This window comes from Metallibacterium sp. (assembly GCF_054637675.1).
This window is the reverse complement of the sequence record NZ_JBTSRB010000001.1, coordinates 1-115343: the sequence shown is the minus strand read 5'-3', so window position 1 is coordinate 115343 and position 115343 is coordinate 1. Positions and strand designations below refer to the sequence as shown.

The 115343-nt window shown below is 67.3% G+C and carries 93 protein-coding genes, 2 tRNA genes and 1 riboswitch (1 of these 96 running past the window's edge); of the genes, 50 read left to right on the top strand and 45 right to left on the bottom strand.

Annotated features, from left to right (window positions below):
- From gltX to ACYDAT_RS00460, 4 genes are all read left to right on the top strand, one after another.
- On the top strand, positions 1–190 hold the 3' portion of the coding sequence (gene gltX / locus ACYDAT_RS00475; RefSeq protein ID WP_461448177.1) for a glutamate--tRNA ligase. 1211 nt of this gene lie to the left of the window's left edge; the window shows 190 of its 1401 coding nt (coding positions 1212–1401); its start codon lies off the left edge, out of view; the stop codon is at positions 188–190.
- A 52-nt stretch (positions 191–242) separates the two neighbouring features.
- Positions 243–764 carry a transcriptional repressor gene (locus ACYDAT_RS00470; protein WP_461448176.1) on the top strand — a complete coding sequence of 174 codons (522 nt, stop codon included), beginning with the start codon at positions 243–245 and terminating at the stop codon, positions 762–764.
- 176 nt (positions 765–940) lie between these two features.
- Positions 941–1795: a cation diffusion facilitator family transporter gene (locus ACYDAT_RS00465; protein WP_461438443.1), complete on the top strand. Its 855-nt coding sequence runs from the start codon at positions 941–943 to the stop codon at positions 1793–1795.
- 73 nt (positions 1796–1868) lie between these two features.
- Complete coding sequence (locus tag ACYDAT_RS00460) at positions 1869–2057, top strand: 30S ribosomal protein THX (RefSeq protein WP_461438444.1); 189 nt, start codon at positions 1869–1871, stop codon at positions 2055–2057.
- A gap of 30 nt (positions 2058–2087) precedes the next feature.
- On the opposite strand, the gene hutI is transcribed toward ACYDAT_RS00460, so the two are convergent.
- Positions 2088–3314, bottom strand: coding sequence for an imidazolonepropionase (gene hutI, locus ACYDAT_RS00455; protein ID WP_461448175.1), 1227 nt, complete (start codon positions 3312–3314; stop codon positions 2088–2090).
- On the bottom strand, positions 3311–4681 hold the full coding sequence (locus tag ACYDAT_RS00450; RefSeq protein WP_461438446.1) for a chloride channel protein: 1371 nt from the start codon (positions 4679–4681) through the stop codon (positions 3311–3313). The genes hutI and ACYDAT_RS00450 overlap by 4 nt, the downstream gene beginning before the upstream one ends.
- Positions 4682–4758: 77 nt before the next feature.
- Between ACYDAT_RS00450 and ACYDAT_RS00445 the strand changes: the two genes are divergently transcribed.
- The 3 genes from ACYDAT_RS00445 (at position 4759) to ACYDAT_RS00435 (ending at position 8298) form a co-directional block, all read left to right on the top strand.
- Positions 4759–6084 (top strand): formimidoylglutamate deiminase, encoded by a 1326-nt coding sequence (locus tag ACYDAT_RS00445; RefSeq protein ID WP_461448174.1) that lies wholly within the window; start codon positions 4759–4761, stop codon positions 6082–6084.
- Positions 6085–6131: 47 nt separating this feature from the next.
- The gene (locus tag ACYDAT_RS00440; protein WP_461448173.1) at positions 6132–7844 is read left to right on the top strand and encodes a proline--tRNA ligase; all 1713 of its coding nucleotides are present in this window, start codon (positions 6132–6134) and stop codon (positions 7842–7844) included.
- A gap of 127 nt (positions 7845–7971) precedes the next feature.
- A complete protein-coding gene (locus ACYDAT_RS00435; RefSeq protein WP_461438449.1) occupies positions 7972–8298 on the top strand; it encodes an H-NS histone family protein in 327 nt (108 codons plus the stop codon).
- Between the two features lie 79 nt (positions 8299–8377).
- Here ACYDAT_RS00435 and ACYDAT_RS00430 read toward each other — a convergent pair whose 3' ends face one another.
- Positions 8378–9619, bottom strand: coding sequence for a threonine/serine exporter family protein (locus tag ACYDAT_RS00430; protein WP_461448172.1), 1242 nt, complete (start codon positions 9617–9619; stop codon positions 8378–8380).
- A 108-nt stretch (positions 9620–9727) separates the two neighbouring features.
- Between ACYDAT_RS00430 and ACYDAT_RS00425 the strand changes: the two genes are divergently transcribed.
- A complete protein-coding gene (locus ACYDAT_RS00425) occupies positions 9728–10669 on the top strand; it encodes a DMT family transporter (RefSeq protein ID WP_461448171.1) in 942 nt (313 codons plus the stop codon).
- Here ACYDAT_RS00425 and ACYDAT_RS00420 read toward each other — a convergent pair.
- The 3 genes from ACYDAT_RS00420 to ACYDAT_RS00410 form a co-directional block, all read right to left on the bottom strand.
- Entirely contained in the window at positions 10608–11105 is a 498-nt protein-coding gene (locus tag ACYDAT_RS00420) for an NfeD family protein (protein WP_461439417.1), read from the bottom strand. The genes ACYDAT_RS00425 and ACYDAT_RS00420 overlap by 62 nt on opposite strands.
- Positions 11102–12046, bottom strand: a complete 945-nt coding sequence (locus ACYDAT_RS00415; RefSeq protein WP_461439418.1) for an SPFH domain-containing protein — start codon at positions 12044–12046, stop codon at positions 11102–11104. Before ACYDAT_RS00415 ends, ACYDAT_RS00420 begins: the two co-directional genes overlap by 4 nt.
- Before the next feature lie 634 nt (positions 12047–12680).
- Positions 12681–13658 carry an aldo/keto reductase gene (locus ACYDAT_RS00410; RefSeq protein WP_461448170.1) on the bottom strand — a complete coding sequence of 326 codons (978 nt, stop codon included), beginning with the start codon at positions 13656–13658 and terminating at the stop codon, positions 12681–12683.
- A gap of 312 nt (positions 13659–13970) precedes the next feature.
- Between ACYDAT_RS00410 and ACYDAT_RS00405 the strand changes: the two genes are divergently transcribed.
- The gene (locus tag ACYDAT_RS00405; protein ID WP_461439420.1) at positions 13971–15560 is read left to right on the top strand and encodes a S10 family peptidase; all 1590 of its coding nucleotides are present in this window, start codon (positions 13971–13973) and stop codon (positions 15558–15560) included.
- Between the two features lie 7 nt (positions 15561–15567).
- On the opposite strand, the gene yjgA is transcribed toward ACYDAT_RS00405, so the two are convergent.
- Complete coding sequence (gene yjgA, locus ACYDAT_RS00400) at positions 15568–16131, bottom strand: ribosome biogenesis factor YjgA (protein WP_461448169.1); 564 nt, start codon at positions 16129–16131, stop codon at positions 15568–15570.
- 65 nt (positions 16132–16196) lie between these two features.
- On the opposite strand from yjgA, the gene pmbA reads away from it, so the two are divergent.
- The 4 genes from pmbA to ACYDAT_RS00380 all read left to right on the top strand — a co-directional run bounded on the left by pmbA (position 16197) and on the right by ACYDAT_RS00380 (position 20932).
- Complete coding sequence (pmbA, locus tag ACYDAT_RS00395) at positions 16197–17567, top strand: metalloprotease PmbA (protein WP_461448168.1); 1371 nt, start codon at positions 16197–16199, stop codon at positions 17565–17567.
- Positions 17568–17733: 166 nt separating this feature from the next.
- Positions 17734–19200, top strand: coding sequence for a DUF1800 domain-containing protein (locus tag ACYDAT_RS00390; RefSeq protein ID WP_461448167.1), 1467 nt, complete (start codon positions 17734–17736; stop codon positions 19198–19200).
- Between the two features lies 1 nt (position 19201).
- The gene (locus ACYDAT_RS00385; RefSeq protein ID WP_461448166.1) at positions 19202–20434 is read left to right on the top strand and encodes a DUF1501 domain-containing protein; all 1233 of its coding nucleotides are present in this window, start codon (positions 19202–19204) and stop codon (positions 20432–20434) included.
- Positions 20435–20515: 81 nt separating this feature from the next.
- Entirely contained in the window at positions 20516–20932 is a 417-nt protein-coding gene (locus tag ACYDAT_RS00380) for a DUF4870 domain-containing protein (protein ID WP_461448165.1), read from the top strand.
- 41 nt (positions 20933–20973) lie between these two features.
- On the opposite strand, the gene ACYDAT_RS00375 is transcribed toward ACYDAT_RS00380, so the two are convergent.
- The 3 genes from ACYDAT_RS00375 to tilS are packed head-to-tail and all read right to left on the bottom strand — an operon-like array spanning position 20974 to position 23515.
- Positions 20974–21876 carry a farnesyl diphosphate synthase gene (locus tag ACYDAT_RS00375; protein ID WP_461448164.1) on the bottom strand — a complete coding sequence of 301 codons (903 nt, stop codon included), beginning with the start codon at positions 21874–21876 and terminating at the stop codon, positions 20974–20976.
- Positions 21857–22120 carry an exodeoxyribonuclease VII small subunit gene (locus ACYDAT_RS00370; RefSeq protein ID WP_461439427.1) on the bottom strand — a complete coding sequence of 88 codons (264 nt, stop codon included), beginning with the start codon at positions 22118–22120 and terminating at the stop codon, positions 21857–21859. The genes ACYDAT_RS00375 and ACYDAT_RS00370 overlap by 20 nt, the downstream gene beginning before the upstream one ends.
- A gap of 33 nt (positions 22121–22153) precedes the next feature.
- Positions 22154–23515 carry a tRNA lysidine(34) synthetase TilS gene (gene tilS, locus ACYDAT_RS00365; protein ID WP_461448163.1) on the bottom strand — a complete coding sequence of 454 codons (1362 nt, stop codon included), beginning with the start codon at positions 23513–23515 and terminating at the stop codon, positions 22154–22156.
- Between the two features lie 100 nt (positions 23516–23615).
- Here tilS and folC point away from each other — a divergent pair, with 100 nt between their 5' ends.
- The 13 genes from folC (at position 23616) to ACYDAT_RS00300 (ending at position 43225) form a co-directional block, all read left to right on the top strand.
- On the top strand, positions 23616–24917 hold the full coding sequence (folC, locus tag ACYDAT_RS00360; protein WP_461448206.1) for a bifunctional tetrahydrofolate synthase/dihydrofolate synthase: 1302 nt from the start codon (positions 23616–23618) through the stop codon (positions 24915–24917).
- Between the two features lie 76 nt (positions 24918–24993).
- Positions 24994–25944, top strand: a complete 951-nt coding sequence (locus ACYDAT_RS00355) for an SPOR domain-containing protein (RefSeq protein WP_461439429.1) — start codon at positions 24994–24996, stop codon at positions 25942–25944.
- A gap of 15 nt (positions 25945–25959) precedes the next feature.
- Positions 25960–26526, top strand: coding sequence for a CvpA family protein (locus ACYDAT_RS00350; protein ID WP_461439430.1), 567 nt, complete (start codon positions 25960–25962; stop codon positions 26524–26526).
- A 4-nt stretch (positions 26527–26530) separates the two neighbouring features.
- On the top strand, positions 26531–28006 hold the full coding sequence (gene purF, locus ACYDAT_RS00345) for an amidophosphoribosyltransferase (protein ID WP_461439431.1): 1476 nt from the start codon (positions 26531–26533) through the stop codon (positions 28004–28006).
- A gap of 197 nt (positions 28007–28203) precedes the next feature.
- Positions 28204–28476 (top strand): hypothetical protein, encoded by a 273-nt coding sequence (locus ACYDAT_RS00340; protein WP_461448162.1) that lies wholly within the window; start codon positions 28204–28206, stop codon positions 28474–28476.
- Positions 28477–28686: 210 nt separating this feature from the next.
- Positions 28687–31902: a TonB-dependent receptor gene (locus ACYDAT_RS00335; protein ID WP_461448161.1), complete on the top strand. Its 3216-nt coding sequence runs from the start codon at positions 28687–28689 to the stop codon at positions 31900–31902.
- A gap of 197 nt (positions 31903–32099) precedes the next feature.
- Entirely contained in the window at positions 32100–33461 is a 1362-nt protein-coding gene (gene ppnN / locus ACYDAT_RS00330; RefSeq protein WP_461440869.1) for a nucleotide 5'-monophosphate nucleosidase PpnN, read from the top strand.
- 56 nt (positions 33462–33517) lie between these two features.
- Positions 33518–33594, top strand: a tRNA-Asn gene (locus tag ACYDAT_RS00325).
- Between the two features lie 250 nt (positions 33595–33844).
- Positions 33845–34870 carry a hypothetical protein gene (locus ACYDAT_RS00320; protein ID WP_461448160.1) on the top strand — a complete coding sequence of 342 codons (1026 nt, stop codon included), beginning with the start codon at positions 33845–33847 and terminating at the stop codon, positions 34868–34870.
- A gap of 366 nt (positions 34871–35236) precedes the next feature.
- Positions 35237–38149: a TonB-dependent receptor domain-containing protein gene (locus ACYDAT_RS00315; RefSeq protein WP_461448159.1), complete on the top strand. Its 2913-nt coding sequence runs from the start codon at positions 35237–35239 to the stop codon at positions 38147–38149.
- 74 nt (positions 38150–38223) lie between these two features.
- Complete coding sequence (locus ACYDAT_RS00310; RefSeq protein WP_461448158.1) at positions 38224–40035, top strand: tetratricopeptide repeat-containing sulfotransferase family protein; 1812 nt, start codon at positions 38224–38226, stop codon at positions 40033–40035.
- A 3-nt stretch (positions 40036–40038) separates the two neighbouring features.
- On the top strand, positions 40039–41862 hold the full coding sequence (locus ACYDAT_RS00305) for a sulfotransferase family protein (RefSeq protein ID WP_461448157.1): 1824 nt from the start codon (positions 40039–40041) through the stop codon (positions 41860–41862).
- 55 nt (positions 41863–41917) lie between these two features.
- Positions 41918–43225 carry a sulfotransferase family protein gene (locus tag ACYDAT_RS00300; protein ID WP_461448156.1) on the top strand — a complete coding sequence of 436 codons (1308 nt, stop codon included), beginning with the start codon at positions 41918–41920 and terminating at the stop codon, positions 43223–43225.
- Positions 43226–43228: 3 nt separating this feature from the next.
- Here ACYDAT_RS00300 and ACYDAT_RS00295 read toward each other — a convergent pair whose 3' ends face one another.
- Together ACYDAT_RS00295 and ACYDAT_RS00290 are read right to left on the bottom strand one after the other, a co-directional pair.
- A complete protein-coding gene (locus ACYDAT_RS00295) occupies positions 43229–45013 on the bottom strand; it encodes a phosphoenolpyruvate carboxykinase (GTP) (RefSeq protein ID WP_461448155.1) in 1785 nt (594 codons plus the stop codon).
- A 347-nt stretch (positions 45014–45360) separates the two neighbouring features.
- A complete protein-coding gene (locus tag ACYDAT_RS00290) occupies positions 45361–45945 on the bottom strand; it encodes a TetR/AcrR family transcriptional regulator (protein WP_461448154.1) in 585 nt (194 codons plus the stop codon).
- Between the two features lie 85 nt (positions 45946–46030).
- Between ACYDAT_RS00290 and ACYDAT_RS00285 the strand changes: the two genes are divergently transcribed.
- Both ACYDAT_RS00285 and ACYDAT_RS00280 read left to right on the top strand, forming a co-directional pair.
- Complete coding sequence (locus tag ACYDAT_RS00285) at positions 46031–46921, top strand: alpha/beta fold hydrolase (protein WP_461448153.1); 891 nt, start codon at positions 46031–46033, stop codon at positions 46919–46921.
- On the top strand, positions 46918–49401 hold the full coding sequence (locus tag ACYDAT_RS00280; RefSeq protein ID WP_461448152.1) for an acyl-CoA dehydrogenase: 2484 nt from the start codon (positions 46918–46920) through the stop codon (positions 49399–49401). The genes ACYDAT_RS00285 and ACYDAT_RS00280 overlap by 4 nt, the downstream gene beginning before the upstream one ends.
- A gap of 1040 nt (positions 49402–50441) precedes the next feature.
- Here the strand turns inward: ACYDAT_RS00280 and ACYDAT_RS00275 are convergent.
- Positions 50442–52043 carry a peptide chain release factor 3 gene (locus ACYDAT_RS00275; RefSeq protein ID WP_461439860.1) on the bottom strand — a complete coding sequence of 534 codons (1602 nt, stop codon included), beginning with the start codon at positions 52041–52043 and terminating at the stop codon, positions 50442–50444.
- A 225-nt stretch (positions 52044–52268) separates the two neighbouring features.
- Complete coding sequence (locus tag ACYDAT_RS00270) at positions 52269–52496, bottom strand: 2OG-Fe dioxygenase family protein (protein WP_461440826.1); 228 nt, start codon at positions 52494–52496, stop codon at positions 52269–52271.
- A gap of 84 nt (positions 52497–52580) precedes the next feature.
- Positions 52581–52693: riboswitch (SAM riboswitch) on the top strand.
- 62 nt (positions 52694–52755) lie between these two features.
- On the opposite strand from ACYDAT_RS00270, the gene metX reads away from it, so the two are divergent.
- Genes metX through ACYDAT_RS00255 form a run of 3 tightly spaced genes read left to right on the top strand, consistent with a single transcriptional unit; the run spans position 52756 to position 56097 of the window.
- Entirely contained in the window at positions 52756–53835 is a 1080-nt protein-coding gene (gene metX / locus ACYDAT_RS00265; RefSeq protein ID WP_461440825.1) for a homoserine O-succinyltransferase MetX, read from the top strand.
- The gene (gene metB, locus ACYDAT_RS00260) at positions 53759–55021 is read left to right on the top strand and encodes a cystathionine gamma-synthase (RefSeq protein ID WP_461448151.1); all 1263 of its coding nucleotides are present in this window, start codon (positions 53759–53761) and stop codon (positions 55019–55021) included. Before metX ends, metB begins: the two co-directional genes overlap by 77 nt.
- Complete coding sequence (locus ACYDAT_RS00255) at positions 55018–56097, top strand: homoserine dehydrogenase family protein (RefSeq protein WP_461448150.1); 1080 nt, start codon at positions 55018–55020, stop codon at positions 56095–56097. The genes metB and ACYDAT_RS00255 overlap by 4 nt, the downstream gene beginning before the upstream one ends.
- A 399-nt stretch (positions 56098–56496) precedes the next feature.
- Here the strand turns inward: ACYDAT_RS00255 and ACYDAT_RS00250 are convergent, their stop codons facing one another.
- From ACYDAT_RS00250 to ACYDAT_RS00220, 7 genes are all read right to left on the bottom strand, one after another.
- Positions 56497–56892, bottom strand: a complete 396-nt coding sequence (locus tag ACYDAT_RS00250) for a PsiF family protein (RefSeq protein ID WP_461448149.1) — start codon at positions 56890–56892, stop codon at positions 56497–56499.
- Between the two features lie 95 nt (positions 56893–56987).
- Positions 56988–58496: an aminotransferase class III-fold pyridoxal phosphate-dependent enzyme gene (locus tag ACYDAT_RS00245; protein ID WP_461448148.1), complete on the bottom strand. Its 1509-nt coding sequence runs from the start codon at positions 58494–58496 to the stop codon at positions 56988–56990.
- A gap of 320 nt (positions 58497–58816) precedes the next feature.
- Positions 58817–59374: a Uma2 family endonuclease gene (locus ACYDAT_RS00240; RefSeq protein WP_461440820.1), complete on the bottom strand. Its 558-nt coding sequence runs from the start codon at positions 59372–59374 to the stop codon at positions 58817–58819.
- A gap of 137 nt (positions 59375–59511) precedes the next feature.
- Positions 59512–59700, bottom strand: coding sequence for a hypothetical protein (locus ACYDAT_RS00235; RefSeq protein ID WP_461448147.1), 189 nt, complete (start codon positions 59698–59700; stop codon positions 59512–59514).
- Positions 59701–59742: 42 nt separating this feature from the next.
- A complete protein-coding gene (locus ACYDAT_RS00230) occupies positions 59743–60084 on the bottom strand; it encodes a helix-turn-helix domain-containing transcriptional regulator (protein WP_461448146.1) in 342 nt (113 codons plus the stop codon).
- A 52-nt stretch (positions 60085–60136) separates the two neighbouring features.
- Positions 60137–60517 (bottom strand): type II toxin-antitoxin system RelE/ParE family toxin, encoded by a 381-nt coding sequence (locus tag ACYDAT_RS00225; protein ID WP_461448145.1) that lies wholly within the window; start codon positions 60515–60517, stop codon positions 60137–60139.
- A gap of 619 nt (positions 60518–61136) precedes the next feature.
- Positions 61137–61583 carry a pilin gene (locus ACYDAT_RS00220; RefSeq protein WP_461448144.1) on the bottom strand — a complete coding sequence of 149 codons (447 nt, stop codon included), beginning with the start codon at positions 61581–61583 and terminating at the stop codon, positions 61137–61139.
- A gap of 746 nt (positions 61584–62329) precedes the next feature.
- Here ACYDAT_RS00220 and ACYDAT_RS00215 point away from each other — a divergent pair.
- Entirely contained in the window at positions 62330–62923 is a 594-nt protein-coding gene (locus ACYDAT_RS00215; RefSeq protein ID WP_461440737.1) for a Uma2 family endonuclease, read from the top strand.
- 41 nt (positions 62924–62964) lie between these two features.
- Here the strand turns inward: ACYDAT_RS00215 and ACYDAT_RS00210 are convergent, their stop codons facing one another.
- Positions 62965–63402, bottom strand: coding sequence for a pilin (locus ACYDAT_RS00210; RefSeq protein ID WP_461440816.1), 438 nt, complete (start codon positions 63400–63402; stop codon positions 62965–62967).
- A 508-nt stretch (positions 63403–63910) separates the two neighbouring features.
- Here ACYDAT_RS00210 and ACYDAT_RS00205 point away from each other — a divergent pair.
- Positions 63911–64201, top strand: coding sequence for a GIY-YIG nuclease family protein (locus ACYDAT_RS00205; protein WP_461448143.1), 291 nt, complete (start codon positions 63911–63913; stop codon positions 64199–64201).
- Between the two features lie 537 nt (positions 64202–64738).
- Here ACYDAT_RS00205 and secF read toward each other — a convergent pair.
- The 3 genes from secF to yajC all read right to left on the bottom strand — a co-directional run bounded on the left by secF (position 64739) and on the right by yajC (position 68104).
- Positions 64739–65701 carry a protein translocase subunit SecF gene (gene secF, locus ACYDAT_RS00200; protein WP_461440814.1) on the bottom strand — a complete coding sequence of 321 codons (963 nt, stop codon included), beginning with the start codon at positions 65699–65701 and terminating at the stop codon, positions 64739–64741.
- Positions 65702–65865: 164 nt separating this feature from the next.
- Positions 65866–67722 (bottom strand): protein translocase subunit SecD, encoded by a 1857-nt coding sequence (gene secD / locus ACYDAT_RS00195; RefSeq protein WP_461448142.1) that lies wholly within the window; start codon positions 67720–67722, stop codon positions 65866–65868.
- 46 nt (positions 67723–67768) lie between these two features.
- Positions 67769–68104, bottom strand: a complete 336-nt coding sequence (gene yajC, locus ACYDAT_RS00190) for a preprotein translocase subunit YajC (RefSeq protein ID WP_461440812.1) — start codon at positions 68102–68104, stop codon at positions 67769–67771.
- Between the two features lie 950 nt (positions 68105–69054).
- On the opposite strand from yajC, the gene ACYDAT_RS00185 reads away from it, so the two are divergent.
- Together ACYDAT_RS00185 and ACYDAT_RS00180 are read left to right on the top strand one after the other, a co-directional pair.
- A complete protein-coding gene (locus ACYDAT_RS00185; protein ID WP_461448141.1) occupies positions 69055–70374 on the top strand; it encodes a hemolysin family protein in 1320 nt (439 codons plus the stop codon).
- Entirely contained in the window at positions 70371–70976 is a 606-nt protein-coding gene (locus ACYDAT_RS00180) for an exopolysaccharide biosynthesis protein (protein WP_461440322.1), read from the top strand. The genes ACYDAT_RS00185 and ACYDAT_RS00180 overlap by 4 nt, the downstream gene beginning before the upstream one ends.
- Positions 70977–71079: 103 nt before the next feature.
- Here ACYDAT_RS00180 and ACYDAT_RS00175 read toward each other — a convergent pair whose 3' ends face one another.
- Both ACYDAT_RS00175 and ACYDAT_RS00170 read right to left on the bottom strand, forming a co-directional pair.
- Positions 71080–71391: a hypothetical protein gene (locus ACYDAT_RS00175; RefSeq protein ID WP_461440323.1), complete on the bottom strand. Its 312-nt coding sequence runs from the start codon at positions 71389–71391 to the stop codon at positions 71080–71082.
- A gap of 7 nt (positions 71392–71398) precedes the next feature.
- The gene (locus tag ACYDAT_RS00170) at positions 71399–72160 is read right to left on the bottom strand and encodes an RNA methyltransferase (RefSeq protein WP_461448140.1); all 762 of its coding nucleotides are present in this window, start codon (positions 72158–72160) and stop codon (positions 71399–71401) included.
- Positions 72161–72277: 117 nt separating this feature from the next.
- Here ACYDAT_RS00170 and ACYDAT_RS00165 point away from each other — a divergent pair, with 117 nt between their 5' ends.
- The gene (locus tag ACYDAT_RS00165; RefSeq protein ID WP_461440325.1) at positions 72278–73081 is read left to right on the top strand and encodes an inositol monophosphatase family protein; all 804 of its coding nucleotides are present in this window, start codon (positions 72278–72280) and stop codon (positions 73079–73081) included.
- Positions 73082–73419: 338 nt separating this feature from the next.
- Here the strand turns inward: ACYDAT_RS00165 and ACYDAT_RS00160 are convergent, their stop codons facing one another.
- The 14 genes from ACYDAT_RS00160 to ACYDAT_RS00095 form a co-directional block, all read right to left on the bottom strand.
- Positions 73420–73842 carry a DNA polymerase III subunit chi gene (locus ACYDAT_RS00160; protein WP_461440326.1) on the bottom strand — a complete coding sequence of 141 codons (423 nt, stop codon included), beginning with the start codon at positions 73840–73842 and terminating at the stop codon, positions 73420–73422.
- A gap of 33 nt (positions 73843–73875) precedes the next feature.
- On the bottom strand, positions 73876–75198 hold the full coding sequence (locus ACYDAT_RS00155; protein ID WP_461448139.1) for a sensor histidine kinase: 1323 nt from the start codon (positions 75196–75198) through the stop codon (positions 73876–73878).
- A gap of 258 nt (positions 75199–75456) precedes the next feature.
- Positions 75457–76794, bottom strand: coding sequence for a sigma-54-dependent transcriptional regulator (locus tag ACYDAT_RS00150; RefSeq protein ID WP_461448138.1), 1338 nt, complete (start codon positions 76792–76794; stop codon positions 75457–75459).
- Positions 76795–77004: 210 nt separating this feature from the next.
- Positions 77005–77559, bottom strand: coding sequence for a YggN family protein (locus tag ACYDAT_RS00145; RefSeq protein ID WP_461448137.1), 555 nt, complete (start codon positions 77557–77559; stop codon positions 77005–77007).
- Positions 77560–77945: 386 nt separating this feature from the next.
- A complete protein-coding gene (locus tag ACYDAT_RS00140) occupies positions 77946–79166 on the bottom strand; it encodes an ABC transporter permease (protein ID WP_461448136.1) in 1221 nt (406 codons plus the stop codon).
- On the bottom strand, positions 79163–80473 hold the full coding sequence (locus ACYDAT_RS00135; RefSeq protein WP_461448135.1) for an ABC transporter permease: 1311 nt from the start codon (positions 80471–80473) through the stop codon (positions 79163–79165). The genes ACYDAT_RS00140 and ACYDAT_RS00135 overlap by 4 nt, the downstream gene beginning before the upstream one ends.
- Before the next feature lie 10 nt (positions 80474–80483).
- Entirely contained in the window at positions 80484–81713 is a 1230-nt protein-coding gene (locus tag ACYDAT_RS00130) for an ABC transporter permease (RefSeq protein ID WP_461448134.1), read from the bottom strand.
- A gap of 20 nt (positions 81714–81733) precedes the next feature.
- Complete coding sequence (locus tag ACYDAT_RS00125; RefSeq protein WP_461448133.1) at positions 81734–83062, bottom strand: ABC transporter permease; 1329 nt, start codon at positions 83060–83062, stop codon at positions 81734–81736.
- Positions 83063–83071: 9 nt separating this feature from the next.
- Entirely contained in the window at positions 83072–84301 is a 1230-nt protein-coding gene (locus ACYDAT_RS00120; protein WP_461448132.1) for an ABC transporter permease, read from the bottom strand.
- 8 nt (positions 84302–84309) lie between these two features.
- Positions 84310–85623 carry an ABC transporter permease gene (locus tag ACYDAT_RS00115; protein ID WP_461440511.1) on the bottom strand — a complete coding sequence of 438 codons (1314 nt, stop codon included), beginning with the start codon at positions 85621–85623 and terminating at the stop codon, positions 84310–84312.
- Between the two features lie 10 nt (positions 85624–85633).
- Entirely contained in the window at positions 85634–86869 is a 1236-nt protein-coding gene (locus ACYDAT_RS00110; RefSeq protein WP_461448131.1) for an ABC transporter permease, read from the bottom strand.
- 8 nt (positions 86870–86877) lie between these two features.
- Positions 86878–88179 (bottom strand): ABC transporter permease, encoded by a 1302-nt coding sequence (locus ACYDAT_RS00105; protein ID WP_461448130.1) that lies wholly within the window; start codon positions 88177–88179, stop codon positions 86878–86880.
- A 3-nt stretch (positions 88180–88182) separates the two neighbouring features.
- Positions 88183–88917 carry an ABC transporter ATP-binding protein gene (locus tag ACYDAT_RS00100; protein ID WP_461440063.1) on the bottom strand — a complete coding sequence of 245 codons (735 nt, stop codon included), beginning with the start codon at positions 88915–88917 and terminating at the stop codon, positions 88183–88185.
- 216 nt (positions 88918–89133) lie between these two features.
- On the bottom strand, positions 89134–90408 hold the full coding sequence (locus tag ACYDAT_RS00095) for an efflux RND transporter periplasmic adaptor subunit (protein WP_461448129.1): 1275 nt from the start codon (positions 90406–90408) through the stop codon (positions 89134–89136).
- A 574-nt stretch (positions 90409–90982) separates the two neighbouring features.
- Here ACYDAT_RS00095 and tgt point away from each other — a divergent pair.
- The 11 genes from tgt to ACYDAT_RS00040 all read left to right on the top strand — a co-directional run bounded on the left by tgt (position 90983) and on the right by ACYDAT_RS00040 (position 101285).
- Entirely contained in the window at positions 90983–92098 is a 1116-nt protein-coding gene (gene tgt, locus ACYDAT_RS00090) for a tRNA guanosine(34) transglycosylase Tgt (protein WP_461448205.1), read from the top strand.
- Positions 92099–93110: 1012 nt separating this feature from the next.
- On the top strand, positions 93111–94079 hold the full coding sequence (locus ACYDAT_RS00085; protein WP_461439760.1) for a biotin--[acetyl-CoA-carboxylase] ligase: 969 nt from the start codon (positions 93111–93113) through the stop codon (positions 94077–94079).
- Positions 94076–94831 carry a type III pantothenate kinase gene (locus ACYDAT_RS00080; RefSeq protein ID WP_461448128.1) on the top strand — a complete coding sequence of 252 codons (756 nt, stop codon included), beginning with the start codon at positions 94076–94078 and terminating at the stop codon, positions 94829–94831. The genes ACYDAT_RS00085 and ACYDAT_RS00080 overlap by 4 nt, the downstream gene beginning before the upstream one ends.
- Positions 94832–94897: 66 nt before the next feature.
- Positions 94898–95551: an SPOR domain-containing protein gene (locus ACYDAT_RS00075; protein WP_461448127.1), complete on the top strand. Its 654-nt coding sequence runs from the start codon at positions 94898–94900 to the stop codon at positions 95549–95551.
- Positions 95552–95618: 67 nt separating this feature from the next.
- A tRNA-Thr gene (locus ACYDAT_RS00070) sits at positions 95619–95694 on the top strand.
- Positions 95695–95710: 16 nt separating this feature from the next.
- Positions 95711–96034, top strand: a complete 324-nt coding sequence (locus ACYDAT_RS00065) for an Hpt domain-containing protein (RefSeq protein ID WP_461439757.1) — start codon at positions 95711–95713, stop codon at positions 96032–96034.
- Between the two features lie 49 nt (positions 96035–96083).
- Entirely contained in the window at positions 96084–97034 is a 951-nt protein-coding gene (gene rocF / locus ACYDAT_RS00060) for an arginase (protein ID WP_461439756.1), read from the top strand.
- Positions 97035–97214: 180 nt separating this feature from the next.
- Positions 97215–99008 (top strand): sensor domain-containing diguanylate cyclase, encoded by a 1794-nt coding sequence (locus tag ACYDAT_RS00055; RefSeq protein ID WP_461448126.1) that lies wholly within the window; start codon positions 97215–97217, stop codon positions 99006–99008.
- A 243-nt stretch (positions 99009–99251) separates the two neighbouring features.
- Entirely contained in the window at positions 99252–99836 is a 585-nt protein-coding gene (locus tag ACYDAT_RS00050) for an RNA polymerase sigma factor (RefSeq protein WP_461448125.1), read from the top strand.
- A complete protein-coding gene (locus tag ACYDAT_RS00045) occupies positions 99833–100261 on the top strand; it encodes a hypothetical protein (RefSeq protein WP_461448124.1) in 429 nt (142 codons plus the stop codon). The genes ACYDAT_RS00050 and ACYDAT_RS00045 overlap by 4 nt, the downstream gene beginning before the upstream one ends.
- Before the next feature lie 52 nt (positions 100262–100313).
- Positions 100314–101285, top strand: a complete 972-nt coding sequence (locus ACYDAT_RS00040) for a DUF4097 family beta strand repeat-containing protein (protein WP_461439752.1) — start codon at positions 100314–100316, stop codon at positions 101283–101285.
- 237 nt (positions 101286–101522) lie between these two features.
- On the opposite strand, the gene ACYDAT_RS00035 is transcribed toward ACYDAT_RS00040, so the two are convergent.
- Positions 101523–103685 carry a TonB-dependent receptor family protein gene (locus ACYDAT_RS00035; protein WP_461448123.1) on the bottom strand — a complete coding sequence of 721 codons (2163 nt, stop codon included), beginning with the start codon at positions 103683–103685 and terminating at the stop codon, positions 101523–101525.
- Between the two features lie 117 nt (positions 103686–103802).
- On the opposite strand from ACYDAT_RS00035, the gene ACYDAT_RS00030 reads away from it, so the two are divergent.
- The gene (locus ACYDAT_RS00030) at positions 103803–104732 is read left to right on the top strand and encodes a hypothetical protein (RefSeq protein WP_461448122.1); all 930 of its coding nucleotides are present in this window, start codon (positions 103803–103805) and stop codon (positions 104730–104732) included.
- Between the two features lie 134 nt (positions 104733–104866).
- Here the strand turns inward: ACYDAT_RS00030 and ACYDAT_RS00025 are convergent, their stop codons facing one another.
- Entirely contained in the window at positions 104867–107119 is a 2253-nt protein-coding gene (locus tag ACYDAT_RS00025) for a glycoside hydrolase family 3 N-terminal domain-containing protein (protein WP_461448121.1), read from the bottom strand.
- A 150-nt stretch (positions 107120–107269) separates the two neighbouring features.
- On the opposite strand from ACYDAT_RS00025, the gene ACYDAT_RS00020 reads away from it, so the two are divergent.
- Positions 107270–108685 carry a tryptophan--tRNA ligase gene (locus ACYDAT_RS00020; protein ID WP_461448120.1) on the top strand — a complete coding sequence of 472 codons (1416 nt, stop codon included), beginning with the start codon at positions 107270–107272 and terminating at the stop codon, positions 108683–108685.
- Between the two features lie 274 nt (positions 108686–108959).
- Complete coding sequence (locus tag ACYDAT_RS00015; protein ID WP_461448119.1) at positions 108960–110789, top strand: 3-hydroxybutyrate oligomer hydrolase family protein; 1830 nt, start codon at positions 108960–108962, stop codon at positions 110787–110789.
- Positions 110790–111149: 360 nt separating this feature from the next.
- Here ACYDAT_RS00015 and ACYDAT_RS00010 read toward each other — a convergent pair whose 3' ends face one another.
- The gene (locus ACYDAT_RS00010) at positions 111150–112652 is read right to left on the bottom strand and encodes a DUF945 family protein (protein WP_461448118.1); all 1503 of its coding nucleotides are present in this window, start codon (positions 112650–112652) and stop codon (positions 111150–111152) included.
- 171 nt (positions 112653–112823) lie between these two features.
- Entirely contained in the window at positions 112824–114827 is a 2004-nt protein-coding gene (locus ACYDAT_RS00005; RefSeq protein WP_461448117.1) for an OPT family oligopeptide transporter, read from the bottom strand.
- Positions 114828–115343: the final 516 nt, after the last annotated feature.

Here is a 115343-nt window from a genome sequence, read left to right as displayed (position 1 = left end):
CGAGCAGGTGCACGCGGCGATCAGCGCCACCGCCACGGCGTTGGGCGTGGGCATGGGCAAGATCGCGCAACCGCTGCGCGTGGCCATCACCGGCACCCAGGTTTCGCCTTCGATCGAACACACGGTTTACCTCGCTGGCCGGCAGGAGGCGCTGCGTCGCATCGACGCCGCGCTGGCGCGCGCTGGGTAACGCGCGGCGCGGATGCACCAGACGCGGGGCGAGCCGGTTGTATGCTGCACCCATGAGTGCGCAAATCCACCTGCATAGTCATCGTCACGACGCGCGCGAATACCTCGCGGCAGTCGAGCGCGCCTGCCGCGAGCGCGGCCTGCGGCTCACCGAATCGCGGCGGGAGATACTGGAATTGCTGGCCGCGCAGGGTCGGCCGGCCAAGGCCTATGACCTGCTCGAAAGCCTGCGCCAGCGCCACGCCACGGCGGCGCCGCCCACCGTGTATCGCGCACTGGAGTTCCTGCTCGCGCATGGCTTCATCCATCGCCTCGATTCGATCAACGCTTTCGTCACCTGTCACCACCCCGAGCAGGCGCACCAAGTGCCGTTCCTGATCTGCGATCAGTGCAATCAGGCCGAGGAGTTGTGCGACGACGGACGCATGGCCGCGCTGATCGCGCGCGAGGCGCAACGGCGCGGCTTCGCACCGCGCGCGCAGACGCTGGAAGTGCACGGCCTGTGCACGCATTGCCGCGCCCGCGAGGGCGACGTGGTGCTCGCGCAGATGCGCAGCGGCCGCACGCGGAAGTAGACGCGCGGCCAGCCTGCGCATGGCGGCGGTGATTGTGTAACGCGGCGACGCGCACCTAGCATCGGCGCATGCGCGATCCACACCCATACCGGCAGCCATCCCTTGCCGCGCACGCACACGATCACGACGAACGCCGTCGACACGCGCACGCACATGGTGACGACCGCGCACGACGCTTGGGAATCGGACTGGTATTGACGTTAGTGATGCTGGTGGTCGAGGCCGTGGGTGGCTGGTGGTCGGGATCGCTGGCGCTGCTGGCCGATGCCGGACACATGCTGGTCGACGCCATGGCGCTGGGCCTGGCCGTGGCCAGCGCGCGCATCACGCTGCGTCCGCCCAGCGCGCGCTACAGTTTCGGCCTGGCGCGCGGCGAGGTGCTGGCCGGATTCTTCAATGCCATGACCCAGTTCGCGCTGGTCGGTTTTATCGCCTGGGAGGCGTTGCAGCGCCTGTTGCGGCCGCACGCGATTGCCTCGGGCGAAATGCTGGCGATAGCGCTGGTGGGTTTGATGATCAACGTGCTGGTGCTGCGCCTGCTGCACCAGCACGATGCCGACGACGTGAACATGGCGGCGGCCAGCCTGCACGTGCTGGGCGATCTGCTGGGTTCGGTGGCCACGGTGCTGGCGGCGCTGGCGGTGGGAATGCTGGGCTGGTTGTGGGCCGATCCGGTGCTGTCCTTGCTGGTTTCGCTGCTGCTGCTGCGCAGTGCCTGGGTGCTGGTGCGGCGCTCGGCACACATCCTGCTGGAAGGCGTGCCCGAGGGCGTCAGAGTCGAGGTGGTGCTGGCCGAGTTGCGCGGTCTAGACTCCGCGATCGTCGATGTTCATCATCTGCACTTGTGGCAGGTGGGTGCGGGGCAGCGTATGGCCACCCTGCACGTGCGTGTGGCGCAAGCCGAGCAGGGTGAACGCATGCTGCGTCTGGTACAGACGACGCTGGCCGAGCGCTTCGGCATCCGCCACGCCACGGTGCAAATCGAAAGCGCCGGTTGTGTTGAGACCGGCGCGGATTGCGCCGCGCGTTGATGGCGTTTGGTCGCGGCGCAGCGCGCTGCTATGCTCAGCCACCTTTTTGCATCGCGCATACGCGAGGACATCCATGGGCAAGGGCGATCCCAAGACCCGCCGCGGCAAGACCTATCGCGGCAACTACGGCAATACCCGGCCACATGCGGCCAAGACGGTGGCCGGCAGCAGAACCGTCGCCGTCGCGGCGAAAAAGCCTGCGGCCGTGGCCAAGAAGGCCGCCGCGCCAGCGGTCAGGAGAGCGGCTGTCAAGAAAGCCTGAGCGGTCGGTTTGCGCGGAAGCGCGTGGCGCTCAGGCCACACGCGTGCCGCCGGCGATTACCGTGCGCGCCAGCGTGCCGCCAATCCAGTAACTCAGCTCGGCCGGCGTCGCGGCATCCCATAGCACCAGATCCGCGCGCAGCCCCGGTGCCAACCGGCCGCGCTTGGTGAGCGCGAGCGCGCGCGCGGCATGTACGGTGACGCCGCGCAGGGCTTCCAGTGGCGTCAGTCCGAACAGGGTGCAGGCCATGTTCATGGCCACGCGCAGCGAGCGCAGCGGCGAGGTGCCGGGGTTGAGATCGGTCGCCACCGCCATCGGCACCCGCGCCGCACGCAATGCCGCGATCGGCGGCAGGTGTGTCTCGCGCAGCGCATAGAAGCTGCCCGGCAGCAGCATGGCGACCGTGCCCGCGGCGGCCAGCGCCGCCACGCCGCGGGCGTCGGTGCATTCCAGATGGTCCGCCGAGAGCGCACCGAATTCCGCGGCCAGCGCGGCACCCTGCAGATTGGACAACTGATCGGCGTGCAGCTTCACCGGCAGGCCCAGCGCGCGCGCCGCGCCGAACATCTGGCGCGTTTCCATGGCGCTGAAACCGATGCCTTCGCAGAACGCGTCCACGGCATCGACCAAGCCTTCGGCGTGCAGGCGCGGCAGCCATTGCGTGCAGACTTCACGCACATAATCCGCGCGCTGATCGCTGAATTCCGGCGGCAGCGCGTGCAGGCCCAGCAGCGTGGTGCGCACATCGATGCCCAGTTCGCTGCCGATGCGCCGCGCCACGCGCAGCATGCGTGCTTCACCTTCGGAATCCAGCGCATAACCGGACTTGATCTCCAATGTGGTCACGCCGTCCGCCAACAACGCTAGCGCGCGTGGCAGGGATGCCGTCAGCAGGCTTGCCTCATCGGCCGCGCGCGTGGTGCGCACTGTGGCAAGGATGCCGCCACCGGCGCGCGCGATGGCCTCGTAGCAGATGCCTTCGAGGCGCTGCTCGAACTCGTGCGCGCGTTCACCGGCGAACACCAGGTGCGTGTGCGCATCGATCAGGCCGGGCGTGAGCAACGCGCCGCGCGCGTCCAGCGCGGTCGCGCGCAGCGTGTCGAAAGCGCGTGGCAATTCCACCGTTGGCCCCAGCCAGGCGATGTGACCCTCGCGCCAGGCGATGGCGCCGTCCTCGATCAGTCCGTAGCCATCATCGCCGGCCAGCGTGGCCATGCGTGCGTGCAGGATCAAACCCTGTGACGTGGACGGATTCATGGCGCGGATTTCGGTGCCACGGCAGGCGCGGCATCTTGCGCGCGCTGATTTTCATATTCGCGCATCAGGCGCGCGGCGAAGACGTTATACATCGGTGTGCGGCAGATCAGCGCCGAGCTGGCGCGACCGAGCAGGGCGGCGGCGAGGATCGGCAACGCCAGGTTCTGGCTGGGCGTGATCTCCAGGCAAATCACCGCGGCGGTCAGCGGCGTCTGCGCCACGCCGGACAGGTAAGCCGCCATGCCCAGCAGCATGATCGCGCCGGGTGCGACATGCGGGAACCAGTGCGCCACGTTGTAACCAAGGCCGGTGCCGACCGCCAGCGCCGGAGACAGCGAGCCACCGGGTACGCCGGACCACACATTGAGCACATTGGCGAGGTACTTGAACACGCCGAAGCTCTCGCCCGGATTGTGCGGTGCGCCCTGCAGCAATGCGCGCGCCTGATCGTAGCCGGTGCCGTACACGCTGCCGTGGCTGGCCAGACCCAGCCCGACCAGCGCGAGACCGGCAATGCCCGCGATCCACACCGGGTAGCGCGCGCGCAGCGCGGAGAAATGGTGCAAGGGACCGAGGTCGAGCAGGATCAGGCGCGCGAACAATCCGCCTGCCAGTCCGCCCAGAATGCCCACCACCAGCAGCGCCATCCAGCCCTCGCCCAGCGGCAGGCTGGCGCTGATGTTGCCGAAATAGCTGTAATTGCCGAGCAGTCCCAACGACACCACGCCGGCGAACAGCACCGCCGCGATCAGAATGCCGCTGAGGCGATGCTCAAACGTGCCGGCCAGTTCCTCGATGGCGAACACCACGCCGGCCAACGGTGCGTTGAACGCCGCCGCCAGACCCGCACCGCCCCCGGCGAGAATGAAGCGCGCCGCCGCCTTGGGATCATCAAAACCGAAGCGCTTGCCCAGCGTGTACATGATGCCGGCGCCGATCTGCACCGAAGGCCCTTCATTGCCGATCGAGGCACCAGTGAGCAGCGCCAGCGGCGTCAGCAGGAACTTGGCCAGCACCATGCGCGCGCTGACCAGGCGCTCGCTGAGCGCGTGGTTCTGTTCGTCCTGCGCGGCGATCACCTCGGCAATGCCGCCGCCGCGCGCATCGGGCATGTGGCGCGTGATGTACCAGACGATCACGACGAAGCTGGGCGGGGTGATCAGCAGTGCCGCCCAGGCGCGCCCGGCGATGATCTCGGCGAAGGTCGCATAGGCGAGATTGGTGAGCTTCATGAAAGCCACCGCGATCAGGCCCACCAGAATGCCGCCACTCCACAACACCAGCCGCCGTCGCCATGGCGTAGGCTCAGGCTCGTGCTCGCCGTGAACGGGGTGGCGAGTAGCGGGTGGCGGGCGCTCGTCATGCATCGCGGCATTATGGCTTAACCTGCCCACTCGCCCGCGCACTGCGCGCGGGCCGCCATGGCGGCAGGTGGAGTGATCCGGTGAACGCAAGTCTTTCGATACCCAATTTCTGGGATGGTGCGGCGTGGCGCGCGCACAGTTGCCCCTGCGACGATGCCATGCCCGAGACAGGCTGGCATGGCTGGGTGCTGCCGGGCCTGGTGAACGCGCACTCGCACGCGTTCCAGCGCGCCATGGCGGGTCTTGCCGAGCATCGCGTCGTGCATGCTGGCGATGCGCAGGACAGCTTCTGGAGCTGGCGCGAAACCATGTACGCATTCGCCGCGGGTCTTGATCCAGAAACCTTGCACGCGGTCGCGGCGCAGGTCTATGTGGAGATGCTCGAAGCCGGCTACACGCAGGTTTGCGAGTTTCACTATCTGCACCATGCGCCGGACGGCAAGGCTTATGCGCCAGCCAGCGCGATGAGCGCGGCGCTGATCGCCGCGGCGCGCGAGACCGGCATCGGGCTGACCCTGCTGCCCACGCTGTACATGGCCGGCGGCTTCGATCGCCGACCACTGGCCGCGCGCCAGCGGCGCTTCGCGCACACGCTCGATGCGTTCCTCGATTTGCTGACCGAATTGCGCGCGCAGCAAGGCCCAGGGCTGAATGTCGGCATTGCCCTGCATTCGCTGCGCGCGGTGCCGCCGCAAGCGCTGGCCGCGCTGCTGCAATCAGGTCTGGCCGCGCGCGGCCCGCTGCACATCCACATCGCCGAACAGACCGCCGAGATCGATGACTGTCTGGCCGCGCGCGGACAGCGCCCGGTGGCGTGGCTGCTCGATCACGCGCCGATCGACGCGCGCTGGTGTCTGGTGCACGCCACGCACATGGATACCGAGGAAACCGCGCGGCTGGCGCGCAGCGGCGCCGTGGTGGCACTGTGCCCCAGCACCGAGGCCAATCTCGGCGATGGTTTGTTTCCACTCGACAGCTATCTCGATGCGGGTGGGCGTATCGCCATCGGTTCGGACAGCAACATATCGATCTCGCCGGTCGAGGAATTGCGCTGGCTGGAGTACGGCCAGCGCCTGATCCGGCGCGCGCGCAATCTCGCCGCCAGCGCGCAGCAGTCGCACACCGGCACGCGCCTGTACGCGCTGGCGCTGGCGGGCGGGCGTCAGGCGGCCGGTCTGGACGACGCGCCGCTGGATGCGGCGTTGCTGCATCTGGATGCCGCGCATCCCGTGCTCGCCGAGCGCCGCCCCGAGGAAGTGCTGGATACCTGGATCTTCGCCGGCAACGTGCCGCTGTTGCGCGATGTCTGTGTCGGTGGTCGGCACTTGGTGCGCGCCGGGCACCACGTGCAGCGTGAGGCCATCGCGCGTCGCTACCGGCAAGCGCTGGTGCGGCTGCGCGCCTGAGCCCTGGCGGCATCGTTACACTCTCACCTTTTGAGCGGACTCCGAAGATGCGCCTCAGCCAGTTCCATCTCAACACCGTCAAGGAAGTGCCGGCCGACGCCGAGATCGTCAGTCACCAGTTGATGCTGCGCGCCGGCATGCTGCGCAAGCTCGCCGCCGGCATTTACACCTGGACGCCGCTGGGGCTGCGCGTGCTGCGCAAGGTCGAGGCCGTGGTGCGCGAGGAAATGAACCGCGCCGGCGCCATCGAATTGCTGATGCCCTCGATCCAGCCGCGCGAACTGTGGGAGGAAACCGGCCGTTGGCAGAAATTTGGCGGACAGCTGCTCAAGATCAAAGATCGCAAGGATCAGGAATACTGCTACGGTCCCACCCACGAGGAAGTCATCACCGATTTCGCGCGCAACGAGCTGAAAAGCTACCGCCAGTTGCCGGTGAATTTCTTCCAGATCCAGACCAAGTTCCGCGATGAGATCCGTCCGCGCTTCGGCGTGATGCGCGCGCGCGAATTCCTGATGAAAGATGCCTACTCGTTTCACCTCACGCCCGAATGCCTGGCGCGCGAGTACCGCAACATGTACGACGCCTATGCGCGCATTTTCACCCGCCTCGGTCTGCGCTTTCGCGCGGTGCAGGCCGATAACGGCACGATTGGCGGCAACGCCAGCCATGAGTTTCACGTGCTGGCCGATTCCGGCGAGGATGCCATTGCCTTCTCCACTGGCTCGGATTACGCCGCCAATGTGGAAATGGCCGAGGCGCTGGCGCCGGGCGCGCGGCCGACGCCGGTCGAAGCGCTGCAGCGCTTCGCCACGCCGACGCAGAAAACCTGCGCCGAGGTGGCCGCGCTGCTGGGTATCGATCTGGCGCGCACGGCCAAATCGATGGCCTTGATCGGCGAATCGGGTTTTGTGCTGGCGGTGCTGCGCGGCGATCACATGCTCAACGAAATCAAGTTGGCCAAGCTGCCGGGTCTGGCTGAATACCGTCTCGCCAGCGAGGCCGAGATCGCCGAATACCTGGGCGGCGAGTCCGGTTTCATCGGTCCGCTGGGTCCGCGCAAGTCCATCACCGTGGTGGCTGATCGCAGCGTGGCGGTCATGGCCGATTTCGTCATCGGCGCCAATGCCGCGGGTTATCACCTGCGCGGTGTCAACTGGGCGCGCGATTTGCCCGAGCCGGATATCGTCGCGGATATTCGCAACGTGCAGGCCGGCGATGCCGCCGCGGACGGCAGCGGCACGCTGGAAATCGCGCGTGGCATCGAGGTGGGGCATGTATTTCAACTGGGCCAGAAATACGCCGCGGCCATGGGTGCTCACGTGCTCGATGCGCAGGGCAAGGCGCAGACGCCGTTCATGGGCTGCTATGGTATCGGCGTGAGTCGCATCGTGGCCGCGGCGATCGAGCAGAATCACGATGCCGCCGGCATCCTCTGGCCGCAGGCCATGGCGCCCTGGCAGGTGGCGATCTGCGTGATCAACCCCAAAAACGTCGAGGCGGTCAATCAGGCCGCGGCCGCGCTGTATGCCGAATTGCAAGGGCGTGGCTTCGAGGCATTGCTGGATGATCGCGGCTTGCGTCCGGGCGCGATGTTTGCAGATATCGAGTTGATCGGCATTCCACAGCGCGTGGTGATCAGCGAGCGCGGTCTGGCCGCTGGCCAATTCGAATACCGCCGACGCGATGCCAGCGACAGTGAAATGCTGAATAGCGAGCAACTGCTGGCGCGCATCGGCGCTGGTTTGATTTTGATCTGATTAAAGTCTCTGCATTGATGTGGCTCGGCTGAATATTGTGCAATAGCATGCGCGCGTGTAAAAATACGCGTGCTGTAACCGGATCACCGCTGATCCGTATAACTCACACTCATTCGGGAGACGATTCATGGCCATCGATCTGAAAACCTTCAATCACAACCAGCTCAACGAGTTGATCGAGCACGCCAAGGTGCGTCAAGCTGAGTTGGCCAAGGAAAAGCTGGGCGCTCTGCGTGAGCGTATCGAGAACATCATCAAACAGGAGGGCTATAGCCTCGAGGACATTTTTGGCGGACGTGCGCGTCGCGCGCGCAAGAGCACCGGCGTCGTGGCACCGAAGTTCCGCAATCCGGCCAATGCGCAGCAGACCTGGAGTGGTCGTGGCAAACGCCCGCGCTGGTTCCACGAGGCTCTGGCCGCAGGCAGGAAAGAAGCGGACCTGCTGATCAAGTAACTTCAAGTAATCGATTCGCTCTGGCGAATCGTGGAACACCCTGAAACGCCGGCCTTGTGCCGGCGTTTCATTACTCAATCTACAGGCTGCGCCGCGGGCCGACCAGCAAATCGCCAAACAGAAGTCCGGCGACTAGCGCGACCAGCAGTGAAATCAGCAACAGGGCGGCATCGGTGCCGATATGCACATTGCGCTCCAGCAGAGATGACACGCTGCGAAAGCCGACCGCTCCCGGCACCAGCAGGATGATGCCCGGCTCGCGTACCAGCGCACCGGGGCGATGCCGGTAGCGCGCGTAGAGATTGCTCAACGCGGCGATGATCAAACCGCCGACGAACACGCCGAAGCTCGGGCCATACACCCCGGTGCCCATGCGCGTGCTCAGATAGCCGACGATCGCCGCGCTCATGACCAGCGGCCAGTCGCGCGGTGCGGCCTGAAACAGCACGCCGAACGATGCGCTCCCCAACAGCAGCGCTGGAATCTCGGCCCAGCCCGGCACCGCCGTCAGCGGTACGCCGAGGGTGTGCCAGCCGAGCACATCGAGGATTTGCGCGCCAGCCAGCGTGCCGAAAGTGAGCTTGAGCAGGCTGGACAATGCGCCGGCCAGACGCGCCGTTCCCGACACCAGATGCTGCGTGGAGATCTCGCGCACCGCATTGGTCAACGCCAGGCCTGGCATCAGCACGATCAGTCCCGAGATCACCACCGTCTTGATCGCCAGCGGCACGATGAACGCGCTGATGGCGCTGGCGATCAGCGTGGCCAGCAACGCGGCGATGGCCTCGCTGGCCACGGCCAGGCGTGGATGGCTGGTACTGCTCACGGTGACCTGGCCGATGACCACTCCGATCAGCCCGGCCGCAAGCAGGTCGAACCACGAGCCGCGCAGCAAGACCGCCACCATCGCGGCGGCAATGCCAAATGCCGCAACGCTGGCTGGCCCCCACCAGCGCGGCGGTGGCGTGGTCAACGATTGCAACTGGCGGAAGCCGTCCTCGATGTCGAGTGTGCCGGCAATCACCTCGTCAGCGATGCGATCGACCTTGCACAGCCGCGCCAGATTCACATCGCCTGGCGGCAGGCGCATCACTTGCGTGACCTCGGCCAGGGGCGTGGCGCTGGCCGTGCCCCGTGCGCTGGCCGAGAGGATGATCGCTGTCGGGCTCGACCATACCTCGATGCGCAGTCCGAGGCGCTCGCCCACGCGCGACACCGCCATTTCCAGGCGCGGGGCCGCGGTGCCGTACTGGTGCAGACGCCGCGCCGTTTCGACGACAAAGGCCACGCGCGCATTGAACGACGCGCCGCTCGCGCTCATGCGCGGCCTCGCATGCGCGAATCGGGCCGCGCGCTTGCGTTGGACCATCGGCTGCGCGCGGTGACCACCGGATAATGCGCGGTCGAATCGTGCAGCGCGGAGGGCGTCATGGGCTTGGGTGAGGCGCTATCCATAGGCGGTGCGCTGGCGTGGGCGATAGCGGTGATTATCTACAAACGGCTGGGTGAAACGCTGCCGCCGTTGCCGCTGAACCTGCTCAAGAACTTGCTGGTACTGGGCATGCTGCTGCTCAGCGTGCTGGCGCTGCGCACGCCGCTGCCGCATCTGGGTGCCCTCGGCGTGGGCGTCACGCTGCTGTCCGGGCTGCTGGGCATGGCGGCGGCCGACAGCCTGTACTTTGCCGCGCTCAACAAGCTTGGCGCCGGGCGCGCCGGGATTCTGGGCAATCTGTACAGCCCTTTCGTGATCGTGCTGTCGGTGGCGTTCCTCGGCGAAACCATGTGCCCACAGCAGTGGCTGGGGTTCGCGCTGGTCAGCATGGGCGTACTGGTGGTGGGCCATGCGCGCGGGCAGACGTTGGACGTGGATGCGGCGCGCATGCGGCGCGGATTCATGCAAGGCATTGCCGCGATTTTTCTGATGGCGGTGGCGATCGTATTGATCAAGCCATGGCTGGCCGGGCAGCCGCTGCTGTGGATGGTGTTGTTGCGCACGCTAGGCGGTCTGCTGGGCCTGGGTCTGGTGTTCGCATGGCGGCGGCAATCACCGTTGGGCGCCCTGCGCGGGCGACGTTTGCGCTGGCCGTTGCTGCTGGTGGCGGCGTTCATCGGCCAGTACGTGGCCGTGCTGCTATGGGTCGGCGGCTACAAGTACGCGCCGGCCACGGTGGCGGCGATTCCTCAACGAAACCAGCTCGGCGTTCATCGTGTTGCTGGCGGCCTTGCTGCTGCGCGAGCCACTGATCCCGCGCAAGCTGGGCGGCGTGACTTGCACGCTGGCGGGTATTTCCTGCCTGCTGCTGGCTTGATCAGCCGGTATTGGTCGCGTCAGCCGTCGCCGGCGCGGCGTCGTGCACAGCGCGCACCTTGAGCAAGATGCCCTCGGCGCCGACCACCTCGACCTCGCTGCCGGCGGGCAGGTCCGGGCCGGTCGCCAGCCACACGCCATCACCCACGCGCACGCGGCCGCGGCCCTCGCTGATCGCTTCGCTCAGCACCAGACGTCGCCCGATCAGGCCGGCACCGCGGCGGTTGAGGGTGGCCTCGCTGTTCTCGCCGCGCAGAAGGCGCGGGCGCAGCCCGCGCCAGTAGGCCGCGCAGGACAGGAACGCCAGCACGGTAAACGTGACCGCCTGTGCCAGCACGCCCAGTTGCGGCAGCAGCATCACCACGAAGCCGGTGGCTGCGGCGCCGACGCCGACCCACAGCAGGAAATAGCCCGGCGCAAGCACCTCGGCGGCGGCCAGCAGCAGCGCCAGCGACCACCACACGAAATGTCCCGGCATGTTGACGATGAACTGGGTCATGGCCGTGGTCCTGTGGCGGATTTGCGCGCGCCGCTCTCGCTTTGCGCGGTGCGTACCAGATCGGTGATGCCGGCCAGCGCGCCGATCACGCCGGTGGCTTCCATCGGCAGCAGCATGGTTTTCTGGTTGGGCGAATCGCCGAACACTTTCAGCGCCTCGATGTATTTGATGGCGACAAAGTAATTGAGCGCGTTGACATCACCCTGCGCGATCGCGACCGAGACCAGTTCCGTGGCCTTGGCGTCGGCCGCGCCCAGACGCTCACGTGCCTCGGCCTCGCGGAACGCGGCTTCGCGCTTGCCTTCCGCCGCCAGAATGACGCTTTGCTTTTCGCCTTCGGCCTTGAGGATCGCGGCCTGGCGAAAGCCCTCGGCCTCGAGGATGTTGGCGCGCTTCTCGCGCTCGGCCTTCATCTGCCGCGCCATCGAGTCGACCAGATCGCGCGGCGGCTGGATGTCCTTGAGTTCGATGCGCGTGATCTTGAGGCCCCACGGATGCGTGGCCTCGTCCACCACGCGCAGCAGGCGCGTATTGATTTCGTCGCGCTTGCTCAGCGATTCGTCCAGATCCAGCGAGCCCAGCACGGTGCGGATGTTGGTCATCACCAGGTTGATCACCGCCAGCTCCAGGTTGGCCACCTCGTAGGCGGCCTTGGCGGCATCGAGCACCTGATAGAACACCACGCCATCGACCTTGACCACGGCGTTGTCGCGGGTGATCACGTCCTGACTGGCGACATCCAGCACTTGCTCCATCATGTTCACCTTGCGCCCGATGGCGTAGATGAATGGAATCAGGAAATGCAGGCCGGGATCGAGCGTGGCCACGTACTTGCCGAAGCGCTCCACGGTCCACTCATAGCCCTGCGGGACGATGCGCACCAGTTTGACCAGCACGATCACCGCGACCACGACCAGAATCAACGCAAAAACCAATGGCATGCCACGCTCTCCCTGATGTTTTCGCAGTATACGGCGCGCCTGCACGCCTGCATTGGACGAAAGTCATGTCGCGCCTGCGCATGGGTATGCGCGGCGCAGCGGGTGACTGCACGCGCCGCTTCAGTCATCCAGGCGGCGGGCTTGCTTGCGCGTCGGTTGCCGCGCCAGCGCCTGCACAGAGAGTTTGCGCGCGGGGAGCGCGCGCGCAGCCGCGTGGCGTGGGGACCGGCGCAGCACTTCCGCAGTGCCGGCCAGCGCACGCTGAGGCAACAGGCTGGCGCTGTTGGCAGGGTGGCGCCGCACAGCGTCTCCAGGCTCAACCACTCACGTGGACCGGCGGCGCGCACCCCGACGCTGGTGCTCGGCAGCAGCGCGTCGTGCAGTCAAAGCGGCCACCCCGTGCCCTGGTCGCGCGTGGCGCAGCATTGCCCCGGATTCGTGCACGCGCTGGCGCGCGGATGCCTGCGGCATTGTGCAATGGGTATCGTGCGGCGCTCGTGCATCGTGATCGACGAGTGCGGTTGCGTTTGCTGCGCGCAGGTACGGATACCCGATGCTGCCGGGCGCTCAGGTCCGGGAGACCCGCGGCATCGTGCTGCGGACCTTGCTCCTCGTTGCTTCAAGCGCGCGAGCGTCAACTCGTGGCGAAGGTTTGCTCGACCTGTTTCCATGCGCTTTGATCGAGGCGCTGAACCACCGCCAGTGCGCCGAGATTCTCCTCGAGCTGTGCGCTGCGACTGGCGCCGAGGATCACCGTGCTGACGTGCGGATTCTTCAGGCACCAGGCGATGGCCAGTTGCGCCGGGCTGCATCCGAACGTGCGCGCCAGCGCCGGCAGCGCGGCGGCGCGGCGCGCGTGCGCACCGCCTTCGGCATCGAGCACGGCCTCGCGCAGCCAGGCATTGTCGCTCTGGCCCAGACGCGAGTCCGCCGGAACCTTGGCGGCGTATTTTCCGGTGAGCAGTCCGGAAGCCAGCGGCGACCACGTGGTAATGCCGAGACCCAGCGAGTCGTACAGCGGCGCGTATTCCTGCTCGACGCGCTCGCGGTGCAGCAAGTTGTATTGCGGCTGCTCCATCTGCGGGCCGATCAGGTGGTGCGCGCGCGCGAACTCGGCGGCCGCGTTGATGAGTACAGTTGGCCATTCGCTGGTGCCCCAGTACAGCACCTTGCCTTGGCGCACCAGCGTGTCCATGGTCGGCACGATTTCCGCGACCGGCGTGTCCTCGTCGGGTCGGTGGCAGTAGTACAGATCCAGATAATCCACGCGCAGCCGGCGCAGGGCCTGATGGCAGGCGTCGGTGAGGTGTTTGCGCGACAGCCCGTGCTGCGTCGGCGCCGGATCAGGCAGACGCCCGAAGTAGGCCTTGCTGGACACGCAGTAGCTGTCGCGCGGCAGGGCCAGCTCGTGCAGCGCGGCGCCCATCACCTCCTCAGCCACGCCGTGTGCGTAGACCTCGGCATTGTCGAAAAAGTTGATGCCCTGCGCATGCGCATACGCCAGCATTTCGCGCGCGGCGCGCTGATCGACCTGGCGTCCGAAAGTAGCCCAGGCGCCAAAGGACAGCGCGGAGAGCTTGAGACCGGAAGAACCCAGACGGCGGTATTCCATGACGACTCCAGAGGCGAGGGTTCTTCAGGCTGGGGGCAGACATGCGCATGCGCAAGAGCGCGCGGCCCGGTTTGCGGGCGTTGGGGTGGGTGCGCGGGCTACGAAGCCGTAATCGCATACTGCGACTTGCATCAATCTGGCAGCGCGGATCGGCGCGCGCTGACCGCAATGTGGCAAATCTCTCCGTGTTCGCAACATTGCGAAACCGTATGCATGTCGCGGCGCGCGCACGCGCGCGCGGAACTTGCGCACGCCGCGCGACTCTTGATCTGCGTTGCATCTCCCCACCCCCAGATGTCCCAGGAGTCCCTCATGTCTGCTCCCCGACTTGCGCTGGCCGTGGCCATCGCCGCCGCGCTGCTACCGGTTTCCGCGTTCGCCGCCAAGCCTCGAACCAAGCCTGCCGATCATGCCGTCAACATCGACCGCTACTGGGCCAAGCCGCACACCTCGACCACCACGGGTGAAGTGACGATCAATGGCAAGCACATCGATTACACCGCCGACACCGGCACCATCATCCTGCATGACAAGCAGGGCAAGCCCACCGGCGAGATGTTCTATGTGGCGTATATCAAGCGCGGCGTGGATGCCGCCAAGCGTCCGATTTCCTTTCTGTACAACGGCGGTCCGGGCTCGTCCTCGGTGTGGCTGCATATGGGCGCCTTCGGCCCGGTGCGCGTGGTCACCGACAGCCACATCCACACGCCGCCTGCGCCGTACCGGTTGGTCAACAACGATTACAGTCTGCTCGATGCCAGCGATCTGGTGTTCGTCGATGCCATGGGCACCGGTTACAGCCGCATCCTCGGCAAGGCCGAGGGCGGCGTGGGCACGCCGAAGATGTTCTACGGCGTCGATCCGGACGGCCAGGCCTTCGCCCAGTTCATCAGCAACTTCCTGTCGCAATACGGGCGCTGGAACTCGCCTAAATACCTGATCGGCGAGAGCTACGGCACCACGCGCAACGCAGTGCTGGCCAATATCCTCGAGCAGCAGGGCAACATCGACCTCAATGGTGTGGTGATGATGTCGAGCATCCTCAACTTCGATACCAGCATCGACCAGCCCAACCTCAATCCGGGCATCAATCTGCCTTATGCGCTGGCACTGCCCACGTATGCCGCGGTCGCCTGGTACCACAAGGCACTGGCCAATCCGCCGGCCACGCTGCATCCCTGGCTGGACCAGGTGCAGACCTGGGCGATGGGGCCGTACCTGCACGCCTTGAACGAGGGCGCCGCGTTGCCGCAGGCGCAGGAACAGCAAGTCGCCGCGCAGATGGCGGCCTACACCGGATTGCCGGAGCGCTACGTGTTGCGCGCGGATCTGCGCGTGACCGGACCCGAATTCGAACAGACCCTGCTGTTGCCGCGCGGCGAGACCTCCGGGCGGCTGGATGCGCGCTTCTCCGGCCCGACCATGGATCCGCTGGCGGAGTCAGCCATGTACGACCCGCAGAGCGCGGCGATCAGTTCGGCCTACACGGCGGCGTTCAACGACTACGTGCGCAAGACGCTCAAGTTCGGCGGCAAGCACACCTACAAGATCGTCTCCAACACCGTGGGCAACGACTGGAACCTGCTGCACACGCCGCCTGGACAGACCACGCCGGCCTATATCGCCACCAACGTGATGCCCGATCTGGCCGCGGCGATGAGCTACAACCCGGACCTCAAGGTCATGGTCAATGCCGGCTATTACGATCTGGCGACGCCGTACTACGCGGCGTGGTACCAGTTCGAGCAGTTGCCGATGCAGCGCAAGCTGATGCACAACGTCCAGTTCCACTACTACCACGTCGGGCACATGCTCTACGTGCGCCCGCAGGATCTGGTCAAAGTGCACGCGAACATCGTGAAGTTCATCCGCAGCACTGATCACGAGCCTGCGACGCGCTGAGGCTGCTTCAGTTCGTCGCGTCATCGGGAGTCGAATCCGTGGTCGCTGCAGCGGCTGCGGATTCCAGCGCGCGCAACTGGCGCAGCAACTCGCGATACGCGTGCGGTGGACGATTGCCGGCGCGCTCGCCACGGGCCTGCCGGATCAGTGCGCGCAGATTCTGCCGGTCGGCCTGCGCATGATGCTGCAGCAGTTCGCCCAATGCCACGTCACCCTCGGCCAGCAGGTGCTCGCGCAGCGCCTCCAGGCGGTGCGCGTTGGCTACTTCGCGGCGATGCGCCACGGCGTCGCCGCCCAGCGCCGCGCGCGCCGGCGCGAAAACCGCATCGGCATGACGACGCATCAGCTTGGCCAGAAACTGCAGTTGCCGCTTGCGCGCCACGGGCGCGGTGATGCGGCGCACGTGGGCGATTTCCGTGCGCACGTCCTCGGGCAACTCGATGCCTGCCAGGCGCGAGGGCGACAGGGTCAGCAGTGCTTCGCCGAGGTCGAACAGCGCCAGCGCTTCGCGGCGCCGCTGACTGCGGCTGGGCGCTTCGGGCGTGTCGCTTGCGTCGTGGTCGGATTGCATGTCGTGGCACACTGCGCGGCTGATGAGGCGCGCAGCGTAGCGCGCCCGCGACGCGAGACGCACCCATGCCCAATGCCGTGATCGCCGCCGGCGATGCCGATTCCAACCCCGTCGCCGAGCTCGATCGGCTGGCCGTGATCGCCGCCGACGTGATCGCGCGCGCGCGTGACGCTGGCGCCAGTGCAGCCGAAGTCAGCGCCAGCGTCGCGACCGGACTCAACGTCAGCGTGCGTCTGGGCGAGGTGGAAACCGTCGAGCACACGCGCGATCGCGGCTTCAGCCTCACCGTGTATTTCGGTCAGCGCAAAGGCAGCGCCAGCACCGCCGATCTCAAGTCCGAGTCGATCGCGGCGACGCTGGAGCACGCCTGCGCCATCGCGCGTCACACCGAGCCCGATCCGGCCGCCGGCTTGGCCGATGCCGCGTTGATGGCCAATCAGTTCCCCGACCTCGACCTGTGGCACCCGTGGTCGCTGAGCGTCGATGACGCCGTAGAACTCGCGCAGCGCTGCGAGGCCGCCGGCCTGGCCGTGGCCGGCATCGGCAACAGCGAGGGCGCCAGCGTCGGCAGCGGCAGCGCGCTCGAGGTGTACGCCAACTCGCATGGTTTCATCGGTCGCGAGCACGCCACGCAGCACTCGATGTCGTGCGCGCTGATCGCCGGCAACGGCGAGGATGGCATGCAGCGCGATTACTGGTGGGACAGCGCGCGCGCGCGCGGCGACTTGATGGACGCCGCGGCGCTGGGCCGGCACGCCGCCGAGCGCACGCTGGCGCGGCTGGGCGCGCGTCCGCTGGCTACGCGCACCTGCAAGGTGCTGTTCACGCCGGACACGGCGCGCTCGCTGCTCGGGCATCTGGTCGGCGCGGTCAGCGGTGGCGCGTTGTATCGGCGCGCCAGTTTCCTGCTCGACCAACTGGGCCAGAGTCTGTTCCCGGCGCACATCAACATCATCGAGCGCCCGCGTCTGCCGCGCGGTCCGGCTTCGGCCGCGTTCGACGCCGAAGGCGTGGCCACGCGCGAGCATCCGTTGATCGAAAACGGCGTGCTCAGGCGCTACGTACTGGGCAGTTACTCGGCGCGCAAGCTGGGTCTGGCCAGCACCGCCAACGCCGGCGGCGTGCGCAATCTGATTCTGGAACCGGGCGCTCTGGATTTCGCGCAGATGCTCGATGCCATGGGCACCGGTCTGGTGGTGACCGAGCTGATGGGGCAGGGCGTCAACACCGTCACCGGCGATTACTCGCGCGGCGCGGCGGGATACTGGGTGGAGCGCGGCGTGATCGCGCATCCGGTCGAGGAAGTCACCATCGCCTCCAACCTGCGCGCCATGTTCGCCGACATCGAGGCCGTGGGTAGCGATCTGGATGCGCGCGGCGGGCTGATGACGCCCTCCCTGCTGATCCGCGAGATGACCGTCGCCGGCGCGGAGTAGGGCACCTCGAAAAACCTTTCGAGGTGGCCAGCATGGCAAGGACGCCATGCCGCGCCCATCGCGCAAGCGGTGGACAGCGCGTTCCAGAGAGCGCTGCGCGTCAACCACAACGCCGGCGGCGCGTTGTCGATGGCATGCGGCGGCCACGTGGCCGCGGAGTGCGATCATGGGTGCTGCCGATGCAAGACGCGCCGCCAGCGCGCTCAATCGTCTCGGGCTGGGCGCGCGCAATGGCGAGATCGCCGCGCTGGGTGATGCCGAATCCTGGGCGCTGAGGCAATCGCGCCAGCGTGCCGACGATCTGGGCGTGTTCGCCGGCCTGCCGGACAGTCTCGATTACCTGCGCAAGGAAGCGCAGTTGCAGCGGCGACGGCGCGTGCTCAAGCGCGAGGAGGCCGGCCAGCCGGCGCCGGCCGTGCCCGGCAAGGCCGGCCAGCCGGTCAATCCGCTGGCGCGTTTGTATGCGCGGATGTTTGGCGCTGCTCTGCGTCGCGAGGCCAGCGCGCGCTGGCAACTGGCCGCGCGCGGCGACACGCCGTTGGCCGAGCGTCTGGTGCGCTTCTGGTCGAATCATTTCGCGGTGTCGGTGGACAAGGGTCCGGCGCGCTTGTACGCCGCGCCGATGGAGCGCGAGGCGATCCGTCCGCACCTCAACGGGCGCTTTCAAGACATGTTGCTGGCGGTCGAGCAGCATCCGGCGATGCTGCGCTATCTCGATCAGGCGCAATCGGTGGGGCCGGACTCGCCGCTGGCCGAGCGCGTCGATCGGCGCCTGGCGCGGCGCGCCGGTGGCCAGCCCGCGCGCAAGCTGGGGCTCAACGAAAACCTCGCGCGCGAGATCATGGAGTTGCACACCCTCGGCGTCGGCGCGCACTACACGCAGGCCGATGTCAGCCAGTTCGCGCGCGCGCTGACCGGCTGGAGCCTGCCGCTGCCGCGCGAGTTGGAGCAGGGCGATGTGACCCGCGCGTTCAAGTTTCGCCCGTTCGCGCACGAGCCCGGCAGCGTCACCGTGCTGGGCCGAACCTACGCCGACGACGGTGAGGATCAGGCCAAGGCCATCCTCGCCGACTTCGCCGTGCATCCGGCCACCGCGTGGCATCTGGCCACCGAGCTGGCCACGCATTGCGTCAGCGACACGCCGCCGCCGGAACTGGTCAGCGCCATGGCACAGGCCTACCTCGCCAGCGGCGGCATGCTGCCGGCTCTATACGCGGCCATGCTCGAGCATCCGGCCACCTGGGCGCCGCAGGCGCGCAAGATCCGCACGCCGCAGGATTTGCTGTATGCGGGATTGCGCGCCGGTGGCATCGATCCTGGCGACAAGCCGCAGCCCTGGGAAGGTTTCTTGATGCGCCTGGGCCAGCCCACCTTCATGCCGCGTTCGCCGGCGGGCTATACCGATGTCGCCGCCGACTGGGTGGCGCCGGATGCGCTATGGAAGCGCGTGCAAGTCGGCGAGGCGCTGGCCGAGCGCGTGGCGCGCATCGGCCTGGAGCCGCGCGCGCTGGCGGCGGGCGTGATCGGCCCGCTGTTGCGTGCGGACACGGTCACCGCGCTGGCGCGCGCCGAGGCGCCCGAGCAAGCCGTGGCGCTGCTATTCGCCAGTCCCGAGTTTCAGTGGAGGGTGTGAGATGAGCACGCGCCGCGAATTTCTGCGCCTGATGGGTTTGTCCGCCGCCGCCGCCGCCACGCTGACACTGTGGCCGGGCATCACCCACGCCACCACCGGCAGCGATACGCGCTTTCTGGTGCTGATGCTGCGTGGCGGCCTGGATGGCCTGCACGCGCTGCCGCCCTACGGCGATCCGGGTTACGCGCAATTGCGCGGGCCGCTGGCGCTGTCGCCCTCCGGGCCTACCGCCGAGACCGCCGCCGCGCTCAGGCTGGACGGCACCTTCGCGCTGCATCCGGCGCTGGGCTTTGCGTGGCAGCTTTATCAGCGCGGTCAGTTGCTGCCGATCGCCGCCGCCGCGCCGCCATACTGGGGGCGCTCGCATTTCGAGGCGCAGGATTGCGTCGAGAATGGCACCGCCACACCCGATGGCGCGCAGACCGGCTGGCTCAATCGCGCGGTCGCCGCGCTGCCGGGCGTCGATGGCCTCGCGGTGAGCACGGTGATGCCGCTGATGATGCGCGGCGGCGGACGCATCAGCACCTGGTCACCGCCGCTGCCGATGCGCGTCAACCCGATCTTGCTGCAGCGCCTGGAGCCGCTGTATGCCGAGGATCCGCATCTGGCCGCGGCCTTTGCCGACGCGCTGGCCAACAACGGCGCAACCAGTGGCGCGGCCATGGGCGCCGACGGGGCGATGGGGGCCGGCAAGGCCAAGGCCATGGGCAGCGGCGGACGCCTGCCGCAGTTGATGCAGGCCGCGGGCACGTTCATGGCCAGGGCCGATGGTCCGCGCATTGGTTTTGTCGAGGATTACGGGTGGGACACCCACGCCAATCAGGCCGCGATTCTGGCGCGCAAGCTCAAGGAGCTGGACGACGCTTGCGCCAGCTTCGCGCAGGCGGCGCAGCCGGTGTGGTCGCGCACGGTCATGGTGATGGTCACCGAATTCGGTCGTACCGCGCGCATCAACGGCACCAATGGCACCGATCACGGCACCGGCGGGGTGATGTTCGTGGCCGGCGGCGCGGTGGCCGGCGGGCGCGTGGGCGGGCAATGGCCGGGCATGCAGCCGCGCCATCTGTATCAGGATCGAGACATCCATGCGACCACTGATTTCCGCGCCGTGTTCAAAGGTTTGCTGGCCCAGCACCTGGGCCTGGGCGAGGGCGCGCTGGCCACGCGCGTGTTTCCGGGTAGCGCGGCGCTGGCACCGCAGGCTGGATTGCTGCGTACGATGCTGGCCGCGTGAGGCGGACGCGCGTGCGTCACGAAGATTGACAGCGCGCAGCGCGCGCGTGAGGCTTGCAGGCGCCACCATAGGGAGCCTGTCATGAGCGAAGAAAACCGGTACACCACGCCGCCGCCGCCGCCGCCGCCGCCGACCGCCAGCGCGCCCGCGCAGCCCAGCGAAATGGATCAGCGCAACTGGGCCATGTTCACGCACCTGTCGGCGCTGACCGGCATTTTCACTGGCGGCCTCGGTTTCATCCTCGGCCCGCTGATCCTGTGGCTGATCAAGAAGGACCAGATGCCGCAGGTCAACGAGGCCGGCAAGGAGGCGCTCAACTTTCAGTTAACCATGCTGATCGCGTTGCTGATCTCGCTGGTGCTGATAGTGATCCTGATCGGTTTCCCGCTGATGTTTGCGGTCGGCATCTTCGATGTGGTCATGGTGATCATCGCCGCGGTGCAGACCAGCAACGGCACGCGCTACCGCTATCCGCTGACGATCCGCTTCATCAACTGAGCGCATGGTCGCTACCCGCAGTGGTCGCGGCCATGCGCGTCTCAGCGCGCGCGCGCCGCGGCATGATGCGCCAGATCGCGCAGCAGATCGGCCTTGGCGCCGAAAGGCGTCAAGGCTTGCAGCGCCAGCGCGGTGACCTCGTGCAGGCGCCGCTGCGCGCCGTCCATGCCCAGCAGCGTCGGAAACGTGGGTTTGCCCTGGCGCAAATCCTTGCCCACGGTCTTGCCCAGCGTCGCGGTGGCGCCTTCGACATCGAGCAGATCATCGCGGATCTGGAATGCCAGCCCGAACGCCGCCGCGTAGTCATCGAGCGTGGTCAGCGTGGCGTCGTCGGCCGCGGCGGCCAGCGCGCCCATGCGCACGCAGGCGCGGATCAGCGCACCGGTTTTCAGCGCGTGCAAATGCTCCAGCGCGGGCAGGTCCAGATCGCCGCCGGTCGCGGCCAGATCCAGTGCCTGGCCGCCCGCCATGCCATCGGCACCGCAGGCAGTCGCCAGGGTGCGCAGCATGCACAAGCGCGTGGCGGCATCGACATCGAGCGTGGTGTCATGGGCGAGATGATCGAAGGCCAACGCCTGCAGTGCATCGCCGGCAAGGATCGCCGTGGCCTCGCCGAACGCGACGTGGCAGGTGGGGCGACCGCGGCGCAGGTCGTCGTCGTCCATCGCCGGCAAATCGTCGTGGATCAGCGAGTAGGCGTGGATCAGCTCGGCCGCCACGGCCGGCGCATCGAGGCGTGGCAGCGGCGCCTGCAGCAACATGCCGGTCGCATAGGTCAGCAGCGGCCGCAGGCGCTTGCCGTTGCCCAGTGCGGCATAGCGCATGGCTTGCTGCAAGCGACCGGGACCATGATTGGCGGGTGGCAGAGCGCGCTCAAGTGCCGTCTCGCTGCGCGCGGTCAGCGCAGCGAACGCGGGGCCAAGCTCAGAGAGCGTCGGATTCAAAGGGTTCGGCGTGATCGGGGGCTTCAGGATCGAGCAGTTTGCGCACGCGCAGTTCGGCCTGATCCAGCGCGCCCTGGCAGTTGCGGTACAGGGCGACGCCGCGTTCGAACGCGGCCAGCGAATCATCCAGGCTCAGATCGCCTTGTTCCATGCGCGCGACCAGAGCCTCGAGTTCGTCCAGCGATTGCTCGAAGGCAGCCGGCGGGCTGGGTGTGGTCGGCGCGTTGCTGGTGGACTTGGCCATGGCCGCGAACGCTAGCGCAGCGCAGGCGGCGATTCAATCGCTGGTGTCGTTTTGCCGAAGATTCGGGGCGCCGTCGAGGCGTGCCCGCAGCGGTGCGGTGCGCCGCCACAGTGGACGCACGCCGCGCGCGGTGAAGTACGTCTGTCCGGCTGCGGTCAGCGCGATATCGCCCAGCGCCAGTGTTTCACCCGTGGTGTTTTCGATCAGCGGGCAGCGCGCGCGCTGCCAGGGCGGAATGCCGGCGCGCTGGAACAGGCTGCCCAGATCGCGCGCGTGCACGCTGCCGTCTGGCCGCACGCGTTCGCCCGCGCGGCAGGCGCGCGCGCGCAGGGGTGGGTTGAATCGCGCGGGGGCATCCAGGCACAGCGCGGCGCCTCCCGGCAGCGCCAGCGGCGCGCCATCCCAGACCAGGTTCCAGTCGGATACGGGCGGCGGCAACCACGGCTCCGCGTACAGTCGGCCGCGCCAGGCACGCAGCACGCTGCGCGCATAACGCAGCTCCGGATTGCGATCGCGCGCGGCCTCGCGCAGCATGGTTCGCAGCGCGCCGCGCTGCGCGCTGCTGGGCACATCGAGGCCGAGCGGGTGCAGCCAGCGCGCCAGCACGGGTGCGCGCAGCAGGTCCGGCAAGGCCAGCCATGCGGCGACGTCGAGCGTTTGCGTCGGCGCATCGAGCAGCGTGCGCAAGACTTCCGCGCTGCGCCACGCGAGATCATCGGCCAAAGCGCGCTGCACACGCGCGACGTGCAGCAGCGCGGCGGATGCCTCGGGCCAGTGGCGCCCGAGTCGCGGCAGGATGTGCTGACGCAAGAAACTGCGCGCGTGCGCGGGATCGTGGTTGGCGGGATCGTCGATCACGCGCAGGCTGTGCACTTCGATATGCGCGCGCAGCATGGCGCGCGGCACCTCGAGCAGCGGCCGCCACAACCAGCCGCAGGCGAACGCACGCAAGTCACGCATGCCACCCAGTCCCTCGGGTCCGGCGCCGCGCAGCAGCTTGAGCAGCACGGTTTCGGCCTGGTCCTCGCGATGCTGCGCCAGCACCAGCAGGCCGCCCGGTGGCAACTGCGCGGCCAGCGCGGCATAGCGTGCGGCGCGCGCGGCGGCCTCCATGCCCGCGCCGCCGCGCGTGTCCACACGCACGCGCAGCAAAGTGATCGGTACCTGCCAGTGCGCACATTGCTGCAGGCACTGCGCGGCCCAGCGCGGGCTGTCGGGGTGCAGGCCATGATCGACATGCAGCGCGTGCAGATCCCGCGCGCGCGCTGCCGGCAATTGGCTGAGCGCATGCAGCAGTGCGCTGGAATCAGGGCCGCCGCTATAGGCCACGCGCAGCGCGCCGGGCGGCGCAGCCACAAGCGCGGCGCTGAGCAGGGCGGGCAGGTCGCGGGTCATGCGGTGCATCAGGCCAAAGCCGCGCGGCAAACGCAAATGCTTGCACGCACTGCGCGCGCTGCGCATGCTGCGCGCCGCACAACGGAACCCGCGAATGAATTTGCCCGACAAGCTCGAGGATTGGCTGGGCTACCAGCAACGTCAGCACATGCAGCCGATCGCGCTGGGTCTGCAGCGCGTGCGCGATGTGTGGCAGGCACTGGGCGCGCCACGTCCCGCGGATTGCGTGATCAGCGTGGGCGGCACCAACGGCAAGGGGTCGACCGTGGCGTTTCTCGAAGCCATGCTGCGCGCGCGCGGTCTGCGCGTCGGCGCCTACACCTCGCCGCATCTGTTGCGCTACAACGAGCGTGTGCGCATCGATGCGCACGATGCCGAAAACACAGCCCTGTGCGTGGCCTTCATGCGCATCGAGCAGGCGCGCGGCGCCACGCCGCTGACCTATTTCGAATACGGAACCCTGGCCGCGCTGCTGCTGTTCGCGGATGCGCACCTGGACGTGGCGCTGCTGGAAGTGGGGCTGGGCGGGCGCCTGGATGCGGTCAATATCATCGATGCCGATGTCGCCATCGTCACCACCATCGGCATCGATCACACCGAGTATCTGGGTCCGGACCGCGACAGCATCGGCCGCGAGAAGGCCGGCATCGCGCGCGCCGGGCGGCCGTTGATCATCGGCACACTGGACCCGCCGCCGGGCCTGCTCGACAGCGCGCTGGCGAACGGTGCAAGCGTGCTGCGTCTGGGCGTGGATTTCAGCGTGGCGCCGCAAATCGATGCCTGGCGCTGGCAGGCGCGGCAGATGGCGAACGATGGTTTCGACAAAGTGCAACCCGCTTCGGTGCAGTTCGCCGATCTGTCGCTGCGTGCGCCGCATCAGATCGACAACGCCGCCGCGGCGCTGGCGGCCTTGTGGGCGCTGCGCACGCGCCTGGGCTGGGACGCCGTGGCCTGCGCGCGTGGCTTGCAGGCGACGCGTCTGCGCGGTCGCCTGCAGTCCTGCGGCGGTCAGCCCGAACTGATTGTGGACGTCGCGCACAATCCGCAGGCAGCGTCCGAATTGGCGTTGTGGCTGGATGCGCAGCCACGTGTGCCCACCCACGCCGTGTTCAGCGCGCTGGCGGACAAGGACATCGCCGGTATCGGCGCCGCACTGGGCGCGCGCATCGCGCACTGGCACGTCTGTGCCATCAGCGATGCCGGCGCGCGCGGTCTCGACGCCGCCAGCGTTGCCGCACGCTTGCGCGTGGCGCTGCCGCAGGCCGCCATCAGCTTGCATGTGGACGTGCACGCTGCGCTGACCGCGGCGCGTGCAGTGCTGCCTGCGAACGGGCGTGCGCTCGCCTTCGGCTCCTTTCACATTGCCGGCGCCGTGTTGGACCGGTTGCCGTCGCAGGTCTGAACGCGGCGATAGCGGCAGCGAGGGGACGCCGCGCAGGCGCTATAATCCGCCGCCCTTCCAGCCCGCGAGAGCGCCTGTGGATGCACGCCTGAAACAGCGTTTGATTGGTGCCGCCGTGCTGCTGGCGCTGATTGTCATCGTGGTGCCGATGTTCTTCTCGGGTCACGAGCAGGGCGGCAACGCCACGACCTCGGTCAGCCTTGGCATTCCGGCGCAGCCCGAGCCGCCGCTGCAGAGCAAGACGCTGGAGCTTGGCGCGCCGGCGCCTGCTGCGACCACCGGCCAGTCGCTGCCGGGCGGGCGTCTGGCCACGGTGACGATTCCGGGCCAGCCTGCCGATGCCAGTAGCAGTGGCGCCTTGCCGCGACCCGCGCCGGGCATGTCTGCGACCAACGCGCCGGGGCCGGGCCCGAGCACGGCGCCAGCGTCGGCGCCAGTACCAGCGGCAACCGTGGTACAGCCGAAGAAGTTATCCGCGCCGCTGCCGATAGGCACGGCCGCGCAGGCGGGCTACGTGATCAATCTGGGCGTCTATGCCGATATGGGCAACGCCCGCGCACTGGCCGCGCGCGTGCACAAACTCGGCATCAAGGTGGGCCTGCAGCCGATGGTGCGCGCGGATGGGCCGATGGTGCGCGTGTATGCGGGGCCGTATCCCAATCGCGCCCTGGCGGAAGCGGCGCGGCTGCGCATCCATGCGCATGAGCCGCACACGGCGGCGGTGCTGACTCCCAGCCCGACCAACCTCAGCGCTGACCAACCAGCCGCCGCGCTGCCGGCCGGGCAGCCGGGTGGCTGGGTGGTGCAATTGGGCGCCTTCGACAATGCGACGGTCGCCAACACCCTGAAGGATCGTGCACTTGCCGCGGGATTCCCTGCCTACACCGATACCATGCGCACCGCGCAGGGCGCCACGCTGTGGCGCGTGCGCGTGGGGCCGGAGGCCAGTCGCGCCGCCGCCGTGGCCTTGCGCGCGCAGTTGCAGGCCAAGCTGGCACAGGATGGCATCGTGGCCGTTGCGCATTGAGCCGGCGGGATTGCCGTGAGCGCCGCCGACTACGCCATCGTCGCAGTCATCGCGATCTCGGTGCTGCTGGGACTGTGGCGCGGCTTGATCGCCGAAGTGCTGGCGCTGGCGGTCTGGGTCGTGGCGCTGTGGGCCGCATGGCAGTTCGGCGAGAGGGTGTCGGCATACATGCCGGCGGCATTGCGCGAGCCATCCGCGCGATTGTTCGCGGCGTGGGCGCTGATTTTCGTGCTGGTGCTGATCGTTGGCGCCGTGCTCGGCTGGCTGCTGCGCATGCTGGTGCAGGGCACCGGCCTGTCCGGCACTGATCGCATGCTAGGCATGCTGTTTGGTGCCGCGCGCGGCGTGCTGATCGTGACCTTGGGCGTGCTGTTGCTGGGCATGACGCCGTTTCCGCGTGATCCGTGGTGGCGTCAGTCGGCGCTGATTCCCAGCTTTCAGCGCGCGGCCGAGGCCTTGCAAGCGCGCTTGCCGCCCGGCGTGGCGCGCTACGTGCGCTTTGATCCAGCGCCGCCTGCGGTCAAGCTGCCGTTCGCGCTGCCATCCCATGCGGCTGCGCCCCCCTCATCGCCCGAGTCCTGAAACCATGTGCGGAATCATCGGCATCGTCGGCCGCGCCGACGTTGCATCGCAACTCTACGACGGCCTGACCGTGCTGCAGCACCGCGGCCAGGACGCCGCCGGCATCGCCACGCTGGACGGCGCGCGCCTGCGCCTGCACAAGCACAACGGCCTGGTGCGCGATGTGTTCCGCGAAGAGCACATGCGCGTGCTGCTGGGCCGCGCCGGCATCGGTCATTGCCGCTACCCGACCGCGGGTTGCGCGGATGCCGGCGAGGCGCAGCCGTTCTATGTGAACTCGCCCTACGGCATCGCCTTCGCGCACAACGGCAACCTGATCAACACCGACGCCCTGCGCCGCGAGTTGTTCGAGGACGACCGCCGTCATATCAACACCGACTCTGATTCCGAGGTTTTGCTCAACGTGCTCGCACATGAGCTGGCTGCCGCGGCGCCGCACAAGTTCAGCGCCGAGGGTTTGTTCGACGCGGTCACCCAGGTGCATCGGCGCGCGCGCGGTGGCTACGCCTGTGTGGCGTTGATCATGGGCCAGGGCCTGCTGGCGTTCCGCGATCCCAACGGCATCCGTCCGCTGGTGCTGGGCGTGCGTGAAGGCGCTGCAGGCAACGAATACGCGCTGGCCTCCGAATCGGTGGCGTTCGACATACTCGGCTTCAAGCGCTTGCGCGACGTGGCGCCGGGTGAGGCGGTGTTCGTCGGGCTCGACGGCAGCCTGCACAGCCGCGTGTGTACGGCCGGCGCGCCGCACGCGCCGTGCATTTTCGAGTATGTGTACCTGGCGCGACCGGACTCGATGATCGAGGACGTCTCCGTCTACAAGGCGCGGCTGCGCATGGGCGAGCGCCTGGGCGCCAAGATCCGGCGCCTGCGCCCGGACCACGACATCGATGCGGTGATTCCGATCCCGGACACCGCGCGCACCGCGGCCAGTTCGCTGGCGGCGGTGCTGGGCGTGCCGTTTCGCGAGGGCTTCGTCAAGAATCGCTACATCGGCCGCACCTTCATCATGCCGGGGCAGGGCGAGCGCGCGAAGTCGGTGCGCCGCAAGCTCAATCCAATCGAGCTGGAATTCCGCAAGAAAAGCGTGCTGCTGGTGGATGACTCGATCGTGCGCGGCACCACCTCGAAGCAGATCATCCAGATGGCGCGCGAAGTCGGTGCGCGCAAGGTGTATTTCGCCTCGGCCGCGCCGCCGGTACGCTACCCGAACGTCTACGGCATCGACATGCCAGCCGCGCACGAGCTGGTCGCTCACGGGCGCAGCGAGGCCGAGGTCGAGACGCTGCTGGGCGCCGATTGGCTGGTGTATCTGGATCTGGCTGATCTGGAAGCGGCCGTCGCCGAAGGCAACGAGGCGTTGACGCGTTTCGATGCCTCGTGTTTCAACGGCGAATACGTCACCGGGTTGGACGCGGGATATCTCGAAGCCCTCGAAACCGCGCGTTCGGACGACGCCAAGACGCGCCGTCGCACGGGCTGAGCGCGCCGCCGCGCTGACGCGCTGCCGCAGTTGGCCTGCCAGTCTGGCGGTCACCACACCCAGGCAGTGCCGTGATCTGATCGTAGCCACCCCTCAGAGGCCTGCGGGCATGCCATGCTGGTGCGTGGCAGCCGGATTCATGCCTTTCCCGCGGCCGCGGCCGTGGCGATCAGGAATGCGACCCAAGGTCGCACGCCGTGCGCGAGTCTGCGCTGACTGCGCGAGCGCTTGGCCGCAGCCGGCCAGAGCCTGTCAGTGCTTGCCGCCAATATGCCGATCTTGCGCATACAGATAGGCTTGAATTGCTGTATTTCGACGAAGATCTAGAATTTTCAGCGTGTATTGACGGTTTGTTGTTGATCGATCTGCATCGTTCTGCGTGCGGTGAAACGCGTGCGTCACAGGCCATCGACAATGCCTGCGCCGGCGAATATCTCGGCCGCCTGGGCGCGCGCAAACCGGTGCCGTGAACAGAGCGTCGGCAGCGTCTGCTGCACTTGGCGCGACGCTCATGTTTACGATCCGGCATGTTTTACAAAAGTGTCATGAGAAGCTGTTAGCCTTTTGTTACTCGCGCGATAGCTGCGCGTAAGGGGGTTGCTGGCATGTTATCGCTTCCGCAATGCGCGGGAGGACGTGCTGCGCCCAATCCTTACTTTTCTGTGAGCAAGGGCACATCCATGAGTAATCAAATCCGCGTCAAGGTACTGCCGTTCGCCATCGCCACGTTGCTGGCGTTCTCCAGCGCTCATGCGCAAAACACTTCATCGGCCGTGACCGGTCAAGTGGTCGATGCGCAGGGCAAGCCGGTGGCGGGCGCCACCGTCACCATCGTCAACGTGCCCTCGGGCACCACGCGCGTGGTCACCACCGATGCCAGGGGCAACTACAACGCGCAGGGTCTGCGCGTCGGTGGGCCGTTCGATATCACAGTGAAGAAGGACGGCATGGAAACGTCCGAGAAGGACGGCATTTACCTGAAGTTGGCGGAAACCAGCACGCTGGATTTCAGCATCGGCGTGCAGGCCAAGGAGCTGGGCGCGGTGACCGTCACCGCCGCGGCGATGAACACCTTGTTCCAGCCCGAGAATCGCGGGCTGACGACCAACGTGACGCAGCGCGAGATCGACACGCTGCCGGCCACCGGCCGCAGCCTGCAGGATTACGTGCGTCTCGATCCGATGGTCAACGTCAATGCCTCGGGTGGAATCTCGGCTCTGGGCCAGAACAGCCGCTACAACAACATCAACATCGACGCGGTGCCCACCAATGATCCGTTCGGTCTCGAGGCCGGCGGCATGCCTTCGCTGGGGCAGCCGATCTCGATCGACACCATCAGCGAGATCAACGTCTCGACCAACAACTACGACGTCACCAACGCGCGCAACGTCGGCGCGCAGATCAATGCGGTGACCAAGAGCGGCACCAACCAGTTTCACGGCGATGTCTATTACGTCTATCTGCCCAAGCAGTGGGTGGGCAATGGCGCGTCAGACACGCCGTTCACCGGTTTCACCAAGAACACTACGGCTGGCTTCACCCTGGGTGGCCCGATCATCAAGGACAAGCTGTTCTTCTTTGTCGCCTACGAGGATCAGAAATCCACCGCGCCTGCCCCGGACATCGGCATCATCGGTTCGGGCAAAGGCAGCATCGTTCCCATCACGCAAGCGCAGCTCGACCAGATCACGCAGATCGCGCAGGGGTATGGTTTCGCTACCGGCAGCAGCCAGCTCGGCGCGCCCAACACGGACGAGAAGCGCTACCTCGCCAAGTTCGACTGGAACATCAACAACAACCACCGCATCGAGTTTCGCTACGACCGTACCAAGAGCAATCTTGCCGTGATCAGTGGCAGGGGCGGCTCGGGTGGCTATGTGAATCTAGCCAGCGCCAACTACTCGCAGTTGCGCGATTTCAAGAACTACGTGATCAACACCTACGACGACTGGTCCGACACGTTCTCGTCCGAGACTTCGGTGTCCTATGGCAGCTATCTGCGCGCGCCGCTGTTGAATGGTCCGTTGTCGCCGCAGGTGCAGGTATACGTCAACGGCACCAGCGGCCCCAGCGTGTACATGGGCACCAACTACTCGTACCAGGCCAACAGCCTCGACACCAAGACGTGGACCGGCTTCTGGGCAGGCACGCTGTTCCTCAACGATCACACCGTGAAGTTTGGCGTGGACTTCCTGCGCAACAACTACAACAACCTGTTCCTGCAGTACTACGCGGGTGGCTACCAGTTCACCAGCATCGCCAACTTCCAGGCAGGCAACTATTCCTCCTACCAGTTGCGGCAGCCGAGCAGCGGGAATCTGGCGGATGCCTCGGCGATCTGGTCCTATGACAACTGGGGCTTCTTCGCCCAGGATGTCTGGCAGATCAACGATGCGTTGAACCTGCAATATGGCCTGCGCTGGGATGTGCCGCGCGTGCCCACGGCGCCGGCCTACAACGCCTTCTTCACGCAGACCTTCGGCCTGCGCAACAACAGCACCATCAATGGTCATTCGGTGCTGGAACCGCGGCTGTCGTTCAACTATACCTTCGACACTGCGCGCCCGACCCAGTTGCGTGGCGGCATCGGCCTTTTCATGGGCGCGACACCGGCGGTGTGGCAATCCAATCCATTCACCAACAACGGCATCAACGTCACCACCTACACAGCCTACAACCCGGCCACCGGCGGGCCGCTGTCGTCCAATCCGTACAACCAGCCCAGGCCAGCGACCAACCAACCCAAGCAGACGGTGGATTTGCTCAGCAGCAACTTCCAGCAGCCGACGGTGTTGAAGACCTCGCTGGCACTCGACCATGAGCTGCCGTGGTGGGGCATGGTGGCCAGCGCCGAGATCTCCTACGTCAAGGATCAGGATGCGATCTATTACCAGAACCTCAACCTCGGCGCGCCGACCACGATGGGTCCGGACGGCCGCCCGATCTTCTACAAGCTCAACGGCAACGGCACCATCTGCACCACGTCCAGTTGCAGTCTGGCCAAAGCCAATCCCAAGTTCAGCAGCGTGATGTATCTGGACAACACCACGCAGGGCAGCGCCACCTACACCACGCTGCGCTTGCAGCATCCAGGTGACGGAGATGGCTTTGGCTGGTCGCTGGCGTGGACGCATGGTCGGGCCTCCAGCGTCAGTCCTGGATCGTCCTCGGTAGCCTATTCCAATTGGAGATACAGCCCATCAGTCAATCCCAACGGCGATGTCGCCTACAACACCAATTTCAACGTGCGCAATCGTCTCGGCGGCTATCTGGCGTGGTCGCACAAGTTCTATCGCGACTATCGCACCAGTTTCGGCGCGTACCTGAATGTGGCCAGCGGCACACCCTACAGTTGGGTCTATGGCAATGATGCCAACGGCGATGCCGTGTACTACAACGATCTGGTCTACGTGCCGACCGGACCTGGCGATGTCGAGTTCACCAGCAATACCTCGGCGCAGTTGCAGCAGCAGTTTTTCAACTACATCAAGTCGCAGCCCGGGCTGAGCAAATATGCCGGGCACGATGTGCCGCGCAACGGCAGTTCGCTGCCGTGGACGCATCAGCTCGATCTGCGCATCAGCCAGGAAATCCCGGGTCTGTTCGAGGGCAACAAGGGCGAGGTGGTGCTGGATGTCTACAACTTCCTCAACATGCTCGACAAGAACTGGGGACAGCTACCGGCGCTCGGCTATGACCCGCAGACCCGCAATCTGGCGAATTTCGCGGGGATCGATCCTGCCACCGGCAAGTACATTTATGATCTGAGCCGTTATGCCGACGCCAATGGCAACTATGCGCCGCAGACGTTCGGACTGCTCGACGGCGTGGGTTCAAATACCTCCAAGGTTTTGTCGCGCTGGTCGGTGCAGATGACAGTACGCTACAAGTTCTGATACTGCCCTGTGCCTCAAACATGGCCGGCGCCCGCGGGGGCGCCGGCCTTTCTGTTTCGGCAAGCTTGCAATCGTCATCCGCCGGGATGATGCTGATCGGCTGGAATCAGCATGTCCGCGGAGAACGCATCATGAATGTCAACAGGGAGGCACGCGACGAGGATTACCTGCCGCCGCAGCCGCCGGTCAAAGGCGTGGTGAGCGCGCGCATCTCGCCCTCGGGGGGCCTCGACGTGCTCTCGCGCAACGAGGTGGCGATGCTGCGCGATGTCAGCGCCTCGGGGCTGCATGGCTTGCTGCGCCGCTGCGCGCTGGCGGTGCTGACCTCGGGCAGCGAAAGCGACGACCCGCGCTCGACGCTCGAGCGCTATCCCGATTTCGACATCCAGGTGTTGCAGCAGGATCGCGGCATCAAGTTGGAGTTGCGCCACGCGCCGGCGCAGGCTTTCGTCGACGGGCAGATCATTCGCGGTATCAACGAGCTGCTGGTGGCGGTGGTGCGCGACATCGTATACGCATCGTCCAGCCTCGCTGCGGGGGCATTCGATCTGGACGATTCGGTGGGCATCACCCACGCCGTATTCGAAATTTTGCGCAACGCGCGCATTCTGCGCCCGCATGCCGATCCCAACCTTGTCGTGTGCTGGGGTGGTCACTCGATCGCGCGCGCCGAGTACGACTACACCAAGCAGGTGGGCTATCAGCTTGGCCTGCGCGGACTGGATATTTGCACCGGCTGTGGACCGGGCGCCATGAAGGGTCCGATGAAGGGCGCGACGATCGCGCATGCCAAGCAGCGCCGGCGCCACAATCGCTACATCGGCATCACCGAGCCCGGCATCATCGCCGCCGAGTCGCCCAATCCGATCGTCAACCATCTGGTGATCATGCCAGACATCGAGAAGCGCCTTGAGGCCTTCGTGCGCATCGGTCACGGCATCATTGTGTTCCCGGGAGGCGTGGGCACGGCAGAGGAGATTTTCTATCTGCTCGGCCTGCTGCTGCATCCGGACAACGCCATGCAGACCTTGCCGCTGATCCTCACTGGGCCGCGCGAATCGGCGACCTATTTCGAGCAGATTGATCGCTTTCTGCGCCTGGCGCTGGGCGATGGCATCGCGCGCCACTACCACATCATCATCAACGATCCGCAGGCCGTGGCGCGTGCGATGAGCAAGGGCATCGATCGCGTGCGCGAGCAGCGCCTCGACAACAAGGATGCGTTTTTCTTCAATTGGGCGCTCAACGTGCCGTTCGCCTACCAGCAGCCGTTCCAGCCCACGCACGAGGCGATGGCGGCGCTGAGCCTGCATCGCGACCGGCCCGCGCACGAACTGGCCGCCGATCTGCGGCGCGCGTTTTCGGGCATCGTCGCCGGCAACGTCAAGGAAGAAGGCCTGCGCACGATCGAGACTGGCGGCCCCTATGCGATCAGCGGCGAGCTTGCGATCATGCAGGCGCTGGATGCCATGCTGCAGGCCTTCGTCGCTCAGCACCGCATGAAGTTGCCTGGTGGCAAGGGCTACCAGCCCTGCTATCGCATCACGACGGACGGCTGAAGATAGCGGCTGCGGCTTGACGCGCTTCGCGCCGGACACAACAATACGCAGCTCACGCCCGAATAGCTCAGCCGGTTAGAGCACCTGACTGTTAATCAGGGGGTCGTTGGTTCGAGTCCAACTTCGGGCGCCAGTGTTGTGCGGCCCAGTGTGCCAATCGTGAGTTGTCGCTCATGAAATCGGAAGATCATCCCCGGCGCCGTGTGCGGCGCACATATCAAATGATGCGGCAGCTTCGGTCTGCATCAGATGGTTGTATGCGATCTGTGATGCAGGCCACGCATTCAGCCTGCAGCGCGTAGCCCAGCTATTAGAAAAATGTAAAACGAGGTAAACTCGGCGACACATGCCTTGCGCGCTGTTGCACCGCCCTGAACCTCGTCATGAAGCTGTCTCGCCTGCTCTCGTTGCTGCTGCTTGTCGCACTGGCTGCCGGACTTTCCGCGCCAGCGCTGGCGCTTGGGCGCTACGAGAGCAATGCGCGTTCGGAAGAGGCTCTGGCCAGCTCCCTGCTGCATCGCGCACCAGCACAAATCACCGAAATCGCTCCTGGCGTGGTGTTGCCGCTATGGAGAGGCAACGACGGCAAGTTGCTGGCCATCGTGGCGTCCAGTCCGGCCGGCAACGCAGGCGGTTGGCGGGCACCCTTGCTCGGCGGCGCGCTCAATCTGCGCGCGGTTGATGCCTCGCCCTTGCTCACCGAAACGCTGCGTTATCAATTCGACAATGGCTTGCGCGCCGATGCACGCATCGCGCAACGCAGTTGGAGCGCACCCGGATGCGACATGACGCAGGCTGGTATGCGCGGCGGGCTATGCACAGGCGGGCAAACCAATCTGGGTGGCGTGACCTCGGCGGAATTTGGCGCCGGCTACACGCGCGGTCCCGTGGGCATGGAATTCTCACTGGGTTTGTCGCGCCCGAGCAACCTTGGCGGCCCACTGGCAGCACCCACATTGTCTCCACTGTATGGCGGCGGCGGGGTGACAGCGGGTTTGCCGCTGGATCTGCTGGGCAGCACCACGCGATTGAGCGCCAACAGCATCCTTGCGATGGGTGGCCTGCACCTTGAGCTTGGCGCCAGCTATGGCCGGATCAACACGGACGCCACCCTGCTGCCCAGCCTCAGCGGTTTGAACGAAAAGTCATTGCGCTTCGGCATCGGTCGCGGCTCCATCACCGGTGTGGTCACCGGACGCGTGCTCACCCCCGGTAGCGCGCTGGGCAGTGGCCTGGATCTGCAACCTTGGACCACGGTGGATCTCGGTATCACCTGGCGCCTGCCGTGGCACGGCGCTTTCAGCGTGGGCGCACAGAATCTGTGGTCGCAGGGCGCGCCGCCGCCTGGTGCCAACGTGCCTGGCGCTGCCGCGCGCATACCCTACGTGCAGTACCAGCAGGATCTCTGAGGCAAGTCCCGCCCGCCGGTCTTGGCGATGTCGGTGGCGGGCGATCACGCGCCCGCGCGCACCTTCCCGCCCCAACGTACTTGCGATCTGCCGTCGTTTCCGTAGCTTGATTGCGAGCTGCGGCAGCGGCCTGCCGCACACTGCCCCCAAGCCATGTTGAACGTTGCGCGTGCCGCACCGTCGGGCCAAGCGTCAGCACTTGGCTGCCACGACATGCGCCGCGTCGAAGTGAAGCGGGTATTCCAACGGGGTTAGAAAGTTGTTAGAGTCAGGTGCACCAGGGTAAGGGTAGAGCCTCCCCAGGCCGTTCAAGGACGAAATCACTATGTCCCGACACACGTCACACCACCGACGTTGGAGAGTTTAATGAACCTCGATACGAACAAACTTTCGTCAGCCGTACGCCTGGCGCTCACACTGGGCGCGGTTGCCGCCGCAGGCGTCGCCGGCAGCGCCATGGCGCAGGATACCGGCACCACCAACAACCCAACCCCCGATGCGAAGGCGAAGGAACTGCAGACCATCGTGGTCACCGGCTCGCGCATCCGCCGCGTGGATGTCGAGACCGCCAATCCGGTCTTCACCATCAGCCGGCAGACCATCCAACAGAGCGGCGCGGTCACCTTGGGCAACTTGATTCAGTCGACACCGGCGATCTCCGGTGACGCGACCAATCCCAGCGTCAACAATGGCGGTGGCGATGCTGCGGCCACCATCTCGCTGCGTGGCTTGGGTGTCTCGCGCACGCTGGTCCTGATCGACGGCCACCGCGCGGCGATCGATCCCAACCAGGGCGCGGTGGATATCAACACCATCCCCGCCGAGGCGGTGGAGCGTGTCGAAGTGCTGAAAGATGGCGCCTCCTCGATCTATGGCTCCTCGGCCATCGGCGGCGTCGTCAACTTCATCATGCGCAAGAACTTCCAGGGCGCGGAGTTCAGCACCAACTATGGCATCTCGGATCACAGTGACGGCGCCAGGCGCGGCGCATCGGTGATGTTCGGTGAGTCCGGCGAGCGCGGAAGCGTCGTGGCCGGGATCTCCTACGAGAAAACCGATGGCGTCTCCAGCGCCAATCGCAGTTTCTCGAGCAAGGCCCTGTATCTGTATTACGGCCAGATCCTGCCGTTCGGTTCCTCGCGTGTACCCAACGGCCGCATCGTGTACCCGGGCAACGGTGGCACTGCGCTGACCTGCATCACCGGCACCACCTGCTCGGCGCCGAGCGACTTCCGCACCTACAATTCCACGACCGATTCGTACAACTACCAAGCCCAGAACCTGATCCTGGTACCCTCGGAGCGCACGAACGTCTTCTTCATGGGTCAGTACCACCTGTCGGATAACGTTACGGCCTTCATGGATTTCTTCGGCAACAAGACGACCTCGCACTCGGCACTTGCTCCGTCACTGGCGGACACCGGGACTCCCAGCCCGCTGGTGATCTCGGCGCAAAGCATCTATAACCCGTTCGGTGTCGAGTTTTCCACTGCGAGTTTCGCCTCATCAAGCACGCCGACTTACTCCGGTAACCGCTTCGAATACCGCTTCACCGGTCTCGGTCAGCGCATCTTCCAGTTCGGCACGGCAACCAACCAAATCATCACCGGCCTGAAAGGCAACGTCGGCAACACCTCCTGGCAGTGGGACGCCAACCTCAATTACAGCCGCGTGAGCACAGGCGAGAACGAAATAGGCTTTGTCAACTTGGCTGCCGCCAATCAGGCGTTCGGGCCTTCGTACTACAACAACGGTGTACCCACTTGCGGCACGCCTGGCAATGCCATCGTTGGCTGCACGCCAATCAACATCTTCGACGCCAACAGCCCAACTCAGACGGCATTGCTCAAGCAGTACGAATCCCATCCGTTCACGCAAACGATCTATATCACCCGCGAGGCATCCATCAACGCCAACGGTGACCTGTTCACGTTGCCAGGTGGCACCGTGCGCTTGGCGGTGGGCGCGGATTACCGCAAGCGCTACACCAGTGGCATGGTCAGCTCGGATATCCAGATCAACCCAGCCACGGGCACTTGCTCGCTGGGCACGGGATGCGCTTCCTCGATCCAGGGTGGATTCAACGTGAAGGAGGCCTATGCCGAGGTCTTGGTCCCGCTCCTCAAGGACGTCCCCTTCGCGCACTCCCTGAACGTCGACATCGCCTCACGCTATTCGAAGTACTCACTGGCGGGTAGCACCACCAATTCCAAGATCGCCGTGGAGTGGCGCCCGATCAACGACTTGCTGCTGCGCGGTACGGTGACACAGGTTTTCCGCGCACCTTCTATCAGCCAATTGTTTGCAGGTCCAGCCAACAGTGCACCAAGCTTCGTTGATCCCTGCGTAGGTTATATCCCGGGTCCGAATACAGCTTCCGAGGCCAACGCCTGCGGTGCGCCGACAGGTGCGACGGCGATTCCTGCCAGTGGCATCGCCAAACCGACCGTGTCGCAAACCAACGCGATCGTATCGGGCTCCCAATATGCGAACTACAATTTGAAGCCCGAGTTTGGCAAGAGCTTTGACTTTGGAGCCGTGTATGATCCGCATTGGTTGCCGGGCTTCTCGACCAGCATCGATATTTGGCGCATCTACCTGAATGACACCATCACTTCTGTGCAGGCGCAAGTTGTGGCGAACGATTGCTTTTATAATCCTTCGAGTAGCTTGTGCAGCTTGATCCATCGTTTCTCGAATGGTCAGGTTTCCGATATCTTCGCCCCTACTGTAAACTTGGGCCGTCTCGACACGTCGGGCATTGACTTCGGTTTCCGCTATCGCCTGCCGCACTTCAATGCGTTCGGCGTGAACCCAGGCAATTTCGCCGTGGTGATGGACGGCACTTGGACCCGCCAGTTCACGGACGTGCCAGCACCTGGCGTGCCCAGCGTGCCAATCATCAAGAACGCGGGCGAGTACACATCGCAGTTTGGCAACTTTGCCCGCTGGCGTGGACTGGGTACGCTTGAATGGGATCGCGGCCCGTGGAATGCGATGTGGCGCATGCGTTACATTGGCCATATCGCGGTGCCAATCCAGGACTTCGGGTCCGGGGCATTCACCACGTTCCATTTCGGCGCCTATGTCTACAACGACTTCTCGGTGGGATACGACATCGCTCCGATCAACACCAAACTGCAGATCGGTGTCAACAACGCGTTCAACAAGCAGCCGCCGATTTTCACGCAGAACGTAGTCATCAACGCCAACACGGACGTCAACACTTACGATGTCCTCGGCCGCTTCTACTGGGCAAGTGCGACCGTCAAGTTCTGATCAGTCGCAACGTGTGATCAGCCTGACCTGCGCGCGGCCCCCAAGCCGCGCGCATTTTTTTGGATAGGCATTTAGTGAATCTTCCAACTATTCCGGCACTGGAGCGCGCCCTTCAAGCGGGCAGTTACAAGGATGCTGAGGCAGGTGCTCGTACACGTCTGGAGGTGAAGCCGGATGATGTGTCCGCACTCGTGATCCTGGCCGTCGCTTTGGGGGCGCAAGGAAGACTCGCCGAGGCTTTGCCGTACTACCGACAGCTGACCGATGCGCAACCCGGCGAGGCAGCGCATTGGAGCAATCTCGCGACCGCGTTGCGTGAGGCGGGCAAGCTTGATGAGGCTGCTGTGGCCTATCAGCAGGCGCAAGTGTTGAGCCCTCATGACGCGAGCGTGCTTGCGAATCTGGGTCTGTTACGTTGGCAGCAAGGCGATGTCATCGAGACCCGGTCCATCATGTTGGAGGCCAGCCAGCGTGCCCCGGATTCGGCCGAGCCGCGCATTTACGGGGCTTTGGCGTGTCATGCCTGTGCTGAGGATGATGAGGCGCGCCGCCTTTTGTCGGGCAGCGCGCGTTGGCCGCCGATGGATGAGAGCCTGGAAGTTGATCTCGCCACGGCACTGATCCAGATCGAGCAGACCGATGCTGCCGAGCGTCGCCTGCAGCAGTTGCTGGACAGGAAACCGGATTCGGCCAGGGCACGCGTGCAGCTTGCGGCGCTTTATGAGCGACTGAGTCGCATCGTCGAGGCCGAAAACATGCTTGCTGCCGTTGCGCCCGAAGCTTGGGATGATGAAGGTTTGGCGGTGCGCGCCGCGTTACTGCTGCGAGCGGGGCGCGTGCTCGAGGCGCGGACCGCGTATGAAGCGCTACTCGAGCGCGTGGGTGCGACGGCTGCCAACGCGCCGTTTCATTTTGCGCTGGCCAAGGCCTGTGACCGCTTGGGCGATGCCGCCTCGACCATGCGCGCGCTTGAGGACGGGCATGCAGCACAGCTACACACCGCCTCGCGTTTGGTTCCGGATTTGGTCGACCCCGCATCGGAGCCGCTGCCCATCACGCGACAGCGTGTCACGCATGTTGACCGTGCGAGTTGGCGGGCGATTGCGGCGCCCGGTGTGCAGGCGTCACCGATCTTTGTGGTGGGGTTTCCACGCTCGGGCACGACCCTGCTGGAACAGATGCTCGATGCGCATCCCGCGCTGCGCTCCATGGATGAGCAGGGGTTTTTCCAGGATGTCATCGAAGGGATGCAGCGCATGGGTTGGACCTATCCCCATGACTTGGGCAAACTGGACAGTGCGACATGTGCAGCGCTGCGCGCAATTTACTGGGCGAAAGTGGCGACCGTCGTCGCTCTCGAAGACGGTGTGCGATTGGTGGACAAGAACCCACTGAATATCCTGCGACTTCCCATGTTGCAGCGGATCTTCCCCAACGCCTCTGTGATTCTCGCCTTGCGCCATCCGATGGATGTCGTGCTGAGCTGTTACATGCAGAGTTTCCGAGCCCCTGCATTTCAAATGCTGTGTTCCTCGCTCGACCGACTGGCACGCGGCTACGCCAACGCCCTGCGGTTTTGGATGGACCAGAGCGAGGTGCTGCGTCCCCACGCGATGGAACTGCGCTACGAGGATTTGGTGGAGGATCCGGCACGGTACGCGCGTGCGTTGGGTGACTTCCTGGGCCTTGAGGACGTGTCGGCATTGCTCCAGTTCGATACGCACGCGCGCGCCAAGGGCTTCATCAGCACACCCAGCTATGCGCAAGTGGTTGAGCCGCTGCACAAGCGGGCCGTGGGGCGTTGGCAGCGCTACCGACCCTGGCTGGAGCCGGTGCGGCTTGAGCTTGCACCGTTCTGCGAACGCTTCGGCTACAGCCTCGACTAAACCATGTCCCAGGAGCGCGTCGACCGGATTCTTGGAGCGCTGCAGCGTGGGCAGGCGGCGCAGGCGCTGGCCGAGGCGCGTGTGTTGGCGCGGGACTACCCGCAGCACGAGGCGGTGTTGTCATTGCAGGCGACCTGTGCGCAGCAAGCGGGCGAGCTGGCGCAAGCCGATATCCTGCTGACGACGCTGGTCGAGCGATTCCCCAATACTTGGCAGCACTGGAACAATCTTGGCAATGTGGCGCGCGCGCGGGGTGAAGCCGCGCGCGCACGCGAGGCCTATGAACACGCGCTTGTGCTTCATCCCGGCGCAACGCGTACACGCGCCAACCTCGGCGTGCTGTTGCTCAGCGGTGGTGATCCCATCGCCGCCGCGGATGCCCTCAAGATCGCAGCGCAATCTCCCGATGCCGAGCCCAGCATGCGCATCTGGGCAGCGGTGGCGCATCAGGCGCTCGGCGATGTGGCCGCGGTCGATGTACTGCTGAGCGGCTGGCATCAGTGGCCACGCGGTTCCGAGGAGTCGTTGCTGGAGCTTGGCTGGTTGCTGGGTGAACGCGGCGAAATCGAGGCTGCTCTCTCCATGCTGGCTTCTATTTCCGGCGATCCGGAGATGGCGGTGCGAGCCACCGCGCGCCGTGTGTTGTTGCTGGAACGCGTCAATCGCCTGGATGCCGCGCGCCAGGCATTGGCCGAGTTGCCAGCAGAAAGCATCGCGCGGAGCGCCGAGGCACGACAGGAGCGCTTGCATGCGCACGCCAGCATGGCGGTGCGTGAGCGACGTTTGAGCGATGCGCGTTGCGATTTCGAGCGTGCATTGGCGATCGGTGAGGTGCGCCGTGGACGGGCAGGACTCCTGTTCGCCTTGGCGCGTGTGTTGGATCAGCTTGAGGACCCGGATGCGGCCTTGCGCATCTTGACCGAGGCGCATGCCTTACGCCCGCAGCACGTCGTGCCTCCCGATACACCACCGCGCGGTTGGCTGGCATGGCTGGTCGAGCGCAATGCTCCGGCGTCGATGGCGCCTGCGTCGGGTTCTGCTGCTCCACCCGAAACGCCTGTTTTTGAAGCGCCTGTGTTCGTGCTGGGATTTCCACGCTCGGGCACCACTCTGCTTGAGCAGATGCTGTCGGCGCATCCGATGCTGGTTTCGATGGACGAGCGTCCGCTGATCCTGGACGCCGTGCGCGACATGCGCGCGCATGGGCTGGCCTATCCGGACGCGCTGCCGGCGCTCGCCCCAGAGATTGTCGACGCCATGCGCGCAGCTTACTGGCAGTCCGCCGCGCAACACGCGCGTCGGGAGCAGTCGCAGCGCTTGGTCGACAAGAACCCGCTCAACATGTTGCTGCTGCCCATGATCTTGCGTCTGTTCCCGAGGGCGCGCGTGATTCGTTGCGTGCGGCATCCGTGCGATGCGATCTTGAGTTGCCACTTCCAGTCTTTCAGTGATCATGAAGTAGCCAGCATGAGCGCAAGCCTGCCGCGTCTCGCGGAGTCTTATGCGGCTTTTGATCGGCGTTTCCACACCGATGCCGATGCGCTCGATGCGGATGTGCTGGTGCTGCGCTACGAGGATTCGGTCCAAGAGACGGATACGGCTCTCGCGCGCATCGGCGTTTATCTCGGCCTCGCACAGGTCGAGGCCATGAAGAATTTTGCCGCACATGCTGCGCAGCGCGGCCTCATCAGCACGCCAAGTTACGCGCAAGTGGTTGAGCCGTTGCGACGCGACAGCATCGGGCGCTGGCGTCGTTACGAGGCGAGCTTCCGGCCCTTGCTGCCGCTGTTGCGTGAAGCGTTGAATGATGGCGGTTATGCATGTTGAGGGCCGGGACTCGCGCTGGCGTTGGTACCAGGCGGTTTGAACTGCCTATGCGGTCATGAGTTCAAAACTTGACGCAGGCATCGCGCGGGCACAGCAATTACGCAACCGCGGCGAATACGACGCAGCCTGTCAACTGTTGCGCGCGGCGCTGGGGGCCAGCGCCAGCGCCGAGGATTGCTATCGCGTTGCCTTGTTCATCAAACAGACGCGGCGCGAGCACTGGGCCTACGAGGTTTGCGAGCAAGCACTGGCGCGAGGATCGCGCACACCGCAGCTCCTGGCTTTGAGTGGCAGTCTTGCGCAGTCCATGGGCCGTTTCGAGCGAGCGCGCACGCATTTGCTGGCGGCTTGGCATGCGGGCATCGATTTGAACGAGTGGCAGGTGTTGCCGGCGCTGGCACACACCCTGCGTTATACGGATTCGCAGCACCCTGATCGCGCATTGTTGGAATCCGCACTGGCCACGTCAGCGTTGTCGCCCACGACCCGCGCCGCGCTGCATTTTGCACTCGGAAAATTGCACGATGATTGCGGTGAGCCAGCGCAAGCCGTCACACACTGGCGCGGCGCGCATGCAGCAGCATCCGCGGTCGCGCGCTGGGATGCGGCACGCTGGCAGCAGCGCGTGCGTCTCGCGCAATGGGTGGAGCCGATCCGGCGATGCGCCCCCGCTCCGTATGCGCCTGTCCTGATCGTGGGCTTGCCGCGCAGTGGGACGACCGTGCTGGCCGAGCAACTGGCGCGCGGCGCGACTCTGGTTAATCGCGGCGAGATGCCATTTTTGCTGTACGTACATGACCAGCTTGCCGGTCAGACGTGGCATGGGCAGGAGCCCAACGAGGGTCGCGCGTTATGGCTGGTGCATCTGCGTCAGGACGATATGCCGGCAAAGTCGCACTACATCGACAAGAATCCGTTGAATCTGCTGGCGCTGGAAACGGCGTTCGCGCTGTGTGCCGAGACGCGCGTGATCTGGTGTCATCGCGATCAAGCCGATAACGCGCTGTCTCTGTGGTCGCAATCCTTCGCGCATGCGGACTACGCGTTCAGCCATCGCTTCGAGGATATCGCTCGCGTGCAAGACGACTGCACGCTGTTGCGCCAGCATGCGCACGCGCGCTGGCCTGACCGGGTGATTGATCTGGATTACGCGCAGCTCGTCCAAACCCCTGAAGCGACGTTACGGGAGGTTTTTGCGCATCTCGGAATCGATCCGCCCGCGGGTGTAGCTACGACGACACAGAGCGCGATCGGCAGTGCCAGCCTGTGGCAGGCGCGCCAGCCCGTGCATGCGCGATCACTGGGACGCGCGCATGATTACCGCGCGTGGATTCCGGAGCTTGATGGTTTTCTTGATTGCTGACTGTCAGCCGTTGGCGATGCGCGCTGGCTGCGCGGAAATGACCTCCAGCGCATCGAGCACACGCCGCCGCTCGCGTTCCAGGCGCGTCGGCAGGCGCGCGCCGAATTCGGCGAAGTAATCACCCAGCGCCTGCATCTCGCGCTGCCAGCCGGCGTGGTCGATGCTCAGCAGCGCATCCAGTGAGGCGGCGGGCAGATTCAGCGCGGCCACATCCAGATCATGCGCGCGCGGCAGGTGGCCGATCGGCGTTGCCACGGCATCGGCCGCGCCTGCGCAGCGCGCCAGCATCCACGCCAGCACGCGCAGGTTGTCGCCAAAGCCCGGCCACAGGAACCTGCCGTCGCCGCCTTTGCGGAACCAGTTGACGTGGAAGATTTTCGGCAACTGCATGCCGGGCCGGTCGAAACTCAGCCAGTGCGCGAAGTAGTCGGCGAAGTTGTAGCCGCAGAACGGCTTCATCGCCATCGAATCGCGGCGCAGCACGCCGACGGCGCCGCTGGCGGCGGCGGTGGTTTCCGAGCTCATGGCGGCGCCGAGCATCACGCCGTGCGCCCAGTCGCGCGCCTCGATCACCAGTGGCAGCAGCGATTCGCGGCGTCCGCCGAAGACGATGGCGCTGATCGGCACACCCTGCGCATCCTCGGCATGCGCTGAGAAGCTCGGGCACTGCCGTGCGCTGACGGTGAAGCGCGAATTGGGGTGCGCTGCCGGGCCGCGCGCGGGATCGAACGGCCGCCCCTGCCAGTCCAGCGCCGGCACGCGATCATTGAGGCCCTCCCACCACGGCTGGCCATCGGCGGTCGTGGCCACGTTGGTGAAGATCGTGTCGTGATCGAGCATGGCCAGCGCGTTCGGGTTGGTCCTGGCGCTGGTGCCGGGGGCGACGCCGAAGAACCCGGCCTCGGGATTGATTGCCCACAGGCGGCCATCCTTGCCTGGCGCCATCCAGCAGATGTCATCGCCTACCGTCCACACCTTCCAGCCGGCGTGGCGCATGTCCTCGGGCGGCACCAGCATGGACAGGTTGGTCTTGCCGCAGGCCGATGGAAACGCCGCGGCGATGTAGTGTGTCTGCCCCTGCGGATTCTGGATGCCGACGATCAGCATGTGCTCGGCCAGCCAGCCCTCCTGGCGCGCCTGCCACGAGGCGATGCGCAGCGCGTGGCACTTCTTGCCCAGCAGCGCGTTGCCGCCATAGCCCGAGCCATAGCTCTGGATGCTGAGCTCCTCGGGAAAATGCATGATGAAGCGGCGCTCGGGGTCGAGTTCGCCGGTGGAATGCAGACCGCGCACGAAGTGCCCCTCGCGCTCGATCCGTGCAAGTGCCCGCGCGCCCATGCGTGTCATCAGGCGCATGTTGGCCACCACGTAGGCGCTGTCGGTAATCTCCACGCCGCAGCGCGCCAGCGGAGAATCGATCGGGCCCATGCAGTACGGCACCACGTACAGCGTGCGCCCCTGCATGCAGCCGGCGAACAGCGCGTCCATCCTGGCGTGCGCTTCCTGCGGCGCCATCCATGGATTGTTGGGGCCGGCGTCGTCGCGCTCGCGCGTGCAGATGTAGGTGAGGTGCTCGACGCGCGCCACATCGCCCGGATGCGAGCGGTGCAAGGTGCAGCCCGGATGCGTGCGCGCATTCAGCGCGTGCAATTCGCCGCGCGCCAGCATCTGCGCGAGCAGCGCATCGTATTCGGCTTGCGAACCGTCGCACCAGTGGATGCGCATGGGCTGGGTCAGGTGCGCCATCTCATCGACCCACTGATTCAAGGCGGCGAACGAGCTGGACATGGCGGGCAGTTCCGAACGTGTATGCGCCTGACCTTAACTGCCACGCGTGCGCGTGATCACGCCGCAGTGCAGCGCACAAATGACTGGAAACGCTTGCACCAGCAGATCCACGCGTGCCGCGCCGTGGTGGGTGGCCGGGTTGAATTTGGGACGGACATCAGCGCGGCTTGCAAAAACGCTCCGGCACAAATGCGCATGCGCACCGCAGCAAGGATGCCCGGTTTTGCAAACTGATCAGCAGATAGCTCCGATGTTCAGATCAGCGAACGCGCCAACAGCCTGGATGCCGGCGCTGATGCGCGATGGCGAGCACCGTGGCGGTGCCTGCAATGAAGCACATCCTGCGCTCACTCCGCGATGAACGTATCGATCACGTGCGCGACGTAGGCCTCGTATTCGTCCTGGCTCAGGCGCGGCACGCCGAGATGCACGTTCATCTGCAGGAAGCCGACGTAGGCGGCGTAGGTCAGGCGCGCGCGATGGCCAGCGGCGCTGCGCTCCATGCCGGCCTGGCGATAAGCCAGGGCCAGAAAATCCATGCGCCGCTGCGATACGCGCGCCATCAATGACTGGATGCGCGGGTGGTCGAGCGCGCGCAGCAGCGCGGCGTAAACGCGGTGCGGCTGCACCTCGTGGGCGATGCGGCGGAATAGTTCGCGCAACCGCGCGCGCGGGTCGGACGTTGCCTCCACCTCGGCGCTCAGCTCGCGCTCCACATCCGCCTCCCAGCGCTCCAGTGCGGCGTTGAGCAGCGCCTCGCGGCTGGGAAAGTGCCAGTAGAAGCTGCCCTTGGTCACGCCCAGCGCGCGTGCCAGACCCTCGACGTTGAGCGCGTTGACCCCCTGCTCGGCGATCAAGGCCAGCGCGGCGCGCTCCCAGTCAGCGGCGCTGAGACGCGATCGTTCCGCTTTGCCCGTACTTTGACTGTGCATGCGCGCATGGTAGGACGCCGCGCGCGAAATTACCCCGTACGCAAGCGTATTGACGCGCGCGCCCCAGCCTGCGCACACTTGCGCGATGGATTCGATCACCCGGCACGCGGCGTCGCAGCCGCAGCACTTTATTGCGCCCGACGGCCTCAGCCTCGCGGTGGAACGCTGCGGCGCGGCCGCTGCACCGGTGCTGCTGTTCGCGCACGGCTTTGGCCAGACCCGGCAGGCGTGGCGCGGCGCGACCCACAAACTGGCGGCCGCGGGCTGGCAGTGCGTCAGCTTCGATGCGCGCGGCCACGGTGACAGCGAACGCGTGGCCGGCGGCCACTACCACCTCGCGCAGTTCATCGAGGATTTGCGCGCGTTGGCGTCCGCGCAGCCATCGCCACCGGTGCTGATCGGCGCTTCGATGGGCGGGCTGCTCGGCATCGCGGTGGCCGGCGATGCGCAGCGCCCCGCGCCGTTTTCGGCGCTGGCGCTGGTCGACATCACCCCGCGCTGGGAGGCGGCCGGCGTGGCGCGCATCCTCGATTTCATGCGTGCGTATCCGCAGGGTTTCGCCGACTACGACGCGGCTGCGGTCGCGGTCACCACCTATCTGCCGCAGCGCAGCGGGCGCAAGGGCGAGGAGCGCCTGCGCGCGTTGTTGCGGCGCGGAGCGGATGGCCGCCTGCGCTGGCACTGGGATCCGGCGCTGCTGGATGTGGTCGAGAACGAGGGCCGCGCGCAACAGCAGGCCCTGCTGGAAGCGACGCGCCGCATCCGCTTGCCGACGCTGCTGGTGTCCGGCGGCTTGAGTGACGTTGTGTCCGCGACTACCGTGGACGAGTTCATGCAGCTCCTGCCCGGCGCCGTTCACGTGAACGTGCCGGGTGCCACGCATACGCTGGTGGGTGACGCCAATGATGCCTTCGTCGCCGCCATCGCCGATTTCGTGCGCGCATTGCCGTGCACACCTGCCGGGGTAGAGTCATGACTATCGTGTTGATCGTGCTTGCGCTGCTGGTGCTGTCGCTGCTGCTGGCGTTTCTGCGCAGCAATGCGGCGCTGTGGTCGGCGCTCAGCATCGTGCTGGCCGCCGCGGTGGGCTACGCCGTGGGTAGTGCGCGCGAGGCACTCATCGCCGCCATCGTGCTGGCGCTGTTGACGCTGCCGTTCGCGATCGTGCCGCTGCGCCGCGCGCTGTTCAGCCGATCGCTGCTGAAGGCCTTCGCGCATGCGCTGCCGCGTTTGTCGGATACCGAGCGCACCGCGCTGGATGCCGGCACCGTCGGCTTCGAGGCCGAGCTGTTCTCGGGCAAGCCCGACTGGCACAAGCTGCTGGCCGAGCCCAGGCCGGCGCTCAGCGCCGAGGAACAGGCCTTCATGGACGGGCCGGTGGAGCGCCTGTGCGCCATGCTCGACGACTGGCGGATCACCCATGAGCTGGCCGATCTGCCGCCCGAGGTGTGGGCGTTCCTCAAGCGCGAGCGCTTCTTTGGCATGATCATTCCCAAGCGCTACGGCGGGTTGGAGTTTTCGGCGCTGGCGCATTCGGCGGTGCTGCAGAAAGTTTCCAGCATCTGCCCCACCGCGTCCTCGACCATCGCCGTGCCCAACTCGCTGGGCCCGGCCGAGCTGCTGCTGCACTACGGCAGCGAACAGCAGAAGGACTATTACCTGCCGCGCCTCGCCGATGGCCGCGAGATTCCCTGTTTCGCGCTCACTGGCCCCTACGCCGGTTCCGACGCCACCTCGATTCCGGATTTCGGCATCGTCGGCAAGGGCTCGTGGAAGGGCGAGGAAGTGCTCGGCTTGCGCCTGACATTCGACAAGCGCTACATCACCCTGGCGCCGGTCGCCACCCTCATCGGGCTGGCCTTCCGCCTGTACGACCCCGAGCATCTGATCGGCGGTGTCGAGGATCGCGGCATCACCCTGGCGTTGATTCCGCGCGAGACGTCCGGCCTTGACATCGGCCGCCGCCACATGCCGCTGAACATCCCGTTCCAGAACGGTCCGGTGCGCGGCAAGGACGTGTTCGTGCCGCTGACGCAACTGATCGGCGGGCCGGAAATGGCCGGGCACGGCTGGCGCATGCTGGTCGAGAATCTCTCGGTCGGGCGCGCGATTTCGCTGCCTTCCAATGCCGCCGGTTTCGCGCGCATGGCGATCGCTTCCACCGGGGCTTACGCGCGCTTGCGCAAGCAGTTCGGGCTGGCCATCGCGCGCTTCGAGGGCGTCGAGGAAGCGCTGGCGCGCATCGGCGGCATGAGTTACCTGGTCACCGCGCTGTCGCGGTCCACCGCGGCGGCGGTCGATCGCGGCGAGAAGCCCGCGGTCACCTCGGCCATCGCCAAGTACCACGCCACCGAGATCGGCCGCGAAGTGGCGCGCGACGCCATGGACGTGCACGGCGGCAAGGGCATCATCCTAGGCCCCGGCAATTACCTCGGCCGCAACTGGCAGGGCGCGCCGATCAGCATCACCGTCGAGGGCGCCAACATCATGACGCGCTCGCTGATGATCTTCGGCCAGGGCGCGATCCGCTGCCATCCGTGGGTGCTCAAGGAAATGGCCGCCGTGGCGGAGACCGACCGGCGCAAGGCGCTGCGCGATTTCGACGCCGCCATGTTCGGGCACGTCGGTTTCGGCCTGTCCAACGCGGTGCGCAGCTTCGTGCTGGCGTTGAGTCTGGGCCGGCTCAGCAACGCCCCCGGCGACGCGCACATCCAGCGCTACTACCGCAAGCTCAACCGCTATTCGGCGGCGCTGGCGCTGTGCGCCGACGTGGCCATGGGCACGCTCGGCGGGCGCCTGAAGTTCAAGGAAAAACTCTCGGCGCGGCTGGGCGATATCTTGAGCTATCTGTACATCGGCAGCGCGCTGCTCAAGCGCTACGAGGACAACGGCCGCCCCGAGGCCGAGCGTCCGTTGCTGGCGTTTGCTTTCCACGAGAGCATCTGGCGCCTGCAGAACGCGCTGGATGGCGTGATCCGCAATTTTCCGATTCGCCCGGTGGCGTGGCTGCTGCGCGCGCTGGTGTTCCCGTTGGGTAGGCGCGAGGTACCGCCTTCCGATCGCCTCGGACGGCGCGTGGCCGCGGCCATCACCGCGCCTGGCCCGGCGCGCGCGGCGGTGCTGGAGTGGTGCTATCTGACGCCAACGCCCAACCATCCCGTTGGGCGCCTGCACGCGCTGCTGCCCGATGTGGTCGCCGCCGAGCCGGTCGAGCGCAAGCTCCAGAAAGCGCTGAAGACCGGCGCGATCAAGGCGCACGATTATCTGGCGCAGGTGGACGAGGTCGCGCAGCAGGGCGTGCTCAGCGCCGAGGAGGCCGCATTGCTGCGCCACGTGCGCGAGGCCGGCGCCGAGTTCATCGCCGTGGACGATTTCGATCCGGCCGATCTGCGCGCCGGCGCCGCTGCGCGCGCCGACGTGGTGGCGGTCGCGGGGGGAGTCACGCGCGTCGCGTGAGTTCCATGACGCATGTGATTGCGCCGCGCGCTGCCGGCTGGCCCCGGCAACGCCCGGCCGCACGATGGCAATCATTGCCGAGACGCTTTGGCCTGCAACACGGCTGAGCAATATCACGGCATGAGCAATATCAAGAGTCATCCTGAGCCCAGCGCAGGTTCTCATCTCGACACTGGCGTTGTACTTTGTGCATGCGCCACATGCTTTTTCCCTCTCCCGTCGGGAGAGGGCAGGGTGAGGGTTCGCACTTGTCTGGCCGCGCGTGGTGCGTGAATGACCGCTCTTGCGCGATACCTCGCCAGATTTCCATTTTCCTCACGGCTGCCGCCGCGCGCGAAACTTCCTCATCAGGAAGTTTCGCTTTCCTTTCGGGGAAAGTAACCAAAGCCATGTACGCGGAGGCCTGCGCCCTGCTTGCGCAGGGTGACTAGCGTCGCGCATCCTGAACTGTGCAAGTCACGCGGCCCTCGGCTCCTGCCTCGGGCGCTCAACGCCGCGCGCGACCTGCCACTGGCAGGTCGCAAGCGCGGCGTCTCGCCCTGCGCTGCTCGCCGGGCGCCTTGGCCGCTTTCGCATCCTGCTTCGCGGCCAAGTCCGGCCTGCGCCATCCGGACGCGGGCGCGCGCCGCATGCGGCGCGCCCAGCGCGAACTCGCCCATCCATGGGCTCGAACAGGCGCGCCTTTTCCTCGCGCCCGGCTGTGCTGCTCGACGCTGGCCAACGCTACGAACGTCAGAGACAACTGCAACTGCAACAGAAAAATCATCCGCCCTCTTCGTCATCCCCGCCTGCGCGGGGATGACAGGCAGGATGATGGACGCGCAAGTGGCGCGCCCCGCGGACGCACGCGGACCCGCGCAGCGGGCGCTGCTGTCGGAGTCGCCTTTCTTTGGTTCTTTTCTTTGGCGAGCAAAGAAAGGAACCCGCGCGGCGGCAGTCGTGAGGAACAGGGGAATCTTGCGGGGTCCAGAGCAAGAGCGGTCCGTTCACACAAAAGCAACCATCCCCCGCATTGCGCGTGCCTTCCAACCCGTGCGACATCAATCCTGCATCGCGGTCGCGTGCTCGCGTGTGGTCGCGAACTGCACGTCGGGCCAGCGTTCGATCGCGAGCTGCAGGTTGACGCGCGAGGGCGCCAGATACACCAGCTCGCCAGCCGCATCCACGGCCAGATTCATGGCGTTTTTCTCGCGGAATTCCTCGAGTTTTTTCGCGTCGCCGCAGCGCACCCAGCGCGCGGTGGCGACGCCCACCGCCTCGAAGCCAGCATCGACGCTGTACTCGTCCTTGAGGCGATAAGCGACGACCTCGAACTGCAGCACGCCGACCGCACCGAGGATCAGGTCGTTGGACAGCAGCGGGCGGAAAAACTGCGTGGCGCCTTCTTCGGACAATTGCGCCAGGCCTTTCCGCAACTGTTTGAGCTTGAGCGGATCGCGCAGACGCGCACGCCGGAACAGTTCCGGCGCGAAGTTGGGAATGCCGGTATAGGTCAGCCTCTCGCCGGCGCTGAAGGTGTCGCCGATGGCGATGGTGCCGTGGTTGTGCAATCCGATCACATCGCCCGGCCACGCGCTTTCCGCGATCTCGCGATCCGAGGCCATGAAGGTCAGTGCGTTGGCCAACTTGACGTCCTTGCCGGTGCGCACCTGCAGCGCCTTCATGCCGGCCTCGTAGTGGCCGGAGCACACGCGCAGAAACGCCACGCGGTCGCGGTGCTGCGGGTCCATGTTGGCCTGGATCTTGAACACGAAGCCGCTGAAGGTTTCTTCCTCGGGCGCGACGCCGCGCGTGGTGGTGGAGCGCGCGCGCGGCGCGGGCGCGTGCTCGACGAAGAAATCCAGCAGTGGCTGCACGCCGAAGTTGTTCACCGCCGAGCCGAAGAACACCGGAGCCTGACGCCCGGCCAGATACGCGCCGCGATCAAACGGGTGCGACGCGCCCTGTACCAGCTCCAGCTCGTCGCGCAGTTCGCGCAGCGCGGCCGCGCCCAGACACTGCGCCAGTTGCGGCGCGTCGAGGCCCTGGTAGATGGTCGAGTCCTGGCGCGTGAAATTGCGCCCCGGTTCGTACAGGTGCACTGCGTCATCGAGCAGGTGGTACACGCCCTTGAGGCTGGAGCCCATGCCGATCGGCCAGGTGATCGGCGCGCACTGGATTCGCAGCACCGATTCGATCTCGTCGAGCAGGTCGATCGGCGCGCGACCCTCGCGGTCGAGCTTGTTGACGAAGCTCATGATCGGCGTGTCGCGCAACCGGCACACGTCCATCAGCTTGATGGTGCGTTCCTCCACGCCCTTGGCGCAGTCGATCACCATCAGCGCCGAATCCACCGCGGTCAGCACGCGGTAGGTGTCCTCGGAGAAATCCGCGTGGCCGGGAGTGTCCAGCAAATTGACGATGCGCCCGGCGTAGGGAAACTGCATCACCGAACTGGTCACCGAGATGCCGCGTTCTTTCTCCAGCGCCATCCAGTCGGAGGTGGCGTGCCGGGCGGCCTTGCGGCCCTTCACCGAGCCGGCCATCTGGATGGCGCCGCCGAACAGCAGCAGTTTTTCGGTCAGCGTGGTCTTGCCGGCATCGGGATGCGAGACGATGGCAAACGTGCGCCGGCGGCGGGTTTCGTCGAGGTGCGCGGACATGGGAGGGTCAGAAGGCGGCGAGGGCGACCCGCGATTGTAGCGGCTCGGCCGCCGCAGCCTGATGCCGGCTGCATGCGCCATGCGGGCGTGGCGCCGAGCAAGTCTTCGTGAAACGCGCCAAACGGCAGCTCGGTGTGCGCGCCGGTTGCGTCGATGCCGGGCGGTATCCGCGCGGTCTGCAGCGGCGTCGGACCGTGGCGCGCGCCGACGATTTCACGCGCGTGTTCATGCATTCGCCGTGGCGGGTGTTGCGGGCGTGGCGCGAAAAGTCACCACCAGCACGTCGCGCCAGGTGGGTTGGCTCGGGTCGATCGGCACGATGGGCGTGACGCCGTGATACACGCGCGCCGCGTCCAGCGGCGCGGACAGGGTGAACTCGCCCAGCAGCGCGCCATTCCGCGCATGGGGGGTGGTGGTGCCGCGGTCCACATCGCGGTGTTCGATCGCCAGCACCAAGCCCATGCCAGTCAAATAAACAGACGTGCAGACGTCTAAACGTCTATTGACATGAATCTCCGAGGCGTCTAGAGTGCGCCCACCTCATCCAGATCGGCGTAGGGACAGGCCCAGTGACGCCGGGGCAACCAGCGCGCGGCGCTAGGTGCCAATTCCTGCGGAGCGCGCATGGTGCGCGGTCCGGAAGATGGGCGGGCGCAGAAGGTCTGCGTTGCGTGCTTCCGGAGTCCGCTGGGCTGGATCGCCGGAGCCGTCCATGAGTCTGCTCGATCCCGCCCCCGCCCGCCGCGCCCAGCCGCGATCCGACGCCGAGCGCGGCAGCGCGGCGCGCCAGTCTCACGCGGTTTCATCTCCAGCACCCGTCGCTACCACGACGACCAACACATTGCGCGAAGGCGCGGCGCGGCTGTGGCTGCGGCCCGCGCATGGCCGCGAGGCGCGCGCGCTGCGCGTGGCCTGGCGCCTGCACGGGCCGGCCGCAGCGCCATGCATCGCGGTGCTGGGCGGCATCTCGGCGGATCGGCAGGTGGCCGATGCCGCCGGGCAGCCGGGCTGGTGGCAGGCGCAGACCGTGCGCGATGGCGCGCTGGATGTCGCGCGCTGGCGCGTGCTCAGCTTCGATTGGCTCGATGCCGAAAGTCTCGATGCCGCCGCCGTCAGCAGCGCTGATCAGGCGCAGGCGCTGGCCGGCGTGCTCGATACGCTGGGCATCGCGCGCCTGCATGCGCTGGTCGGCGCGTCCTACGGCGCGATGGTGGGGCTGGCCTTCGCCGCGCAGTTTCCGGCGCGGCTGCGGCAGTTGATCGCCATCGCCGGCGCGCATCGCGCGCACCCCCAGGCCGCGGCGCTGCGCGCGGTGCAGCGCGGCATCGTGCGCTTCGCGCTGGATAGCGGCGACGCCGCGCGCGGTCTGGCGCTGGCGCGACAACTGGCGATGATCGGCTACCGCAGCCCGCGCGAACTGGCGCGGCGCTTCAACACGCCGGCCGTGCTCGCGGGAGCGCGGGTGCGCGTCGGCGCGGAGGATTGGCTGGAAGCCGCCGCTGCGCGCTTCGTGCAGCGCATCGATGCGCAGCGTTTCCTGGCGCTGTCCGAGTCCATCGATCTGCACGCCGTCGATCCAGCCGCGGTGCGCGTGCCGACCACGCTGATCGGCTTCAGCACCGACCAACTGGTGCCGGTGGCCGATTTGTGCGCGCTGCAACGCGAACTGGGCGCGCCCTGCGAGCTGCACGTGCTGGACTCCGATTACGGCCACGATGGATTTCTCAAGGAAACCGCGGCGCTGGGCGCGCTGCTGCGTGCCGCGTTGGCGCAAGGAGCCTGCCGTGAGTGACTTTGCACTGGCCACGCGCGCCGCGCGCGCCGGTATCGAGCGCGATATCCAACATGGCGCCATCGTGCCGCCGCTGCATCTGTCCAGCAATTTCAGCTTCGTCGGCTACGGCCAGAAACGCGCCTACGACTACACGCGCAGCGGCAATCCCACGCGCGACCTGCTGGCCGAGGCGTTGGCCGATCTGGAGCAGGGCGCCGGCGCGATCATCACCGCCAGTGGCATGGCCGCGATCACGCTGCTGCTGGAAACCTTGCCGCTGGGCGCGCGCGTGCTGGCCGCGCACGATTGTTACGGCGGCACCTGGCGCCTGCTCGATGCGTTCGCGCGCAGTGGTCGTCTGCGGGTGCGCTGCGCCGATCTGACCGATGCGCGCACGTTGGCCGATGGTCTGGCCGAGCAGCCGGCGCTGGTGTGGATCGAGACGCCGTCCAATCCGCTGCTGCGCATCACCGACATCCGCCACGTCGCCCAGGCCGCGCACGCGGTCGGCGCCGAGGTGGTGGTGGACAACACGTTTCTGTCGCCGGCGTTGCAGCAGCCGCTGTTGCTGGGCGCGGATGTAGTGGTGCACTCGACCACCAAGTACCTCAACGGGCACAGCGATGTGGTTGGCGGCGCGGTGGTGGCGCGCACGCCCGAGCGCGTGCAGCAATTGGCGTGGTGGGCCAATTGCCTGGGCCTGACCGGCGCGCCCTTCGACAGTTGGCTGACCCTGCGCGGTTTGCGCACGCTGGCGCCGCGCATGCGCGCGCATCAGGAAAACGCCGCCGCCGTGGTCGATCTGCTGGCCACGCACGCGGCGGTGTCCGCGCTGCACTACCCGGGGCTGGCCACGCATGCGGGTCACGCGCTGGCGGCGCGCCAGCAGCGCGGCTTCGGCGCGATGCTGAGCTTCGAGCTGCGCGGTGGCGAAGCCGTGATCGGCGCGCTGCTCGAGGGGCTGCGCTGCTTCTCGCTGGCCGAATCGCTGGGCGGCGTGGAGAGCCTGATCGCGCATCCGGCCAGCATGACGCACGCGGCGATGGCGCCCGAAGCGCGGCGCGCGGCCGGCATCGCCGATGGCCTGCTGCGCCTTTCGATCGGCATCGAGGATGTCGCGGATCTGTTGCGTGATCTTGGCGCCGGACTGGCGCGCGCCGAGGCCGCCACGCGCGTGGCCGACGCGCGCAAGGTGCCGGCATGAACGCGCGGCTGGCCGCGCATGCGCTGGTGCCGCGCGCGACGCGGCGGCGTCACGCCGTGGTGCTGCTGGGCACCGGCGTGGTCGGCGGTGCATTCCTCAAGCTGCTGGATACGCCGGCGGCGGCGGCGCTGAGCCTGGTCGGCGCGGCCAACTCGCGGCATCAGCAGACCGACCCCGCGCGTCTCGCCGAGCGCAGCCTGCGCGAGCGCCTGAACGCCGCCGGCGATGCGCGCGACGATGCGGCCTTGCTGGCCGCGCTCGATGCCAGCAGCGCCGCGCGCAAGGTGATCATCGATGCCAGCGCCAGCGCGGTGCTGGCCGCGCGCCACCCGGCGTGGCTGGCGCGCGGTTATCACGTGGTCACCGCCAACAAGGCGCTGGCCGGTGGCGATCTGCAGGGCTGGCACGCGCTGCAGGCCGCGTGCGCCGACGGCGCGCGGTACGGTGACGCGGCCACCGTCGGCGCCGGCCTGCCGGTGCTGTCCACGCTGCGCCGGCTGCACGCTTGCGGCGATGCGCTGCTGGTGCTGGAAGGCGTGTTTTCCGGCTCGCTGTCGTGGCTGTTCAACCACTACGACGGCACGCGGCCGTTCTCCGCGCTGCTGCGCGAGGCGCGCGCGCTGGGTTACACCGAGCCCGATGCGCGCGCCGATCTGTCCGGCGAGGATGTCGCGCGCAAACTGCTGATCCTGGCGCGCAACGCCGGGTTCGCGCTCGCGCGTGACGCCGTGCACGTGGAAAATCTGGTGCCCGATGCGCTGCGCGCGCTCGACGCCGAGCAGTTTCTGGCGCACCTCGAGGCGCTGGACGCGCCGCTGGCCGCGCGCCATGCGGCGGCGGCGGCGCATGGCGCGGTGCTGCGCCATCTCGCGCGCATCGATGGCCACGGCAACGCGCATGTGGGTCTGGCCGAGGTTGCCGCCACGCATCCGGCGGCGCGTCTGGTCGGCACCGACAACCTGTTCGCGCTCAGCACCACGCGCTACCGCGCGCAGCCGCTGGTGATCCAGGGCCCCGGCGCCGGTCCCGAGATCACCGCGCAGGCGCTGCTGGGGGATGTGCTGGCACTGGCCTGATACGAAATTGCGATCAAGTATCGAGAATGATCAGGCTGTCATTCCCGCGCAAAGCCTGCCCCCGGCGAAGGCGGGCGCGCGGCATGTCCCTGCCTTTCGTCATTCCCGCGCAGGCGGGAATCGCTTCTTAACAGCGAAGCGGGTCATCCATTGCTTCCTGAAGTCACTGGATCCCCGCCTGCGCGGGGATGACGAGCCGACTTGCGCGGGGATGACGAGCCCACTTGCGCGGGGATGACGAGCCGACTTGCGCGGGGATGACGAGCCAAAACGACCTGGCCGTTCGCTCGAAGAATCTTGTCTTGTTGAATGCACATTGATATGAGCAGACCTCGCGCCATCACGCAAAAAAGCGGGCGCCGCAGCGCCCGCCCGGTTGCTGCCGTTGCCGTGCCGTACTCAATGCGCCTTCAGGCACTCGCTCATGAAGGTCTTGCGCGCGGCACCCATGAGCTTTTTGGTCTTGGCTTGGGCGCTGCAGTCTTTCATTTTTTCCTGCTGCATGGCTTTGCTGCCCATCATGGGCTTGCCACTCATCATCGGCTTCCCGCCCATCATGGGCTTGGCCATTTCGTGCTTGCCTGCGGCCATCGACGCGGCGCCATGGCCCTTGAGGCAATTGTTCATGAAAGTCGTGTGCGCCGCGCCATGCATGCCCTTGGACTGATGGCTGCAATCGGCCATGCGCTCCTGCTGCGGCGACATGATCTCGCCCTTGGCGGTGGTGGTGGCGCTGGCGCCGCCGGCGAGCAACATACATGCGAATGCGAGGCCCGCGATCAGACGAATCTGCATGGAAAACTCCTCGAAACGATGGACCGGCCCCACGACCGGCCCACCGAGTCTATGCCCACGCCGTGGCATCGGCATGTGCGCGATCGGCGCGGCGTTCAGGCTGCGGCGCGGGCGCCGGCTGATTGCTGCATGCGCGGGCCTTCCAGCAGCGCGCGCCGTACTTGCGCGACCACCAGATCGATCTCGCTGCTGCTCACGTTGAAATGCGGCGTGTAGCGCAGCGAATTGGCGCCGCCGTGGATCACGCCGAGGCCGTGCAGGCGCAGCCATTCCTCGGTGGAACCGGCGCCGTAGCACTTGAACTGCGGCGCCAGTTCGCAGGACAGCAGCAGCCCGGTGCCCTGCACCCTGGTGATCAGGCCGGGCAGTTCGTCCTTGAGCTGATTGAACTTGAGCAGGAACTCGCGGCCGCGCGCGCGGATGTTCTCGCGCATCCGCGGCGTGAGCATGCCCAGCACCGTGCAGGCCACATCCAGCGCGCGCGGGTTGCTGGTCATGGTGTTGCCGTAGATGCCCTTGCGGTACAACGCCGCGGTGCGCGCGTTCACCGCCAGCACCGACAGCGGATAGTGGCCGGCGTTGAGCGCCTTGGAGTAGGTCTCCATGTCCGGCGCCTGCATGCCCTCGAAGCCGGGGTAATCGACGATCGACAGCACGCCGTGCGCGCGCAGCCCGGCCTGGATCGAATCGATCAGCAGCAGCGTGCCGTGTTCCTGGGTGAGTTCGCGCGCGGCCTGGTAGAACTCGGGCGTCAGCGCGCGGCCCGGATCGCCCTCGCCCATCACCGGCTCCAGGAACATCGCCTCGATGTGCCAGCCCTCGCGCTCGGCATCGGCGAACGCCTGCTTGAGCTGCGCGACACTGTACGGCTCGATGGTGATCAGTTCGGCCGCGTGCTGCTTGTAGCTGCCGAGGTGCTGCGCGTAAGCCTTGCGCGAGGAATCGGAATACAGCGCCGGCAGCTCGGTACGGCCGTGGAAGGCGCCCTTGACCGCGATGCGCCTGAGCGTGCGCCCGGCGTGCGGCGCGCCCGGGTCGGTCATCAGCTTGGTGTTCACATCGGCGAAGCGGCCGGCCAGGCTGACCGACTCCGAGCCCGAGTTCAGGCACAGGAAATGCGAATACGGGCAGCCGCCGCGGGTGTGGCCGATCTCGCGGCGCAGCGCCGCGCTGAAGTGCAACTGCGCCACGCTCGGCGTCATCACGTTGGCCATCACCTGATGCCGCGCCATGGCTGCGATCACCGGCAGCGGCGCGTGACCGAAACCGAGCATGCCGTAGCCGCCGCTGTCATGCAGTACCGCGCCCTTGAGCGTGATCAGCCACGGCCCGCGCGCGGCCAGCGCGATGTACGGGTTGACCGCGTCGTCCGGGTAGAAATTGACGAAACCCGACTGCGCGCGCTGGATTTGCTCGTGCTCGTCCAGCGCCACGAACTCAGGCATCTCGGACTTGAGCTCGGCGAACGCGGCCACGGCCTCGTCCACCGCGGCGATCAGGCTGGCGTCGCGGGCGAAGCCGTGCAGGCTGGCGTCGTCCAGACCGTGACACAGCTTGCGGCCACCGGCGGCGCGCAGTTCAGCGAGTTTTTGCAGCAGTTCCATGGGTTCCTCCCGCGCCATCGCGGCCCGAACGGGCGCGTGAAAGTTGCGCTAAGTGTTTATCATTAAAAGGATTTACACAGGATACCACCCGCGCCGCGGGGGCGGTACCCCCGGCCCGCGCAGAGCCTGCCCCCGCGAAGCCCTTGCCCGTCATCCCCGCGCAGGCGGGGATCCAGACGCCATCGCCAAGTCTCGCGTACCCACTGGATTCCCGCCTGCGCGGGAATGACGAAGGGGGCGTGGCGCGGGAATGACGAAGAGGGCGTGGCGCGGGGAATGACGAAAGGGGCGTGGCGGAACTGACCGCGCTACATCGCGCCTCACTCCGTCCACAGCCCCGCCAGCGGCAGTTCGATGGCCGCGAAAGGCGCGACGCGCGGTTGCTCATCGCCGCCCCAGGCACCCAGCAGCAGCCAGCGGCCGTCGCTGTTGGCATAGGCCTCCAGCGTGCGTGCATCCGGGTCCACCAGCCAGCAATGCGCCACGCCGGCGGCGGCATAGCGCGGCAGTTTCAGCACGCGGTCGGTGCGTGCGGTGGCGGGCGAAAGCACCTCGCACACCCAATCCGGCGCCAGCTCGAACCACGCCGTCTCCGGCAGTTTGGGCATGCGTTCGCGGCGCCAGCCGGCGAGATCGGGCACCAGCACATCGGCGCCCAGGTGCAGCTCGGGCTCGTCCAGGATCCACCAGCCGCCGGGGCCGCCGCGGCCGGCATCGAACGGAGTATCGAGTTCGCTGCCCAGGCGCGACGAGGTGCGCACATGCCGCGGCCGTGGTCGCGGCTGCGCGTGCAGCGTGCCGCCGATCAGCTCGCCGATCACGTGCTCGGGCAGCGCCAGCAGATCGGCATACGTGTTCAATTGGGGCGCGGTATTCATCGCGTGGGCTCCGGCTTGCGCGGTCATGCTAGCAGTGAAGCGCTCCCCGCTTTCGCGGGGATGACCATCAGGGGATATCAGCGCGCAGCCTCTCACGCTTTGTCGTCACCCCGCCCGGCGCGCAGCCTTCTCGCTCGTCACCCCGGACGGCGCAGCGCCGATCCGGGGTCCAGCGGCTTTACGCGTTCGCGCGCGCGCCGCGCCGCCACCCAGCGCGCCAGCGCCGCCAGCGCGGTGATCGCGGCCAACATCTCGAAGCCGCGGAAGGGAATCGCGTAGCGTGGCTCGGCCTGGAAAATCGCGTCGATCAGCGTGGCGTACAGCAACAGCAGCGCCGTGGCCCAGCCAGCGGCCTTGGCGGCGGCTGATCATGCGGCAAGCGCGTCTGCCATGGCGCGAACATGCACGGTGGCCGGCGCGTGAAATGCCGCTTGCACCAGCGCGGCGAAAACCCTGCCCAGCGTGTCCATGTTCGGATTGCCCCGGTTCGACAGCATTCGATGCAGCGACTTGGCTGGCGTGCCGGTGGCCTTGGCCAAGCCTTCAAAGCCGAGCAGGCCGTGGGTCAGATCACGCAGCAGCAAGCGCGCGGCGACGGATTCCCCGTTGAGCAGCAAACTCATGGCCTCGTCCAGCAGCGCGCTGGCAAAGGCGGGATCGGTCTTGATGCGATCGGCGATGGTCTTGCGGTAATCAATGCTCAGTGCCATGTCTCACACCTCATTGGCTTGGTTGTATTCACGAGGCCAGCCAGTTCACGGGCTACTTGCCTGTTGCCTTGCGGCGTCTGCGTCGAGCGTCCTTTGTTGGCACTTGCCCGGCGGCCTTCTTGCGCTGCTTGTATTCCGCGAGCAGCGCGGCCGCCGCCTTGCTTTGCGATGCCTGCCTGCTTTTGTCGCTGCCGCCCAGCAGCAGGATCAAATCAGCACCGTCCTGGTGCACGTAGATGCGCAGCCCGGGGCCCCAGTCGATACGCCACTCGGCGAGCCCGGCGCTGATGCTTTTCAAGTTGCTGGTGTTGCCGGCCGCCATGCGCGCCACGGCGCTCGCGGTCTTGGCCGCCGCTGGTGCAGCCAGTCCCATGAACCAGTCCCGGTAGTGGTTACGGCCATCGGCCGTCAGATATTCCTCGACGATGGGCATGGATCAGGCCTTATGCATGGCTCATGGTAACGCATACGTGACTATTGATGACAGGCATGGGTCCATTCCAGGCCGCTGGATTGCCCGGTGAATCCTGCGCGACGCAGCCAAGTGCCAGCCTGCCGGACGGCGTGCAGCCTCATCATTTCGGACGGCGCGCAGCCATCTCGCGCGTCATCCCGGACGGCGTGCCGCCTCTCATGTTCGTCATCCCCGCCACCTCTTCGTCATCCCCGCGCAGGCGGGGATCCAGTGACTCGCCTCACGATTCCACTTCTGGATAACCGGCGCCGTTGTTGTGAAGCGATTCCCGCCCCCGCCTTCGCTGGGGGCAGGCTCTGCGCGGGAATGACGATGGGTGGGGCGCGGGAATGACGAGGAGTGGCGCGCGGGGATGACGAGCAGGCGGAGCGTGGCGACTGTCGTGCCTTACCGCCACCCCGGTCGTGCCACGGGGCGGGCGGGGTGCCGAAGACTGGCGTTGGCGCGGGCCGCGCGGCGCGGCCGGACGGGGCGTCGCGAAGGGCCTCGCCCCGGCGCTGATGCTGCGCGGTGCGCTGCGCGGCAAAGAAAAGGGCCGCGCGGGGCGGCCCTTCTCAATCCAGAGGATTTGCTGCGATCAGTTGCGGCAAGTGGCTGGCAGGTACGTCGGTGAAATGCTCCCGGGAGCACTTGCGGGATTGCAGGTCCAGTTGACGCTGCCTACCGATGTGATCGGCGACAGTGTCAAGGTTTTGGTAAGGATGGCTGTGTTGGCTTTGGGGCCGTCATAAGTGATAGTGATCAGGCCATTACCACCAACAGCGACACCGCTGACGTAGCTGCCGGTGATGCTGGTGGCCGATGGAATGCCCGCGCTTACGTTGCTGCCCGGGAGCCGGCCGTAGTTGGTGTAGAACTCGTCCACGCCGGTCTTGGCGGCGCTCACCAGCGACAGACCTTCCGACACTTGCGCGCGGATCAGGTAGTTCTGGTAGGCCGGGATGGCGATCGCGGCCAGGATCGCGATGATCGCAACCACGATCATCAATTCGATCAGGGTGAAGCCTTTCTGCATCGTCTTCATGGTGTTACCTCGAAAGTAGTTGGTCAGCTGACTGTTGTAGCCTCTGAGCCCCCTGGCCTGTAGACCCTCCTAGGCAGGTCTGCCGGCCAACCGCGTGGATCAACCATGCGGATACGGCCGAAGCTCACCGGGAATCGAAGCAGTGTTCGTGCCAAACCCCCGGCGTTCGCGCGCGAGCCACGCGAACCGGATGAGTGTGCATGCGAACATGAACGCGGCGCAAGCGTGGGCGGGCGCGGACAGGCGCCAAAGCGTGCGCGGCGTCACGCGCGCGGCGCGAATGGGGCGGGTTTGTAGGGAAATGGACAGTGCGGCGTGAGGCGCGGGCGCCAACCCGGTGCCGGCCAAGCTTGCGTGGCTGGCCGCCGCCGCCGTGCGGCGGCCGGGTGCGGCATTGCCGCGCAAGGTTCGCGCAAGGGCAAGGCCTGACGCGGCGCGTCACCTCGGTTGACGTTGTGCGGCAGGGGGTGGGAGGGTTGGGCAAGGGTGAACCCTCACCCGGCGCTGCGCGCCACCCTCTCCCGGGGGGAGAGGGGCGTCATCCCGGGGGCGAGGGTGCGCGCGGGGATGACGAAAGACAAAAGGTCACTCCCGCGCTCCACTGCTCGTCATCCCCGCGAAGGCGGGGATCCAGAAAGCGCGGCGTCACGCCGCATGTGGCTGGATGCCGGCCGGCAGCAACCATCGCGGGCCCGGCCCCGGCGCTACACTGGCCGCGCCAGTCGTGATCCGATGGAGCCCACGCGATGCCGCTGCCGCAAGCCAAGATGAGCCTGCAAGCCTTTCTGGACTGGGAGAACCAGCAGCCGGGGCGCAACGAGTTTTACCGCGGCGAGGTGTTCGCCATGGTCGGTGCGCGGCGCGTGCATGGCGTCGTGGCCTTGAACGTCGCCACGGCATTGAAAACGCGACTGCAGGGCAAACCCTGCCGGGCGTTCATCGAGAGCATGAAAGTGCGCGTGGCCGACGACGCGGTGTTCTACCCGGACGTGTTCGTCACCTGCGATGCGCGCGATCTGCGCACCGAGATGGTGTTCGAGCATCCCGTGCTGATCGTGGAAGTGCTGTCGGCCAGCACGCAGGCGTTTGACCGTGGCGCCAAGTTCGCCGCGTATCGTGGCCTGATCAGTCTGCGCGAGTACGTGCTGATCGACCCGGATACGCGCAACGTGGAAGTATTCCGGCGCAACGAGCGCGGCCTGTTTGAACTGCACGATCAGAGCGGCGCGGCGGCGCTGGCGCTGGCCTGCGTGGATGCAAGCATCCCGATGGGCGAGGTGTTCGAGGGCGTGGAGGGCGAAACCAGCGACGGCACGGATGCAGCCGCGCGGCAGCCGTGAGTGCCGGATGCTTCGCGGCGCTCGGCATCGCATGGCCCCACTCAGCGGCAATTTGCGGGCAGGTATTGCAGGCCCAGGCCGCTGCCGGGTTTGCACGTCCACATGATCGAGCCGCTGCCTTTCACCGGCGACAGTTGCAGCGTGGCGGTCGCGGGGATCGCCTTGTTGGCCTTGGGCCCGCCGTAGGCCACGGTGATGACGCCGCCGGTGACGGTGACACTGGACACGTAATTGCCCGAGATCGAGGCCGCGGCCGGCAGCCCGGCCGAGGTGTTGTTGCTGGGCATGCCGCCGTTTTCGTTGACGAACAACTCCACCGCCGATTGGGCGCTACCCGCCAGCGCCCAGCCTTCGCTGACCTGGGCGCGGATCAGGTAGTTCTGGTACGCCGGGATGGCGATGGTGGCGAGGATGGCGATGATGGCCACCACGATCATCAGCTCGATCAGCGTGAAACCGGACTGCAAGGCCTTGCGCATGGATGGATTCCCCCTGAGTTCGGGGCGAATACCAAGCAGATTTCAGGCCAAACAATCGTCACATTGTGATGGGCGTCACACAGCACGGCGTGGGACGTCGGATGTTGGGCGTGCGGGCGTGCGGGCGTGCGGGCGTGCAGGCGTGCGGGCGTGCAGGCGTGCAGGCGTGCGGGATGCAGCGCCAGCGTCATCATTTCTCGCGCCGTGGTTCCCGCGCCCCCCCACTGCACGTCATTCCTGCGCTCCCACCGCACGTCATTCCCGCGCCCCCCCCATTGCACGTCATTCCCGCGCTCCCACCGCACGTCATTCCCGCGCCCCCATTGCACGTCATTCCCGCGCAGGCGGGAATCCAGAAGGGAAGAACCGTGAGATGAAGGCACTGGATCCCCGCCTGCGCGGGGATGACGTGAAGGTGGGGGTGACGAGGCCAATGGGCGAGATGGCGAGGGCGCAGGCGTGACCGGTGGCAGTGGCCGCTGCCGCTCGGCCGCGCCACTCTTGGGCCATGAAAAACCCCCGCGTGTACATTCTGGCGAGCCGGCGCAATGGCACGTTGTATGTCGGTGTTACTTCCGACCTCGTCGGGCGCGTGTGGCAGCACAAGCACGACTGCGTGCCTGGCTTTAGCGGGCGCTATGGCGTGCACGATCTGGTCTGGTTTGAAATGCACGCCACTATGGAATCGGCGATTGGCCGCGAGAAGGCCATCAAGAAGTGGAACCGAGCTTGGAAGGTGCGGCTAATCGAAGCCGGTAATCCAGAATGGCGCGACTTGTACGCGGAGATCGTGGTTTGATTGAAGCCTCCACCGCCCCGTCATTTCCGCGCCCTCACGCCATTTCCGCGCCCTCACGTCATTTCCGCGCCCTACTCGTCACTCCCGCGAAGGCGGGAGTCCAGTGGTTTCCCGGTCTTGCGAAAGACTGGATCCCCGCCTGCGCGGGGATGACGAAGGAACGCGGGGATGACGAAGGAACGCGGGGATGACGAAGGAACGCGGGGATGACGAAGGAACGCGGGGACGACGAAGGAACGCGGGGACGACGAAGGAACGCGGGGACGACGAAGGAACGCGGGGACGACGAAGGAACGCGGGGATGACGAAGGAACGCGGGGATGACGAAGGAACGCGGGGACGACGAAGGAACGCGGGGATGACGAAGGAACGCGGGGACGACGAAGGAACGCGGGGACGACGAAGGGCGGCGGGGACGACGAAGGGCGGCGGGGACGGCGAAGAGCGGCGGGGATGCCGATGGGGCAGTGGGGATGACGATTAACAGGCTGGTGCTCCCCGGGGTCACGCAAGCCGGGCGTGCCGGGCATCGCGCGCTCACGGCCGGCGCGCGAGTTCCGGGTTGTCCTTGGTCACCGGCATCAAATCCTTCTTGGATACGCCCATCCACAGCAGCAGCGGGCTGGAGATGAAGATCGACGACAGCGTGCCGATGAGAATGCCGAACAGCATGGTGATGGCGAAGCCGTGCACGGCGGGGCCGCCGAAGAAGAACAGCGCGGCCATGGCGATGCCGGTGAACAACGAGGTGATGATGGTGCGCGACAGGGTGTTGTTGATGGCGCGGTTGAGCACTTCCTCGGGCTCGGCGCGGCGCGCGGTGCGGAACAGCTCGCGCACGCGGTCGAACACGACGACTTTGTCGTTGATCGAATAACCCACCACGGCCAGCACCGAGGCCAGCACGGTGAGGTCGAAATCGCGCTGGGTGAGGGCGTAGAAACCCAGCGTGACCACGGTGTCGTGCACCTCGGTGATCAGCGCGGCGACGGCGAAGCGTTTCTCGAAGCGCGCCCATAGGTAAATCATGATGCCGAAGATGACGAAGATCACCGCCACGATACCGTCGTTGCGCAGCTCGGAGCCGACCTGCGGGCCGACGAAATCGGTGCGCTTGAGCGTGGCGTCGGGGCGCGCGGCCTGCAGGATCTTCATCACCGTGGCGGCCAACTGATCGGCGGTGCCTTGCTGCTGGCTGAGGTTCTTGTCGGCGGCGTTGTGCGGCTGCAGGCGGATGGACAACTCGCGCGTGCCGCCCAGGCTTTGCACCAGCGCGTGCTCGTAGCCGGCCTTGGCCAGGGTTTCGCGCACCGCGCCGGCGTCGATCGGCTTGGCGTAGTTGACCTCGACCAGCACGCCGCCGGTGAAATCCAGCCCGTAGTTGAGCCCGCGCGTGGCGATCAGCGCGATCGAGCCGAAAAACAGCAGCAGCGCGATGCCGATGCTGTATTTGCGCAGCTTGAGGAAGTGGATATTGCTGTGCGGGTTGAAGATTTCCATCGCTTGTTCCTGAGCAGATTGTTGAGAAAGTGCCGCCCTGGCACTTTCTCAAGTCGCGAGGCCGGCGCAGGTCCGGACTCGCTCCCGTCGCATCAAGTGCTGCGCGCTTGATGCGCGTGCAGCACATCCCTGTCCTGGTCTAGCAGGGTGTTTTCGATACCCTGCTAGACAGACAGCGTCTTGAGCTTGCGCCCGCCGTGGATCAACGCGGTGATGGCGTGGGTGACGGTCACCGAGGTGAACATCGAGGTGAGGATGCCGACGCCGAGGGTGATGGCGAATCCGCGGATCGAGCCGGAGGCGAAAATCATCAGCCCGGTGGCCGCCAATAGATGCGTGACATTGGCGTCCAGGATCGTCGCCCAGGCTTTCTCGTAGCCGGCGCGAATCGAGGCCAGCGGCGTCGAGCCGTTGCGCATCTCCTCGCGGATGCGCTCGCAGATCAGCACGTTGGCGTCGATCGCCATGCCCAGCGTGAGCACGATGCCGGCGATGCCGGGCATGGTCAGCGTGGCCTGGAACAAACTGAGCACCGCGACCAGCAGCACCAGGTTGAACACCAGCGCGATGTCCGCGACCAGGCCGAACAGCTTGTAGTAGATCGCCGCCGCGACCAGCACCAGGCCCAGGCCGAGCAGCACCGACAGCAAGCCTTTTTCGATATTGAGCTGGCCCAGACTGGGGCCGATCACGCGCTCCTCGACGATGTTCATCGGCGCGGCCAGCGAGCCGGACTTGAGCAGCAGCGCCAGGCTGGTGGCCTCGCTCTGGGTGAGGCCGGTGGTCTGGAAGTTCTTGCCGAACACACCCTGCACGGTGGCGCTGCTGATGACCATCTCCTTGGTCTTGGAGGTGTGCACTTCCTTGCCATTAACCGTTTTCACCTCGGGAATGCGCTCGATGTAGACCACGGCCATCGGCTTGCCGACGTTCTTGGTGGTGAAATCGAACATGCGCGAGGCGGCGGCCGAATCCAGCTCGACGTTGACCGTGGGCTGGCCGGACTGCGGGTCGAAGCCGGCGCTGGCGTTGAGCATCTGGTCGCCGGAGGCGATCACCTGCTTCTTCAGCACGATCGGCTGGCCATCGCGCCCGTAATACAGGCGATCCTCGGGCGGCACGATGCCGGTTTTCACCGCCTGCGCCACATCCACGTTCTGATCGACGGCGTGGTATTCGATGGTGGCGGTGGCGCCGAGGATCTTCTTGGCCTGGGCGGTGTCCTGCACGCCGGGCAACTCGACCACGATGCGCGTGGCGCCCTGCTGCTGGATCACCGGCTCGGACACGCCCAGCGCATTGACGCGGTTGCGCATGGTGGCCAGGTTCTGGTGGATGATCGAGCCTTCGATCTTGTCCAGCTCGGCCGGGCTGAGCACGGCGGTCAGCGTGTAACTGCCGTCGCCGGAAGCGCCGTTGTGCAGCGTCAGCGCGGTGTCGTTGGTGGTGATCAGCGCGCGCGCGGCATCGCGCGCGGCGGCGGTTTTCAGCACGATGGTAATCGTGCTGGCGTGGCGCACGACGCTGCTGTAGTCGATCTTCTTCGCGCGCAGGCTGTCGCGCACGTCTTCCAGATAGCGCTGCATCTGCTGGTCGAGCACGCTGTTGGCGTCGACCTGCATCAGAAAGTGCACGCCGCCCTGCAAGTCCAGGCCCAGCGGCATGGCGTTGGCGCCGATGGCGCGCAGCCAGCCGGGCACCGAGCTGGCCAGATTCACCGCCACCACGTACTTGTCGCCCAGCGCATCGCGCAGCGCGGTATAGGCCTTGAGCTGGACGTTGGTATTGGGAAAACGCAGCAGCAGGCGCTCACCCTTCAGGGCGGGGGTCGGGCTGGGCACACCGGATTTTCGCAGCGTCCGCGCGATCTCGTGTTGCAGCGCGGGCGTGATCGGGTTGCTGCTGCTGCCCTGGATCTGCACCGCGGCCTGCGGACGGAACGCGTTGGGCAGCGCGTAGAGGATGCCGAACAGCAGCACCACCAGCACCAGCCAGTATTTCCAGCGGGGAAAGTCGGTCATGAGCAGGGTTCCACCTGGCCGCGACGGCGCGCGGCGCAACGCGAGTTCAAGAGGACTTCAGCGTGCCCTTGGGCAGCACCGCGGAGATGGCCTGGCGCTGGATGCGCACGGTGACGTTGGGCGCCACTTCGAGGCTGATGAAGCTCTCGTCCATGGCGTCGATGCGCCCGACCAGGCCGCCGTTGGTGATGACTTCATCGCCCTTGGCCAGCTCGGAAATCATTTTCTTCAGTTCTTTCTGCCGCTTCATCTGCGGGCGGATCATCATGAAGTACATCAGGCCGAACAGCACCACCATCATGATGATGAACTGCAGGCCGCCACCACCGCTGGCCTCGGGTGCCGCGCCCGCGGCGTGGGCTGAGGGAATCAGGAAATCCATCGTCGGTCTCGATCAGGGCCGGCATGCCGGCGTTCAAAAGCGCTGAAGTATGCCACGCGCCCCGCAGCCCTGCAGGCGCGGCGCGCGGCATACGAGTGGTCATGGGGCCGGCGCAGGGCCGGCGCAAGGGCGTTGGACGTCTGTCAGTCACTGGATCCCCACCTGCGCGGGGATGACGAGAAGGGACAAGGTCATCCCCGCGCTGCCACTGTCCGTCATCCCCGCGCAATACTCCGCCATCCCCCGCCCTCCGTCATCCCCGCGCAGGCGGGGATCCAGACACCGCGCCCGCTTGCGAAGCCACTGGATGACCGGCTGTGCTGCTGTGAAGCGATGACCAGCTTCGCTGTTGTGAAGCGCTTCCCGCCTGCGCGGGAATGACGGAGGAGGACGCGGGAATGACAATGGCTCGTCATCCCCGCGCAGGCGGGGATCCAGACAAGGTTTCCCTGTTCCACGCGGCCGCCGCCGCACGGAACAAGGGAACCTTGCGCAGAGCCTTGGCGGCAGCGGCACGGAACCGGACAACCTTGCCAAACCCACGCAAGAACAATCGTTCACACGCAACGCGCGATCAGGAAAGCGCACCCTCACCCGGCGCTGCGCGCCACCCACCCCGGCCCTCGCGCGTAGCGCGCGGGCGTTCGACTACGCATGATCTGCCCACAGCAGATCATCAACGCGTAGCCTCACCCCGAGGGGAGGGGGGGTCGATCCTTCGACAAGCTCAGGACAGGCCCCTCTCCCGTCGGGGGAGGAGAAACCAACCCGGCCCTCGCGCGCAGCGCTCGGGCGTTCGGCGGCGCATGCTCTGCCCGCGGCAGGCCATCAACGCGCCGAAAAGCGCGCGATCGTTCATGCATGGAGATGCACGTCAGTGCTCAGCCCCGATCCGTGCGGTCGTGGCCGCTTGCTACACTCGATAGCATGTGCGCCATCGCTCCCCCGCCATGCTGAGTGAACTGGGACTGGTTCTGCTGTTGGCGCTGGCCAACGGCTTTTTCGCGCTGTCGGAAATGGCCATCGTCACCGCGCGCCGTTCGCGCCTGAAGCAGATGGCGCGCAACAGCAAGCGCGCGGCGCTGGCGCTGCGTCTGGCGGAATCGCCGGAGCGCTTTCTGTCCACCGTGCAGGTGGGCATCACCCTGATCGCGATCCTCACCGGCGTGGTCACCGGCGCCAACATCGGCGACCGTCTGGCGCTGTGGCTGCAGGGGCTGGGCTGGGTCGTGCTGCTGCCGTACGTGCGACCGCTGGGTTATGCGCTGGGCATCGCGTTGATCACCTACCTCAACATCGTCATTGGCGAACTGGTACCCAAGCGTCTGGCGCTGGTGGCGCCGGAGAGGCTCGCCATGATCGTGGGCGCGCCAATGCTGGCGCTGGCGCGCCTGATGGCGCCGTTCGTGCTGGTGTTGAACGCCTCCAGCAACGGCCTGCTGCGCCTGCTGCGCATGGGCCGCAGCAGCGCGCCCGAGCGCATCACCGAGGAGGAAATCCGCCTGCTGGTGGCCGAGAGCGCCGAGCAGGGCGTGCTCGATGAGGACGAGCGCGCCATGGTCAGCCGCGTGCTGCGTCTGGGCGATCGCACCGTCGGCAGCGTGATGACGCCGCGCCCGCGCGTCGCCTGGCTGGATGCCGCCGCCAACCTCGATGAAAACCTCGCGGTACTGCGTGAGACACCGTACTCGCGCTATCCGGTGTATCGCGGCAGCGAAAGCGACATCCTCGGCGTGCTGGAGGTGAAAAGCCTGCTCGAACCGCTGACCCGCGGCGACATGCGCCTGAACCTGTTCCGCACACTGGCCAAGCCGCTGTACGTGCCGGGCAGCGCGCGCGCGCTGGATCTGCTGGAGGAATTCCGCGACGCCGAGACGCCACTGGCGCTGGTGGTGGATGAATATGGCGACATCGAGGGTCTGGTGACCTTCAACAACCTGCTCGAGGCCGTGGTCGGCCGCCCCGCGCCGGCCGCCGATGCGACCGCCATCGATGCGCCCATCGTGCGCCGCGCCGATGGCAGTTTTCTGGTCGACGGCGCGCTGTCGATCGAGGATTTGCGCGAACTGCTGGGCAACGTGCAGTTGCCCGAGGAACCGGATCTGGATTACCACACCGTGGCCGGTTTGCTGATGGCGCGCGCCGGGCGCATCCCCGGCGTCGGCGAGGTCATCGAGTGGCAGGGCGTGCGCTTCGAGATTCTCGATCTGGATGGCACACGCATCGACCGCGTGCTGCTCAGCCTGGGCGCGCCGGAACAGCCCGCATGAGCCCGCGCGCGCATGCGCCGCGCACCAGCGCGGTGCTGCAAGCGGCGCTGGACGCGCAGCCCGGCGAGCAGATTCGCCTGGGCGATCTGGTCGAGCCACTGCACGAACGCGCGTTCGGATTCCTGGTGCTGGTGCTGGCGTTGCCCAACTTCGTGCCGGTGCCGATCGGCATCGGCGGGCCGATGGGCGTGCTGATCGCGCTGGTCGGCCTGCAAATGCTGCTCGGGCTGTCGCGCCCGTGGCTGCCGCGCGTGGTGGCCAATTACCGCATCGCGCGCAGCAGCGCCGGCAAGGTGCTCAACTTCAGTCTGCCGTTGCTGACGCGCCTGGAAAAACTCGCGCGCCCGCGGCTGGAGGCACTCACGCATCGCCCCGCCAGCCTGTTCAGCGGACTGCTGCTGGTGGCCATCGGCGCGCTGCTGGCGCTGCCGATTCCGTTCACCAACTGGCCGATCGGCGTGCTGCTGCTGCTCTACGGCATCGCGCTGATGGAGCGCGACGGCGCGCTGTTGCTGGCGAGCTGGCTGCTATCGCTGCTGACCATCGGGCTATTCGCCAGCGCCAGCGGCGTGATCGTGCATTACCTGCGCATGCTGTTCTGAGCCGCGTGGCGTGGCTTGCTCCGCCGTGTCGAACCCTCACCCCAACCCCTTCCCTTGGGGACTGCCGTTGGTCGTCTCCCGGTGGGAGAGGGGCTTGCAGTGCTCAGCGGAATAATTGCAGCAGCGCCCACGCCATGCCCAGCGTGAGATAGCCGAGCAGCAACCAGAAGCTGCGCTCCAGATACGCCTCGCCGGTGGTTTGCGAACGCGGGCTACAGCGTTCGGCGAACCAGTCCGGCGCGATCAGCATGGCCGCGCCGGCCAGCGGCATCAGCAGCACCAGACCAGCGCCGCGCGCGGCGCCGAGAATATCGCTGCCACGCGCCTCGAACAGGCCGGGAAACCACGCGCGCAGATGCAGCAGCATCCACAGCCAGAACAGCAGCGCGGCGATACCGAGGATGCGATGCGCCATGCGTGCCTCACTCACTCGGCGCGGCGCGCGGCCGCGCCATTCGCGCCATGCGCTCGGCGTCGGCCAGCACGCCGTGCAGGATGCGCAGCTCGCGCAGACTGGGCTGCGCGCGCAGGAACAGGCGCCGCAGGCGGCGCTCGACCGTGTACGGCGCGCGGTCCTTGTGAAAATCGATGGCGTCCAGCGTCTGCCACAGGTGCGCGAAGAATGTCTCGACCGCGCGCAGCTCGGCCGGCGGGTCGGCGGCATCCACGGGAGCGACCGGCACGGCGGCCAGCGCGCACAGGCGCAATTCGTAGGCCATCAGTTGCACTGCCTGCGCCAGATTGAGCGAGCTGAAATCGTCCACGCTGGGAATGCGCACCATGGCGTGACAGCGCGCCAGTTCGTCGTTCTCCAGCCCGGTGCGCTCGTTGCCGAACAGCAGCGCCACGCGCCCGCCGGCGTCGGCGCGTGCGAACGCGCGCGCGGCGCCGGCGCGCGGATCGAGTTCGTCCAGGCTCACGCCACGGCGGCGCGCGCTCAGGCCCAGCGCCAGCGTGCAGCCGGCCAGCGCGGTGTCCAGCGTGGCGTGCACCGGCGCGGCATCGAGCAGCGCATCGGCGCCCGCGGCCAGCGCGTTCGCCTCGGCATCGGGAAAGCGCCGCGGCGCCACCAGCAGCAGGCGCGACAAGCCCATGGTGCGCAGCGCGCGCGCCGCCGCGCCGATGTTGCCGGGGTGCTGCGGGCGCACCAGCACGCAATCGATGTTGGTCAAAGCCGCGCTCATGCCCATGCCCATGACCAGGCCCGATCGCTGGCCCAACACGGCGACCCGCGCGGCAACTGGCATAATGCGCGCGCCACGCCCGGCGCGGCCCCGTTCTTTTTCCACTGCGATCCGATCATGCCCAGACCCGCCATCACGATTGCGGTGCGCGCCGCGCGCGCCGCCGGCAACGTCATCCTGCGCTACCAGAACCGCGTCGAGGGCCTGGCCGTCGTCGAGAAACAGCGCATGGATTTCGCCAGCGAGGTCGATCGCCTCGCCGAGGCCGAAATCATACGCGAGATCCGCCGCGCCTATCCCGACCACGGCATCCTCGCCGAGGAATCCGGCGAGGTCGCCAAGGGCCGTCAGACCTGGGTGATCGATCCGCTGGACGGCACCCACAACTACCTGCGCGGCATCCCGCATTGCTGCGTGTCCATCGCCCTGCTCGAGCGCGGCGAGCCGGTGCTCGGGGTGATCTTCGATCCGCTGCGCAATGACCTGTTCATCGCCGGCAAGGGCGATGGCGCGTTCGTCAACGATCGCCGCATCCGCGTCAGCAAACGCGAGGGCCTGCCCGGCGCGATGCTGGCCACCGGTTTCCCCTGGCGCCAGCGCGAGCACATCGACGCGCAGTTGAACATGGTGCGCGCCATGCTCACCGAGGCCGAGGATTTGCGCCGCAGCGGCTCGGCGGCGCTGGATCTGGCCTACGTCGCCTGCGGGCGCTTCGACGGCTATTTCGAGATCGGATTGAAGCCCTGGGATCTGGCCGCCGGTTGCCTGCTGGTGCGCGAGGCCGGCGGCCGCTACAGCGATTTCGCCGGACGCGAAGGCCTGCCCGCCAGCGGCAATGTCGTCGCCGGCAATCTGGCGGTGAGCAAGGCGCTGGTGGACACCATCAAGCCGCTAGCGCCGCCCGCGCTGCTGCGCGCATAGGTCGTGCCGCGGCGGGGATAGTGCCTGCATGCGTGTCGGATGCTTGCGCCTGCCGCTGCAACACGACCATGACCTGGTAGCCGGTAGTCAGGGATCGTCGCGGCACTTGCCTGACCATCATTCCGGGGCCGCCGCAGGCGGAACCCGGAATCCAGCCCGCCCGCGGCAAGCACTTCACTGGATGACCCGCTTCGCTATTGCAAAGCACTTCCCGCCTTCGCGGGGATGACGAGGTGGCGGGGTGGCCCTTTTTCTTGTCATCCTGAGCGCGGCGAGGGCACCCGGCGCGGCAGTCCGCGTCGCGCAACGCCCGCGCGGCAACGCGCATGCGCCACGTCCTACATGTCGTGCTTGGCCAGCGCGTAGCCGCGCTGCTGATACGCGCGCCAGCGTTCGCGCGAACCGCTGCGCGCATCGGCGTCGGCCGGCACCACCTCGAGCAGGCGCTGGCAGGCGCGCGCGCAGGGTTCGTCGCGCAAATTGATGATCAGCGCGCGGTCGGGCGTGTCGAGGCCGGGCGGCGCGATCAGCACGGCGGTGTCGGCATCGTCGTCGTCGCCGGCGATCTGGTGCGGGATGAAGGCGTCCTCGTCGAAGCTCCACAGCAACTCGTCCAGAGCCTCGGCCTCGTCGAAGTCGCGCACCAGAATCAGCGTGGACTGGCGCTTGTCGTAAGCACGCCGCGCCAGTTCGCACACCAGCAGCAGCGGCTGTTCGCGAAAGCGCGGTTTGTCGATCAGATAAAAGTCGGCTTGGGGCATGGCCGCGACTTTACCCGCGCGCGCGGTGCGCGGTCACGCGTCGCCGCGCATCGTGGCCGGCAGCAGCACGCGCACGCACAGGCCGCCGCCCTCGCGATTGATCAGCGCGACGCGGCCGCCGTGCGCCTCGACGATCTCGCGCGCCAGCGCCAGGCCCAGCCCGCTGCCCGTGCGCTTGGTCGAATAGAACGGCAGCAGCGCCTGCGCCAGCACCGCCTCGCTCATGCCGGGCCCGCGATCGCGCACCTCGATGCGCCACGACGCGCCGCTGCGCATCACCTCCAGCTCCACCGCATCCGTCGGGCCGCCGGCCTCGTGCGCGTTCTTGATCAGGTTCAGCAGCACCTGCTCCATCTGCGTGGCATCGAAGCTGGCCAAAGCCTCGGGCACCGGATACGGCAGACGGAAGCGTGCGTGCGCGGCCAGCGCCGCGACGAACGCCGGCCACTGCACCGGCTCGGGGCGCGGCGCGGGCAGCTTGGCGATCTGCGCGTAGTCGGCGATGAAACCGTGCAGGTGGCGCGCGCGCTCGCCGATGCGCGCGAACACATCCGGCAGGCGCTGCACCTCGCCGCGTCGCGCCAGCTCGGCGCCGGAATGCGCCAGCGAGGTGATCGGCGCCAGCGAGTTGTTCAACTCGTGACTGATCACGCGGATCACCTTCTTCCACACCGCAACCTCGGCGCGCGCCAGCTCGCGCGTCATGCGCCGCAGCAGGTACAGCCGGTGCGGGCGTCCGTGCAGGCGAAAGCCGCGTTGCGAGAGATGAAAACTCTCCTCCATGCCGTCCATTTCCAGCGAGAACAGACTGTCCTCGCCCAGCTCCAGCGCGCGCCGCAGGGCGTGCGGCAGGCTGGCCGCGAGGCGCTCGAAATCCAGCCCGACGAGGCTGCGCCCCTCGCCCAGCAACTGCCGCGCGGCCAGATTGGCCAGGGTCACGCGCCCGCTCGGATCGACCAGCAGCAAGGCCACCGGCGAATGCTGCACCACCGTGTCCAGCAGCAGCTCGCGTTGCGCCAGGTTCTGTCGCTGCTCGCGCAGCGCGGCGCCGAGCGCGTTGTGCGTGTCGATCAGCGCGCCCAGCTCATCGCGACGCCGCGCCGCGATGCCGAAGCTGAAATCGCCGTCGCGATAACTGGCCACGCTGCTTTCCAGCGCGCGCAGCAGGCGCCGCAGCGGCGCCAGCACCGCGAACGCCAGCCACAGCAGCGGCAGCGCCAGCGCCAGCCACGCCAGCAGCAGCGCTGTCCACGCCGGCACCGCGCGCGCCAGCGCCAGCGCCAGCGCGGCGCCGGCCAGCGCCGCCAGCCACAGCAGCAGCGCCAACCGGCCGGTGGTGGAAAACAGGCGCCTCATGCGAAATCGCGATCCACGATCGAGAAAGATCCGAGCCAATGGCCATGGTCCGCGCGCGTGACTGGATCCCCGCCTGCGCGGGGATGACGGGACACGAAGGGCAGTCTCTGCACGGGAATGCTGGAACCGCCCGCGCGGCGATGACGGGACACGAAGGGCAGTCTCTGCACGGGAATGCTGGAACCGCCCGCGCGGCGATGACGGGCCCAAGCGACCTGAGCGTTCGCGCGAAGAATCGTGTCGTGTTGAATGGACATATCAGTCCTGCGCCAGGCCGTAACGCTGCATGCGCCGGTACAGCGCCTGGCGCGACAAGCCCAGGCGCTGCGCGGCGCGGCTGACCACGCCGCCGCAGGCGCGCAGCGCGGCCTCGATGGCCTCGCGGCCGGGCTCGTCGAGATCGCGCGGCACCGCGCTCACGGCCTGCGGCAGGCCCAGATCCGCCAGGCGCACCACGCCCTCGCGGCACAACAGGCGCGCGCGCTGCAGCGTGTTGCGCAGCTCGCGCACGTTGCCCGGCCATGCGTGCGCCAGCAGCGCCTCGCGCGCGTCGTCGTCCAGCGTGCAGGCGCCATCGAGGAAATGCTCGGCCAGCGGCAGGATGTCCTCGCGCCGCGCCGCCAGCGGCGGCAGCGCCAACTCGATCACGTTGAGGCGGTAGTACAAGTCCTCGCGGAAGCGACCGTCACGGATCATCGCCTTGAGGTCGCCGTTGGTGGCGCTGACGATGCGCACGCGCGCGCTGCGCGTGCGCCCCGAACCGAGGCGCTCGAACTGGCCACTCTCCAGCACGCGCAGCAGCTTGGCCTGTCCGGCCAGCGGCAGGTTGCCGATCTCGTCGAGGAACAGCGTGCCGCCATCGGCCTGCTCGAAGCGGCCCGCGCGCGCGCGCGCCGCGCCGGTATAGGCGCCGGCCTCGGCGCCGAACAATTCGGCTTCCAGCAGGTTCTCCGGCAGCGCGCCGCAGTTCACCGCCACGAACGGCCCGCCGCGCACCGCCGAATTGGCGTGCACGATCGCGGCGATGCGCTCCTTGCCGGCGCCGTTGGGGCCGGTGATCAGCACCGGCACCGGCGCGCGCGCGACCTGGCAGACCATCTCCAACAGTCGCAGCATCGACTCCGAAGCGAACACCAGCCCGGCCAGATCGCATTCGGCATCGAGCTTGGCGCGGCGCGCGTGGCGCGCGGCGCGACGCTCGGCCAGTACGTGATTGGCCTCGGCCAGCTCCAGCAGGTTCTCGACCGTGGCCAGCAGGTGCGCATCGTCCCAGGGCTTGGACAGGTAATCGGCGGCGCCGGCTTTCACCAGTCGCACCGCGGCGTCCAGATGCGTCCAGCCGGTCAGCAGGATCACCGGCAGGTCGGGTTGCTGCGCGCGCAGTGCGTGAAACAGCGCCTCGCCCTCGGCGCCCGCGGTGGTATCGGCGGAGAAATTCATGTCCGCGATCACCAGATCGACACGCTGCGCGCGCAGGATTTCCAGCCCCTGCCGCGGGTTGGTCGCGCCCAGCGCGCGGATGTCGTGCAGCGCGAACAGCGTGCTCAGCGCCTCGATCACGCTCGGGTTGTCGTCGATCACCAGCAGGCTGCGCATCGCTGTTTCCCGTGTGGGTGGAGTGGTCGCGCGTGGGCGCCCAGGCACGCTGCGCGGTCAGTGTAATTCCGCGTTGGCAGCGTGCCGCATGGCCGCGCGCCGGGTGGTCGTTGTTTTATCCCTCTCCTCCCCGGGAGAGGGTGGCGCGCAGCGCCGGGTGAGGGTGCGCACTTGCGCAGGGACTCGGCGTTGAACCATGCGCCGCACGGATCAACTGTTGCTGGCATGTGCATTGACAAAGCAACTCTTGACCGAACGCTGGTCGATGGCCGCATACGGCGCGAACGCGGGAAGCCGCGCGACGAGCTGATCCTGCGTGGCGCGGATCGTACCGATCTCTGCGCACAGGCGATCAACGTGACGGTCGAGGTTGACCGTCTGCGCGTGCGCGGTGTCGTTGATGATGCGCGAGTCGTCGTGGAACAGCGCGGAAAACAGCGAGCCGACGATGCTGCCCGCCATGTGCGCGCCGGCCAGTCCGGTCTGCTTGCCGTAGAACATCGCGATTTGCGCCTGCGTGAAATAGCGCGTGGTCAGCACGCGCTGCGCGGGCGTCAGCAGCACCGGCTTGCCGGCGATGCGCAGATCGCCGTTGGCCGCGATCTCGGCCGTGTCACCGCCGCGGTCGCGAATCGAAATGCGGTCGCCGTGCATATGGATGGTTTGCCCATGCATGTTGATACTGGCGCCGCCGCCGCAGGCGCTCAGAGCCAGCGTCAACAGGCCGATCAAGGCGAATCGTGCGACACGGCGTTGAAGGTGCATGGCGTGCTCCCTTGCAGTGGGTGGGTGTTGGGGCTTGGACGTGGAGAGTGGAAAGTGGGGAGTGGGAAGTCAGCAGCGGGGAGCCTTTGTATTCGTCACCCCTGCGCAGAGCCTGCCCCCGCGAAGGCGGGGCGGGGATCCAGCAGGCAACCTGTCCGCAACGATTTCTGCAAGACCAGCATCGCTGTTGAGAAGTGATTCCCGCCTGCGCGGGAATGACGAGAAATGGATGGGGCAGGCATGGCCGGGTGTTTTGGCTCGTCATCCCCGCGTTCCCACTGCTCGTCATCCCCGCGTTCCCACTGCTCGTCATCCCCGCGTTCCCACTGCTCGTCATCCCCGCGCAGGCGGGGATCCAGCAGCCATGTGCCCGATCCGCGCATATTTCACGCCGCCCGCATCGCGGTGGTCGGCGGCACGCGCGCCGCGCGCAGCGCGGGGCCGAGCACGGCGAGCTGGCCCAGCGCCCACATGGCCAGCGCGCCCCATGCCACGTATTGCAGCGGCAGGCGCGACTGCGCGAAGCGCTGCATCAGCAGCACGTTGAGGCCGATGGTGAGCGCCGCGCCCAGCGCCACGCCCATGCTGACGATGATCAGGTTTTCGGCCTGGAAATGGCGCAGGATCGCGCCGCGCGTGGCGCCCAGCGCGCGCCGCGTGCCGATGTGGCGCGTGCGCTGCTGCACCCAGAAACTAGCCAGGCCGCTGACGCCCAGCGCGGTGACGATCAGCAAGATCGCGGTGATCGCCATGAGGATGCGGTTGATGGCCTGCGCACCTTGAAATGCATCAGCGCGCATTGCGGACACCGTCGTGATTTTTGAGGTGACGTGCCCAGGATTGGCCTTTTGCAGCGCCTTCGCGGCCAGTGGCAGCACGCGTTCAAGTTGCCCCGGCTGGCTGCGGATCAGGAACAGCCCGCCGAGATTCTGAGCGCCGACCCGAAATTGAATCAGGATCGAGTCGTCATCCGAACTGCGGCCGGTGATCTCCCCGCGTAGATGATCGACGATGCCGACAATACGCATACTAAAACCGCCTTCTCCACCCGAATACAACATGCGCCCCAGCGCAGTCTCATGCGGATACAAGCGCTCCGCCAAAGCTTGGGTCATTAATGCCGGCAGGATGGTCGTGGGTCCGATCGTGCTTTCGTCTGGAATTTCGTCGGGGCGCGGTGCGTGCCCTGCAATCACACGTATCCCCAATGTCTGCACGTAGCCTTGCGTACCCATGAACACGTAGGGATCGGCGATGCGCGTGTGCATGCCGGGGTCAGAAAACAAGGGATACTGGCTCACGCCCCAGAAAGGCACATCGCCATAGCTGGCATCAACCACCCCCGGCACCGCGCGCAGCAGCGCGATATTGCCTGCCGCCGTGCCCGGGTTCGACGTGCCGATCACGCCGATGCTCTGGATCACGCCGATGTCGCGCCCCATTACCCCGGTGCGCTCATGCTCCAACCGCATGCTTCGATTCACGATGAACAGCAGATTGCCCAGCACCGCCATGGTCAGGGCGATCTCCAGCACCAGCAGCGTGACCGCGGCCTTGTGCCGGCGCAGGGCGGAAAAAATCGGGCGCAACGACGAGAACGGCTTCATAGCGATTTCACCACCAGGGCGGGGGCGATGCGCGCGGCGCGCCACGCCGGCCAGATGCCGGCCAGCAGGGTTGCCACGGCGGCCAGCAGCAGCGCGTACAGCAACAGCAGCGGACTGATCTGCACCGTGGCCGCGTAGCTCACCGGCTGCTGGCGGATCAGCCACAGGCCCAGCCACACCAGCGGCAAGCCGACGAGGCCGCCGAGCAGGCCGATCAGCGCCGACTCGATCACGCACTGCGCGAACACGTCGCGCTTGCGCGCGCCCAGCGCGCGACGCACGCCGATCTCGCCGCCGCGGCGCAGGAACTTGGCCAGCAGCAAGCCCACCGCGTTGAGCAGGCAGATCACGAACACGCCGAAGGCGATCCAGGTCTGCATGCGCACGATCACCGGCACCACGTGCTTGTAGTTCAGCCACTGCATCACGTCGTCCAGGCGCACATTGGGCGCGCGCTGGAACCGCCCCAGCGTGTGCTGCTGCTGGCTGTAGCGCACCAGCAAATCGCGGTAGGCACGCACCTGCGCCGGGGTATTCAATTGCACCCAGTACTGCGCCCAGGTGCACTGCGCCGCCTTGGGGTTGTGGGTGCCGGCGCCGGGATTGTCGCCCCAGCAATCCATCGGGCCGTAGCCGTAGTCCTGCGGCAGCTCCAGCCAGGTGAAAAACGGCAGGTAGATCTGCGCGGCGGCGCCGTAGGCACCATCGTCCAGATCCCAGAAATGCGGCTGCGGATTCCAGGGCTTGATCACGCCGACGATGCGAAACAACCTGGTGGCGATGATCAGCTCGCGCCCCACGCTGTCGGCGCCGCCGAACAACTGGTCGTTGAGTTTTTGCGAGATCACCACGACCTGCGCGCGGCGCGTGTCATCCTGCTCGCTCCACGCCGCACCATATTGGAACGGCACGCCGAACATCGGGAAGAACCCGCGCGTGGTCGCGCGCGTGGTTTCCATGCGCAGCGGGTTGCCCGCCACCGTGCTGCGCAGCGGCAACCAGTTGGCGCTCATCAGCGCGCGCTGGCTGGCCTGATCGAGGTGATACAAGTTGAGCGCGTCGATGTAGGTGAGGTTGTCGGGCGGCGCGCGGCGCGCGCCCGGCAAGTCGGCCGGGCGCGGATCGATCTGCGGATGGAACACCTCATCGCCGCGCTGCGGCAGCGGATTGCCGGCCAGGTTGTGCAGCACCGTGAACATGCTCATCGCCACGCCGATGCCCAGCGCCACCGCCAACACCATCAGCGCAGTGAGCACCGTGTTGCGGCGGAATCCGCGCAGCGCCAGTTGGAACGCGTAACCGAGCATGATCGACTCCTTATGCAGCGCGCATCGCAGTGGTCGGTGGCACACGCGCCGCGCGCAGCGCGGGGCCGAGCACGGCGAGCTGGCCGAGAACCCACAGCGCCACGGCGCCGATCGGCAGATAAATGATCGGCAAACGCGGTACCGCGTAGTGCGCCATCAGCCAGACGTTGATGCCGATCGCCGCGGCGCAGCCCAGCGCGATGCCGGCCGTCGCCAGCAGAAAGTTCTCGGTCTGGAAGTAGCGCAGGATGTCCACGCGACGCGCGCCCAGCGCACGGCGCACGCCGATCTGGCGCGTGCGCTGCTGCACCCAGAAACCAGTCAGCCCCATGATGCCGATCAGCGTGACGATGAGCACCACGAGGGTGACGCTGGTCAGCAGCCATACCGCCGCGCGGCGCCCATGAAAGAAGGCTGCACGCGCAGCTTCAAAGGTTGCTATGCGGGGACGCGAATGCGCGGTCGCATCATTGGGCGGAAACGCGCGGCGCAGTGCAACGGGTATGGACTTGAGTACCGCTGGCAGTGCGTTCGGATCGGCACGCACAGCGTATTCGATGGCAGGAAAATCGATGAATCGGCCCGGGACGAGCAGCACGTTGCCTGCGGCCGACTGGTTCGCGTTGTTGAAATCATTGCGGAGCAAGTGTCCAACGACGCCAACCACGCTGTGGTAGCTCCTATGCTTGCTGCCTGCGCGGATCTGTTGTCCGAGTGGATTTGTGTGTGGGAACAGTTTTTGTGCTAACGCATGCGTGAGGATGACAGGCGCGTCAGTGTTCAGGCCTCCTTCGTTCCGCATCGTTGCATCAACCAGTTCGCTTGGCGAAAAGTTGCGACCTGCGACAAGTTTCAAACCCAACGCATTGACCAGATTGTTGCCAACGTAGATCGCCGCATTCGCCCCGTGCTTACCATTTGAAGAGAAAATCGAATCCGAGTCATACCAACCGCTCACCATCGGCAATGGAGACCCGGCACTTACCGCGATGACGCCTGGAATAGCCCGGAGCTCGGCATACCCGGTCTGAATTTGTGCGCCCGACCAGCCCTTGCCAGTTGTGTTGTAGATATGGCTGACAAGAATGACTTGGTTGGCCGCGACGCCATCGGCGACGAGCAGCGGCACGAGGCGTTGCTGCAACAGCGACAGCGCATTGCACAGGATGGCCGTGGCCAGCGCGATCTGCAGGACCACCAGCGCCGGCATCAGACGATGGCGGCGGAATGTCTTGAGCATGGGTTGCATGCGCGCGCCCCTCAGTTGGTCTTGACTTGCAGCGCAGGCGACAGCGTGCTCGCGCGCCAGGCCGGCAACAGGCCCACGACCAATCCAACACCCACGGACACCGCGAACAGGGTGATGAACATGGGCAGGTTCAAATGCGCCACGCTGGCGTAGCCGATCTGCTGCTGGCGCACCAGCCACAAGCCGAACAGGGTCAGCGGCACCGCCAGTACGCCGCCCAGCAGACTGACGCCACCAGCCTCGATCAGGTGTTGCGCGAACACACCACCGCGCGTGGCGCCCAGCGTGCGCCGCACCGCCACCTCGTAACTGCCGCGCAGAAACCGCGCCAGCAGCAAGCCGGTTACGTTGATCATGCACAGGGCCAGAAACGCCAACGAAAGCCACAGGTTGATGCGCACGCTACCGGGCACGCCATTGTTCTGCGCCACCCAACTATCCATGCTGTGCAGGGCAACCTTTGCTGCACGCGGAAAGCGTCCCGCAACATGCTGCGCCGTGGCGTAGTCCAGCAGATAGCGGCGATAGGATTCCACCTGCTGTGGCGTATCCAATTGCACCCAGGTTTCAAGCCAGCGGCAGTCTCCGACCTTTGAGCTACCGAACGCATACGCATGCGATGAGTGCTCGCAAATTCCCGGGTGAACAGGTCCAATGGAAGCCGCAAGTGCGGATTGCGCCGGCAAAATGATCGGAAACTTCGTGCCTGGCGGAAAATATAGCTGCTCAAGATCGAAAAACTGGCGCCGGTACCGCCAGTTGGCCATGACTCCAATCACGCGGAACACATGCCCGTTGAGGCGCAGGCTGCGCCCCACACCATCGGTCACGCCAAACAACTTGCGGCTCAGATGCTCGTCAATTATGGCTACGGGAGCGCGCGCCGCGCTCTCAGCTACGGTCCATGTACGGCCATAGCGCAACGGTACGCCAAACATCGCGATGGCCTGCGCCGAGGTCAGCCAAGTGAGTACGCTGGAATCGTGTGCGCCGCCAGTGATGGTCGAGGCATTCACGTCCGCGATCGCCAGATCCACCTGCCGCACCGCCTTGCGCGCATCCACCAGCGCCTGCGCATCGCGCAGCTTGAGCAAGGTGGGCCAGGACGAGTCGCCGTGATCGCCTGGCTTGGGCAGCGGCTGCGAGTCCATGGACACAAGGTAGATGTGCTGACTGCCGTGCGGAATCGGATCGGCCATCAGTGCATTCAGAATCGTGTAGGCGGTCATGCAGGACGCGATGCCGATGGCCATCGTCACGATGATCAACAACGTCTGCGTGCGATGGCGCAGCAAACTGCGCAGCGCCAATTGCAGGTAATAGGCACCTTGGCTGTTCATCGCATGCCCTCACGCCGCCCGCATCGCCGTGGTCGGTGGCACGCGCGCCGCACGCAGCGCGGGGCCAAGCACGGCGAGCTGGCCCAGCGCCCACAGCGTCACCGCGCCGATCGGCAGATAGACGATCGGCAACCGCGGTACCGCGTAGTGCGCCATCAGCCAGACGTTGATGCCGATCGCCGCGGCGCAGCCCAGCGCGATGCCGGCCGTCGCCAGCAGAAAGTTCTCGGTCTGGAAGTAGCGCAGAATGTCCACGCGCCGCGCGCCCAGCGCGCGGCGCACGCCGATCTGGCGCGTGCGCTGCTGCACCCAGAAGCTGGCCAGGCCGGCGATGCCGAAGGCCGTGGTCAGCAGCAGCGCGGCGATCACCCCGACAAGGATGCCGGCCATGGCGCGATCGTTCTGGAAGTACGCGTGCCGGATCTGTTCAAACGTGCGGTGATGCAACAGCACCCGATTGGGATCGATGCGCTTGAGCGTGGCCACCGCGGCCTTCAGCACGCGCTCGCGGTCCTGCGGCGCGCAGCGGATGATGTAGCCTGCGGCCTGCTGCAGGCTGATACGTATCGGAAACAGGATGCTGTAGTCGGCCCCAATACTGGGCACCTCCGGACGCAACAGGTTCGTAATTACACCGATCACACGGAACTGGATGCCGTTGCCCATGTAAAAGGTCTTGCCCAGCGCCGGTTGGCCTGGCCATAGCCGCTCGGCCAGCGCTTCCGTGACGATCACGATGTGTGGCAATTCTTTCAGGTTATCGGAATGCAGCGCCCTGACGACGGCACCGAAGCCGAGGTATTCGCCAGGAGAAAATTTGCGGCCGGCGATCAGCCGCAACCCGAGCGTGCTGATGATGTTCTGTCCGAAATATTCCGCGACATGGACCGTATTCCACCTTTGCCGCGGGTCGAGTTTGATGCCGCCATTCGAGGAATGGTCAGCGAACGGCAGCTGGTTGATCAGGGCGACATCACGCACGCCGGGAATCTGTCGCAGGGCAGCAATATCGACCTGTGCTCGCGCTTCGGCATCCGGCTCATTGCCGATATAAGCCATCTGCACCTGCACCAGCTGATGGTCTGCGACACCGCTGACAATGTCCATGCGCTGCAGGCGGTTGTGGATCAGGAACACCGCGTTGCTGACGATGGCGAAGGCCAGCGCGATCTCGAACACGATCAGGAGTGCCGCGATCTTGTGCCGCGACAGGCTGGCAAGGATGGGACGGATGGCCATGGTCGACCTCATTGCGTCTTGAGTTGCAACGCAGGCGGGATCAGGCACGCCCGCCACGCTGGCAAGGCGCCGGCCAGCAGGCTGCCCGCCAGCGCGAGCCCGAATGTCGCAAGCAGCATCGCGGGATCGAGATGCGCCAGCTTGGCGTAGTCGGAGGGCTGCTGCCGCACGGCCCATAGGCCCACCAGGGTCAGCAGCAGCCCCAGCACGCCACCCGCGAGACCGACCAGACCGGACTCGATCAGAAGCTGCGTGAAGATCGCCCGGCGCGACGCGCCCAGCGCGCGGCGCACGCCGATCTCGCTGCTGCGGCGCAGGAACTTGGCCAGCAGCAGTCCGACCGTATTGACCAGACACACCAGCAGGAACCCCAGCGCCAGCCAGGCCTGCATGCGCACGTCGTCGGGCACAACCTGCCAGTACGTCAGCCACTGCATCAGGCTGCGCAGGCGCACGTTGGGTGGACGCTGGAAGCGCCCCAGCGACTTCTGCTGCGCCGAGTAGTTCACCAGGAACTGCCGATAGGCCGCGACCTGGGCTGGGCTGTCGAGTTGCACCCAGAACTGTAGCCACCCGCAGGGTGCGGTATGCGCGGGCCGCGGGCCGCCGCCGCCATTGCCCCAGCAGTTGACGGAGCCCTCGTGATCCATCTTGATGTCCTGCGAGGTCGACAGCGGCAGGTACACGCCCTCGGGCTCGGCGTAGCTGCCGACGTACATGTCGTAGAAGTGCGGGCTGGGATGCCAGTCGCCCAGCACACCCACCACGCGGAAGGCCGCGCCGTTGAGCCGCAGAACCTTGCCCACGCTGTCGCCGCCGCCGAACACGCGCCGGTTCAGCGCGTCGCTGATCACCGCCACGCGAGCACGGGCGGCGTCATCGGCGGCGTCCCAGCCATGGCCGTAGCGGAACGGCACGCCGAACATCGGGAAGAACTCCGCCGTCGTTGCCCGCGCATCTTCGAAGAACGGATCGATGCCGTTGCGGGTCGACTGCACGGCGACGGACCCGCCAGTCATCAATGCCTGCCGGTCGGCCCGATGCGCCTCCAGCAGATTCATGCCATCGATCCACGTGACCTGACCCATCGGCTCCTCGCCTGGGCGATAGCTCAGCGCGTCGCGCGGGTCGATCTGCGGGTAGTACAGATCGGCGCTGCGCCCCGGCAGCGGATCGCCCGACAGCACGTGCAAGACGGTCAGCGTGGTCATGCAGGTGCCGATGCCCACGGCCAGCGCCAGCACCATCAGCGTGGTCAGCACCGGATTGCGCTGCAATGCGCGCAGCGCGAGTTGCAGGTAATAGGTACCTTGGCTGTTCATCGCACGCCCTCTATGCCGTGCGCATCGCCGTGGTCGGCGGCACGCGCGCCGCGCGCAGCGCGGGGCCGAGCACGGCGAGCTGGCCGAGAACCCACAGCGCCACGGCGCCGATCGGCAGATAAATGATCGGCAAACGCGGCACCGCGTAGTGCGCCATCAGCCAGACGTTGATGCCGATCGCCGCGGCGCAGCCCAGCGCGATACCCACGGTCGCCAGCAGGAAGTTCTCGGTCTGGAAATAGCGCAGGATGTCGATGCGGCGCGCACCCAGCGCCCGCCGCACGCCGATCTGCCGCGTGCGCTGCTGCACCCAGAAGCTGGCCAGGCCGACGATGCCGATGGCGGTGACGCCGAGCAGGGCGATGATGGTGGACACCAGCAGCCAGGCCATGGAACGGTCGTCGCGGAAATAGCGTTGCCGCATGTGCGCGAACGATTCCTGCTTAATCAGTGTCTCGGTCGGGTGCATGGCCTGGAGTTTCGCGGCCGCGGCCTTGAGCACCCGCGCACACTCGGCTGGTGGACAGCGCAGGGCGTACCAGGCATACATCACTGGACTCGTGCGTAACGGCGAAATGACACCGTAGTAGTTGCTTGGATCCTCCGCGTTGGCATTGATGTACGGCTTGATGATGTTGGAGACGACCCCATCCACGAGTACCGGCGTCTCACCCATGTACATCACCTTGCCCACAGCGCTGGCGTGCGGCCACAGCCGCTTCGCATACGCCTCCGTGATCAGCGCCTGCCGGGCATTCACAAATGTCTTGAATACATCCTTGGGCGTGAGATCACGGTAGGCACTCGGTTGAAACGCAGCGCCTTGCAACACGCGGATGCCGAGCGTCTGCAGCAAATCAGGGCCGCCGAAGTAGATAGGCGCTGGGGCGCCATCGTTGAAGTTGTGGACCGGATGCGTTGCGTACGCGAGCCCCCATTGCGAGCCACTCAAGGGCAGGGTATTGACGACGCTGGCCGACTCGACACCCGGAATCGCCCGCAGCGCGGAGAGGTCGGTTTGCGCGGAGGCGACCGATCCGTTTTGTTTCCCGGCCGTGGCAAGTTGCAGCAGGACCAGGCTGCGCTCATCGATACCGGAGCGCAGATCGATGCGCTGCAAGCGCCCGATCACCATATACACGGCATTGCTGACGATGGCGAAAGCCAGCGCGATTTCCAGCACGATCAGGAACGCGGCGATCTTGTGCCGGCGCAGCGCGGACAGGATGGGACGCGGCGTCATCATGGCGGGCCTCACTGGGTCTTGAGTTGCAAAGCGGGCGGAATCAGGCACGCGCGCCACGCCGGCAGTAGCCCGGCGACGAGGCTGGCGAACAGCGCCAGCGCCAGGGTGGCGACCAGCATCGCCGGTTGTAGATGCGCGAGGCTGGCGTAGTCGGACGGCTGCTGGCGCACCAGCCACAGGCCCAGCCAGGTGAGCAGCAAGCCGAGCAGCGCGCCGGCCGCGCCGATCATGCCGGCCTCGATCAGCAGTTGCGCGAAGATCGCGCGGCGCGAGGCGCCCAGCGCGCGGCGCACGCCGATCTCGTTGGAGCGGCGCAGGAACTTGGCCAGCAGCAGGCCCACGGTGTTGACCACGCACACCAGCAGAAAGCCCAGCGCCAGCCAGGCTTGCATGCGCACGTCATCGGGCACCACGTGGTTATAGGCCAGCCACTGCATCAGGTCGTCCAGACGCACGTTGGGCGGCCGCTGGAAGCGCCCGGCGGCATGCTGCTGCGCGGAGTAGTTGGCCAGGAAGCGCTGATACGCCGCTGCGGCTCTGGCGCCATCCAGTTGCACCCACATCTGGATGAAGCCGCACGGCGAGGTGTCCAGGTTCTTTCCGGGCTTGCCGTAACAATTGGTGGAGCCGCTGACGGCGAAATTCAGCGCGCGCGCGGTGTTGAACGGAATGAAAACCTGTTCGACCTCGCCGTAGCGCGATGAATCGAGATCGTAGAAACGCGGCACCGGGCGCCAGTGCGCCAGCACGCCGATGATGCGGAAACTGTGGCCGCCGTAACTGAGCATGCGGCCGACGCTGTCGGCGCCGCCGAACAGCTTGCGGTCCAACCTCTGCGAGATCACCGCCACGTGCGCGGCGCCGGCATCATCGGCTTTCGACCAGCCACCGCCGAATCGAAACGGCACCTCGAACATGCTGAAGAAATCGCCGCCGGTCAGGCGCGAGCTCACCACGAACGGATGCAGCACCGAGCCCGTCGGCGGCTGCACCACGCCGGCACCCTGGTACATCACCGCCGCGCGCGTGGCCTTGCCCTGCTGCAGCAGATTCTCGGCGTCGATGTAGGTGAGCAGGCCGGGTGGCTCGGGCTTGCCATCGCCGCCGCGCGCCAGAGGCCGCGGATCGACTTGCGGGTAGTACAGGTGCGCGCTGCGCCCCGGCAGCGGATCGCCGGAGAGCACGTGCAGCACGGTGAGCATGGTCATGCTGGCGCCGATGCCCACGGCCAGCGCCAGCACCATCAGCGCGGTCAGCGCCGGGCTGTTGCGCAGCGCGCGCAGGGCCAGGCGCAGGTAGTAGGCGCCCATGACTCAGCCCCGCGGCAGCGCGAGATCGCCCGCGGTGCGCTCGCGCAGGCCGGGATGGAAGCGCGGCTCCTCGCTGACCCCGGTGGCCATGCCGTCGACGATGTGCACGTTGCGCTGCGCACGCGCGGCCAGCTCGGGATCGTGGGTGACCATGATGATGGTGGCGCCCTCGCGGTGGATTTCCTCGATCAGCTCCATCACCCCGCGCGCCATGGCGGTATCGAGGTTGCCGGTGGGCTCGTCCGCGAGCAGCAGGCGCGGGCCGCCGGCCAGCGCGCGCGCGATCGCCACGCGCTGCTGCTGGCCACCGGAGAGTTCGGCCGGGTAGTGCTTGAGGCGTGCCGATAGACCGACGCGCTCCAGCGCCGCCAGCGCGCGCTGGCGCCGCTCGCCGCCGCTCATGTGGCGGTAGTGCAGCGGCACCTCGACGTTGTCCAGCACGTTGAGGTCGGGGATCAGGTTGAAGGCCTGGAACACGAAGCCGATCTTCTCGTTGCGCAGGCGCGAGCGCTGGTTGTCGTTCATGCCGTGCACGTTGACGTGGTCCAGCAGGTACTCGCCGCGGGTGAAATCCTCGAGCAGCCCGGCGATGGTCAGGAACGTGGTCTTGCCCGAGCCCGACGGCCCGGTGACGGCGACGAACTCGCCCTCGTCGACCTTCAGCGAGAAGCCGCGCAGGGCGTGGGTCTCGACGGTTTCGGTGCGATACACCTTGGACACTTCGCGCATCTCGAGCATCACGTTCTCCGGGTTGGATCAAGCCCCTCTCCCAGCGGGAGAGGGGTTGGGGTGAGGGTTCGGGTCTTGCTCAGCGTTGCGCAAGGTCGAACCCTCATCCGGCCTGCGGCCACCTTCCCCGGCCCTCGCGCACAGCGCTCGGGCGTTCGGCTGTGCATGATCTGCCCGCGGCAGATCATCAGCGCGCAGCCTCGCCCCGGCGGGAGAAGGAAATTCTCAATGACTGATCACCACGCGCGGCGCGTCGTGGAAACTCTCGGCGCCGGCGACCACGACACGTTCGCCCGGCTTCAACCCGGCGAGAATCTGCACGCGGTCGATGCTGCTGGGACCGAGGCGCACCGGCGTGCGCACCGCGAGGTCGCCATGCAGCACGTACACCGCGCTGCCGCCGTCGCTGTCCAGCGACGGGCCGCGCGCCACGGTGATGGCATCGGCCACGCGCTGCAGCACCACGCGCACGCTGAGGCGCTGGTTCTGACGCAGTCCGGCCGGGCGCGCGCTGGCGAAGCGCACGCGCGCCGCCACTTCGCCGCCAACCACCTCGGGCGAGATCGCGCCGACGATGCCCGGCCAGCGCTGGCCGTCGCCGCTGATCTCGGCGTGCATGCCCGGCGCCAGATCGCGCGCGAAGCTTTCCGGCACCTTGATCTCGACTTCCAGCGCCGACAAATCCACCACGCTCAGCAGCGCCGCGTCCTTGGCCACCTTGGTGCGATCGGCCACCGCCAGTTGCCCGACCTGGCCGGTGACCGGCGCGCGCAGGGTCAGCGCATCGACCTGACGCTGCAAGTCGGCCACGATCAGTTGCTGGCGCTCGGCGGCGAGGCGCTTGCTGCGAATCTCGAACGCGACCATGCGATTGTCCAGGCCCTGATCCTGCTCGGCGTGGCGCAGGCTGATCTGCGCCTTGTCCAGCGCGTCCTGCGCGCGCAGCACGTTGATCTCGGGCACCGCGCCCATCTTGTAGGCGCGCGTGTTGCGATCGAGATCGGTCTGCGCGGATTTGAGGTCGATGCGCGCGTCCTCCAGTTTCTGGCGCGCGGCCAGGCGCTTCTTTTGCGCATCGAGGTGCGCGTTCTCATAGGCCAGGCTCAGGCTTTGCAGCGTGGCCTGCTCCTGCGCCAGGCGATTGGTCAGCTCGGGGCTTTCGACGATGCCCAGCACCGCATTTTTTTGCACGGCATCACCGGCCTGCACCTGATAGCGCACCGTGCCCGAGGCCGCCGCGTACAGCGTCGGGCTGACCGCGGCGACCACGCGCCCATCGGCGGCGATGTCGCGCACGAACGCGCCCTGCTGCACCGTGGCCACTTCCAGCCGGCTCAGACTGACGCTGTTGGATGCGGCGAAGTAGCGCGTGAGCAGCACGCCCAGCAGCAGCGCGACCAGCACCGCGCTGCCGATATAAAGCAGCCGGCGCTTGTGCCGGCGCCAGCCCTGCGCGGTCTCCAGCACGAAATCCTGCCCCTGTGTATCGCGAAAATTCATGCCCGCCCCGTGGATTGCACTAGCCAACACAAGGCAAGGCGCGTGCCAGGTGCGCAGACGCTGCGCAGGACTGTGCGTTCAAGCAGTTGCGCGCGCGGCGCGTGCCGATGCAGTGTCCGCGGACAGCGTGCGGACAGTCGCGGCGGGATTCTCGAGGGTTCGCGCTGTCATGCGCGCGTGCTGTTTGATGCAGTGTTTTGTCATCCACGGCGAAACTCGGCATGGCCATTCGGAAAGCCGGACCACACGCCATGCCATGCTTGTTCGAGGCCGCGGGCCGAAGCCTCACGGTTTTGATCACCGCGCAGCGTTGGCGCGGACTACAACGTGCACCCGTGCGCCGAGAGGGTTCGCTACGCTCGGCATGACAAGCCGGTGAATCCCGCGCCGCGCGATCTCGCTCACCCCGATTCCACAGTCCCGATTCCCACGCTGCAAGCCATCCATCACCGATCCTGCGAAACTCGCCCGCCATGTCCACGCCCTCATCTTCGATTCCATCCGCCACGCCGCCCGATGCGCGCGCCGCGTCCCCCATGCCGCAGCGCGCGCTACTGGCGCGGCGCGCGTGAGCATGCATTTCAGCCTGCTCAACAGCGATGGCGCGGCGCGGCGCGGACGCGTGCGATTCGCGCGCGGCGTGGTGGAGACGCCGGCGTTCATGCCGGTGGGCACCTACGGCACGGTCAAGGCGATGACGCCCGCCGACCTGCGCGGCAGTGGCGCGCAGATGATCCTGGGCAACACCTTTCATCTGTGGCTGCGCCCGGGGCTGCAGGTGATCGAGCGCTGCGGCGGCCTGCACGGCTTCATGCGCTGGGACGGGCCGATCCTCACCGACTCCGGCGGATTCCAGGTGTTCTCGCTGGCGCACCGGCGCAAGATCACCGAGCAAGGCGTCAGCTTCGCCTCGCCGGTGGACGGCAGCAAGGTGTTTCTCTCGCCCGAGGAATCCATGCGCATCCAGCGCGTGCTCGATGCGGACGTGGTGATGATCTTCGATGAGTGCACGCCGTATCCGGCCAGCGCGCGCGAGGTCAGCGATTCGATGGAACTCTCCTTGCGCTGGGCCGAGCGCTCGCGCCGCGCCTTCGATGATCTGCGCAACCGCAACGCGCTGTTCGGCATCGTGCAGGGCGGCGTGTACCCCGAGTTGCGCCAGCGCTCGGCTGCGGGCCTGCGCCAGATCGGTTTCGACGGCTACGCCTTGGGTGGCCTCGCCGTGGGCGAGCCCGAGGCCGAGCGCAACCGTACCCTCGATGAAACCCTGCCGCTGCTACCTGCCGAGCGCCCGCGCTATCTGATGGGCGTGGGCCGCCCCGAGGACATCGTCGCGGCGGTGCGCCGCGGCGTGGACCTGTTCGACTGCGTGATGCCCACGCGCAACGCGCGCAACGGGTTCCTGTTCACCGCGCAGGGCACGCTGCGTATCCGCAACGCGCGCTACGCCACCGATACGCGCCCGATCGAGGAAGGCTGCGACTGCGCCGCCTGCGCCGGCGGTTTCAGTCGCGCCTATCTGCGCCATCTGGACCGCTGCAACGAGATCCTCGGCAGCATCCTGGCCACGCAGCACAACCTGCGCTATTACCAGCGCCTGATGGCCGGGCTGCGCGATGCCATCGCCGCCGCGCAACTGGACGACTTCTGCGCCGCGTTTGCAGCCGCGCGCCAGGTGGCGTCGGAGTAGCGCCCAGCCGGGTCGCATCACTTCCGCAAAGAGCCGGCCCTGCATTCCTCTCACCCTCCGGGCGGGATTTCCCTCTCCCCTCGGGAGAGGGTGGCGCGCAGCGCCGGGTGAGGGTTCGCACTTGCTTGGCATGTGTTGTACGTGAACGACCGCTCTTGCGTGGTGCTTGGCAAGGTTGCCCTGTTCCGTGCGGCTGCCGCCGCGCTTTACTTCGGGCATCCTGCCCTCCGCCCCTGCGGGGCCCGCTACGCGGTTCGCGCCGCTCCTGCGGCGCAGTGCTCGGCAAAGATAAGGAACCCAAGAAAGCCGACCCCGACAGCAGCGCCCGCTGCGCGGGTGCGCGCGCTTGCGCGTGAGCGCGATCTCGGCCTGCGCATCCGGCACTGGTCGGATCGTCCGGCCCGCAACATCGTGTCGCGGGCGTTCGGCAGCTGGCGCTGCCTCGCCCCGCGCGCTCACACTTCGTGCTTGTCCCGCGCAGTCCCGCCGTTGCCGAAGAGGATTGAAGATCAAGAGCACGCGCGCTGCGCGCGCGTCGTTGCCTCTGATCTTCGTAGCGTTGGTCAGTGCCGAGCAGCGCAGTCGGGCGCGAGGGCAAGGCGCGCATGTTCGAGCCCAGGGATGGGCGAGTTCGCGCTGGGCGCCCGCGCCGGGATGGCGCGGGCCGGGCTTGGCCGCGAAGCAGGATGCGAGAGCGGACAAGGCGGCCGGCGCGCAGCGCAGGGCGCGGCGTCGAGCGCCCGAGGCAGGAGCCGAGGGCCGCGTGACTTGCCCAGCGCGGGATGCGCGAGGCTAGTCACCCCGCGCAGCGGCGGGGCGCAGGCCGCCGCGGGACGGCTTTGGTTACTTTCCCCAAGAGGAAAGTAACCCGCGCGGCGACGGCCGCACGGAACCAAAGCAATCTGGCAAAGAGAGAGACTGAGCGGTAGCGGCTCACGACAAGGAAACCTTGCCGAGCGCCACGCAAGAACAGTCATCCGAATATGTCGCGCCACGCGGCTAAACTGCGAGCATGGACGAACGCGCGCTGCTTGCAACCCTGGCCGATGGTGCCACGCATTCTGGCGCGACGCTGGCGGCGACGCTGGGCGTCAGCCGCGCGGCGGTGTGGAAGCAGATCGAGAACCTGCGCGCGGCGGGGTTGCCCATTGCCGCGCAGGGTGGCCGCGGTTATCACTTGCAATGTCCGCTGCAATTGCTCGATGGCGACGCGCTGCGCGCGGCGCTGCCGCGCGGTGTGGGCAAAGCATGGCCGTGCATCGAGATTCACTGGCAGCTCGATTCGACCTCCAGCGAGTTGCAGCGGCGCGCGGCGTTATTGCCTTCGGGCAGCGCGATTTTTGCCGAGCGCCAGAGCGCCGGGCGCGGCCGGCGCGGACGCAGCTGGCTGGCGCCGCCGGCGTTGGGGCTGACGTTCTCGCTGCTGTGGCGCTTCGAGCACGGTTTCGCCGCGCTGGCCGGCTTGTCGCTGGCGGTGGGCGTGGCGGTGGCCGAAACCCTGCACGCGCGTGGCGCGCATGCGATCACGCTGAAGTGGCCCAACGACGTGCAGCATGACGGCGGCAAGCTGGCCGGGATTCTGGTGGAGCTGGGCGGCGAGTTTCTGGGGCCGTGCCATGCGTTGATCGGCATCGGCCTCAACGTGTGCATGCCGGCGGCCGTGCGTGCCGACGCCGGGCAGCCGGTGGCCGATCTGGTGGATGCTTGCGGCGGCGTGGCGCCGGCACGCAACGCGCTGGCCGCCGCGCTGCTGGCGGCGCTGGCCGAGGTCTTGGCGCTGTTCGCGCGCGAGGGCTTTGCCGCATTCGCCGCGCGTTACGCCGCGCTGGATGCGCTGGCCGGGCGCGAATTGAGCGTGCAGACCGGCAGTGAAACGTTTCGTGCAAGCGCGCAAGGCGTCGATGCGCGCGGCGCGCTGCGCGTGCTGCGCGGGGCGCAAACGCTGTTGCTGGACAGCGCCGAAGTGTCGGTGCGCGCGTGAATCTGCTGCTGGATCTCGGCAACACGCGCCTGAAGTGGGCGCTGGCCGAAGGCGCGCAATTGCGCGGCGCGGCGCTGGCGCTGGCGTGGGAGACGCCGGACTTCGAGACGCGCTTGGGTGCGCTGCTGGCCGCGCTGCCGCCGCTGCGCGCGGTGCACATGGCTGCGGTCGCGGCACCCGCGCGCGAGGCGCAGGTCATCGCCATCGTGCAACGCGTGCTGCGCATCGAGCCGCGCGCACAGCGCAGCGCGGCGATGCTGTGCGGCGTACGCAGCGCCTACCGCGAGCCGGCGCACCTGGGCATTGATCGCCTGCTCGGGCTGGTCGCTGCGCACGCCGCCGGTGATGCGCCGTGCGTGCTGGCCAGCTTGGGCACGGCGCTGACGCTGGATGCGCTGGGCGCCGATGGGTGCCATCGCGGCGGACTGATCGTGGCGGCGCCCGCGCTGATGCAGCAAGCCTTGCTGGGTGCGGCCGGGCGCGTGCGCGCGCAAGGCGAGGGTCGCGTGGTCTGGTTGGCCGACAACACCGAGGACGCGCTGGGTTCCGGCGCGTGGCTGGCGACGACGACGCTGGTCGAGCGTTTCTGCGAGGAATCCGCGCTGGCGCTGGGCGCGCAGCCGCGGCTGCTGCTGGCCGGTGGCGACGCGCCGCGTTTGCAGGCGCAGTTGCGGCGCGCGGCGCAGTTGTTTCCCGATGCGGTGCTGCGCGGTCTGGCGATTGCCGCGCATGCGCAGCGCGATGCGGGCTGAGCACGCCGTGTCGGGAATCTGCGCGCGGTCACCGATCTTGCGTGGCGCTGCGCCTAAAATCGCCGCATGATCCTGCGCCTGACCGTGCTGCTGTTGCTGCTGCTCAACCTCGCCGCGGCGGCGTGGTGGCTGTGGGGCGGGCGGGTGGCGCGACCGGTGCCGGCCACGGTGGCCGGCGTGCCCACGCTGCATCTGCTGCATGAAGCGTTGCCGCGCGCCGCGACGCGGGCGCTGTCCACACCGGGCGCAGCCGCGCCCGGCACGCCCGCGCAGTGCCTCAGCGTGGGTCCGTTCACCACGCAGGCCGAGATGCACCAGGCCTTCGCCGCGCTTGATGCGCACGTGCCGCGCATCCAGTACCGCGTGGCCGAGTCCGCGGTTTCGCGCGGCTGGTGGGTGTATCTGACCGCTGCCGGGCGCGAGCAGGCGCTGGCCACGGCACGCGCACTGGCCGCGCACGGTGTGCGCGACGACTACGTGATCACCGCCGGCGATCAGCAGAACAGCATCTCGCTGGGATTGTTCCAGGATCCGGCCAACGCGCAGCGGCGCGAAGCGCAACTGCGCGCGCTGGGTTTCCCCGCGCAGATGCGCCAGCGCGTCGAGCAGGTGCCGCAGTACTACATCGAGTTCCAGTTGCCGGCCGCGCCGGGCTTCGTCTGGCAAACCCATGTCGCGCACGCCGACATCCTCAACGCGCAGGCGCGCGCCTGCGATTGAACCGCGCGCCGACCTGTTCGATGGCGGTGATCGGGCGTATCGCACGAGGCAGTTACAATGCGCGCACGCCGGCATAGCTCAGTTGGTAGAGCAACCGCCTTGTAAGCGGTAGGTCCCCCGTTCGAGTCGGGGTGCCGGCACCAGCCTCGGAGCCTGCACGTGAACGAACCCGGTGTGGATTACGACGCGCGCCTGGCGGCACTGGCGGCCGCATTCGCGCAGTCGCTGCCGGACAAGCGCGCCGCGATCGCACGCAGTTGGCGCGCATGGCAAGCCGGTGACGCCGCGGCGCGCGGTGAACTGCAGGCGCTGGTGCATCGCCTCGGCGGCGCGGCTGACAATTACGGTTACGTGGCGTTGGGCGTTGCCGCGCGCGCGCTGGATACCGCGCTCATTCCGCGCCTCGAAGCCGGTCCTGATGCCGTGGCGGTCGCAGTCGCCGCGCTGCTCGTGGCTTTCGATCAGCCGCCCGAGGCGGTCTGATTTCCGCGCTGCGCCACCGCGCGCCGCGCGCTCGATGTGGAGGACCGTCATGACCCCTGCCGTTTCCGCAAACCCGACCGCGCGCGCGCTGCCGCGCATCAGCCTGATCGGCGCGCCCACCGACATCGGCGCCGGGCATCGCGGCGCCGCCATGGGTCCCGAGGCGCTGCGCGTCGCCGGCTTGGCCGAGGCATTGCGCGCACGTGGGCTGGAGGTGCTCGACCGCGGCAATCTCGGCGGTCCGATGAATCCGTGGCAGCCGCCGCGCGATGGCTATCGTCACCTGCCCGAGGTGCAGGCGTGGGCACGTGCCGTGGCCGAGGCCATCGACGCGGAGCTGGCGCAGGCGCGGCTGCCGATTCTGCTGGGCGGCGATCATTGTCTCGCCATCGGCTCGATCGGCGCGGTGGCGCGCCACTGTCGCGCGCGGGGGCGCAAGCTGCGCGTGCTGTGGCTCGACGCGCACGCCGATTTCAACACCCACGCCATCACCCCCTCGGGCAACATCCACGGCATGCCGGTGGCGTGCCTGTGCGGCCATGGCCCGCTCGAGCTGACCACGCTGACCGGCCCGGCGCCGGCGCTGCGTGCGGACGAAATCCGCCAGATCGGCATCCGCGCGGTCGATCCGGGCGAGCGCCGACTGGTGCACGACGCCGGCCTCGCCATCTTCGACATGCGCTACGTCGACGAGATGGGCATGAAGCGCGCCATGAACGAAGCCCTCGCCGGTCTGGATGCCGACACCCATCTGCACGTGAGCTTCGACGTGGATTTTCTCGATCCCGGCATCGCGCCCGGGGTCGGCACCACGGTGCCTGGCGGGCCGAACTATCGCGAGGCGCAGCTCGTCATGGAGATGATCGCCGACAGCGGCCGTCTGGCCTCGCTCGACATCATGGAGTTGAATCCGGCCTTCGACGATCACAACCGCACCGCGCGGCTGGCGGTGGATCTGGTCGAGAGCCTGTTCGGCAAATCCACGCTGATGCGCGGTTGAAGCAAGCAGCCGGAGGCAATGTGTGATGCAATTCACAGCTTGAGCACGGTCACCTTCCGACACACCAGTGAACATTTGTCGCGGCGCGCGGTGACTGCGCGCGCTGTGCACGGTTCGTGCATCAAGGACAGGCAACAACGGTCACCTGTCGTGGCCGAGCGAGGAAGGGCGGGACGGCCCATGCTCAGACACTCCGATCAAAACGCCGCATCGCCGGGCAGCGCGCTGGGCGGCGCCGTGCCCGGCACGCCGCAGGCACGGCGCCAGCGCGCGCTGATGGCGCTGGCGCCGGCGTTGGCGGTGGTGGGCGCGCTGCTGGGCGCCGCTGCCGGTCTGCTGGCTGTGTTGCTGCCTGTCGTGGCGCTGGTCTGCGCGCTGGCCGCGCTGCTGGTGTTGGCGTTGATGGTTTACGGCAGCCTGCTGCGTCGCCGCGCGCTGCGCCGCGCCGAGGTACTGCTGCAGGCTTTCGCCGGCGAGCTGCGCGAACCGGTCAGTTTGCGTGACGCCCAGGGTCGCTTTCTGTTCGCCACGCGTCCGGCCGCGGCCATGTTGGGCGCCGAGCCAGCCGATGTGCTGGGCTACACCGAAGGCGATTTTCTCGATCCCGAGGCTGCCGCCGGGCGCGCCGCCGAAACCGCCGCGCTGCTCACCGAGCCGGGACGGCTCACCCTGCGCCGACGCGGGCCTGATCCGGATGGGCGCATGTGCGAATACCTGGTCAGCAAGCAGGCGCTGGCGCTGCCGCGGCGGCGTGCGTTCGGGTTGCTGGAGATCGGTCGCGAAGTGGGCGGCGAGCGTGCCTGGCGTCAGTTTCAGGAACAGCGCGACAGCGAATGGCGCGCGCTGTTCGAGGACCATCCGCTGCCGGCGCTGGTGATGGCGCAGGATGGCGCGTTGCTGGCGGTGAACGCCGCCGCCGAGCGCTTTTATGCCTACGCCGCCGAGGATTTGCTGGCGTTGGGCGCCAACGCCATCGCCGTGGAGCCGGGCAACGATCCCGCGCTGAGCCTGCTGCGCGGGCCCACGCATCGCCGCCGCGACGGGCGGCAAATGCCGGTGCAGGTCACTTCCAGTCCCTTGCTGTATGCGCGTCGCGATGCGCGCCTGCTGCTGATTCGCCCGCGCGAGGGCGCGGCCAGCGAGGGCGAGTTGTACGAGCGGCGCTATCGCGACCTGATCGACTCCGGCATCTGGCTGGTGTGGAGCCATGATCGCGATGGCCGGGTACTGCAGGCCAACGGCGCGGTGGCCGGAGCGCTGGGCGTGGAAGCTGGCGAATTGGTCGGCCATCTGTTGACCGATTTCATGGAGCCCGAGGATCACGACGCGGCGCTGGCCATGCTCGAGCGCAGCGCCAGCCGGCGTCGCGACACCGGGGTGATCAGCGTGCGTGGTCGTGGCGGCGAGCGCCGCACCTGGCAGTACCACAGCCTGGCCTATCCCGAGGACAACCCGCCGCAGATCCTGCTGGTGGCGCAGGACATCACCCTGCGCCAGAACTACGACCGTCAGTTGCGCGAGCGCACCATGAGCGATCCACTGACCGGTGTTTACAACCGCCGCTATTTGGAGGAGTTCTCCGCGCGCGGCAGCGAACAGCAATTCGGCTGCATCGTGGTCGATGTGGTCAGCTTCAAGCGCTTCAATGACACCTATGGTCATGCCCAGGGCGACGCCATGCTGCGCAAGCTGGCGCAATTCCTGCGCGCCGCCTGTCGTAGCCAGGATGTGGTCGTGCGCCTCGGCGGCGACGAGTTCGCGCTGGTGCTGCCGGATACCAGCGAGAGCGTGCTGCGCGAGATCGCGCACCGGCTGGAACTGCGCTCCGAGGCCGAGCTGGGCTTCGCGGTGTCGGCGGGCTGGGCCTTGCGTCAGGGTGGTGAGAGCTTCGAGGCGGCCATGAAGCGCGCCGACCTTGATCTGCTCGCACGCCGCGCCGCAGAACGCAGCGGGCAGGGTGAACGCGAGCGCTGAGAGGTCGGGAATGGGGGAGCGGGGGGGTGGGGGGCGGGAGAGTGTCATCCACCGCATCGCCGCGATTGTCATGCCGCAGCCACCTTCGTCATTCCCGCGCAGGCGGGAATCCAGGCGCTTTGTCGGTCTTGCGGAAAGACTGGACCCCCGCCTGCGCGGGGGTGACGCGCTTGGCCGAGACCAGTCGTAACTTTCCAATCCCGGCGGCTAAACCCTCCGTCCCGCTGTGGCATCCAACGCGGCATGATGGACGGAACCTTGCCCGGCCTGCGCCCGCACATGTCGCTGCCTTTGCCTGACGATGCCGATGCGGCTCTGGTCGCGGCGGCGGCGCGTGGCGCGGTGGCGGCGTTCGAGGCCTTGTATCGACGCCATTCGCCGCGCGTGCTGGGCGTGCTGCTGCGTCTGACCGGTTACGACCACGCGCGCGCCGAGGATCTCGCCCAGGATGCGTTTCTGCAGGCGTGGCGCGCCTTGCCGGGATTTCGCGGTGATAGCGCGTTCGGCACCTGGCTGTACCGCATTGCGGTGAACAGCGCGCTGGCCAGCGTGCGCGCGGCGGGCAGTCGCATCGAAACCTGCGTTGACGAGAACCTGGCCGAAACAACCGCGACGCAAGCCGTGTTCTGTCCGCTCGAACGCGGCGAACTGGAGCGTGCGGTCGCAGGCCTGCCACCGCGTGCGCGCAGCGTGCTGGTGCTGCACGACATCGAGGGCTGGACGCACGCCGAGATCGCGCTGGCGCTGGATCTGGCGCCGGGCTCGTGCAAGGCGCATCTGCACCGCGCCCGCGCGCTGCTGCGCGCACAACTGGAGGATCGCGCATGAATCATCACGATGACACGTCAGCCGCGCTGGCCTTGCGTCGCGCCTTGCGCGCGCTGGCCGACGACGTGGCCCCGCCCGCCGCGCTGTGGGACCGCATCGCCGCGCAACTGCCGCACGCATCCGTCGTCATGTCAACGCCTGCGCGCAATGCGTGGCGCACGCCGTGGCCGGCGCTGGCCGCCGTGCTATTGCTCGGTGTCGGCCTCGGTCTGCTGCTGCCGCAGATGCTGCCGGCGCGCGCGCTGGCTGTGCGCGATGTCGCCGGCCAGCGCGCGCTGCAGACCGCGCTGTTGCAGCTCGATCAGGCGCAGGCCAGCCTCGGCGCCGCGCAGCGTATGCAACCACAGGCCGGCTTCATTACCGAAATGCGCGTGCAAACCGCTTTGCAGCGCGCGGCCATCGCGCACCGCCTGCAAGGCAGCTGACGCCCCTGTTCACGCCGGCGCAGGCCGGTCCAATCCACCCAAGGAGCACCCCATGTCCATGCACATCTCGCATCATGATCGCCGTCTGGCGCGCAATGTTCTGATCGCGCTGGCCGCGTGCGCGCTGGCGCTCGTGCTGCCGCGCGCGCAGGCCGCGCCGACGCCCTCGGCGGATGCGCCATCGGTCCCGATCAACATCACTCGGCCGCTGGCGGCGGATGGCACCGTCAGCATCGACAACGGCGCCGGCAGCATCCAGGTGATCGCCTGGGACAAGCCCGAGGTGCGGGTCACCGGCCAGCAGCCGGCCGCGGTCAAGCCGCCCGAAGTCGAGAGCAGCGCCAGTCGCTTCACGCTGCGCATTCGCGCCAAGGTCGAGCAGTGCTGGCTGGGTTTTTCCTGCTCGACCAAACTGCTGCCGGTGCACCTGACTGTGTACGCGCCGCGCGGCGCGCGCCTGGATCTGCACGCGATCAGCGCAGATACGCGCGTGCAGGGCATGAACAGCCCGCGCCTCGACGCTGACGGCGTCAGCGGCGATATGACGCTGAGCGACGCGCGCTTCGCGGTGGCGCGGCTGCATTCGGTCAGCGGCGACATGCATTTGAACGCCGTCATCGGCAGGCTGGACGCCGATAACGTGTCCGGGGACGTGCGCGGCGCGATGCTGGCGTGCGGCAGCGTGCGCGCCACCACGGTGTCGGGTGATATCAGTCTGGGCTGCGCGCGGGTGAGCGAGGCTGCGTTGAAAAGCGTATCCGGTGATCTGCAGTTGAGCCTGAGCGCGCTGGCGCCCGCGGGCGCGGTGAGCCTGAACACGGTCAGCGGCGATGCGCGGCTGAGCGTTCCGGCCGGCGTTTCGGCACGGCTCGATCTCGGCAGCCTCAGCGGCAGCATCGGCGGGGCGCTGCCGGCCGGCGTGACCGTGCAGAAGCACAGCGTCAGTGGCCGCTTCGGCAGCGGCGACGGCAGCCTGCGCGTGCAGACCGTGTCGGGCGATATCCATCTGCAGCAAGGCGGCTGAGCGCGCGGTGTCATCGCCGGGCGCGCAGCCACGCAGTGATGTCATCCCGGGCGGCGCTTAACGCCGACACGGGATCCAGTGGGTCTTGCCGCGCGTGATGCCTTGAATCCCCGCTTTCGCGGGGATGACGATGGAATAAGGTCATTCCGTACGGCGCGCAGCCACGCAATGAGCTCATCCCGGATGGCGCGCAGCGCCGATCCGGGATCTAGTGCCGTACTCGCTTCGGATCCGCTCTTACAGGCTCAGCTTGAAGCCCGCGTACCAGGTGCGGCCCAGGGCGGGCTCGATGCCGTAGGTCCACACCCGCGAGTAGTACACGCGGTTGAACACGTTGGACACGCCGCCCAGCAGCTCGACACGCGGCGTGAGGTTCCAGTTGGCGGCGAAGTCCCACACCGAGTACGCCGGGATCAGTGCCGGCAACAGCACGGTGCCGCCGATGCCGGGCTGATCCTGGGCGCTGTCTTGCCAATACTGTGAACCCGAGAACACCCCGGTGAACGCCAGCTTGTAGCGGCCGTCGCGGCGCCAGGTGACGCCGGCCTTGGCCAGATGACGCGGCGAGTACGCCGGCGGCTTGCCGACCTGGTTGGGAATCGCGCTGGCCACGAAGCGCGCGTGCAGCAACTGCAGATTGACGAACGCATCGAGATGTTCGCCGTTGGCGTCGCCGTGCAGAAAATCGTAGGCCAGCTCGCCCTCGAAGCCCTCGTTGTGCGTGTTGCCGCTGTTCTGCTCGATGGAGACGATCGGACTGAGGTTGATGGTCTCGATGCGGTTGTGGAAATCCATCCAGAACACGCTGGCGTCGTAGAACAGGCCATCAGTTGGCGTGCCATGGATGCCCAACTCGTAGCTCAGCACCTTCTGCACCGCCGGGGCCGTGCCGGGGATGATGTTGGCGTGCGGCGAGCCGATGTCGAAATAGCGCACCGGACGCCAGCCGGTGGAGACGTTGAAGTAGGTCTCGTTGAGGTGACCATGGTCGAAAAAGTCGTTGCCGATGCCGAGGCCGAACAGCGGCACGGTGCGCGAGACGGTGGTGTTCAGCAGCGGCCGCGACAGGTTGGGCGGGCGCACGGTCTCGAACACACTGACTTTTTCGTGATCGAGCCGCAGCGCGGGCACGATATGCCAGCGATGCCCCGGCCCGAAGCGGAACAGGCTGCCGGCGAACACCGAGGCATAATCGGAATGCCGCCCCTGCACCAGCGTGGGTACGCCGCCGGTGGCATCGCGCGGCGCCAGCAGGTTGGTGTAGTTGGCGCCGCGCAGCGGCGCGTCGGAGTGGTACAGCACCGTGCCGAAGGTGAAGGTGTCGCCAGGGCCGAAGTCGTGGCGCAGGCGCAGGTCGGTGCCGACGTAGCGGAAGCGCGCATCCTGGATGTTGGTGACGGTGGGCTGCGGCTGCGGCGGTACCGCCGGGTTGGCCACGCGCTGGGTCAGCTCGGAATCACCCGCCCAGGCCTTGCCGTAGAAGCGCCAGTGGTCGCCGAACCGCTGCTCATGGGTCAGCACGGCGACGTTGCGGTCGGCCCACTCGCGGTTGGCCGGCGTGGTGGTGAGGTCGGGATTGGCCGCCCATTGCGCGTAAGTGAGGCGTCCGGCGTCATTGGATGCGGCGTCGTACAGATGCAGGGCCAGGCCCCACCGCGAGGTCGCGCTGGGCGTCCACAGCAGGTTGGCATCGATGCCCTTGACATTGTAGCCGCTGTTGGCGCGCGGGCCGTCGCTGCGGTTGATCCAGCCGGCCACGCGGTAGGCGAAGTCGCCGTCGCTGCCCTTGACCACGTTGTAGGTCTGCCAGCCGCCGTGGCTGCCGATCATCTGCTCGGTGCTGGCGCCGAAGGGCGCGCCGGCGACCGCGCCCTTGGACACGAAGTTGATCACCGGCGCCGGCTCCGGCCCGTACAGCAGGCTGTTGCCGCCGCGGATCACCTGCACTTCGCGGATGCCCTGCAGCGGCGGCTGGTAGTACAGCGTGGGAAATCCGATCCAGTCCAGTTCGGTGGGTATGCCATCCTGCAGCACCAGCACGTATTCGGATTCCTGCGGATTGCCCAAGCCGCGGTAGGTGAGATTCACGCGCAGCGGATCCTGTTCCTGCGACACGATGATGCCGGGCGTGCGCACGAACAGTTGCGTGAGGTTGTCCTGCGCCACGGTCGGGATCTGATCCATGCGCGTGACCGTGGTCTTGGTGGTCGCCGTGATCAGTGCGCCGTCCACCTCCGGCATCAGGTATTGCAGCTTCGGCTTCCAGAATGGCTCGGCGCTGCGTTCGACCTCGATCTTGGGTAGCGTCAGCGGCGGCTGGTCATTGGCGGGCAGGGCGTTTTGACGCGCGGGCAAGTGCGTGCTGGCGAGCAGCAGGGGCAGGGTGGCAAGGATGGGCATGGTGATCTCGGCAAACGTATCGGTGGGCGATGCGGCAAGATGGCACGGGTTTATAGTCTTGATCTTATCCAGAGTTTTTATCTAATCTTTAACACCAATGACAGTAGGAGTTCCCGGATGCCGCACAAGTTCCCTGGCGCGCTCGCGTTGAGCATGGCTTTGGTCCTCGCTCTGCCGCAGACCGCGCACGCCTGCGCCTGCGGATGCGGCGTGTTTCAGGTGGGCACCAACGATCTGCTGCCGACGACACTGGGCAACGGCACGCTGCTGTTCGCGCAGGTGGATTATCTGGATCAGTCCAGGGACTGGTCGGGTTCGTCCAGCGCGCCGGTCGCGGACAACGCCGACAAGAATATCCGCACCCTGTTCCAGAGCATCGGCGTGCAGACCATGGTCAACCGCGACTGGGGGTTGCGTGTCGAGGTGCCCTACTGGCAGCGCCACTTCACCACGCTGGACGCCGCCGGCGCCCCGGTCTCCTACGATCATGGCGCGCTGGGCGATATCCGCGTCATGGGCATGTACACCGGCTTCTCGCCGGATCGCTCCAGCGGCCTGATGCTCGGCATGAAGCTGGCCACCGGCGACTGGACCTACCCCAACTTCGACCGCGACACCGAGATCGGCACCGGCACCACCGATCTGCTGCTGGGCGGCTATCACCAGTGGAAGTTCGGCGCCGAGGGTGGCTGGGGCGGCTTCGTGCAGATCCTGGCTGACCTGCCCGCCAACAGTCGCGCCGGCTATCGCCCCGGCAAGGAGTTGGACACCGCCTTCGGCGTCTATCCGCAGGGGTGGGACATTGGCGGCACACACCTGACGCCGGTGCTGCAGGCGCTGCTGTCGCTGCGCGGCAAGGACAGCGGCGTGCAGGCCGATCCAGGCAATTCCGGCTACCAGCGCCTGGTCGCTGCGCCGGGGATGGAGCTGGCCTGGCAACGCCTGCGTGTCGACCTCAGCGTCGGCGTGCCGGTGTACCAGCACGTCAACGGCAATCAGCTGGTCGCGCCCTGGCAGGGGTCGCTCAACCTGAGCTACGCCTTGTAGTTGCAGTTACCGTCGGCATTGCGACGTTCGGCGCCGATTGTCGCAAAGGGGCGCCATGCCCGCGTGGAGTCGCCGCAGCCGCAGGTTGCCGGGAGCGCACACGCATGTGTGCCCAGGCAGTGCGGCCGCATTCGCTACGGCGTGGCGGGTGCCTCCAGCGTGACATCCACGTGGTCCGTCGCGGCCGAGCTGTCGCCGACGTAGATGCGGTAGTTCCCCGGATTGGCCTGCCATTGCAGGTCGCTCTGCACGATGGCCAGGTCGTGGCGGGTCAGGCGGAAGTGCAGCGTACGCTGCTCGCCCGGCGCCAGCGTCACGCGGCGGAAGCCGCGCAGCAGCCGCAGGGGCGGGCTGACGCTGGCCACTTCGTCGTGCACGTACAGCTGCACCACATCGGCTCCCCTGCGCGTGCCGGTGTTGCGGATGCTCGCGGCGACCGTCAGCGTGCCGTTCCAGGGCATGCGGACCCGGTCGGCGTGCACGTCGCCGATCGCGAACGTGGTGTAACTGAGGCCGTAGCCGAACGGGAACAGTGGCGTGTTGGCCACGTCCACGTAGCGCGTGGTGTAGGGATCGTCGGGGTTGTACGGCCGACCGGTGCGCAGTTGGCTGTAGAACAGCGGCACCTGGCCGAGGTCGCGCGGGAAGGTTACCGGCAGCTTGCCCGAGGGATCGACGCGGCCGAACAGCACGTCGGCGACCGCCGGTCCGCCCTCGGTGCCCGGCATCCAGGCATCCAGAATCGCCGGTACATGGCTGGCCAGCCAGGGCAACGCCAGTGCGCGGCCGTTGATCAGCACCACCACCACGGGTGTGCCGGTGGCGGCCACCGCCTTGACCAGGGCCAGCTGATTGCCCGGCAGGCCCAGGTGCGAGCGGCTGTTGCCTTCGCCGACGATGGCGACATCTTCGCCCACCACCAGAACTACTGCGTCCGCGCTGCGCGCCAGCGCCACCGCCCGCGCGAAGCCGGCCGCGCTGTGGCCGCGCACGCGGGTGCCCGGCGCGTACAGCACCTGCGTGTGCGGCGAGACGGCCTGGCGGATGCCGGCGAGCACGCTCACGGCTTCATCGGCCTGGCCTTCGGCATGCACCGGACCCAGCAGATCCAGGCGGTCGTCGGCCAGCGGACCGATCACAGCGATGCGCTGCAGGTCGCTGCGCAGCGGCAGGGTGTGGTTCTGGTTGCGTAGCAGCACCATCGATCGTGCCGCCACTTCGCGTGCCAGTGCGCGGTGTGCCGCGGAGGGCGCAGCCATCGGCGAGTCGCCCCTGCGCCCGCCGTGGCGGTAGGGATCGGCGAACAGGCCCAGCCTGTACTTGGCCTCCAGTACGCGGCGCACGGCGGCATCCACGGTCGCCATCGGCACCTTGCCTTCGCGCACCAGCATGGGCAATTCCTTCAGGTAGGCGCCGCTGTGCAGGTCGATGTCGATGCCGGCGTCGATGGCCTCCTGCGCCGCCTGGGCCGGCGTGGCGGCGATGCCATGCTGCTGCAGTTGCGGCACGGCGTCGTAGTCGGACACCACCAACCCGTCGAAGCCCCACTGCCGGCGCAGCACTCCATGGATCAACGCGCCGTCGGCAGTGGTCGGTACAGCATTCAATGCGATGAAAGCGGCCATCACCGCGCCCACGCCCTGGTCCACCGCGGCCTTGAACGGCGGCAGGTAGACCGAGTCCAACTGGTAGCGCGGCAGCCACACCGAGTTGTAGTCGCGGCCCGCCTGCACGGCGCCGTAGCCGGCGAAGTGTTTGGCCGTGGCCAGCATGGCGTCGGGCGCGGCCAGGTTCTTGCCCTGGAAGCCGCGGATGGCGGCGCCGGTCATCACTGCGTCGAGGTAGGGGTCTTCGCCGGCGCCCTCGGATACCCGGCCCCAGCGCGGATCGCGTCCGATATCCACCATCGGCGCAAAGGTCCAGTCCACACCTGCGCGTGTGGCTTCCTGCGCGGCGGCATGCATGGCCTGCTGCACCAGCGCCGGATCCCAGGTGGCGGCCAGGCCGATGGGCATGGGCAAGATCGTGCGGAAGCCGTGCACCACATCGCCCATGAACAGCAGCGGGATATGCAGTCGCGACTGCAGCGCCAGATGCTGCATGCGCCGTGTGTAGGCAGCCACGTCCACGCCCGGCAGTACGCCATTGGTGCCGCCGACCTCGCCTTTGCGGATCAGCGCCGCGAGATCCTTGTGGTCGGCGCCGAGGATGGTGAGCTGGCCGACCTTTTCCATCAGCGTCATGCGCGCCAGCAGGCCATCGACGGTGGCGCGCATGGCTGCCGGATCGGTGCCGCTGGCGGGGGCGGCTGTTGCCGCAAGGGTGGACAGCGGCACCAGGCCCACCAGAGCGGTGGCCAGCACAAGGAGGATAGGACGCAGCGGCATGGACGGATTCCCGGCAAGGCGATCGGCCAGCGCCGAGCATAGCGGTGGGCCGGTGCACCGGTGCTGCTCACGGACTTGTGCTGCATGGCATCACAGGCGGTGCCGCCCCGTTACACTGTGGAGCTCACGCAACACGGCAGAGCCCCGCACATGAATGCACGCACGCGCGTCCTCACCGGCATCACCACCAGCGGCACGCCACACCTCGGCAATTACGTGGGTGCCATCCGGCCGGCGCTGCGGCTCGCGGCGCAGCCGGATACCGATGCGTTTTTCTTCCTCGCCGACTACCACGCGCTGATCAAGTGCGACGACCCCGAGCGCATCGCGCGCTCGCGTCTGGAGATCGCCGCGACGTGGCTGGCCTGCGGACTGGACCCGGCGCGCGTCACCTTTTATCGGCAGTCGGATATCCCCGAGATTCCCGAACTGACCTGGCTGCTGACCTGCGTCACCGCCAAGGGCCTGATGAATCGCGCGCACGCCTACAAGGCCGCGGTGGATGCCAACATCGCGCAGGGCGAGGATGCCGATGCCGGCATCACCCTCGGCTTGTACAGCTATCCGGTACTGATGGCCGCCGACATCTTGGCCTTCGGCGCGCAGCGCGTGCCGGTGGGCCGCGATCAGGTGCAGCACATCGAGATGGCGCGCGACATCGCGCAGCGCTTCAACCACCTCTACGGCGCCGGCAGGGAGCTGCTGGCGCCGCCCGTGGCGGTGGTCGACGAGGATGTCGCCACATTGCCCGGCCTCGATGGCCGCAAGATGTCGAAGAGCTACGACAACACCATCCCGTTGTTCGCCGGTGGCCCGCGCGCCCTCGAGGACGCCATCGCGCGCATCGTCACCGACTCGCGCAGGCCCGGCGAGCCCAAGGATCCGGACAGCAACGCACTGTGCGCGATCTACCGTGCCTTCGCCACGCGCGCGCAGGGCGACGCCTACGCCGCCGAATTGCGCGCCGGACTGGCCTGGGGCGAGGCCAAGCAGCGCCTTGCCACGCGCATCGAAGCCGAAATCGGACCGAAACGTGCGCGCTATGACCAGCTGACCGCCTCGAATCAGATCGAGGAAATCTTGCAGGAAGGCGCGGCCAAGGCACGCGCGCTGGCCGCGCCGCTGCTGGCGCGACTGCGCGAGGCCGTCGGTCTGCGCGCGCCACAGGCGGGATCTGCACAGGTGATGCGCAGTAACGCTGCAGCCCGCGTCGGCCGTTTCGTCACTTTTCGCGGCAAGGACGGACATTTCCACTTTCGCTTTCTTGGTGCCGACGGCGTCGACTTGCTGCTCTCGGTGCCGTTCGACACGCCCAAGGCCGCTGCCGACTGGGTGCAGATGCTGGACAAGGCCGGCGGCGCGGCCAGCTTCGTATGGGGGCCGGACAACTTGCATCTACGCATCGCTGAACACATCGGCGGGCAGGCCTTCGAGCTGTGGTTCGCGCACGAGCGTCTGGCCGAGGCCGGTCCTTATGCCAACGCCGATGCGCGCGATGCCGCCATGTTGCAACTGGTCGATGCGCTGGAAACGCGCTGGCGCGCGCTGGCTGCCGCGCAGCCCTGAGCGCGGTGTCGGCGATTTGGCCGCGGGGCGTGCCGCGGCAACGGCGGGTTGACAACAGGGTGCGTCGGCCGTGGGTCTGCCTCGCGCGACTCGCGCTGGGTGCATGCGATCGTGGTCTCCGCCATCGCATGACAACCGTCGAACTGGTGACGAGCATCGCCATGCGTGCATGCGCAGGGCAGGCAATCAACCCGCGCCGCCGGCGCCCGTAACCCGGGTGGTATGGCGGCGCAAGTACGATGCCTTGATCTCCGCGTGCATGCAGACCGTCGCCATGAACCCACTACGTGATTCCCTGAATAAAATCATCGGCCGCATGAGGGCGCGGTTTCTTGCCGGTGCGGTGCCAGCCACGGAGTTCAACGCGCAGATCGATTTTCTGGTTTCGCCGGTGCGCGAAACGCGCCACGTCGATGGCGACGATTTGCTCAGCGCGGGCCTGGGCCGCGCCGGGTTGCGTGGTGCGCCGGCGGTGTTCGCCGATCCCGCGCGGCCGACGCCGGCCGAGGTGCGTCGGCGCGCGATCCAGATGAGTTGGAAGGGTATCGCCTGGTTGCAGCCCTTGGCAGTATCCGATACCTACGGCGCGCTGGCGTCGGTGCCGGGGCGCGAGTATGGCGCCTTCGCGCGCGTGTCCGGCGCGCGCGCCAGCCATCGTGTGCTGGCGCAGATCCCCGATGCCTTCGATCGACGCGCGCGCTGTTTGCTGGTGGCGCCGGCCTCGGGTTCGCGCGGCGTGTACGGTGCCATCGCCGTGGCCGGTGCCTGGGGTTTGCCGCGCGGCTGCGCCGTGGTGTACACCGACAAAGCGGCGGGCAGTGGTTACTTCGACTGCGCCAGCAACAGCGGCGTGGCGCTGGATGGTACACGCGCCGTGGCCGGCAGCGCGCCGCTGGAGTTCGAGCCGGCCTCACCGCTGGCCGGCGCCGATGCCATCGGCGTGAAGCAGGCGCACTCCGGCGACAACCCCGAGGCGGACTGGGGCCGGCACACGCTGCAGGCGGCGCGCTTCGGCCTGGCCATGCTGGATCGCGCGTTTCCGGCCGAGGCACCGTTCACGCCGCAGAACACGCGCATCATCGCGGTGAGCATTTCCAACGGCGCCGGCGCGGTACTGCAGGCCGCCGCCATCGACGAGGCGCACCTGCTTTCTGGCGTGGTCGCGGGCGAGCCCAACATTTACGTCGAGGGCGGACGACCGCTGTACGACTACGCGACCGAGGCCGCGCTATGGCTGCCGTGCGCGTTGCTCGACGCGCATTTCGATACCGCGCCCGGCGCGCGCGGCAATCCGCTGCTGGCCGCGGCCGGCGCTGCGCGCTGCGCCACGCTCAAGGCGCAGGGCCGGCTCGCCGGCAGCAGCTTGCCCGAGCAGGCGCGCAATGCCCGGGAATACTTGCGTGCGCAGGGCTGGAGCGAAGCCGCGCTGAAAAGCGCCGCGATCAGCACGGCGTTCGATTTGTGGCGCAGCGTCGCCGTGCTCGACGCCGCGGCCTATGCGCGCACCGGCAGCGCAGCGATGCCTGGCGGCTACCGCTACGCCGCGCTCGATGGCCTCGGTCATCCGGCTGCCGCGGCGGAGATCGCGCGCGCGCTGTGGTGGGCGGATGGCGCCGGTGTGCCGCCCGGTTCCGGCGTCGCCATCGTCGATGCGCAGCAGGCACCGCCCGATTCATACGCGCATGGACTCTCCTGCCTGCGCGCGTTGTGGAGCGGCGATGACGCACTCGCGCAGCGCCTGCGTGCCGGCGTCGCCGCCACGCGCAGCGGCCTGCCGCGCGCCGGTCTGCCGGTGCTGCTGGTGCACGGCGTCGAGGATGGCTTGATCCCGGCCCGCTTCAGCAGCGCGCCGTATCTCGCCGCATCACGCAAGGCCGGCTTGCCGGTGCGCGAATGGCAGGTCAGCCCGGCGCAGCACTTCGATGCCTTTCTCGCGCTGCCCGGTTTCGCGCAGCAGTACGTGCCGTTGGTGCCGTATGTGCACGCCGCGCTGGATGCGCTGTGGGCGCATGTCGCATTGGACAAGGCGCTGCCTGGCGATGCCGAGATCAAGGCCGTGCCCGGCTTGCCGCCCACGGCGGCGAATCTGCGTTTGCCGCAGTAGAGCGGGAGTGGGTTGTGGGGCGCGCGGCTCGCGCGGCGCTAAGCGCGGCATGACCGGGCGCTCGGAACCTCTGCTCGTCATGCCCGCGCAGGCGGGCATCCAACGCGCAGGGCAAGGCCACTGGATCCCCGGCTCGCGCTGCGCGCGCCCGGGGATGACGAGGGAGGTCGATTCCGGTCGCTCTTTCCTGACCCCCGACCCCCGACCCCCGACCCCCGACCCCCGACCCCCGACTTTCCGCTCAGCGCGGCAGCGCGAGGTCTCGATGACCGCCTTGGGGAAGCACGCGGCCTCGCCGCCGGTGGCGGCGCGATTCTGGCCATTTCCCCGGCGGCGTTCGAGATCACGCTGCGCTGGGTCTCAGTGCTGCCCGAGCGCGTGCCCGTTGAGCTGCATGGCGCCGCCGCGGTCACTGAAGTTGAGCGCGTAATTCGCGCCCTGCTGCAGCAGGATGCCCTGGCTGAGCAGTCGCGCCAGCAGTTGCTGCGCGCCCGCGGCCTGCTGGTCGGCGGGCATGCCTTGGCTGGCCAGCCGGTAAGTGGCCAGTCGCTGCGCGAACGGCGCGGCCACGCGCAGCGAGAATTGCGCATCCAGCGCGTGCATCAGGACTGGCGGCGAGACTTGCGCGTTCGGCGGCAGCGGCAACCGCGCGCTGCCCTGCGCCTGCAGTGCGCCCTGCGCGCTGCCGATGCTGAACTGCTGCAAGCGCAGCACGGGCTGATGCTGGAGCAGATCCAGCATCGGCGGCAATATCGCGGCGCGGATGTTCTGGCTGACGACTTGCGGCGGCAGATTCTGCTGTTGCAGCTTGCCCATCCGGCGCAGCGCCAGCATCAAATTGCGCAGCGCCTGCACGTTGATGTGCGCGAAGTCCAGATCCAGACTCAGCGGCGCGAACACCTTGCCGGCGGCACTGAGACGCGCGATCCGCCATCGCAGCCTGGAATCGAGGTAATCGCCCTGCGGATCGGTTGTTGTCCCGGTGAGGCTCATGTTTTCCAGATCGAAGAACGGTACGTCATTGCCCGCCGCGGCATAGCGCACCGAGGCCAGGATCAGCGTGGATTTGCCCGCCGCGACGCCCTGCACGAAGTGCGTGTCGCCGCTCAACGCGAGCTTGCCGACCGTGATGTTCTGCGGCGCGCCGGCGAGGTGATTCGGGAAGCTGGCCTGCAGGCCGTCCCAGGTCATATCGATCTTGCCCGCGCTCATGCCGTCGCGGATTTCCAGGTCGCGGAACTTGATCCGCAGCGGCGCGATGCGCGCCGTGGCTGCCACCGCGCCGCTCTTGCCCAGATCGATCTGGCCGCTATGCCCCGTGCCACTCCAGCGCGCACCGTGCTGATCGAGCTCAAACCGCGACCCGGCCCACTGCAAGTGCGTGCCATCGGCATCGGCGTGCTGTCCGGCATCGAGCTGCGCGCGCAGGTGATTGTTGCCGGTCAGGCCGATCACATCGCGCAGCACATAGTCGCTGCCGAGCGCGGTCAGCGCCTGGTGCAGGCCGTCGATGCGCGCGTTGATCACCGCGGCCTCCGGCAGCACGGTGAAACCGTGCCTCCACGCGGCGAACGGAAACGGGCCGTAGGCGATATCAAGATGCAGCTGCAGCGGCCGCGTACCGTGCGGATCGAACTTGCGCAGCGAGGCGAGCATCGGAACCAGCACCAGATCGCCCTGCTGGCCGAACCAGCTCGTGCGGGTGCGCGCATAGCTGGCCTGCAACGTGCCCTGCCGGTTGATCGCCGCCACCGCGGCATCAAGCTGCTGGTTGGTGGTGCGTCCGGTGTACCAAGGCCCGAGTAGGCCCGCGACGATGAGCGCCGCGACGATGGCTGCGACCGTGATGGCTGCCTTTCTCATGGAACTCCCCTGAGTGCGCGGCATGGCCCATGCGCCGCAGCGATTGGTAAGCCGAATGGCGCTTGCTTGGGCATGAAATCATGATATTCGTCATTCCCGCTTTCGCGGGGGAGACGAGCTCCAAGCAAGCGCCATTCGTACCAAGCCGATTATGCCGCGACACGCCGCGCTTCAGCCAACCGCGCGGCGGCTGAGTTTGAACAGCCACGCATACATGGCGTACATCACCAGCACGAAGCTGGCGCCGCCGATCCACACCGCGGCGTGCGCGAAGCTGGCGCCGACCAGTGCCAGCGGCGCGGACTTGCCGGAAAACACCACCAACGCGGCCAGCGCCACGCCGATCAGGCTTTCTCCGACGATCATGCCCGAGGCCAGCAGCACGCCCAATTGCCTGGTGGCTTCGGGTTTGGCCGTGCGCTCGGCGCGGCGATCAAAAACCGAGCCGGCGATGGCGCCGATCACCACCATCAGCGTGGTCGAGGTGGGCAGGTAAATGCCCAGCCCCACCGCCAGCGGCGGCAGGCGCGCGGTCTTGCCGCGCCGCGCCAGCAGTTCGTCGAGGATCACGATGACCACGCCGATCGCCGCGCCCAGGCCAATCATGCTCCAGTCGAGCTTGTGCTCGATCACGCCCTGCGCCAGCGCCGAGATCAGCGCCGCCTGCGGCGCGGCCAGCGCCAGCGCCGGGTTGGTGCCGGGCATGCCGGCGAAGCCGTAGGCCTTGAGCAGCAGATCCAGCACCGGCGGAATCACCGCCGCGCCGGCGATCACGCCGATCACCAGCGCCACCTGCTGTTTCCACGGCGTGGCGTCCACCAGTTGGCCGGTCTTGAGATCCTGCAGGTTGTTGTTGGCGATGGTCGCCACCGCGAACACCACCGAGGTGACGAACAGCGCGAACGCCACCAGCGCCGGCTGCGCGCCGACCGGCAGGCTGGGCGCCACGCCCAGCACCAGCAGCAGCGCCGCGGCGATGATCACCAGGATGCCCACGCCCGACAGCGGGCTGTTGGACGAGCCGATCAGTCCGGCCATGTAGCCGCACACCGCCGAAACAAAAAAGCTCATCAGCACCACGAACACCAGCGCGCCGATCACCAGCAGCGTGATTTGTGCGCGCAGGCCCGCGACCAGGCCGAAATGCAGCAGCATCCAGCCGATCGGCAGCAACGAGATCAATGTGATCAGCCCGACCAGGCCGATCGGCAGGTCGCGCTCGGTGCGCGGCAGCGTGTCGGCCTGGCCTGACTTGCGCACGCGCGCCGCCGCCATCGCCCCGCGCAGACCGCTGACGACCGGCCGCACCAGCTTGACCAGCGTCCAGATCGCCGCCACGCCGATGGTGCCGGCGCCGACGAAGCGCACGCGCTGCGCCCATGCCGCCTGCGCGACATCCACCAGCGAGCCCGCCGCCGGGTGCAATGCCGTGAACACCGGCACCAGCCCCAGCCAGCCGATCAGCAGGCCCAGCAGCATCGACAAGCCCACCCACAGGCCCACCAGGTGCCCCACCGCGAACAGCGCGAACGACAGGCTGAAATCAAATCCCGTCGCCGAGCCCTTGTCGCCGATGCGGAAATACGTGGCCACGTTGCCGGCGAAGATTCTGGTCGCCACCACCACGGCGAAGCCCGCCGACACCAGCGCGCTCAGCGTCACCGCCAGCAGCCCGGCCTTGTTCTCCTGCTCGGCCACGCTGCCGCTGGCCGCGGCGCTGCCCACCTTCAGCACCTCGGCGCAGGCCACGCCTTCCGGGTAGGGCAGATCCGAGCCGGTCACCAGCGCGCGCCGTAGCGGGATCGTGTACATCACGCCGAGGATGCCGCCCAGCGCGCACACGCCAAAACTCATCCAGAACGGAAACCCGCTCCACCAGCCCACCATCACCAGCCCCGGCAGCACGAAGATGATCGCCGACAGCGTGCCCGCCGCCGAGGCCAGCGTCTGCACGATGTTGTTCTCTTGCATGTTGCTGCCGCCGAGACCCTTGAGCAGCGCCATCGAGATCACCGCCGCTGGAATCGAGGTGGCGAAGGTCAGCCCCGCCTTGAGTCCGAAATACACATTGGCCGCGGTGAACACCAGCGTGATCACGATGCCGAGGATCACGCCGCGAACGGTCAGCTCGCGCATCGACGGCGCGGCGGTGGTGGCAGGGGTGCTGCGGTTCATGCGCGTGCTCCTCGCAAGCGTTCAAACAGCCCGTGGCGCCGCGCGCCGGATCGCGCGCAGGGTAACCCGAAGCGGGAGGTATCGCGCAGAGGCGGATCGCCAAACAAACCGATTTTGTAATGCCCCGGCGGTTGTTGCACAGGTCAGGCCGCCAAAGCACAGGCCTCAGCGTGTGTCTTCATGCCCAACGCATGGGGCTGCTCCCGGCCGTAACGGACGAGCAACCCTTGAGTCAAGCCGGACCCATTAGCGGTGGCGGCCAACCGGGGCGCCCGGTGCGTTTGGTATCCGCAAACCCGTCCAGCTCGGCCACGGCCCGACAGGCCCAACGGACGGCCGGTGGGGCGGCGGCCGGCAGCGATCTTCGCTCACTGGTGAGCCACGATTTGCTGCGCTCAGGTCGCGCGCTGCTTCGGCAGCAGCCGCTCGTATTCATGCTTGACCACCGCGTAGCACTCGCAGACGCGCCGCTCCAGCCCGGCCCGATCCAGCACGGTGATGTGGCCACGCTGGTAC

Bases quoted from the DNA above. Each gene is read 5' to 3' on its own strand.
- ACYDAT_RS00470 (WP_461448176.1), top strand. From the start codon at position 243: ATGAGTGCGCAAATCCACCTGCATAGTCATCGTCACGACGCGCGCGAA.
- ACYDAT_RS00460 (WP_461438444.1), top strand. From the start codon at position 1,869: ATGGGCAAGGGCGATCCCAAGACCCGCCGCGGCAAGACCTATCGCGGC.
- hutI (WP_461448175.1), bottom strand. From the start codon at position 3,314: ATGAATCCGTCCACGTCACAGGGTTTGATCCTGCACGCACGCATGGCC.
- ACYDAT_RS00450 (WP_461438446.1), bottom strand. From the start codon at position 4,681: ATGCATGACGAGCGCCCGCCACCCGCTACTCGCCACCCCGTTCACGGC.
- ACYDAT_RS00440 (WP_461448173.1), top strand. From the start codon at position 6,132: ATGCGCCTCAGCCAGTTCCATCTCAACACCGTCAAGGAAGTGCCGGCC.
- ACYDAT_RS00435 (WP_461438449.1), top strand. From the start codon at position 7,972: ATGGCCATCGATCTGAAAACCTTCAATCACAACCAGCTCAACGAGTTG.
- ACYDAT_RS00430 (WP_461448172.1), bottom strand. From the start codon at position 9,619: ATGAGCGCGAGCGGCGCGTCGTTCAATGCGCGCGTGGCCTTTGTCGTC.
- ACYDAT_RS00425 (WP_461448171.1), top strand. From the start codon at position 9,728: ATGGGCTTGGGTGAGGCGCTATCCATAGGCGGTGCGCTGGCGTGGGCG.
- ACYDAT_RS00420 (WP_461439417.1), bottom strand. From the start codon at position 11,105: ATGACCCAGTTCATCGTCAACATGCCGGGACATTTCGTGTGGTGGTCG.
- ACYDAT_RS00415 (WP_461439418.1), bottom strand. From the start codon at position 12,046: ATGCCATTGGTTTTTGCGTTGATTCTGGTCGTGGTCGCGGTGATCGTG.
- ACYDAT_RS00410 (WP_461448170.1), bottom strand. From the start codon at position 13,658: ATGGAATACCGCCGTCTGGGTTCTTCCGGTCTCAAGCTCTCCGCGCTG.
- ACYDAT_RS00405 (WP_461439420.1), top strand. From the start codon at position 13,971: ATGTCTGCTCCCCGACTTGCGCTGGCCGTGGCCATCGCCGCCGCGCTG.
- yjgA (WP_461448169.1), bottom strand. From the start codon at position 16,131: ATGCAATCCGACCACGACGCAAGCGACACGCCCGAAGCGCCCAGCCGC.
- pmbA (WP_461448168.1), top strand. From the start codon at position 16,197: ATGCCCAATGCCGTGATCGCCGCCGGCGATGCCGATTCCAACCCCGTC.
- ACYDAT_RS00390 (WP_461448167.1), top strand. From the start codon at position 17,734: ATGGGTGCTGCCGATGCAAGACGCGCCGCCAGCGCGCTCAATCGTCTC.
- ACYDAT_RS00385 (WP_461448166.1), top strand. From the start codon at position 19,202: ATGAGCACGCGCCGCGAATTTCTGCGCCTGATGGGTTTGTCCGCCGCC.
- ACYDAT_RS00380 (WP_461448165.1), top strand. From the start codon at position 20,516: ATGAGCGAAGAAAACCGGTACACCACGCCGCCGCCGCCGCCGCCGCCG.
- ACYDAT_RS00370 (WP_461439427.1), bottom strand. From the start codon at position 22,120: ATGGCCAAGTCCACCAGCAACGCGCCGACCACACCCAGCCCGCCGGCT.
- tilS (WP_461448163.1), bottom strand. From the start codon at position 23,515: ATGACCCGCGACCTGCCCGCCCTGCTCAGCGCCGCGCTTGTGGCTGCG.
- purF (WP_461439431.1), top strand. From the start codon at position 26,531: ATGTGCGGAATCATCGGCATCGTCGGCCGCGCCGACGTTGCATCGCAA.
- ACYDAT_RS00335 (WP_461448161.1), top strand. From the start codon at position 28,687: ATGAGTAATCAAATCCGCGTCAAGGTACTGCCGTTCGCCATCGCCACG.
- ACYDAT_RS00320 (WP_461448160.1), top strand. From the start codon at position 33,845: ATGAAGCTGTCTCGCCTGCTCTCGTTGCTGCTGCTTGTCGCACTGGCT.
- ACYDAT_RS00315 (WP_461448159.1), top strand. From the start codon at position 35,237: ATGAACCTCGATACGAACAAACTTTCGTCAGCCGTACGCCTGGCGCTC.
- ACYDAT_RS00305 (WP_461448157.1), top strand. From the start codon at position 40,039: ATGTCCCAGGAGCGCGTCGACCGGATTCTTGGAGCGCTGCAGCGTGGG.
- ACYDAT_RS00300 (WP_461448156.1), top strand. From the start codon at position 41,918: ATGAGTTCAAAACTTGACGCAGGCATCGCGCGGGCACAGCAATTACGC.
- ACYDAT_RS00295 (WP_461448155.1), bottom strand. From the start codon at position 45,013: ATGTCCAGCTCGTTCGCCGCCTTGAATCAGTGGGTCGATGAGATGGCG.
- ACYDAT_RS00290 (WP_461448154.1), bottom strand. From the start codon at position 45,945: ATGCACAGTCAAAGTACGGGCAAAGCGGAACGATCGCGTCTCAGCGCC.
- ACYDAT_RS00285 (WP_461448153.1), top strand. From the start codon at position 46,031: ATGGATTCGATCACCCGGCACGCGGCGTCGCAGCCGCAGCACTTTATT.
- ACYDAT_RS00280 (WP_461448152.1), top strand. From the start codon at position 46,918: ATGACTATCGTGTTGATCGTGCTTGCGCTGCTGGTGCTGTCGCTGCTG.
- ACYDAT_RS00275 (WP_461439860.1), bottom strand. From the start codon at position 52,043: ATGTCCGCGCACCTCGACGAAACCCGCCGCCGGCGCACGTTTGCCATC.
- metX (WP_461440825.1), top strand. From the start codon at position 52,756: ATGAGTCTGCTCGATCCCGCCCCCGCCCGCCGCGCCCAGCCGCGATCC.
- metB (WP_461448151.1), top strand. From the start codon at position 53,759: ATGGATTTCTCAAGGAAACCGCGGCGCTGGGCGCGCTGCTGCGTGCCG.
- ACYDAT_RS00255 (WP_461448150.1), top strand. From the start codon at position 55,018: ATGAACGCGCGGCTGGCCGCGCATGCGCTGGTGCCGCGCGCGACGCGG.
- ACYDAT_RS00250 (WP_461448149.1), bottom strand. From the start codon at position 56,892: ATGCAGATTCGTCTGATCGCGGGCCTCGCATTCGCATGTATGTTGCTC.
- ACYDAT_RS00245 (WP_461448148.1), bottom strand. From the start codon at position 58,496: ATGGAACTGCTGCAAAAACTCGCTGAACTGCGCGCCGCCGGTGGCCGC.
- ACYDAT_RS00240 (WP_461440820.1), bottom strand. From the start codon at position 59,374: ATGAATACCGCGCCCCAATTGAACACGTATGCCGATCTGCTGGCGCTG.
- ACYDAT_RS00230 (WP_461448146.1), bottom strand. From the start codon at position 60,084: ATGGCACTGAGCATTGATTACCGCAAGACCATCGCCGATCGCATCAAG.
- ACYDAT_RS00225 (WP_461448145.1), bottom strand. From the start codon at position 60,517: ATGCCCATCGTCGAGGAATATCTGACGGCCGATGGCCGTAACCACTAC.
- ACYDAT_RS00220 (WP_461448144.1), bottom strand. From the start codon at position 61,583: ATGAAGACGATGCAGAAAGGCTTCACCCTGATCGAATTGATGATCGTG.
- ACYDAT_RS00215 (WP_461440737.1), top strand. From the start codon at position 62,330: ATGCCGCTGCCGCAAGCCAAGATGAGCCTGCAAGCCTTTCTGGACTGG.
- ACYDAT_RS00210 (WP_461440816.1), bottom strand. From the start codon at position 63,402: ATGCGCAAGGCCTTGCAGTCCGGTTTCACGCTGATCGAGCTGATGATC.
- ACYDAT_RS00205 (WP_461448143.1), top strand. From the start codon at position 63,911: ATGAAAAACCCCCGCGTGTACATTCTGGCGAGCCGGCGCAATGGCACG.
- secF (WP_461440814.1), bottom strand. From the start codon at position 65,701: ATGGAAATCTTCAACCCGCACAGCAATATCCACTTCCTCAAGCTGCGC.
- secD (WP_461448142.1), bottom strand. From the start codon at position 67,722: ATGACCGACTTTCCCCGCTGGAAATACTGGCTGGTGCTGGTGGTGCTG.
- yajC (WP_461440812.1), bottom strand. From the start codon at position 68,104: ATGGATTTCCTGATTCCCTCAGCCCACGCCGCGGGCGCGGCACCCGAG.
- ACYDAT_RS00185 (WP_461448141.1), top strand. From the start codon at position 69,055: ATGCTGAGTGAACTGGGACTGGTTCTGCTGTTGGCGCTGGCCAACGGC.
- ACYDAT_RS00180 (WP_461440322.1), top strand. From the start codon at position 70,371: ATGAGCCCGCGCGCGCATGCGCCGCGCACCAGCGCGGTGCTGCAAGCG.
- ACYDAT_RS00175 (WP_461440323.1), bottom strand. From the start codon at position 71,391: ATGGCGCATCGCATCCTCGGTATCGCCGCGCTGCTGTTCTGGCTGTGG.
- ACYDAT_RS00170 (WP_461448140.1), bottom strand. From the start codon at position 72,160: ATGAGCGCGGCTTTGACCAACATCGATTGCGTGCTGGTGCGCCCGCAG.
- ACYDAT_RS00165 (WP_461440325.1), top strand. From the start codon at position 72,278: ATGCCCAGACCCGCCATCACGATTGCGGTGCGCGCCGCGCGCGCCGCC.
- ACYDAT_RS00160 (WP_461440326.1), bottom strand. From the start codon at position 73,842: ATGCCCCAAGCCGACTTTTATCTGATCGACAAACCGCGCTTTCGCGAA.
- ACYDAT_RS00155 (WP_461448139.1), bottom strand. From the start codon at position 75,198: ATGAGGCGCCTGTTTTCCACCACCGGCCGGTTGGCGCTGCTGCTGTGG.
- ACYDAT_RS00150 (WP_461448138.1), bottom strand. From the start codon at position 76,794: ATGCGCAGCCTGCTGGTGATCGACGACAACCCGAGCGTGATCGAGGCG.
- ACYDAT_RS00145 (WP_461448137.1), bottom strand. From the start codon at position 77,559: ATGCACCTTCAACGCCGTGTCGCACGATTCGCCTTGATCGGCCTGTTG.
- ACYDAT_RS00140 (WP_461448136.1), bottom strand. From the start codon at position 79,166: ATGAAGCCGTTCTCGTCGTTGCGCCCGATTTTTTCCGCCCTGCGCCGG.
- ACYDAT_RS00135 (WP_461448135.1), bottom strand. From the start codon at position 80,473: ATGCTCGGTTACGCGTTCCAACTGGCGCTGCGCGGATTCCGCCGCAAC.
- ACYDAT_RS00130 (WP_461448134.1), bottom strand. From the start codon at position 81,713: ATGCTCAAGACATTCCGCCGCCATCGTCTGATGCCGGCGCTGGTGGTC.
- ACYDAT_RS00125 (WP_461448133.1), bottom strand. From the start codon at position 83,062: ATGAACAGCCAAGGTGCCTATTACCTGCAATTGGCGCTGCGCAGTTTG.
- ACYDAT_RS00120 (WP_461448132.1), bottom strand. From the start codon at position 84,301: ATGGCCATCCGTCCCATCCTTGCCAGCCTGTCGCGGCACAAGATCGCG.
- ACYDAT_RS00115 (WP_461440511.1), bottom strand. From the start codon at position 85,623: ATGAACAGCCAAGGTACCTATTACCTGCAACTCGCGCTGCGCGCATTG.
- ACYDAT_RS00110 (WP_461448131.1), bottom strand. From the start codon at position 86,869: ATGATGACGCCGCGTCCCATCCTGTCCGCGCTGCGCCGGCACAAGATC.
- ACYDAT_RS00105 (WP_461448130.1), bottom strand. From the start codon at position 88,179: ATGGGCGCCTACTACCTGCGCCTGGCCCTGCGCGCGCTGCGCAACAGC.
- ACYDAT_RS00100 (WP_461440063.1), bottom strand. From the start codon at position 88,917: ATGCTCGAGATGCGCGAAGTGTCCAAGGTGTATCGCACCGAAACCGTC.
- ACYDAT_RS00095 (WP_461448129.1), bottom strand. From the start codon at position 90,408: ATGAATTTTCGCGATACACAGGGGCAGGATTTCGTGCTGGAGACCGCG.
- tgt (WP_461448205.1), top strand. From the start codon at position 90,983: ATGCATTTCAGCCTGCTCAACAGCGATGGCGCGGCGCGGCGCGGACGC.
- ACYDAT_RS00085 (WP_461439760.1), top strand. From the start codon at position 93,111: ATGGACGAACGCGCGCTGCTTGCAACCCTGGCCGATGGTGCCACGCAT.
- ACYDAT_RS00075 (WP_461448127.1), top strand. From the start codon at position 94,898: ATGATCCTGCGCCTGACCGTGCTGCTGTTGCTGCTGCTCAACCTCGCC.
- rocF (WP_461439756.1), top strand. From the start codon at position 96,084: ATGACCCCTGCCGTTTCCGCAAACCCGACCGCGCGCGCGCTGCCGCGC.
- ACYDAT_RS00055 (WP_461448126.1), top strand. From the start codon at position 97,215: ATGCTCAGACACTCCGATCAAAACGCCGCATCGCCGGGCAGCGCGCTG.
- ACYDAT_RS00050 (WP_461448125.1), top strand. From the start codon at position 99,252: ATGATGGACGGAACCTTGCCCGGCCTGCGCCCGCACATGTCGCTGCCT.
- ACYDAT_RS00045 (WP_461448124.1), top strand. From the start codon at position 99,833: ATGAATCATCACGATGACACGTCAGCCGCGCTGGCCTTGCGTCGCGCC.
- ACYDAT_RS00040 (WP_461439752.1), top strand. From the start codon at position 100,314: ATGTCCATGCACATCTCGCATCATGATCGCCGTCTGGCGCGCAATGTT.
- ACYDAT_RS00035 (WP_461448123.1), bottom strand. From the start codon at position 103,685: ATGCCCATCCTTGCCACCCTGCCCCTGCTGCTCGCCAGCACGCACTTG.
- ACYDAT_RS00030 (WP_461448122.1), top strand. From the start codon at position 103,803: ATGCCGCACAAGTTCCCTGGCGCGCTCGCGTTGAGCATGGCTTTGGTC.
- ACYDAT_RS00025 (WP_461448121.1), bottom strand. From the start codon at position 107,119: ATGCCGCTGCGTCCTATCCTCCTTGTGCTGGCCACCGCTCTGGTGGGC.
- ACYDAT_RS00020 (WP_461448120.1), top strand. From the start codon at position 107,270: ATGAATGCACGCACGCGCGTCCTCACCGGCATCACCACCAGCGGCACG.
- ACYDAT_RS00015 (WP_461448119.1), top strand. From the start codon at position 108,960: ATGAACCCACTACGTGATTCCCTGAATAAAATCATCGGCCGCATGAGG.
- ACYDAT_RS00010 (WP_461448118.1), bottom strand. From the start codon at position 112,652: ATGAGAAAGGCAGCCATCACGGTCGCAGCCATCGTCGCGGCGCTCATC.
- ACYDAT_RS00005 (WP_461448117.1), bottom strand. From the start codon at position 114,827: ATGAACCGCAGCACCCCTGCCACCACCGCCGCGCCGTCGATGCGCGAG.